107 protein-coding genes and 1 pseudogene (1 of these 108 running past the window's edge) are annotated in these 115,343 nt (G+C 51.3%); 48 read left to right on the forward strand and 60 right to left on the reverse strand.

The window, feature by feature from the left end:
• The 5 genes from HNQ92_RS25060 to HNQ92_RS25080 all read left to right on the forward strand — a co-directional run.
• A partial coding sequence (locus HNQ92_RS25060) for a TolC family protein (protein WP_184178624.1) occupies window positions 1-559 on the forward strand: 559 nt, incomplete at its 5' end.
• A 48-nt stretch (window positions 560-607) separates the two neighbouring features.
• Window positions 608-1,783 (forward strand): efflux RND transporter periplasmic adaptor subunit, encoded by a 1,176-nt coding sequence (locus HNQ92_RS25065; RefSeq protein WP_184178626.1) that lies wholly within the window; start codon window positions 608-610, stop codon window positions 1,781-1,783.
• A 9-nt stretch (window positions 1,784-1,792) separates the two neighbouring features.
• A complete protein-coding gene (locus HNQ92_RS25070) occupies window positions 1,793-2,413 on the forward strand; it encodes a hypothetical protein (RefSeq protein WP_184178628.1) in 621 nt (206 codons plus the stop codon).
• A 15-nt stretch (window positions 2,414-2,428) separates the two neighbouring features.
• Complete coding sequence (locus tag HNQ92_RS25075; RefSeq protein WP_184178630.1) at window positions 2,429-4,336, forward strand: heavy metal translocating P-type ATPase; 1,908 nt, start codon at window positions 2,429-2,431, stop codon at window positions 4,334-4,336.
• Between the two features lie 24 nt (window positions 4,337-4,360).
• Entirely contained in the window at window positions 4,361-4,531 is a 171-nt protein-coding gene (locus HNQ92_RS25080; protein WP_184178632.1) for a hypothetical protein, read from the forward strand.
• A 108-nt stretch (window positions 4,532-4,639) separates the two neighbouring features.
• Here HNQ92_RS25080 and HNQ92_RS25085 read toward each other — a convergent pair whose 3' ends face one another.
• The 14 genes from HNQ92_RS25085 to HNQ92_RS25150 form a co-directional block, all read right to left on the reverse strand.
• Window positions 4,640-5,896, reverse strand: coding sequence for a hypothetical protein (locus HNQ92_RS25085; protein WP_221307542.1), 1,257 nt, complete (start codon window positions 5,894-5,896; stop codon window positions 4,640-4,642).
• A 5-nt stretch (window positions 5,897-5,901) separates the two neighbouring features.
• Entirely contained in the window at window positions 5,902-6,363 is a 462-nt protein-coding gene (locus HNQ92_RS25090; protein ID WP_184178634.1) for a QcrA and Rieske domain-containing protein, read from the reverse strand.
• A gap of 11 nt (window positions 6,364-6,374) precedes the next feature.
• Window positions 6,375-7,574 (reverse strand): di-heme oxidoredictase family protein, encoded by a 1,200-nt coding sequence (locus HNQ92_RS25095; RefSeq protein ID WP_246440815.1) that lies wholly within the window; start codon window positions 7,572-7,574, stop codon window positions 6,375-6,377.
• A gap of 329 nt (window positions 7,575-7,903) precedes the next feature.
• Window positions 7,904-8,923, reverse strand: a complete 1,020-nt coding sequence (locus HNQ92_RS25100; protein WP_184178636.1) for a cation diffusion facilitator family transporter — start codon at window positions 8,921-8,923, stop codon at window positions 7,904-7,906.
• 54 nt (window positions 8,924-8,977) lie between these two features.
• Window positions 8,978-11,494, reverse strand: coding sequence for a heavy metal translocating P-type ATPase (locus HNQ92_RS25105; protein ID WP_184178638.1), 2,517 nt, complete (start codon window positions 11,492-11,494; stop codon window positions 8,978-8,980).
• Window positions 11,495-11,572: 78 nt separating this feature from the next.
• Window positions 11,573-12,286 carry a ZIP family metal transporter gene (locus HNQ92_RS25110; protein WP_184178640.1) on the reverse strand — a complete coding sequence of 238 codons (714 nt, stop codon included), beginning with the start codon at window positions 12,284-12,286 and terminating at the stop codon, window positions 11,573-11,575.
• A 132-nt stretch (window positions 12,287-12,418) separates the two neighbouring features.
• Window positions 12,419-12,790, reverse strand: a complete 372-nt coding sequence (locus HNQ92_RS25115; RefSeq protein ID WP_184178642.1) for a YkvA family protein — start codon at window positions 12,788-12,790, stop codon at window positions 12,419-12,421.
• Window positions 12,754-13,479, reverse strand: coding sequence for a phosphatase PAP2 family protein (locus HNQ92_RS25120; RefSeq protein WP_184178644.1), 726 nt, complete (start codon window positions 13,477-13,479; stop codon window positions 12,754-12,756). The genes HNQ92_RS25115 and HNQ92_RS25120 overlap by 37 nt, the downstream gene beginning before the upstream one ends.
• Window positions 13,479-15,911 carry a TonB-dependent receptor gene (locus HNQ92_RS25125; protein ID WP_425504315.1) on the reverse strand — a complete coding sequence of 811 codons (2,433 nt, stop codon included), beginning with the start codon at window positions 15,909-15,911 and terminating at the stop codon, window positions 13,479-13,481. The genes HNQ92_RS25120 and HNQ92_RS25125 overlap by 1 nt, the downstream gene beginning before the upstream one ends.
• A 107-nt stretch (window positions 15,912-16,018) precedes the next feature.
• Entirely contained in the window at window positions 16,019-17,320 is a 1,302-nt protein-coding gene (locus tag HNQ92_RS25130) for a sensor histidine kinase (protein ID WP_184178648.1), read from the reverse strand.
• Window positions 17,317-17,991, reverse strand: coding sequence for a response regulator transcription factor (locus HNQ92_RS25135; RefSeq protein ID WP_184178650.1), 675 nt, complete (start codon window positions 17,989-17,991; stop codon window positions 17,317-17,319). The genes HNQ92_RS25130 and HNQ92_RS25135 overlap by 4 nt, the downstream gene beginning before the upstream one ends.
• A gap of 96 nt (window positions 17,992-18,087) precedes the next feature.
• Window positions 18,088-18,780 carry a VIT1/CCC1 transporter family protein gene (locus HNQ92_RS25140; protein ID WP_184178651.1) on the reverse strand — a complete coding sequence of 231 codons (693 nt, stop codon included), beginning with the start codon at window positions 18,778-18,780 and terminating at the stop codon, window positions 18,088-18,090.
• Between the two features lie 71 nt (window positions 18,781-18,851).
• Window positions 18,852-19,277, reverse strand: coding sequence for an EamA family transporter (locus HNQ92_RS25145; RefSeq protein WP_184178652.1), 426 nt, complete (start codon window positions 19,275-19,277; stop codon window positions 18,852-18,854).
• A gap of 11 nt (window positions 19,278-19,288) precedes the next feature.
• Window positions 19,289-20,053 (reverse strand): COG4705 family protein, encoded by a 765-nt coding sequence (locus HNQ92_RS25150; RefSeq protein WP_184178653.1) that lies wholly within the window; start codon window positions 20,051-20,053, stop codon window positions 19,289-19,291.
• Between the two features lie 204 nt (window positions 20,054-20,257).
• On the opposite strand from HNQ92_RS25150, the gene HNQ92_RS25155 reads away from it, so the two are divergent.
• From HNQ92_RS25155 to HNQ92_RS25230, 16 genes are all read left to right on the forward strand, one after another.
• Window positions 20,258-20,818 carry an RNA polymerase sigma factor gene (locus tag HNQ92_RS25155; RefSeq protein ID WP_184178654.1) on the forward strand — a complete coding sequence of 187 codons (561 nt, stop codon included), beginning with the start codon at window positions 20,258-20,260 and terminating at the stop codon, window positions 20,816-20,818.
• A gap of 31 nt (window positions 20,819-20,849) precedes the next feature.
• The gene (locus HNQ92_RS25160) at window positions 20,850-22,415 is read left to right on the forward strand and encodes an outer membrane protein (RefSeq protein WP_184178655.1); all 1,566 of its coding nucleotides are present in this window, start codon (window positions 20,850-20,852) and stop codon (window positions 22,413-22,415) included.
• A 112-nt stretch (window positions 22,416-22,527) separates the two neighbouring features.
• Entirely contained in the window at window positions 22,528-24,021 is a 1,494-nt protein-coding gene (locus HNQ92_RS25165; protein ID WP_184178656.1) for an amidase, read from the forward strand.
• Window positions 24,022-24,155: 134 nt separating this feature from the next.
• On the forward strand, window positions 24,156-24,707 hold the full coding sequence (locus tag HNQ92_RS25170) for a hypothetical protein (protein ID WP_184178657.1): 552 nt from the start codon (window positions 24,156-24,158) through the stop codon (window positions 24,705-24,707).
• Window positions 24,708-25,334: a hypothetical protein gene (locus HNQ92_RS25175; RefSeq protein WP_184178660.1), complete on the forward strand. Its 627-nt coding sequence runs from the start codon at window positions 24,708-24,710 to the stop codon at window positions 25,332-25,334. It begins immediately after the preceding gene.
• Window positions 25,335-25,417: 83 nt separating this feature from the next.
• A complete protein-coding gene (locus HNQ92_RS25180; RefSeq protein ID WP_184178662.1) occupies window positions 25,418-26,914 on the forward strand; it encodes a glycosyltransferase family 39 protein in 1,497 nt (498 codons plus the stop codon).
• 265 nt (window positions 26,915-27,179) lie between these two features.
• The gene (locus HNQ92_RS25185) at window positions 27,180-27,971 is read left to right on the forward strand and encodes a hypothetical protein (protein WP_184178664.1); all 792 of its coding nucleotides are present in this window, start codon (window positions 27,180-27,182) and stop codon (window positions 27,969-27,971) included.
• Between the two features lie 124 nt (window positions 27,972-28,095).
• Complete coding sequence (locus HNQ92_RS25190; RefSeq protein WP_184178666.1) at window positions 28,096-29,085, forward strand: PepSY-like domain-containing protein; 990 nt, start codon at window positions 28,096-28,098, stop codon at window positions 29,083-29,085.
• A 1-nt stretch (window position 29,086) separates the two neighbouring features.
• Window positions 29,087-29,353 carry an acyl carrier protein gene (locus HNQ92_RS25195; protein WP_184178668.1) on the forward strand — a complete coding sequence of 89 codons (267 nt, stop codon included), beginning with the start codon at window positions 29,087-29,089 and terminating at the stop codon, window positions 29,351-29,353.
• A 127-nt stretch (window positions 29,354-29,480) separates the two neighbouring features.
• Window positions 29,481-30,827 carry a S41 family peptidase gene (locus tag HNQ92_RS25200; protein ID WP_184178670.1) on the forward strand — a complete coding sequence of 449 codons (1,347 nt, stop codon included), beginning with the start codon at window positions 29,481-29,483 and terminating at the stop codon, window positions 30,825-30,827.
• A 35-nt stretch (window positions 30,828-30,862) separates the two neighbouring features.
• Entirely contained in the window at window positions 30,863-33,118 is a 2,256-nt protein-coding gene (locus HNQ92_RS25205; RefSeq protein ID WP_184178672.1) for a TonB-dependent receptor, read from the forward strand.
• A gap of 6 nt (window positions 33,119-33,124) precedes the next feature.
• A complete protein-coding gene (locus HNQ92_RS25210) occupies window positions 33,125-34,036 on the forward strand; it encodes a DUF4249 family protein (protein ID WP_184178674.1) in 912 nt (303 codons plus the stop codon).
• 273 nt (window positions 34,037-34,309) lie between these two features.
• Window positions 34,310-35,158: a sterol desaturase family protein gene (locus HNQ92_RS25215; RefSeq protein ID WP_184178676.1), complete on the forward strand. Its 849-nt coding sequence runs from the start codon at window positions 34,310-34,312 to the stop codon at window positions 35,156-35,158.
• Between the two features lie 40 nt (window positions 35,159-35,198).
• A complete protein-coding gene (locus tag HNQ92_RS25220) occupies window positions 35,199-37,730 on the forward strand; it encodes a DUF5686 and carboxypeptidase-like regulatory domain-containing protein (RefSeq protein ID WP_184178678.1) in 2,532 nt (843 codons plus the stop codon).
• Window positions 37,731-37,800: 70 nt separating this feature from the next.
• The gene (locus tag HNQ92_RS25225) at window positions 37,801-38,271 is read left to right on the forward strand and encodes a DUF2147 domain-containing protein (protein WP_184178681.1); all 471 of its coding nucleotides are present in this window, start codon (window positions 37,801-37,803) and stop codon (window positions 38,269-38,271) included.
• A gap of 70 nt (window positions 38,272-38,341) precedes the next feature.
• Window positions 38,342-38,785 carry a DUF2147 domain-containing protein gene (locus HNQ92_RS25230; protein ID WP_184178683.1) on the forward strand — a complete coding sequence of 148 codons (444 nt, stop codon included), beginning with the start codon at window positions 38,342-38,344 and terminating at the stop codon, window positions 38,783-38,785.
• 129 nt (window positions 38,786-38,914) lie between these two features.
• Here the strand turns inward: HNQ92_RS25230 and HNQ92_RS25235 are convergent, their stop codons facing one another.
• Complete coding sequence (locus HNQ92_RS25235; RefSeq protein ID WP_184178685.1) at window positions 38,915-39,328, reverse strand: PepSY-like domain-containing protein; 414 nt, start codon at window positions 39,326-39,328, stop codon at window positions 38,915-38,917.
• Window positions 39,329-39,532: 204 nt separating this feature from the next.
• Here HNQ92_RS25235 and HNQ92_RS25240 point away from each other — a divergent pair, with 204 nt between their 5' ends.
• From HNQ92_RS25240 to HNQ92_RS29235, 6 genes are all read left to right on the forward strand, one after another.
• A complete protein-coding gene (locus HNQ92_RS25240; protein ID WP_184178687.1) occupies window positions 39,533-40,126 on the forward strand; it encodes a phosphatase PAP2 family protein in 594 nt (197 codons plus the stop codon).
• A gap of 687 nt (window positions 40,127-40,813) precedes the next feature.
• Entirely contained in the window at window positions 40,814-41,179 is a 366-nt protein-coding gene (locus HNQ92_RS25245; RefSeq protein WP_184178689.1) for an ArsR/SmtB family transcription factor, read from the forward strand.
• Between the two features lie 3 nt (window positions 41,180-41,182).
• Window positions 41,183-41,392, forward strand: a complete 210-nt coding sequence (locus tag HNQ92_RS28800; protein WP_246440827.1) for a GDCCVxC domain-containing (seleno)protein — start codon at window positions 41,183-41,185, stop codon at window positions 41,390-41,392.
• Between the two features lie 21 nt (window positions 41,393-41,413).
• Window positions 41,414-42,037: a mercuric transport protein MerTP gene (merTP, locus tag HNQ92_RS25250; protein ID WP_184178691.1), complete on the forward strand. Its 624-nt coding sequence runs from the start codon at window positions 41,414-41,416 to the stop codon at window positions 42,035-42,037.
• Window positions 42,038-42,051: 14 nt separating this feature from the next.
• On the forward strand, window positions 42,052-42,384 hold the full coding sequence (locus HNQ92_RS25255) for a heavy-metal-associated domain-containing protein (RefSeq protein WP_184178693.1): 333 nt from the start codon (window positions 42,052-42,054) through the stop codon (window positions 42,382-42,384).
• A gap of 285 nt (window positions 42,385-42,669) precedes the next feature.
• Window positions 42,670-42,762 carry a hypothetical protein gene (locus HNQ92_RS29235; RefSeq protein WP_425504316.1) on the forward strand — a complete coding sequence of 31 codons (93 nt, stop codon included), beginning with the start codon at window positions 42,670-42,672 and terminating at the stop codon, window positions 42,760-42,762.
• A gap of 39 nt (window positions 42,763-42,801) precedes the next feature.
• Here the strand turns inward: HNQ92_RS29235 and HNQ92_RS25265 are convergent, their stop codons facing one another.
• The 17 genes from HNQ92_RS25265 to HNQ92_RS25345 form a co-directional block, all read right to left on the reverse strand.
• Entirely contained in the window at window positions 42,802-43,452 is a 651-nt protein-coding gene (locus HNQ92_RS25265; protein WP_184178697.1) for a hypothetical protein, read from the reverse strand.
• Between the two features lie 114 nt (window positions 43,453-43,566).
• Window positions 43,567-44,019: a DUF305 domain-containing protein gene (locus tag HNQ92_RS25270; RefSeq protein ID WP_184178699.1), complete on the reverse strand. Its 453-nt coding sequence runs from the start codon at window positions 44,017-44,019 to the stop codon at window positions 43,567-43,569.
• Window positions 44,020-44,163: 144 nt separating this feature from the next.
• On the reverse strand, window positions 44,164-44,721 hold the full coding sequence (locus HNQ92_RS25275) for a DUF2911 domain-containing protein (protein ID WP_184178701.1): 558 nt from the start codon (window positions 44,719-44,721) through the stop codon (window positions 44,164-44,166).
• Window positions 44,722-44,726: 5 nt separating this feature from the next.
• Complete coding sequence (locus HNQ92_RS25280) at window positions 44,727-46,790, reverse strand: copper-translocating P-type ATPase (RefSeq protein WP_184178703.1); 2,064 nt, start codon at window positions 46,788-46,790, stop codon at window positions 44,727-44,729.
• 91 nt (window positions 46,791-46,881) lie between these two features.
• Entirely contained in the window at window positions 46,882-47,457 is a 576-nt protein-coding gene (locus HNQ92_RS25285) for a hypothetical protein (protein WP_184178705.1), read from the reverse strand.
• A gap of 9 nt (window positions 47,458-47,466) precedes the next feature.
• Window positions 47,467-48,099, reverse strand: a complete 633-nt coding sequence (locus tag HNQ92_RS25290) for a DUF2231 domain-containing protein (RefSeq protein ID WP_184178707.1) — start codon at window positions 48,097-48,099, stop codon at window positions 47,467-47,469.
• Window positions 48,100-48,176: 77 nt separating this feature from the next.
• Complete coding sequence (locus HNQ92_RS25295; protein WP_184178708.1) at window positions 48,177-48,449, reverse strand: hypothetical protein; 273 nt, start codon at window positions 48,447-48,449, stop codon at window positions 48,177-48,179.
• Between the two features lie 87 nt (window positions 48,450-48,536).
• Complete coding sequence (locus HNQ92_RS25300; RefSeq protein ID WP_184178710.1) at window positions 48,537-51,044, reverse strand: multicopper oxidase domain-containing protein; 2,508 nt, start codon at window positions 51,042-51,044, stop codon at window positions 48,537-48,539.
• Window positions 51,045-51,182: 138 nt separating this feature from the next.
• Window positions 51,183-51,608, reverse strand: coding sequence for an HYC_CC_PP family protein (locus HNQ92_RS25305; RefSeq protein WP_184178712.1), 426 nt, complete (start codon window positions 51,606-51,608; stop codon window positions 51,183-51,185).
• A 137-nt stretch (window positions 51,609-51,745) separates the two neighbouring features.
• The gene (locus HNQ92_RS25310) at window positions 51,746-52,693 is read right to left on the reverse strand and encodes a sialidase family protein (RefSeq protein WP_343063043.1); all 948 of its coding nucleotides are present in this window, start codon (window positions 52,691-52,693) and stop codon (window positions 51,746-51,748) included.
• 151 nt (window positions 52,694-52,844) lie between these two features.
• Window positions 52,845-54,329, reverse strand: a complete 1,485-nt coding sequence (locus HNQ92_RS25315) for a multicopper oxidase family protein (protein ID WP_184178716.1) — start codon at window positions 54,327-54,329, stop codon at window positions 52,845-52,847.
• A gap of 130 nt (window positions 54,330-54,459) precedes the next feature.
• Complete coding sequence (locus tag HNQ92_RS25320) at window positions 54,460-55,029, reverse strand: DUF3347 domain-containing protein (protein WP_184178718.1); 570 nt, start codon at window positions 55,027-55,029, stop codon at window positions 54,460-54,462.
• Between the two features lie 68 nt (window positions 55,030-55,097).
• On the reverse strand, window positions 55,098-56,297 hold the full coding sequence (locus HNQ92_RS25325) for an efflux RND transporter periplasmic adaptor subunit (RefSeq protein WP_184178720.1): 1,200 nt from the start codon (window positions 56,295-56,297) through the stop codon (window positions 55,098-55,100).
• Between the two features lie 4 nt (window positions 56,298-56,301).
• Window positions 56,302-57,612, reverse strand: coding sequence for a heavy metal-binding domain-containing protein (locus HNQ92_RS25330; RefSeq protein ID WP_184178722.1), 1,311 nt, complete (start codon window positions 57,610-57,612; stop codon window positions 56,302-56,304).
• Window positions 57,590-58,843 carry a TolC family protein gene (locus HNQ92_RS25335; RefSeq protein WP_221307543.1) on the reverse strand — a complete coding sequence of 418 codons (1,254 nt, stop codon included), beginning with the start codon at window positions 58,841-58,843 and terminating at the stop codon, window positions 57,590-57,592. Before HNQ92_RS25335 ends, HNQ92_RS25330 begins: the two co-directional genes overlap by 23 nt.
• Window positions 58,827-60,761, reverse strand: coding sequence for an efflux RND transporter permease subunit (locus HNQ92_RS25340; RefSeq protein WP_184178726.1), 1,935 nt, complete (start codon window positions 60,759-60,761; stop codon window positions 58,827-58,829). The genes HNQ92_RS25335 and HNQ92_RS25340 overlap by 17 nt, the downstream gene beginning before the upstream one ends.
• A complete protein-coding gene (locus HNQ92_RS25345; RefSeq protein WP_184178728.1) occupies window positions 60,758-62,053 on the reverse strand; it encodes an efflux RND transporter permease subunit in 1,296 nt (431 codons plus the stop codon). The genes HNQ92_RS25340 and HNQ92_RS25345 overlap by 4 nt, the downstream gene beginning before the upstream one ends.
• A gap of 976 nt (window positions 62,054-63,029) precedes the next feature.
• Here HNQ92_RS25345 and HNQ92_RS25350 point away from each other — a divergent pair.
• A complete protein-coding gene (locus tag HNQ92_RS25350) occupies window positions 63,030-63,269 on the forward strand; it encodes a copper chaperone (RefSeq protein ID WP_184178731.1) in 240 nt (79 codons plus the stop codon).
• 189 nt (window positions 63,270-63,458) lie between these two features.
• Here HNQ92_RS25350 and HNQ92_RS25355 read toward each other — a convergent pair whose 3' ends face one another.
• Together HNQ92_RS25355 and HNQ92_RS25360 are read right to left on the reverse strand one after the other, a co-directional pair.
• Window positions 63,459-64,814 (reverse strand): IS110 family RNA-guided transposase, encoded by a 1,356-nt coding sequence (locus tag HNQ92_RS25355; RefSeq protein WP_184178733.1) that lies wholly within the window; start codon window positions 64,812-64,814, stop codon window positions 63,459-63,461.
• Window positions 64,815-65,439: 625 nt separating this feature from the next.
• Window positions 65,440-65,667 carry a type II toxin-antitoxin system Phd/YefM family antitoxin gene (locus HNQ92_RS25360; RefSeq protein WP_184178736.1) on the reverse strand — a complete coding sequence of 76 codons (228 nt, stop codon included), beginning with the start codon at window positions 65,665-65,667 and terminating at the stop codon, window positions 65,440-65,442.
• A 367-nt stretch (window positions 65,668-66,034) separates the two neighbouring features.
• On the opposite strand from HNQ92_RS25360, the gene HNQ92_RS25365 reads away from it, so the two are divergent.
• Window positions 66,035-66,745: a recombinase family protein gene (locus tag HNQ92_RS25365; protein ID WP_184178738.1), complete on the forward strand. Its 711-nt coding sequence runs from the start codon at window positions 66,035-66,037 to the stop codon at window positions 66,743-66,745.
• Between the two features lie 390 nt (window positions 66,746-67,135).
• Here HNQ92_RS25365 and HNQ92_RS25370 read toward each other — a convergent pair whose 3' ends face one another.
• The 11 genes and pseudogenes from HNQ92_RS25370 to HNQ92_RS25415 all read right to left on the reverse strand — a co-directional run bounded on the left by HNQ92_RS25370 (window position 67,136) and on the right by HNQ92_RS25415 (window position 75,960).
• A complete protein-coding gene (locus HNQ92_RS25370) occupies window positions 67,136-67,795 on the reverse strand; it encodes a hypothetical protein (protein ID WP_184178740.1) in 660 nt (219 codons plus the stop codon).
• 24 nt (window positions 67,796-67,819) lie between these two features.
• Window positions 67,820-70,066 (reverse strand): DEAD/DEAH box helicase, encoded by a 2,247-nt coding sequence (locus HNQ92_RS25375; RefSeq protein WP_425504317.1) that lies wholly within the window; start codon window positions 70,064-70,066, stop codon window positions 67,820-67,822.
• Window positions 70,052-70,387: pseudogene (locus HNQ92_RS29240) on the reverse strand (DEAD/DEAH box helicase); the annotation flags it as partial. The pseudogene HNQ92_RS29240 and the gene HNQ92_RS25375, both read right to left, overlap by 15 nt.
• The gene (locus HNQ92_RS29245; RefSeq protein ID WP_184178744.1) at window positions 70,345-70,692 is read right to left on the reverse strand and encodes a DEAD/DEAH box helicase family protein; all 348 of its coding nucleotides are present in this window, start codon (window positions 70,690-70,692) and stop codon (window positions 70,345-70,347) included. The pseudogene HNQ92_RS29240 and the gene HNQ92_RS29245, both read right to left, overlap by 43 nt.
• 53 nt (window positions 70,693-70,745) lie before the next feature.
• Entirely contained in the window at window positions 70,746-70,913 is a 168-nt protein-coding gene (locus tag HNQ92_RS25385; protein WP_184178746.1) for a hypothetical protein, read from the reverse strand.
• A 321-nt stretch (window positions 70,914-71,234) separates the two neighbouring features.
• Complete coding sequence (locus HNQ92_RS25390) at window positions 71,235-72,071, reverse strand: DUF6602 domain-containing protein (protein ID WP_184178748.1); 837 nt, start codon at window positions 72,069-72,071, stop codon at window positions 71,235-71,237.
• Window positions 72,072-72,076: 5 nt separating this feature from the next.
• Window positions 72,077-73,012: an AAA family ATPase gene (locus HNQ92_RS25395; RefSeq protein WP_184178750.1), complete on the reverse strand. Its 936-nt coding sequence runs from the start codon at window positions 73,010-73,012 to the stop codon at window positions 72,077-72,079.
• On the reverse strand, window positions 73,012-73,518 hold the full coding sequence (locus HNQ92_RS25400) for an HORMA-1 domain-containing protein (protein ID WP_184178752.1): 507 nt from the start codon (window positions 73,516-73,518) through the stop codon (window positions 73,012-73,014). The genes HNQ92_RS25395 and HNQ92_RS25400 overlap by 1 nt, the downstream gene beginning before the upstream one ends.
• A 3-nt stretch (window positions 73,519-73,521) precedes the next feature.
• Window positions 73,522-74,487 (reverse strand): CBASS oligonucleotide cyclase, encoded by a 966-nt coding sequence (locus HNQ92_RS25405; protein WP_184178754.1) that lies wholly within the window; start codon window positions 74,485-74,487, stop codon window positions 73,522-73,524.
• Between the two features lie 80 nt (window positions 74,488-74,567).
• A complete protein-coding gene (locus HNQ92_RS25410; RefSeq protein WP_184178756.1) occupies window positions 74,568-75,653 on the reverse strand; it encodes a nucleotidyltransferase family protein in 1,086 nt (361 codons plus the stop codon).
• Window positions 75,654-75,714: 61 nt separating this feature from the next.
• Window positions 75,715-75,960, reverse strand: a complete 246-nt coding sequence (locus tag HNQ92_RS25415) for a hypothetical protein (RefSeq protein ID WP_184178758.1) — start codon at window positions 75,958-75,960, stop codon at window positions 75,715-75,717.
• Window positions 75,961-76,115: 155 nt separating this feature from the next.
• Between HNQ92_RS25415 and HNQ92_RS25420 the strand changes: the two genes are divergently transcribed.
• Window positions 76,116-76,475, forward strand: coding sequence for a helix-turn-helix transcriptional regulator (locus tag HNQ92_RS25420; protein WP_184178834.1), 360 nt, complete (start codon window positions 76,116-76,118; stop codon window positions 76,473-76,475).
• Window positions 76,468-77,010 (forward strand): ImmA/IrrE family metallo-endopeptidase, encoded by a 543-nt coding sequence (locus HNQ92_RS25425; protein WP_184178760.1) that lies wholly within the window; start codon window positions 76,468-76,470, stop codon window positions 77,008-77,010. The genes HNQ92_RS25420 and HNQ92_RS25425 overlap by 8 nt, the downstream gene beginning before the upstream one ends.
• Before the next feature lie 455 nt (window positions 77,011-77,465).
• On the opposite strand, the gene HNQ92_RS25430 is transcribed toward HNQ92_RS25425, so the two are convergent.
• Window positions 77,466-78,554: a replication initiation protein gene (locus HNQ92_RS25430; protein ID WP_184178762.1), complete on the reverse strand. Its 1,089-nt coding sequence runs from the start codon at window positions 78,552-78,554 to the stop codon at window positions 77,466-77,468.
• Between the two features lie 734 nt (window positions 78,555-79,288).
• On the opposite strand from HNQ92_RS25430, the gene HNQ92_RS25435 reads away from it, so the two are divergent.
• From HNQ92_RS25435 to HNQ92_RS25490, 12 genes are all read left to right on the forward strand, one after another.
• On the forward strand, window positions 79,289-80,101 hold the full coding sequence (locus HNQ92_RS25435; protein ID WP_184178764.1) for a hypothetical protein: 813 nt from the start codon (window positions 79,289-79,291) through the stop codon (window positions 80,099-80,101).
• Window positions 80,102-80,222: 121 nt separating this feature from the next.
• Window positions 80,223-81,602 carry an AlbA family DNA-binding domain-containing protein gene (locus HNQ92_RS25440; protein WP_184178766.1) on the forward strand — a complete coding sequence of 460 codons (1,380 nt, stop codon included), beginning with the start codon at window positions 80,223-80,225 and terminating at the stop codon, window positions 81,600-81,602.
• An 85-nt stretch (window positions 81,603-81,687) separates the two neighbouring features.
• Entirely contained in the window at window positions 81,688-83,301 is a 1,614-nt protein-coding gene (locus HNQ92_RS25445) for a site-specific DNA-methyltransferase (RefSeq protein ID WP_184178768.1), read from the forward strand.
• Window positions 83,302-83,305: 4 nt separating this feature from the next.
• Window positions 83,306-85,954, forward strand: a complete 2,649-nt coding sequence (locus HNQ92_RS25450) for a DEAD/DEAH box helicase (protein ID WP_184178771.1) — start codon at window positions 83,306-83,308, stop codon at window positions 85,952-85,954.
• 263 nt (window positions 85,955-86,217) lie between these two features.
• A complete protein-coding gene (locus HNQ92_RS25455) occupies window positions 86,218-87,108 on the forward strand; it encodes an ArdC family protein (protein WP_184178773.1) in 891 nt (296 codons plus the stop codon).
• 779 nt (window positions 87,109-87,887) lie between these two features.
• Window positions 87,888-88,412: a hypothetical protein gene (locus tag HNQ92_RS25460; protein WP_184178775.1), complete on the forward strand. Its 525-nt coding sequence runs from the start codon at window positions 87,888-87,890 to the stop codon at window positions 88,410-88,412.
• A gap of 67 nt (window positions 88,413-88,479) precedes the next feature.
• On the forward strand, window positions 88,480-89,634 hold the full coding sequence (locus HNQ92_RS25465) for a DUF5712 family protein (protein WP_184178777.1): 1,155 nt from the start codon (window positions 88,480-88,482) through the stop codon (window positions 89,632-89,634).
• 33 nt (window positions 89,635-89,667) lie between these two features.
• Complete coding sequence (locus HNQ92_RS25470; RefSeq protein ID WP_184178779.1) at window positions 89,668-91,578, forward strand: type IV secretory system conjugative DNA transfer family protein; 1,911 nt, start codon at window positions 89,668-89,670, stop codon at window positions 91,576-91,578.
• 102 nt (window positions 91,579-91,680) lie between these two features.
• On the forward strand, window positions 91,681-91,911 hold the full coding sequence (locus HNQ92_RS25475; protein WP_221307545.1) for a hypothetical protein: 231 nt from the start codon (window positions 91,681-91,683) through the stop codon (window positions 91,909-91,911).
• 17 nt (window positions 91,912-91,928) lie between these two features.
• Window positions 91,929-93,809, forward strand: a complete 1,881-nt coding sequence (locus HNQ92_RS25480) for a toprim domain-containing protein (protein WP_184178781.1) — start codon at window positions 91,929-91,931, stop codon at window positions 93,807-93,809.
• A 34-nt stretch (window positions 93,810-93,843) separates the two neighbouring features.
• Window positions 93,844-94,449 (forward strand): 3'-5' exonuclease, encoded by a 606-nt coding sequence (locus tag HNQ92_RS25485; RefSeq protein WP_184178783.1) that lies wholly within the window; start codon window positions 93,844-93,846, stop codon window positions 94,447-94,449.
• Between the two features lie 520 nt (window positions 94,450-94,969).
• Window positions 94,970-99,373: an NACHT domain-containing protein gene (locus HNQ92_RS25490; protein WP_184178785.1), complete on the forward strand. Its 4,404-nt coding sequence runs from the start codon at window positions 94,970-94,972 to the stop codon at window positions 99,371-99,373.
• A gap of 17 nt (window positions 99,374-99,390) precedes the next feature.
• Here the strand turns inward: HNQ92_RS25490 and HNQ92_RS25495 are convergent, their stop codons facing one another.
• From HNQ92_RS25495 to HNQ92_RS25550, 12 genes are all read right to left on the reverse strand, one after another.
• A complete protein-coding gene (locus HNQ92_RS25495) occupies window positions 99,391-100,065 on the reverse strand; it encodes a hypothetical protein (protein WP_184178787.1) in 675 nt (224 codons plus the stop codon).
• Window position 100,066: 1 nt separating this feature from the next.
• Window positions 100,067-101,281, reverse strand: coding sequence for a hypothetical protein (locus HNQ92_RS25500; protein WP_184178789.1), 1,215 nt, complete (start codon window positions 101,279-101,281; stop codon window positions 100,067-100,069).
• On the reverse strand, window positions 101,278-102,729 hold the full coding sequence (gene traM, locus HNQ92_RS25505) for a conjugative transposon protein TraM (protein WP_184178791.1): 1,452 nt from the start codon (window positions 102,727-102,729) through the stop codon (window positions 101,278-101,280). Before traM ends, HNQ92_RS25500 begins: the two co-directional genes overlap by 4 nt.
• A complete protein-coding gene (locus tag HNQ92_RS25510; protein WP_184178793.1) occupies window positions 102,704-103,741 on the reverse strand; it encodes a DUF4138 domain-containing protein in 1,038 nt (345 codons plus the stop codon). The genes traM and HNQ92_RS25510 overlap by 26 nt, the downstream gene beginning before the upstream one ends.
• 13 nt (window positions 103,742-103,754) lie before the next feature.
• Window positions 103,755-104,393: a hypothetical protein gene (locus HNQ92_RS25515; protein ID WP_184178795.1), complete on the reverse strand. Its 639-nt coding sequence runs from the start codon at window positions 104,391-104,393 to the stop codon at window positions 103,755-103,757.
• An 11-nt stretch (window positions 104,394-104,404) separates the two neighbouring features.
• Window positions 104,405-105,496 carry a TraJ family protein gene (locus HNQ92_RS25520; protein ID WP_246440860.1) on the reverse strand — a complete coding sequence of 364 codons (1,092 nt, stop codon included), beginning with the start codon at window positions 105,494-105,496 and terminating at the stop codon, window positions 104,405-104,407.
• A 12-nt stretch (window positions 105,497-105,508) separates the two neighbouring features.
• Window positions 105,509-107,950, reverse strand: coding sequence for a TraG family conjugative transposon ATPase (locus HNQ92_RS25525; RefSeq protein WP_343063044.1), 2,442 nt, complete (start codon window positions 107,948-107,950; stop codon window positions 105,509-105,511).
• On the reverse strand, window positions 107,901-108,239 hold the full coding sequence (locus tag HNQ92_RS25530) for a hypothetical protein (protein ID WP_184178797.1): 339 nt from the start codon (window positions 108,237-108,239) through the stop codon (window positions 107,901-107,903). Before HNQ92_RS25530 ends, HNQ92_RS25525 begins: the two co-directional genes overlap by 50 nt.
• Before the next feature lie 2 nt (window positions 108,240-108,241).
• The gene (locus tag HNQ92_RS25535) at window positions 108,242-108,571 is read right to left on the reverse strand and encodes a hypothetical protein (RefSeq protein ID WP_184178799.1); all 330 of its coding nucleotides are present in this window, start codon (window positions 108,569-108,571) and stop codon (window positions 108,242-108,244) included.
• Between the two features lie 278 nt (window positions 108,572-108,849).
• The gene (locus HNQ92_RS25540; RefSeq protein ID WP_184178801.1) at window positions 108,850-109,269 is read right to left on the reverse strand and encodes a hypothetical protein; all 420 of its coding nucleotides are present in this window, start codon (window positions 109,267-109,269) and stop codon (window positions 108,850-108,852) included.
• Window positions 109,270-109,318: 49 nt separating this feature from the next.
• Window positions 109,319-109,624 carry a hypothetical protein gene (locus HNQ92_RS25545; RefSeq protein ID WP_184178810.1) on the reverse strand — a complete coding sequence of 102 codons (306 nt, stop codon included), beginning with the start codon at window positions 109,622-109,624 and terminating at the stop codon, window positions 109,319-109,321.
• 2 nt (window positions 109,625-109,626) lie between these two features.
• Window positions 109,627-110,289, reverse strand: coding sequence for a ParA family protein (locus tag HNQ92_RS25550; protein ID WP_184178812.1), 663 nt, complete (start codon window positions 110,287-110,289; stop codon window positions 109,627-109,629).
• 280 nt (window positions 110,290-110,569) lie between these two features.
• Here HNQ92_RS25550 and HNQ92_RS25555 point away from each other — a divergent pair, with 280 nt between their 5' ends.
• The 4 genes from HNQ92_RS25555 (at window position 110,570) to HNQ92_RS25570 (ending at window position 112,797) form a co-directional block, all read left to right on the forward strand.
• Window positions 110,570-110,737: a hypothetical protein gene (locus HNQ92_RS25555; protein WP_184178814.1), complete on the forward strand. Its 168-nt coding sequence runs from the start codon at window positions 110,570-110,572 to the stop codon at window positions 110,735-110,737.
• Between the two features lie 316 nt (window positions 110,738-111,053).
• Entirely contained in the window at window positions 111,054-111,659 is a 606-nt protein-coding gene (locus HNQ92_RS25560; RefSeq protein WP_184178816.1) for a hypothetical protein, read from the forward strand.
• Window positions 111,660-111,719: 60 nt separating this feature from the next.
• Entirely contained in the window at window positions 111,720-112,085 is a 366-nt protein-coding gene (locus HNQ92_RS25565; protein WP_184178818.1) for a DUF3846 domain-containing protein, read from the forward strand.
• 61 nt (window positions 112,086-112,146) lie between these two features.
• Complete coding sequence (locus tag HNQ92_RS25570) at window positions 112,147-112,797, forward strand: PD-(D/E)XK nuclease-like domain-containing protein (protein WP_184178820.1); 651 nt, start codon at window positions 112,147-112,149, stop codon at window positions 112,795-112,797.
• A 570-nt stretch (window positions 112,798-113,367) separates the two neighbouring features.
• Here the strand turns inward: HNQ92_RS25570 and HNQ92_RS25575 are convergent.
• On the reverse strand, window positions 113,368-113,937 hold the full coding sequence (locus HNQ92_RS25575) for a GNAT family N-acetyltransferase (protein WP_184178822.1): 570 nt from the start codon (window positions 113,935-113,937) through the stop codon (window positions 113,368-113,370).
• 193 nt (window positions 113,938-114,130) lie between these two features.
• Here HNQ92_RS25575 and HNQ92_RS25580 point away from each other — a divergent pair, with 193 nt between their 5' ends.
• Window positions 114,131-114,703: a recombinase family protein gene (locus HNQ92_RS25580; protein WP_343063046.1), complete on the forward strand. Its 573-nt coding sequence runs from the start codon at window positions 114,131-114,133 to the stop codon at window positions 114,701-114,703.
• Window positions 114,704-114,894: 191 nt separating this feature from the next.
• On the opposite strand, the gene HNQ92_RS25585 is transcribed toward HNQ92_RS25580, so the two are convergent.
• Window positions 114,895-115,343 carry the final stretch of an IS30 family transposase gene (locus HNQ92_RS25585; RefSeq protein WP_184178824.1) on the reverse strand. The gene runs 532 nt beyond the window's last position, so 449 of the gene's 981 nt are visible here — the last part of the coding sequence; its start codon lies beyond the right edge, outside the window; it ends in the stop codon at window positions 114,895-114,897.

Genomic DNA, 115,343 nt, shown 5'->3' on the forward strand with positions numbered 1-115,343 from the left:
AATTTCGTCCAACCCCTACCTGCGGCTCGCCCGGCAGGAGCTCCTCATCGCGAGCCGGTCCACGGACCTGGAAAAAACGACCCTGCTTCCCCAGTTCAAAGTGGGGTACCTCAACCAGTCGCTGATCGGCGATTACCGCCGCAACGGTGCGGACGTGTTCTATGGGGCGGGCAAACGCTTCCACAGCGTCGAGGCGGGGCTGGCCATACCCATTTTCCGGGGCGCGTCCAAAGCGCGGATCGAGGCGGGCAGGATCAGCGAGGAACTCGCCCGCAATCAACTGGCCGTGGCGGAGATTCAACTCGGCACCCAACTGAGGCAGGCGGTGCGTGCTTACCAGGCCACCGAACAGAGCCTGACTCTGTACGAGGAGCAGAACCTGCCTCTGGCTGGGGAGATCCGGGCGAAAGCCACTCTGGCCTACGAGGCGGGTGAGATCGGCTATCTCGAGTTCGCCCAGGCCCTCAACCGGGCGCTGGACATTCAGTCGCGGTACCTGGACCTGCTCGATGAACACAACCGGGTCGTCATCGAAATAGAATTCCTGCTGGGCCAGTGACCAGCCCGCGCATACACCCCATTTTTTATACATAAAGACAAGAACCAAATGAAAAACCTACTGATTATCCTGGCCCTGCTGGCGGGCCTTTTCGCCTGTGACAATACCCCGACGACGGAAGTCGAGGGCGGGGAGGCCACCTCAGCACCCCATGAGGAGGGGGACGAAAACCGGGTCGAGCTGACCAAAGCGCAGTACGAGACGGCGGGGATCGCCACCGGCCTGGTGACGGAGCGCAGCCTGAGCGGCACGGTGGTGGCCAACGGCGTCATCGACACTCCCCCCCAGAACCTGGTCAGCATTTCGGCCCCTTACGGCGGCTTCGTCCGCAGCACCGACCTGCTGCAGGGCAAGCGGGTGCGGAAAGGGCAGGTGGTGGCCACCATCGAGAACCCCGACCTCATCAAGATGCAGCAGGACTACCTCGAGACGGCCAGCCAACTGGAATACGCCGAACTCGAACTCGCCCGCCAGACCGAACTGAGCCGCGAGAACGTCAACGCCCGCAAGGTGCTGCAGCAGGCCACGGCGGACGCCAAGACCCAGAAAGCCCGGCTGGCGGGATTGAAGGGGCGGCTGCAAATCGCCGGCATTAGCCCCAAGTCGTTCGCCGACGGCAACTTGGTGACCCGATTCCCGGTCGTTTCGCCCATCAGCGGGTCGGTGACGGTGGTCAACGTCAACCTGGGCATGTACGTCAACCCGACCGATGTCATGTTCGAGATCGTGGACACGGAGCATTTGCACGTGGAAATTTCCGTCTTCGAGGACGACGTGCCGAAAATAAAGATCGGCCAGACCATCCGCTTCACGCTCAGCAACGATCCGGCGAAACAGCACCTGGCCAAGGTGTACCTGATCAACCAGAAAATAAACGAGGACCGCACCGTCAGGATCCACGGCCACCTCGACCACGACGACCACGGCATGCTGCCCAACAACTTCGTGCGGGCCGTGATCGAGACTGGTGCCAGCCCAGTGCCCGCCCTGCCGGAGGAGGCGATCGTGGATTTCGAGGGCAGGCCCTACATCTTCGTCCGGGCCGATTCCGCCGACAACCGCACTTTCGAGATGGTGGAGGTAGCCCGGGGCGTGACGGAAAACGGCTACGCGCAGGTGACGCTGCCGAAGGATTTCGACCGAAGCCGTGAAGTCGTAATGAAGGGAGCCTATGCCCTGTTGTCGAAACTTAAAAATTCGGAGGAGGAGGGGGAAGGCCACTGACAATGACCCATGGAACAAATCATTCTGGGCGGCATCGTCCTCAGCTTCATCCACGCGGTAATCCCCAGCCACTGGCTGCCCTTCGTCACGATTGGCAACGCCCGGGGATGGGATCGGGCGACCCTATTGCGAACCACTTTCCTGGCGGGTACCGCCCACACGCTGAGCACCACGATTTTCGGCCTGCTGGTCAGCTACGCGGGGTTCCAGCTCTCCGGCAGCCAGCAACTGATCGCCGGGCGAATTGTCCCGCTGCTGCTGTTGATCCTCGGGCTGTGGTTTGTCATGCAGCATTACCTGGGCCACTCCCACACCCATCTGGAAGCGGGGAATGCAAGGGGCAGAAGCCACCGACGGCTGCTGCTGTCGCTGGTGGTCGTCATGTTCTTTTCGCCCTGTTTCGAGATCAGCGCTTATTTCCTCAGCGCGGGGACGATGAGCTGGCGCGCCGTGGCCGTGTTGGCAGCCTTATATAATGTCCTCACCCTGGCCGGCATGCTCGCAATGGTCGGGCTGGGACAGCGGGGGCTGGAGAAGCTGGACATCGGCTGGCTGCGGCACAACGAGCAACTTATCACCGGGATGACGCTCTGCGGGCTGGCGGCCTTTAATTTTTTCACTGAATTTTAAGAAACCCAATAAACCATGATACAAAAACCAGTAAAAAAACACGATTCCCACCGCCACGGGGGCGAGGCCAGCGACTGGCTCACCCACTGGCCATTGCTGCTGTCGCTGCTCATCCTGGCGGTGATGCTCACCGCCGAATACGGCTTCGGGGCCGTGCCCGGCGAACTGCCGCGCCTGGCAATTTACCTTACCGCTTACTTATTGGCAGGTTACAAGGTGCTGGACTTGGCCTTTAGGAAGGCCAGGCGGCTCGACATATTCAACGAGTTCTTCCTGATGAGCGTGGCCACCCTCGGCGCGTTCGCCATTGGGGAGTACAGCGAAGGCGTGGCGGTCATGGTGTTCTACGCCATCGGCGAGTGGTTCCAGGACGCCGCCGTGAACCGGGCCAAGCGAAGCATCAAGGCCCTGCTCGACATCCGGCCCGACACCGTGGATGTGATCCGTCAGGGAAGGGTGCAGACGGTGGAACCCTCTGAAGTCGAGATAGGCGAGGCCATCCAGGTAAAGCCCGGCGAGAAGGTGGCGCTGGACGGTGAGCTGCTGTCCGAGCGGGCCACCTTCAACACCGCTGCCCTGACGGGTGAGAGCAAACCCGATTCCAAAGAAAAGGGCGAGCAGGTGCTGGCCGGGATGATCAACCTGAACACCGTGGCCGAGGTGAATGTCCGCGCCTTGTTCCGCGACAGCAAGCTCAGCCGTATCCTGGAAATGGTGCAGGACGCCACGGCCCGCAAGTCCCGCACCCAGCTTTTCATCTCCCGGTTCGCCAAAGTTTACACGCCCATCGTGTTTGCGCTGGCTGTCCTGCTGGTGGTGCTGCCCTACTTCTTCGTTTCCGACTACGTCTTCCGGGACTGGCTCTACCGGGGCCTGGTCTTTCTGGTGATAAGCTGCCCATGCGCCCTGGTGGTCTCGATCCCGCTGGGTTACTTCGGGGGCATCGGGTTGGCTTCGAAGAACGGCATCCTGTTCAAGGGTTCCAACTTCCTCGACGTGATGACGGGAGTGGACACGGTGGTCATGGACAAGACCGGAACCCTCACCAAAGGGGTGTTCAACGTGCAGGAAGTGGTGGCCGACGGCATTGACGAAAAGGAACTGGTCAGGCTCACTGCCGCCATTGAGAGCAAGTCTACTCACCCGATTGCGCTGGCCGTCACCCGTTACGCCGGGAATAGCCCGGAAGGGGCCGAGGTAGGGGACGTGGAGGAAGTGCCGGGCCACGGCTTGAAAGGAACCGTGGACGGCAGGGAGGTGCTGGCCGGAAACACCAGGCTGCTGCGCAAGTTTGGGGTGAAGTACGACGGGGCCATTGACCGGGAGGCCGATACGGTGGTGGTCGTGGCGGTGGACGGGCGGTATGCGGGCTACATCCTCATTTCTGACGAGATCAAGGAGGATGCGAAACAAACGGTCGAACAACTCAGTGAAATGGGCATCAGGTCGGTCATGCTGAGCGGCGACAAGCAGAGCGTGGTGGAGAAGGTGGCCCGCACGGTCGGGATGGACGAGGCCTTCGGCGACTTGCTGCCCGAGGACAAGGTGAAAAAGGTCGAGGTGCTGAAAAACGAGGGGAGGCACATCGCCTTTGTCGGCGACGGGGTCAACGACGCCCCGGTGATCGCCCTGGCCGACGCCGGGATTGCCATGGGCGGCCTGGGCAGCGACGCCACCATCGAGACGGCGGACATCGTCATCCAGAATGACCAGCCCGCTAAAATCGTGACAGCCATTAAAATTGGCAAGATCACCAAGGGCATCGTGTGGCAGAACATCGGACTGGCGATGGGAGTGAAGGTGATTGTGCTGCTGCTGGGGGCAGGCGGCGTGGCCACACTCTGGGAGGCCGTCATCGCCGATGTCGGCGTGGCCCTGCTGGCCATTATGAACGCGGTCAGGATCCAGAGGAAATCGGTCTGAAACATCCGGTCTTCCGGCACCCCCATGATTGAAAAAGGGGAAATACATTTTATAGATTACAAACCGTTCGGCGTGAGCCGGGAGTACGAGCAATTCCGTCCCTGGAAGTCGGTGGAAAAGTCCATGAAGACAGTCGAATTCGAGGAACTGTACCTGGGGGCTGCCTACCGCTGCACGGGTGAAAGAAGACCCTGAATCGTCAGGCCTGGCAGGGTGACGATGGTAGCTACCCACAGCTCCAAGCAGTTTTCTCTGCTGGACACGCAGGTCATCATTGGCGGGCAGTATTCACCCACAAAAAAGTTAGAAATAAGTAGAGAAGCCAACCTGAAAGATGGCCGTGCGGGCGGGCGGGTTGCCCAGTATATCGGTGTCCCACTGGTAGCGGTAGTTGGCCCGAATCACCGTGGTGGGCGACGGACGGAAACTAATGGCGGGTACAACGGACCAGATTTCATCGTAGATGTTTTCGTTCGTTTCGTTGAATGTGCCTACGTTATAGTCCACACGCTCTAAGCGGGCCGCCACGTTCAGTGTGGCCGTGTTCCAGCCCAGCATCCGGCCCCGCAGCACCGGCTGCACCACATCAAGCCAGCCCCCCTGCTGACGACGGCCAAACTGCTGTGAATAGGTGGAAGGTACATCTACCCGCGCCCAGACAAACTCGCCATTGAGATACGTGCGCGAGCCGGGCAGCACCGTATTGAAATCCACCGCCCATACATCGACCCGCCTACGCTGATCCAGAACCAGGCCGTCGTCCCGAAATTTATTGTACACGCCCCCCATCCACGACAAACCAATTTCCCCGAATTTGCGCCGTTTTACGGCTGCTTTCAGCGTAACCAGAGGCACCCCGTTGAAACTCTCCTCGAATCGGTTGGGGTTGACCTTGGCTGCGGGCAGGAACGTCCGGTTTTGCGTATTGGCGATGATTGAATTGTCAAAGCCGTTGGTCAGGTAACATTCGTAGGCAAATACCCAGTTGCGGGTGTATTTTTTTCCGTATAGCCCAAATCCCACGTTACTGAAGGTGGAGGGAATAATACGGGTGGATGAGAGGGGCCGGTCAACGAATTCCCATTTGGGGCCGTCGTGATTCTGGTTGAACGAGCCAATCGGATTCATCAGGATGCCGGTACGCAGGTTGAGCAGGGAGTTGAACTGGAAATCGACCGAGGCAAATTCGATATTGATTTCTTTGGTACCGTCTTCAAACTCGATTTCAGTCAAAAACTTGATGCGCCGGTTGATGGTCGCAGCCATGAAAATCGTCATCCGGCGCATCTGAAACGACAGCCCCTCACTAACCCCGTCGGTATTGGCGTACTGCGTGTTGGCTTCCACGTAGCCCCCTTTCGAAATGGGCAGTTTGCCGGGCCGCAGAAAGGGCCGGTTATAAACGGCATCAAGGTTCATCTTTTCGTCTTTGGGCGTATGCAGCGTCGTATCCCGGCCAAACAGCGCGTCCATTTTGGCATTGCTGGTCGTATCGACTGGAACCTGACCAAAGATCGATGTGGCGACCAGCAGGCATACGGGTAAAAGTTTGTTTCTCATGTAAGTCAGGCGATAAGGATGTAAATTTTCTGGTTATCAGCCGTTACACGGTAAGCTGTGAGGTCCCGGTCGGCGGGGCCTTCCGTTACGTGGCCCTGCGCATCGTATTCACTACCGTGGGCTGGGCAGGTGAGAAAGCCCTCGTGGGCGTTCAGCTCGTTGCCCTGGTGCGAACACTTCATCAATACAGCCGTGAAGGCGTCGCCCGTGCGGTGCAGATAAATAGGAAAGGTCTGACCCGGCAGCTCCACCAGCACGTAGTTGCGCAGCGTGGTCACTCCCTTTTTGCTCACCTGCTCGAATTCGCTCCGGCTGAGTTCAATGGTTTTCCCTTTTAAGACGGGCTTCTGTGCGTAGTACACGCTTCTGCAACTGCTCACCAGCACCGGAAGCCCCGCTGCTGCCAGGCAAACGGCTCCGCAGGTCTTCAAAAATGTTTGCCGGTCGAGTTTATCCGGTGTCCTCATGAAGAATAGGTTTAGAGTGATTTAAGAAATGCAATGACATCAGCCTGACTGGCAGCGGGCATTTCCTCGAAACGCTTTTGAATGCTGGCAGCCTCACCACCGTGCATCCTGATGGCTTCCCTAATACTGCGTGCCCGTCCGTCGTGCATAAGATACACCTGCCCGCCCTGCGAATTTTGGGCCAGCCCCAGTCCCCACAGCGGGGGGGTACGCCACTCGGCTCCGCCAGCGGAGCCTTCCGTGTAGCCATCGTCCAGGCCCGGCCCCATGTTGTGCAGGAGCAGGTCTGTGTAGGGATGAAATTCGGTGTTGGCCAAGGCTGCCACGGGCGAGTATCCCGTTTTCAGCGTTTGTTTGTGGCAGCTTTCACAACCTGTTTGCACGAACAACTGCTGGCCTCTCAATACGGCAGGGTCATCAGGGTTGCGCTGGATGGGTGCTTTTAGCGTTTGCAAGTAGAAGACTACATCCCGCACTTTCCTGTCCGATACTTCGGGATCGATGGATTTGAGCGTGTACACGTCACTCGGATCAAAAGTCGACGTGATGCCCATGTCCTGGTTGTAGGCTACCACCGTCTGATGAAACAGGTTGTAAACACTGCCTTTTTTACCAAAGCGCGTTATATACCGATCTCCCTGCCGCCTGCTGTTCGGGCGGGGCGTAACGTAGCCGGGCAACAGGTTCCAGTTTGGGTGTCCCCGCACCCCATCGGGGTTCTTGGCGTTGGCAGCGGCCATACCCAGAATATCTTCGTCGCTTACCAGTTCAAGGTAGCCCAGCCCGGAGTTGCTGGGCGGGGTAAACTTAGCAAAGGGAGTTCCTTCGGGCAGTTGCTCAGGTTCATAGCCCGGAATGGCCCGGTTCTGTATTTGAAACCCGTGGTCGAACTCGTTTTGACCCAAGCTATCGGTGTGGCCAAAGCGAATCAACGTGGTAAAGGGATGTCCTTTACCATCACCAGGGTGGCAACTGCCGCAGCTATTGGCCACGAACACCGGCCCAAGTCCCGTCTCAGGCGTGAATATTTCATCGTTGAAGGCAATGTCACCAGCCAGGTGCCGGGCCGATTGCGCCGGGGTAAGTCCTGCTACCGGACCATCGAGTAGTTCGTCTTCCCTGGGGGCGGTGGGACCCATTTCCTTGCAGGCAATAATGGCAAAGACAAACGACGCGACACTAAGTAGAAATGAAAGAGTAGTTTTTCTCAAAATAAACTGATCGTATGTGGTTGAATGCCAATGGTTAAATAGGGTAAGATTAACAGCGGGGTTAACGAAACCATCAGCAAATGTAGCAAGAATATTTATAATCTAAATATAATTTTAGACTAGCCAAAAAAATAATCAGAACTTGATAGAAAATTATTTTCGACTTGCCGATTTATTCTACTGCCATATTGAGCCCATCGTCTGGCAAAACAAGAAGTTCAGAGGTAACAACAAAACACCCCGCAACCTGTGGGATTGCGGGGTGTTTTTGGCCTACCCTACGGGCTGGTTGCGGTGTTCAGGCGAGATCGGCAGATGACGGCTGGCGTTTACAGCTTATGCTGTTCCATTTCCGCCTGGACGATGGCCCGCTCCAGAGCCTCCTCCCTGCTGCAGTTCGTCCGGGCGTGGCGGTCCTCAGCCAAGCGCAGCACCTTGTTGCGGACACCGTCCTCCAGCGGGTCGAGCCGGTGTGCCTGGTTCTCGAAGAGTTTTTCAACGTACCGGGTGAACTCCTCGAAGTCGATGGTAACGTGTTCCGTGTCCAGATCCCCGAAAACACCCAGAATCTCCTGCCTGAGGGCTTTCTGTCGGGCCGGGGTCAGATCCCCGGTCTTAACATGGAGGGTGACCACCAGTTTCTTCTGGGTCAGCCCCCAGACGTGGAAGTGGCGGATTAGCTCCACCCCGTCCAGGCACAGCACCTTTTGCTCAAGCAGAGGCACGTTCACGCCTTCCGGCACCCTTTGAAGAAAAATCTTCACCACATCGACCAATTTGAACGAGATCATGACCAGCACCGCCAGGTTGATGACAATGGCCAGGATGGGGTCGAGGATGGGCAGTTCCTTGAACAGCAGGATAATGCTGACGGCCAGTACCGCCAGCCAGCCGAGCGAATCCTCCAGCAGGTGGATGGTCATGACCTGCTTGTTGAGGGATTTGCCTGATCTGAGTTTCCAGACCCCGATTCCGTTCAGGACGATGCCCAGCACGGCGATTCCGATCATCCACGGCACGTCGGGCATCTGCGGGTCAAGGATGCGCCGGATGCTGGCGTAGAATATGTAAACGGCCCCCAGCACCAGCACGAGTGCGTTCACCAGGGCACCCAAAAGGGAAAAACGCTGATAGCCGTAGGTGTACCGCTCGTTGCTTTTTTCCTTTTCGGCTTTATGCTCGAAGTACCAGCCCAGCCCCAGGGAGAGGCTGTCGGCGAAATCGTGCAGCGAGTCGGCGATGATGGCGATGCTCCCGGAGATCAGCCCCCCGGCCAGTTCCAGCACGGTGAAGGCCAGGTTAAGGAAAAAGGCCGTTTTGGTGCTGCTGCTTTTATTGTCTTTCGGCATCGGGTTTAGTGCGGGTTGTGAAAATAACAATCAGCGGTTTCAGGCTCCTCATTCCTATTTCTTGTAAGCCAACAACCTGAGGGCGTTGAAGACCACTAGCAGGGTTGAGCCTTCGTGAACGACCACCGCGATGCCGATATTGGCCACGCCCAGGATCGTCGCCGGGATGAGCATGGCCACGATGCCCAGGCTCACCCACAGGTTCTGCCGGATAATGGCCCGCGCCTTCCGGCTGAGGCCGATGGCGAAGGGCAGCGTTTCGAGCTTGTCGGCCATCAGGGCGATGTCGGCGGTTTCCAGGGCCACGTCCGACCCGGCGGCTCCCATCGCAATGCCCACCGTGCTATTGGCCATTGCGGGGGCGTCGTTGACCCCGTCGCCGACCATCGCCACCTTGGCTTCTTCCTCTTTGAGCTTTTTGATCGCATCCACCTTTTCTTCCGGCAGCAGGCTGCCCCAGGCGTCGGTCAGGCCGATCTCTTTGGCTACGGCGTCGGCGACCTTCTGGTTGTCGCCCGTGAGCATGATCATCCGGCGGATGCCCAGCTCTTTCAACTCGGCCAGTGTAGCCCTGGCTTCCGGGCGGGGCGTGTCCATCAGGGCCAGCGCGCCGATGTAGTCGTCGTTGCGCCGGATGAGCATGGTCGTCTGCCCCTCCGCTTCCATAGCGCGTATCTTCTCCACAACCTCTGGAGACGGCTTTTTATCATCCAGGGTTTCGAACAGTTCAAGGTTGCCGATGTAAATTTTATCCTGACCCAGCATAGCCTTGATGCCCTTTCCCTGCACGGCTTCCAGGTTTTTGGCCTCGGGGATACTGGTATCCGGCAGGCGTTCCTTCCCGTCGCGCACCACGGCTTTGGCCAGCGGGTGGTCGCTCAGATTTTCGACGGCTACCGCTGTTTTGAGCAGGTCGTCCTTCGTCATTTCGCCAAAAGGCACCACTTCGGTGAGCTTGGGTTTGCCCTCGGTCAGGGTGCCGGTTTTGTCGAAGGCCAGCGCCGTCAGCACGCCCAGGTCTTCCAGGGGGCGGCCGCCCTTGATCAGGACGCCCCCCCGGGCGGCCCGCGCCACGCCGCTCAGCACCGCGCTGGGCGTCGAGATCGCCAGGGCGCACGGGCTGGCCGCCACCAGCACGGCCATCGCCCGGTAGAAACTGGTGCTGAACGGCTCGTCCACCACCAGGAAAGCCAGATTGAGGAGGGCGACCAGCCCCAGCACCGACGGGACGAAGTACCTCTCGAACTTGTCGGTGAAGCGCTGGGTGGGCGATTTCTGGGTCTGGGCTTCGTTGACCAGCCTCACCAGCCGCGAGAGTGTGGAGTCGCTGGCGGCCTTGATGACTTTCACCTCCAGGGTGTTGTTGCCGTTGATCGTCCCGGCGAACACCCGGTTTTCGTCCCTGATGTCGTCCTGGGCCGTGTACTCTTTGGCCGGATCAGCCACGGCGGTTTTGTCCACCGGGACGCTTTCCCCCGTGATGGGGGCCTGGTTTACGCTGGAACTGCCGTCCACCACCACGCCGTCGGCGAAGATTTTGCTGTTGGGCTTTACCGCGATGACATCGCCCACGGCCAGGGTCTCGATGCCTACCTCTTCGGTTCTGCCGTCCTTCTTCAGCAGGGCCGTTTTGGGGGCCAGGTCGGCCAGGGCGGCGATGGACTTGCGGGCCCTGCCCATCGCGTAGTTTTCCAAAGCATGCCCCAGGCTGAACAGGAACAGCAGCAGGGCCCCTTCGGCCCACTCGCCCAGAATGGCCGCCCCGACGGCGGCCACCAGCATCAGGAAGTCGATTTCGAAGCCCCCCGCCCGGATCGTCTCGAAGGCTTCCTTCGCCGTGAAGTACCCGCCGAAGCCGTAAGCCCCGATGTACAGCGCCAGACTCACCCAGGCGGGTACCGAGTCCACGTACGAAAGCCCGAAGCCGGCACCCAGCAGCGCGCCGCAGATGAGCGAGAAGTAGAGTTCCGTATTCTTCCCCAGAATCCCGCCGTGTTCGTGCCCGTCGCCCTCGCTGTGTTCGTGCGCCTTGTCCTCGGCGTGGTCGTGTCCGGCGCCCTCCTTGTGAATGTGGTCGGGGGATTCCGCGGGAGTGGTTTTCCGGGTATTGGCTGTTTCTTCGTCTTTGTCAGCTACCCGCAAACCTTCATCCCGCAGCAGTTGCCGGATGGCCGCGCCGCTGGTGACCGTTTTGTCGTATTCGATCCGCACCGGGCCGGAGGCCGAAACGGAAACGTCCAGCAGGCCCTCGTGTCGGCGCAGGCTACGCTCGATTTGCCGGGCGTGGCGGGTGTGCCGTACGCCTTCTACTCCCACCAGCAGGTGGCCGAAATCGCGGGTGAGGTCTTCGCCTTCCTGCCGAGCGATCGAGCGGATACGGTCCATTGAGAGAAGGTCGGGATCGTAGTGAAAGCAAAGTTGCGGACCTTGCCCGTCTTTGCCTTCGGCTACGTGCGCTTTCTGAATGGCATCCTGCTGCTCCATCCGTTGGATGAGCCGGGTCACGCACGCGTCCTTTTCGTCGGGAACCCCGGGCAGGACGACGGGGATTTGCATCTTGATCTTTTCCATGTATAAATGATTCAGCTTTTTTCTTGAAAATGAAATTGTCTCTTCTACTCCAAAAGGGAAGAAAGATGAGGGCGGCGGTTAGCCCGGCAGTAGCATGAACAGCAGAAACCCGGCGAAAAAGGCCGCCGTGATAAGGGGTGACTGGCTACCCTCGTGCGCCTCTACGAGCAGTTCCTCGGTGACCAGAAAGAGCAACGCCGCCAAACCGAAGGACAGCACGATTTCCAGGTAGGCATCGGGGATGCCCCCCAGCAGCCACGCACTCAGCACGGCGCTGACGAAGACGAGCAGGGCGAGTCCAACCAGGCACAGCACGGCGGTTCTGGTGGTCACACTCCGGCTTCCCAGCGAGGTGGCGGTGGCCATGCCCAGCGCGGCCAGCTCGATGGAAATGGCAATCGCCAGCAATGTGCCGGTTTCTGTGCCGGATATGAACCCGATTCCCATAATGACGCCGTCCACCAGCAGATCGACGGCGATGATGGCGATGAGCGCGGTGGGAAATCCCCCGCCGTCGGGGGCTTCTTCGGCGGGTTCAAGGAAGTACCGCAGGGCCAGCATCAGCGCCACGCCTGCCCCGAAGCCGACGACGATCTCCCATATGATGTGCCGCTCCATGATGTCGGGCAGAAGCTCGACGGCCACCACCGAGAAGATGACGCCCGCCGCGAAGTGCAAGATGACGCTCCTCATGCGGATTCCCGGCTTTCTCAGGATGGCTATAATGCCGCCTACCAGTAAGGCTGCGGCGGCGATGGTGGCGTACAATGCTACGCTGGAAAGGTTTTCCATGATTGAAGGATTAGGCATTCTCTTTTGGGAAACTACAAAGAATGCCCGGGGGCTGAGAAACGGGCAGTATGCTCCTGCCCTGGCTACAAATATTATTCCATGAGCGCTTTGTCACGGGTAGCCCGGCGTTGATTATCGGGCAAAATATTGATAGAGGAAGAAGGCCGACACCACCCACACGGCCACGATGAAAGCCAACCCAACCCAGTTCCGCTCTTTGGACCATTCATAGGACTCGGCCCTTTGCGTCACATCGCGGATAACCTGGGACGGAATGAGTTTGATGACCAGGTAAATGGCAATTGGGAGCAGAATCAGGTCGTCCAACAGACCCAACACCGGAATGAAATCGGGTATCAGATCGATCGGGCTGAGGGCATAGGCAATGATCATCAGGATCAGGGCTTTGGCGTACCAGGGCGTCCGTTTATCCTGTTGAGCCAAGTGCATGATAATGAGCTTTCGCTTCAATTCGCGGGACCATAGTTTGGTTTTTGTGAGCATGATACACCTTTTCCTCCCCCTTTAAAGTAAAAATAAACCAGAACCGCCAAGCTAAGCAGCCCGAAAACAAAGCCCGCCAGCACATCGGTAAACCAGTGCGCTCCCAGGTAAACCCTGGAAAAAGGCACCGCCGCGATCAGCAGTACGCTGACCGCCCCGACCGAAAGGCGCAACCGCTTATCGATACCGCGCAACTGGTACATGAGGTACACCAGAAATCCGAAAAATGTGACGTAAAAAACCGTGTGTCCGCTGGGAAAACTCTGGTGTTGGGCCTTTACCAGCACGTTCACCAGGTCGTCCGTTGGTCGTGGACGATTGACCAACACCTTCATGCCGAAATTTGCCAGCGACGCCAGCAGGGTCAGGGCAATGAACAGGGCCTCCCTCTTATATTTGAACAGAAGGAAAATCAGCGAGGTACCTAAGGTCAGACTAATCGCCACGATTTGGTTACCGAACCAGCTAACTCCTTTCATCAGAGCGTCCAGCCAGGGGCTGGGGTGTTCCTGCACCTCTTCCGAAAATTCCAGGTCAATGAATGACTTTGGCAGAATGAGTACGAAGGCCGTCAATAGCACAAAGAGTGCCGTGAGAAAGATAAATACATGAATGGCCTTTTTCCGGTCGTCCTGGAAATCCAGAAAGCGGAATGCCTTTTTCAGGCGGATCGATAGTGCTTCTCCCATCAGAATTTGCGGGTGTAGCCCACCCGAATTACTTGCGTTTCGTAGTAGTCGTTGCTGACGTAGCTGAATCCCTGGCCGTTCACCGTCTTGCGGATCACCATCGTGTTCAGCAGGTCGGTGGCATTGATGAACAGCTCGTCGCGGCCCTTGTTGAGCGTCTTTTTCACCCCGGCATCGAGCGAGAAGCGGCTGCCGATGCGGCCCTGCGGGACCAGGTCGGGGGCCAGGTAGATGGCCGTCAACTGCGCGTCCAGTCCCTTAGGCAAACGCAAAGTGCTGTTTAATTTCACGTTGCCCGAAAACATTTCCTGCCTTGCCGCCGTGAACGTGTTCGGAACGGGATACAGGTTCCGTACTGTGAAAGCGTCGATCTGATTGCGGTAGCCGTTGAGGTTCAGGTTGAAGGACAGGGCTTTGCTTATTTCCTGCGAAAAGACGACCTCCAGACCCGTATTGTAGCTGCGGCCCGCGTTCTGGAAAATGTTGTAGATGATCGTGCTGCCCGGCACCGTGCTGCCGATCCGGGTGATGGTGCCATCCGCCTGGCGGTGGTAGAGCGCCGTGTAGAAATAGCCCCGGTTCAGGCCCGCCCTGAAGCCCAGCTCGAAGGTGTTGGTGAACTGCGCGCCCAAGGCCGGATTGCCGACTTTGATGATCTCGGCATCGTCGTACTTGGGGAAAATACGAATATCGACCTCGTTGGGGCGATCCACGCGGCGGTTGTAGAAGAGCGACAGCTTGTTGCGCTCGTTGAGTTTATAGGCCAGCCGCACGTTCGGAAAGGGTTGCGTGTAGCTGTATCCATCGCTTTGGTAAGTCGGGTGGTTGGGATCGACCACGTAGCGCAGCCTGAAGTACTCCACCCGCAGCCCGACCTCGGCCTCGAATTTCTGATTCTCGAACACGTAGTTTCCGTACAGCGCCGGAATCGTCTCACCGTAGGTGGCCTTGCCCCCCGCCAGCGAATCGAGCGGCGAGTTTAGGCCCGGAAAGAACTGCATGTTGGTGGGAATCACCCGGCGGCGGAACTTGAAGCCGCCCTCGACGCGACCGTAGCGCAGCGGGCGCACGTAATCGAGCGTCAGGTCGGCCACATTTTCGTCGGACAGCAGTTTGAAGGAGTCCTTTCCGGTAAAGGAAGGCAGCGTGTTGGTGAAGAAGTACTTCTCGTCCTCGCGATGGAAGGTATAGTTGAAACCCAGGTTCAGCAGGTGGCCGGGCTGGGCGTACTTGTGCTGGTAGGCCGCCGAGGCTACCACGGTGGTTTTCAGTTCGTCTTCCAGGAACTGCCAAAGGCGGTAGCGGTTGGTCAGGTTTTCGGTGAAAAACGGCTCGTCGCCCCGGTCGATGATTTTTTCACTCCCGAACAGGCCCGAAATGGTCAACAGGTTGGAGTCGTTGATATTCCAGTCGATACCCGCCTTGGTGGTGATGAAGGTGGTATTGCGGTTGCGCTTGGTCTGCTGGTCGATGACGGTGCCGTCGTCGTAGGTGCGCGTGACGAACTCGTTCTTGTTCAGCGTTTGGGTGTAGAGGTAGTCGCCCTGAAAGAAGGCATTCACCTTATTCTTGCGGTAATTGAGCGAGAGGGAAGGGTTGATCTTCGGCGTGGCCTGGTACTGCGGACGGATGCCGGGCAGGTTCCCGCGCTTGACCCACAGCGCCCCCAGACCCGTCGAGAAGCCTGCTTTGCCGTTGAAGCCTTCCTGCTTATTCTTTTTGTAAATGATATTGATGATCCCGGCGTTGCCGTTGGCGTCGTACTTGGCTGAGGGGTTGTTGATGATCTCGATGCGCTCGATGGCCGAGGCCGGGATGTTGTCCAGCCCCTGTTGATTCCCGAAGCCCGTGATGGCGGTTTGCTTGCCGTCCATCAGCACGGCCACGCGGTCGCTTCCGCGCAGCAGCACCTTGCCGTCCTGCACGGCCACGCCCGGCAGGTTCTGCATGGCCTGCAGCACCGAGCCGCCCGCCTGGCTGATGTTGTCGGCGACGGAAAAGGTCTTCTTGTCCATCTTGTCGCCCAGCCCCTGCTGCTGGCCCGTGACCACGACTTCGTTCAGCAGCCGGGCGTCCTCGGCCAGTTCGACGGTGCCGACATCCAGGAAACTGGTCAGGCTGCCGACGTAGAGCGGCTGGCGTTGGGTGGCGTAGCCGATGAGGGAGTATTCCAGGCGGTAGCTGCCCGGCTTGACCGAGGCCAGCGTAAACCGCCCCGCCTCGTCGGTAACCGTTCCCGACACGAAGGCCGAGTCCTTTTCCGTTTTCAAGATCACATTGACGTAAGGCATCGCGGCCTTTGCCTTCTGTTCGATGATTGCCCCGGAAATAGTCACAGTGGGTGTTTGCGCTCTGGCCTGGAATCCAGGTGATATTGAGAGTAGCAGCGAGCCAAGTAATACTGTCGCTGTCGATAGTATGCTATTTTTCAACTTGTTTCCTTTTGATTGATACTTTGGACAAGAATACGGGGAAAGTCTGGAGGAATTCTGGAATTGCCGGGTAGTGGGCTTCGAGGGTTCCAAAAAACCAGGGTTCGTCATCGCTGGCCCGTTGAATCTGCCATTGCCAAAACCACCTCGTGCCACCCCTGCGCGTATTCATAACTGACCTGAAAGCCGCTGCTCTGACATATTTTAGCGACCAGCGCCAGTCCCAGGCCCAGCGAGCTTTGGTCGGTACTGTCTTTCTGAAAACGCTCCCACAATTGGCCGACCGGCACGGTGGGGGGATTGCCCGTATTGCGGATGATTAGTTTTTGCGGGCAGAGCGCCACGCTGATCCTACCGTTCGGCAGGTTGTGTTTGATGGCATTGGTGAGCAGGTTGTTGAGCATTACGTCGGCCAGGTGCGGGTTGACCAATATGTCAACGCCGGGTTCGATTTGTTGGTCAACCTTGATGCCCTTATGCTCAATGAGCGCTTCCCAAAGCGTCAGTTTTTCGCCCAAAGATTTGCTGAAATCTACCCGCTCTACCGTCCCAAACTGACGGTTATCAATTTTTGTAAGCAACAGTAACGTTTGGTTCATCCTGGCGAGCCGTCCGGTTGTGTCCAGCAAGCCGCCGATCTGTTCCAGTTGCGACTGGGTGAGGTTGGGAGCCTGCAGCAGTTGCTCCAGATTGGAACTGATGACGGCCAGCGGCGTTTGCAGCTCGTGCGAGGCGTTTTCGGTGAAAGTTTTCAAACTGGCGTACTCCTGCCGCACCAGCCGCGTAAGCTGATCCAGGTGGGTCTGCAACGTTTGGAATTCGTTGGTAGAAGTCGGGGCGAAGGTCAGCGGCTGCGCCTCGTTGATTTTGAATTTCGAAAGCGTGTCCAGGGTCTTGTAAAAGGGGAGCCAAAGGCGGTTGGACAGCCAGTAATTGACCAAAAGTAAAGCCAGTACCAACGCGGCGATCAGCCCGGCAAAAATCGTGAAAACGGCCATACTCAGGTCTTCCGTTTCGTAGATCGGGTTTTGAATCGTGATTTTGTAGTGGCGGGTTCCGCTTTCAGGATTGTCTAACGGTAGCACGGAAACGCCGAAGGTTAGAATTCGGTAGTCGAGCAACTCGCCGGGTTCGAGGGGGTTGGCCAGCAGGGTGTCGGTCAGCGTTTCGGCTACGGGTTCGCTCACCCGTACTACGGCCAGGCTGTCGGTCAGCGCGTACCAGTTTTCGGGCATTTGCCGGGTCTGGTGGAGGTGAGCGGTGAGTTTCTTCTTCTGGGCGTAGAGCTGTTCGGTGGCTTCTTCGCTGAATATTTTTTTCAACAAAAAGAAACAGAACACCCCACCCAGCCCCGCCACGAGCAGACAGGCAATTAAAAATGAACGGGTGGCCTTGTGGATCAGTTTCATGCGGTCAGTTTGTAGCCCACGCCGTAAATGGTCTGGATGTAGTCGGGACAACCCTGTTCGGCAAGTTTCTTGCGCAGGTTTTTCATCTGGGAATACAGAAAGTCGAAGCAATCCACCTGGTCGATGTCATCGCCGTAGAGGTGTTCCGAAATGGCTCCTTTGGTCAAGACGCGTCCGGGATTAGACATCAGGTACACCAGCAGATCGTATTCCTTGCGCGTGAGCGTCACGGGTTGGCCGCTCACGCGGACTTCCTTAGCGTCGGGCAATACCTTGATTGGGCCGAAAACGATTTCGGGGCTGCCATCGAACTGCCGCCGCCGCCGCAGCGCGTTGAGTCGGGCGTTGAGTTCGGAGAGGTGGAACGGCTTGGTCAGATAGTCGTCGGCCCCCAGGTCCAGGCCCCGCACCTTGTCGTCGAGCGAGTTCTTGGCCGAAATGATGATGATGCCCGTCCGCGACTGCGTTTCCTTCAATTTTCTGACCAAGTCCAGGCCTGAGCCATTAGGCAGCATGATGTCCACCAGGGCGCAGTCATATTCGTACACGTCGATTTTTTCGTCGGCGGCCTGTGCGTCCGCCGCCCATTCGCATACGTGACCCTCCGCCCGCATGAAGTCCAGAATGGCGGCGGCCAGGAATTTTTCATCTTCTACCAAGAGAATTTTCATGGCTCGAAGATAAGGGGAGAATCTGGAAGAAAACTGTATTGGGATGTGAGAGACAGAGCCGGGGCATTAATAATTGCGGCTCACTCAACCCATTAATTATAGGTTGTTGTTGAGAAACTGCGCGACTAAAAAGGCTGCCCCCGCCGCAATAATGCCGACGATCATAACTTTAAATGCCCCTTTAATCGGCGGCTGTCCGGTGGCTTTACCTTTAAAATATCCGAAAATAAATAGGCAAGCAATGGTCAGCGCCGAGGAAACCATCAGCCCCTGCAACGGTAGATCAGTAAAAAAGTAGCCCAGCAGCGGCACGAATCCGCCCAGCACGTAAGCACCGCCGATGGTGAGGGCGCTGTTGCGGGCGCGGTTGAGCGTCGGGCGTTCCAGGCCCAGCTCGAACTTCATCATGAAGTCCACCCATTTGTCTTTGTCCTTGGCCAGCTCCTCCACAATCCTTGTTTGTGAATCCTCACTCAAGCCGTAGTCGGCAAAAATGTCCCGAATTTCTGCTTTCTCTTTTTCTGGGACCGCCTCAACTTCGTTGTGTTCGCGTCTCAGTTCAGAGTCGTAGTGTTCGATTTCTGTTTTGCCCGCCAGATAGCCGCCCAAACCCATCGCTATGGATCCAGCCACGATTTCGGCAATTCCCGCTGTGACAATGATACCATTGGAAGCCACCGCCCCGCTCAGCCCAGCCGCCAGGGCAAAGGGAACGGTCAGGCCGTCGGAAAGGCCGATGACGGCGTCGGTAATGAAGTCGGAATTGCGGAGGTGTTGTTCCTGATGCATGCTCAATGGTTGTCGATAAGGGGGGGTAGTCAATAATGCTCATGCCGAGTAAGGCCCTGTCGTGGCTCTAACTATTTCCATACTAAAACCAGCATTCCGGCAAAGATGAGAGCGGCTCCGAGCAGGACTTTACTAGTGACTGGCTCGCGCAGTATAAGAAACGAAAGGACGAGCGTAACGAGGATACTGGCTTTGTCGATCGAGGCCACATAGGATACCGGGCCTTCCTTCATGGCGCGGTAGTAGAAAACCCACGACACCGTAGTGCAAAGCCCCGAAAAAGCCAGTATCCATAAGTCGCGCGGGGCGGCTTTTCGGATTTCACTGAAGGCGTTTTTGAATAAAAAAGCATTTACCGTTACGAAGGCGAAAACAACCGCCGTGCGCACGACCAGCGCCGAGTCGCTGCTCATGTCCTTCATGCCAAACTTGGCGACCACCGACGTCAGGCCTGCGAAGACCATCGAAATCAGGGCATAGAGAATCCACTTTTCCATCCTAGGAATATTTAAAAGGAATTGGTTTCCGCCACTTTGTCCTGCTTGCTTGAATAAAGCAGTACGCCGACCAGCAGGGCAGAGGAAATAAGAGCGGCAATGCCCCGGCTGAAATTCAAGCCACCGCTGGCGAGGGGCTTGGTCAGCAAATCGCCGAAAGTCGCGCCGAAAGGCCTCGTAAAGATAAAGGCAATCCAGAATAGTACGATACGGTCGATGCTGGTGGCGTAGTGCAGCAGCAGCACGATCAGGATGATGCCCGCCGTGATGGCCGCGCCCGTCAGGTAGCTCAGCCCGATGGTGTCGCTCAGGTAATCGCCGAAGGCCGTACCCAGGCTGTTGGAGAACAGGATGGCGATCCAGTAAAAAATCTCGACGCGGCGCTCGGTGACGGGATACACCTCGATTCCCTTCTCTTTCCGGTGCCAAATGAACAGCACCAGCAGCAGCCCTGCGAACAGCAGCAGGGATCCCGCCACGTAGCCAAGACCCAGCGTTCGGTCCATGAGGTCCGAGATTTCGGTGCCGACGGTGGTGGTGCCCACGATGGCCAGCCAGTAGTAGAGGGCGTGGAAGCGGTCGGCGCGCAGTTGGATTGCCAGTACGATGACCAGAAAAGCCACCGTGATGCCCAGGCTCGCGACGTAGCCCAGATTCAGCGTCATCGAGAAGAAATCACCCAGAATTTCACCCAGCGTGGTGGCCAGCACTTTCATGACCCAGAAATAGACCGTGATTCGGGCGACTTTGTTCAAATTTTCATTCGCAGTTTCCATGGTTCAGAAATATGGTTTTTCCGCAATAGTACGCGTGAACTCTGGAGGAAATCTGTAAGGCGGTGTACATCGGGGGAGCCTTCCGCAATTTTCCCGATTACAGAAAGCTTACAGAATTGGGGCCTAGTTTAGCGGCGCATAAATCTTTCATCCCCCACCCAACCTTTTGCCGCCTGCCTGCAACTAACCAGTAGAAGGACCCCTATGAATTCAGCCGAAGAAGAAAAACTCATCAAGGCTTGCCGGAGCGGAGACGGGTCGGCTTTCGAAGCCCTTTACCGCCGTTTTTCCGCTAAAATGATGGCGGTGTGCTACCGCTATTGCCACGACCGCGACGAAGCGCAGGACTTGCTACAGGAAGGCTTCATTAAGGTGTTCGAACAGATCGGCAAGTTTCGGGGCGAAGGCTCGTTTGAGGGCTGGATACGGCGAATCATGGTGCTGACGGCTCTGGAAAAGTACCGCAAGGATAGGCGCGTGCGAGAGAGCCGATACGGCAGCGTGGCCGACTTACAGGGTGATATGCAGCCGATTTCGTCCGACGACATTTACAGCCAGATGAGTTTTGACGAACTGGTAGGCATGATTCAGGAACTGACGCCCGCCTACCGCATGGTGTTCAACCTCTACGTGTTCGAGGGCATGAAGCACGAGGAAATTGCCGAAAAGCTGGGCGTGTCGGTCGGGACGTCCAAGTCCAACCTTTCGGACGCGCGGCGTATCTTGCAACGGCGAATTGAAAAAGTAATGTACGACCTCAACTGACAGGATTTAAATTAGAAAGAAATTTACGTAAATGGCAGATTTCGACGAAAACGAATTTGACGAGGGCTTCCGCCGCGTCATCGAGGGGCAGGGAGCCGAGCCGCCTCCCTCGGCCTGGGCCAATATCCGCGTGGCGGCCTTGGAACGGCAGTTGATCCGTTACCAGTCTGCTGCGCTATGGCTCAAAGGCATCGCCGGGGTACTGGCCGTGCTGCTGGGCGTCACGGGCTATCTCCTGTACCAGGCCAAGAGCGAACCCACCGAACCGCTGGCGATGGCCACGCCTGAATCGAAAAGGAACACAGTCTTTATTACCCGCACCGAGCGGGTGTTCGTGGATCGGCCCGTTATTCGCTACGTCGAGCGGCAACGGCCGGAATCCAAATCCCAGAGGCTTAATTCAGACCCCAACCCGCTTAACTCAAACCCTAACCAGAGTACTCAAAACAACTATGATAGGAATGTTACTTTGAACAATCCGCCTGATGGAGCCAATAAAATAATTGGCCTTTCAAATAATAAAAAGGTACTTGATCCAAAACAAAAAACTGCCGACGGCGGGCAGGAATCGACTCGTTCGGAAAACCTGGTAGATCGAAAGCCGGACAGTAACCTTGACGGGAAGACTCCCGCCGAAACTCCCGCCATCGACGGGCCACGGGGCGGAAAGGGTACGGAATTGGCCACTACCAGTGCAGAAGCGGAGCAGAAGGCCGCCCCAATTAACCTGAATCTGCTGACGGCCCAACCACTACTGACGAGCCGGACATTATCAATGCCGCGTCTACGGTATCGGCTTCCCGCCAGCCTACTACCCAAAGCACCGAAAATCAGGATACCGCTGTCGGAAAAACTCTCTCTGTCGGCTTATGTCTCACCCGATTGGAGCAAGGTGGACGTCCGCCGCGACGAAGCCGATGCGTTTAAATACGGTGACGAGGAATTGCAGGCGGGCATCGTGGCCGGGATACGGGCGGGCCTGTCACTTTCGAAAAAATGGTCTTTACTGGCGGGTGTCGAATTTGGCCAGAATACATTTGACGATGGCAACAAAAGGCTGATCCTGAATGCCGAAACTATCGACGGGCAAACTGCCTATTTTTACCGTACTGCATTGGGAACGGTGGGTATCCCTTCGGATTTGCTTTCCACCCCAGTCCAACCGGGTGATGTGGTTGGCCTTGAAGTTCACGAACCGATCCAGCGCTGGGTGCTGAATCTGCCGCTCTCGTTGCGTTACGATATCTGGCAAAAACAGTTTTTACTGCTGGAAAAATTACCTTTAAAATTCACTGTGTATGGTTTGCTGGGCGGCTACGCGCAACTTCCCCTGCGTCAAGAAGGAGTGGTTGAAATCTACGAAGACAATGGCCGGGAATTTACCGGAGAGGTAAAGAATTTCCGTAACCTGCGTCCTTCTTACGGCATTAACCTTGGTGCGGGGGCCGAGCTGGGTTTTGCCAGGCACATTAGCGTATTCGTCGAACCTAATTACAGTCAGGGGTTATCAAGCGTGGTGAAAGATATGCCGCTGCGAACTTCGATCAATGGCTTTGGCGTCAAGTTCGGGGCGCGGTGGGAATTTGGGAAGAAGTAGGCGGCGAATTTGCATCAAAAACGGCGGTTTGATTTGAAGAATTCGCCGCCAATCATTTTTTCAGGGAGATCAGGGGCCGGACGAAACTGCCTTGTGTGCCCCGCCTTCCCCTATGACCCCCGAAGAATACCAAAGCTACGATGCCACGGCCTTGACCCGATTAGTTGCTAATGGCGATATCAGCCCCGGCGAACCACTCGAAATTGCCATCTCCCTTACTGAAAAATACAATCCCAAGCTGAATGCCGTGGTGCAGTCACACTATTATACAGGCAGGGAGGCGGCCCTTCATCTTCCCGAAGGAGGCGCATTGCGCGGTGTTCCCTTCCTGGTTAAAGATCTGAGCCTGGAATGGGCCGGTACCCGGCTGACGGAGGGCTCCAGGGGGTTGGCTGCGCATATCTCCGAGCGTGACAGCCATTACATCGAACGCTGTAAAAAAGCCGGGCTGGTTCTTTTTGGCAAAACCAACACCTCGGAGTTCGGGCTGACGCCCTATACCGAATCGGAGTTGTACGGCCCCGCACGCAATCCCTGGAACCTGGCCCATTCCCCCGGCGGATCGAGCGGCGGGGGCGCTGCCGCCGTGGCGGCCGGAATCGTCCCCGCCGCGTCGGCATCCGACGGCGGCGGCTCCATCCGTATTCCGGCCTCCTGCTGTGGACTGTTCGGGATGAAGCCTTCGCGCGGCCGGATTTCGTTGGGACCCGCCTTCGGGCAGTCGTGGGGCGATGCCGTGGTGGAGGGTGCGCTCACGCGCTCGGTTCGTGACAGCGCCGCGCTGCTCGACATCCTGCAAGGCTACGAACCCGGCGATCCCTACCGCATCCAAAGCCACGAGCTGCCTTACACCGAGGAGGTCACGCGCCCTCCCGGCAGGTTGCGGATTGCCTTTTGTACCAGACACACTTACCCGGCCCAAACCGTGGACGCGGAATGCGTCAGAGCGGTGGAAGACACGGCACGGCTGTTGGAGTCGCTGGGCCATGACGTAGCGGAGGTGCCGCTCCCCTACGGCCCGGAAGTTTTCAAGGAATCGTATTTCCCCATGATCGTGAGCGAAACCGCCGCCACGCTCCGCCTGATGGAGGAAGCGCTGGGCCGTGCGGTGAAGCCCGACGACGTGGAACCCAACACCTGGCTGCTGGCCCGCCTGGGTGAGACGGTCACCGGGGCCGAGTACGCCCACGCGCTGTTGCTGTGGAATCGGCTATCGAGGGATATGGCCGCCTTCCACCAGCGGCACGATGTGTTTCTTACCCCGGTGATGGCCTGGCCGCCCGTCAAAATTGGCGAATTGCAAAACTCCCGCCTGGAAGACTTTGCGCTGAAACTACTCCAAATCACCGGAGGCTACGGCTTTCTCAAGAACAGCAGTCTGGCCGACGAACTGATCGAAAGGTCGGCAAGCTACATCCCTTACACGCCCATCGCCAACCTGACCGGACAGCCCGCCATGTCGGTGCCGCTGCACTGGACCGAAACGGGCCTTCCCGTGGGGGTGATGTTTACGGGCAGGCTGAACGAGGAGGGCCTGCTGTTTCGGCTGGCTGCCCAGCTAGAAACCGCCCGCCCGTGGTTTTCGAAGCGCCCGTCAGTACGCTAATCGGCTTCTGCCTAGCCCGCTTTACGGGCATCTGACCTTTTTTGTTCCTTTGGCCCAACCTTTCTTTTTTTATTCCCAACTAACCTGGAGCACTCGCTGCTTTTGTATGATCGCCAACCACTCCCCTCCGTTCCATGAAAACGCTCCTCCTGTTTGGGGTCGCTACGCTCATTTTGATGCTCGTGGTGTCCCAATATTTTTTCTGTCCCCGCTTTGAATTTGAAGCCCGATCTCCCTTCGCTGGCCCGGTGCTGTACAATCCCTACCAATCCATCGACAGCACCAACTGGGTCAAGTGCAATTTTCACGCCCACGCCAAAGCCTGGCGGGGCGTGCCCAACGGAAAGGGGAACGCCTCCGACATCCACCGCGCTTACGGTTCGTTGAATTACGGCATTCATTGTGTTTCGAATTACCAGCAGATCGACACCACCAATTCAGCCGATGCGGGGTTCATTCCCGCCTACGAGCATGGGTACAATCCTGCCAAAACCCATCAACTCGTTTTGGGGGGAAATCGGGTACTTTGGCTGGATTACCTGTTCCCGCAAACGACCGAGAACAAGCAGAATGTCCTCAACCGATTACAGGATTCCCAGCCTGTCATCATTCTCAATCATCCCAAAATCAGAGACGGATACACGGAGGGGGATTTGCAGAGACTGACGGGTTATGATTGCATGTAAGTGCTGAACCCCGCCGCCATTTCGACCTATGAGTGGGATGTTGCCCTGTCGTCCGGAAAGAAGGTGTCCGTTGTGGGCAACGACGATACCCACAACGTGCTGAATAAGAATACACTCGGCCGAATGTGTACATTCGTGAATGTGGCGCAAAATGACAGAAAGGAAGTCCTCGAATCCCTAAAATCGGGACAGGGGTACGGGGTGGTGGTCGGAGAAAGCCAGGACATGGATTCCATCCCCTTTCTGAACAGACTGACCGTCGATGGACGGACGATGACCGTGTTCATGAGCCAACCCGCCGACGAAGTTGAAATAAAAGGGCAGAACGGCAAATTGCTGGCTATATTCATGAATACCGAAAAAGTAAGCTATCGACTGAATAAGTCCGATCATTACGCCCGGGCCACCTTCAAATACAAAAAGGGCACGATCATTTACCTCAATCCGGTGTTTTTCACGCCAGCAACGGGATACCGGGAGCCTGTGGTTTTTGAGAATAAAAGCGAAACAATCCTTTTTAGCTTTTTGGGTGTCGGCATATACATCATTTGGTTCTCATGGGTTCTTCGATTTTTAACGATGCGCCTGACACCTTTCGTTGAGCGGACGTTGGCGGGTGTCCATTAAACTTCACTTCCTCTCCAAACTCTATGCGACCCACCGACTCTTTCAGAGACTACCTGACCCATATTATCGTCTTCTGCACGATCGTGCGTATCCTGGTCGCGAGCATGGTGGAGCTGGGTGTCGATGAGGCGTACTACTTCACCTACGCCGTGCAGCCTGACTGGAATCACTTCGATCATCCGCCGCTGGTCGGGATTTTCATGCGCCTTTTCACGCTGAACCTGCATTGGGTCAACGATGTTTCGGTGCGCCTTCCGGCCATAGTCGGTGCGGCCGCGAACACCTGGCTGATCGCCCTTTGCGGGAAAATGATTCGGGGCGACAGGGCCGGGTTAATCGCGGCCATCCTGTACAACACATCGCTCTACACTGGTATCATCGCGGGGCTTTTCATCTTGCCGGATTCGGTGCAGGTCGTATTTTGGCTGGTGGCCTTGTACACGATGCTCAAACTTCTGAAAAACCCCGAACCGGCCTTTCAGGGCAGACAGTTTTTGTGGCTCGGTTTGTTTATCGGGCTGGCCGTCATGAGCAAAGTGCATGGTGTTTTTCTCTGGTTGGGCTTTGGGGGGTACATCATTTTTCACCAAAGAAATTTACTCAAAAACCCCTTTCTGTACCTTTCCGGGATTCTGACGCTCCTCATCGTTTCGCCCATCGTGCTGTGGAACTTCGACAACCAGTTCATTAGCTGGCAGTTTCATAGCGCCAGGGTGGAAGCCAATAATGGAATCGACCTGCGCTCTTTCCTGCTGACTAAGCTTGGACAAATTGCGTATAACAACCCGGTGAACGTACTGATTGTGGCGTTGGGGTTAATTACACTTTTTAAATGGAGCAATTTTAGTATTTCTTCGACGGCCAAAGTGCTGCTGTGGTGCAGCCTGCCGATTATCTTAGCGACTTCGCTCGTTTCCCTCCTGCGGCCCACGCTGCCCCATTGGAGCGGGCCGGGTTTTGTGGGGCTGACGTTGATTTCGACCGCCTACCTCGACTTCAAGATGCCTTCCGAAGTTGATTTTAAGTTCCCTTCCGGTCTGCTGCGTGCGGCGGGGGTACTCATGGCGATCGTCGTGTTGACGGGGCCGCTGCTCATCAATTATTATCCGGGGACTCTGGGCAAGCAGTCCGGGCTGGAAACGGGATCGGGTGATTTCACCCTGGATATGTACGGCTGGAAGGCGCTGCTGCCCGTATTCGAGAAAATACGAGCGGACGATATCCGATTGGGGCGAATGTCGCCGGATGCGCCCCTGCTGACGCACAAATGGTTTCCTGGTGGACACTTGTACTACTACCTGGCCTATCCATTGCATATGCGGTTGGTGGGCGTCGGGGATGTGTACGACTTGCATAAATTCTCCTGGCTGAACGCGCTGAACGGCACTGGGGCCCAGGGAACGGACGCCTATTTTATCGTGCCCTCCAATTATTTCACCGATCCCAGGGGATTGTACGCCCCGGATTTTCAAAAAATCGAAGGTTCCCGCCGGATCGTCCAAAAAAGGAGCGGACGGGTAGCCCGGTACTGGTATGTCTATCGCCTAAAAAATGCCCGGAACCAACTTGGTGGTATTTGAATAAATATTCACAAAATATTTTCTGGTAGTCAAAGTGTTTATATTCAATTATTTACAAAAATATAGAAAACTTTTTCTGTTCTTTTAGCCAACTTACCCAACCTTTTACCCGTCACTTCCAACTTATCAATAGAACCCACTTACAGTTCCGGCATTTGCAAAAACGACTACGTATTTCAGCTTGAGATATCCTTCGCCAAACGAAGTGTAAAAACCCGAACAGTCGTAACCAAAACACCATGCACTTTTTAATTTTTTGACCAAAATGAAAAACAACACCCTACTGGCGGCTCTGGCCGCCGGGCTACTCCTTACGTCCGTTTCGTTCGGGCAGACGCCCGCCCCTTCCAAGCCTAAAAAAGCCGCCGCCGGCACCGGGCTCGGCATGATGACCATTCTTCCGGCCTTCGAAGGCAATCTTGGCAAACTGCATCAAATCGGCCTGTCCGTCGGCGGGGAAATCCAGTACGGGATGCTGGCCGGGCAGTTCACACCCATGGCGGGCGTGTCGGGCATGGTGCATTTCAACCAGAAGTTCGCCATCGGGGCGGCGGGGTATTCCACGCTGGCCGAAAATTTCGCCCCAACCAGCCTGAACGCCGGTAAAGCGCTGGCTTTGAGCAATGTGTACGGCGGTTTGAAAATGGAGTTCACGCCCAGGCCCGATGCGAAGGTGCACGTGTCGTTCCCGCTGCTGATCGGAATGGGCTTCGCACAGGTGGACTCTGTCAACAGCCTCGGCGAACGCGGCCAAGACCACTATACGGATCCAATAACCGGACTGGAAAACGACCGGGAGGGCCGCGATCACCACGAAGGCGGCAACTCGGACTACTTCGTGATGCAGCAGGGCGTGAACCTCGAAATGAACCTGATCCGCTACGTCAAGCTCACGCTTGGAGTCAGCTATCGTATAGTTCCTACCGTTAGTCAGGAAAAGAACGCCGCCGCTACGACCACCTACCCTGCCCTCACCGCCGGCCAGCTTGGTGGCGTCAATCTCAGCGCCGGGTTGCGCATCGGGCTATTTGACTACCAACTGGGCCGCCGCCGGTAAGCTAAAACTACTGAATGAGAAAACTATCGAGATAGGAATTCTACCCGTACTTTTCTTCACAGTACTTGAACGAAACTAACTTCCCCGATGAGGATAGGGGGCAAACCCGTCAATTCAAAAAACTATGAAAAAGTCACTTTTGGCGCTCCTGTGCGGAGCATTCCTGCTTACCTCCTGCGCGAAGCAGGACAAACCGGTCACGCCCGCCACAGCGGCGGTTCTCTCCATCAGTAACGTACCTTCGCTGGTCCTGGCCTCAATGGCCCGCAACTACCCGGCCGTGACCGACGTCACCTGGCGGCAAACGGCCCCGACGGCCTACATGGCAACCTTCCGGCAGAATGGGGCCGCCCGCACGGCCACTTTTCAGAAAACCGGTACCCTGACCAAGGCTGGCGAAGTCATCGACCCCGCCGTGCTGCCCCAGGCCGTCACCGATTATCTGACGACCAACTACCCCGGCTACGTGATCGTGCAGGCCGACGTCAGGAAAGACGCCACCGGAGCCGTGAAGGGCTACGAAACGCTCATTACGTTGAACGATGTGCAATATGAGCTGGAATTCAATGCGGTGGGTACCTTCACCAAGCTCGAAACGCCCAACGGCCACGAACAGGGCAACGGCATCGCGGCCTCGGCCCTGCCCAAGGTCATTACCGACTACCTGACAGCCAACTATCCTGGCTATACTTTCCGCGAGGCTGAAACCCGCCTCATCAACGGTACGCTGACCAACTACCAGGTGGAAATCCTGCAAAATGGGACGCTGTTCGAGCTTAACTTCGACGCGGCGGGCGTCTATCTGGGCCAGAATACCGACGGGGAAGGACACGGCGGCAAGGAGGGCAACCACGATGGCGAACAGGGCAATCATGACGGTGAGCACGACAACGGCCAGCAGAGCGCCGACTCGCTCATCACTCAGACTGCCCTGCCCGCAGCGGTGAGCACGTACCTGAGGGCGACGTATCCCGGCTACACGTTTGTGAGTGCCGCCATTGAGAAAGACAAGGCGGGATCACTCAAGTACTACGAGGTGAAGTTCACCCTGGCCGGTAAGGCCTACGAGGCCGAGTTCGACGCGGCGGGCAAGTTCATCAAGCTGGAGAACTGATATGAAAGCCAGCCTAACGCTCGTGCGGGATCACCTCAGCCGCCGCTTCGGCATTCCGCCGCCGCTGGTGCGGCTTTCCAGCCACCTGGATAACGACTTGGGGCTGGAAATCTGGGAGAAGATCGACCTGATCGTTTTTCTGGAAGCTGCCTACGGCGTGACGTTCCCGAGCGACGCCACGAGCCGTTACGAGACGGTGTTCGAGCTACTGGCCTTTGCGCTGCTCAGCCCCTTCGTAGCCCGTTCAAAAAAGTTTTTCGTGAAATAAATCCGATTGGTTGAGTTGCGCTTAATTTTTAAAAAAGGCGGCGGGTACTGTCTGCCGCGTTTTTTAAAAATTAAAAAGCATGAGTAGACTCTCCCCAACATGTTTTTAAAGCTAATTTCTTATCCCGATGAAAAAGAATGCAACACTCGCCTGGGGAGGGGTTGTTCTGACCGTGCTTTCGCTGGTCAACTGTAAGAAAACCGCGCTGGACACCGTCGCTCCGGTAGCCGCAACACCCGCCGTCGCCACCACTACCGCCGACATCCGCGATTCGCTTTACCTCTACATGGAAGAGGTGTACCTGTGGTATGACAAGCTGCCCACGGCTTTCAACACCCGCGCCTACACTGACCCCCAGACCGAAATGGATACCCTCGTGTGGGTGCAGCCGCTCGACCGCTGGTCGTTCGTACAAAAAGCCGCCACCTTCAACAGTTACTTCGCCGACGGGCAGACGGGCGACTTCGGTTTCTGGATCAAGTACGACGCCAACAACGACCTTCGCGTCCGCTACGTGTACACCCAGTCCCCTGCGGGACTGGCCGGGGTGCAGCGCGGCTGGATCCTGACGGCGCTCAACGGCCAGAATGTCCAGAGCATGACCGATGCCACTATCGTGGATGCCTTTTACTCGGCCAGCAGCACTACGTTTGGTTTCCGAAAACCCGACGGCACCACGGTGACCAAAGCCCTGGCCATAGCGGATTACAGCCTCAACACGGTGCTGTACACCAACACCTACGACCTTCCGGGCCACAAAGTGGGTTATCTGGTCTTCAACAGTTTCACCGGAACGCCCTCCCAAAATGAACTCGCGGCGGCATTCACCAATTTCGAGACGGCCGGAATCGACGAGCTCGTGGTGGATCTGCGCTACAACGGCGGCGGCGACGTGGGCACTCAGGAGTTCCTGGCCAACCGCATCGCGCCCAGCAAGGTGGGCAGCGCGGCCCCGATGTACAGCGTCTTTCACAACGCCAAACTGGCTTCCTGGAACAAGACTGTCAACTTCACCAAGGCGGGGAATCTGAACCTGTCGCGGGTGTTTTTCATCACCACTTCCGGCTCGGCTTCGGCCAGTGAGTTGCTCATCAACAACCTCAAGCCCTACATGGACGTCAAGCTGATCGGGCAAGTCACGCACGGCAAGCCCGTGGGTATGTACGGTTTCAACGTCATGGACTACGTGCTGGCGCCCATCGCCTTCCGAACCGTCAACGCCCAAAACGTCGGCGACTACTACAATGGCATGCCCGTGGATGCCGCCGTGGCCGACGGCCTCGACCGCAACTGGGGCGACCCCCAGGAGTCGTGCCTGGCCGCTGCCTTGAAGTACATTCAGGCGGGCTGCTTCGCGGGCGTCGCCAGTCGCGATCTCAACGCCCGGCTATCGGCGGTGCAGGAAGCCCACAACCGCATCCTCGACCAGCAAATTGTAAAAGAACTCATTCTGAAAGCACCCAAACCCCTCTGATCGTGCGCCGATATTCGATAACACTTCTGACTTTCATGTGCTTCGCCCTGTCCGTTTCCGCCCAAAACGTCACGGTGAGTGGCTACATCCGAGATGCCGCCTCGGGCGAGTCGCTGATCGGGGCCACGGTGTACAATACCAACCACAAGTCCGGGACGGTATCCAACAATTACGGCTTTTACTCCCTGACCCTGCCCGCCGCCGATACGCTGGGACTGGTCTTCTCGATGCTGGGCTACGAACCCAAGGTCAAGAAAGTGGCCACCGCCGGCAACCTAAGCCTTACCGTGAACCTCAGCGAGTCGGCCCGCCAGCTCGCTGAGGTAACGGTAAGCACCACCCGCAACGACGACAACGTTTCGGCCCCGCAAATGGGGGTAATCGACGTGCCGATCAAGCAGATCAAAACCCTCCCGGCCGTGCTGGGTGAACGCGATGTGCTGAAAATCATCCAGTTATTGCCGGGGGTGCAGTCGGGGCAGGAAGGAACCACAGGCTTCTTCGTGCGGGGGGGCAACACCGACCAGAACCTGGTGCAGTTGGACGAGGCCACGGTCTATAACCCCAACCATCTTTTCGGACTGTTCAGCACCTTCAATACCAACGCCCTCAAAAACGTCACGCTCATCAAGGGCGGCTTTCCCGCCCAGTACGGCGGGCGGCTCAGTTCCATCCTCGACATCACGATGAAGGACGGCAACAACCGCAAGACCGCCGTGACGGGCGGCATCGGGCTGCTGACGTCTAACATCACGGTGGAAGGGGCGATTAAAAAGGAAAAATCGTCGTACATCGTCTCGGCACGGCGAAGCTACGCCGACCTGATCGCCAAACCCTTTCTGGGAAGTACCAGCTACTATTTTTACGACTTGAACGCCAAGTTCAACTTCTGGCTGGGCCAGCGCGACCGCCTTTTCCTGAGCGGTTTCACGGGTAAGGACAAGGCCGCCTACACCGGGGCCAACAGCCTGAACTACGGCATCGACTTCGGCAACAGCACCGCCACCGTCCGCTGGAACCACCAGTTTTCGAGCAAGCTGTTTGCCAATACTTCGCTGATTTACAACAGCTACCACCTGAGCTTGTCCACAATTCAGAACAAGTACTTCGCCCAGATTTATTCCGGCATCCAGGACCTGAACGCCAAGGTGGACGTGGAGTACTACGCGGGCAGCCGACACAAGCTGAGCGGCGGAGCCAACTACACGGACAACACCTTTTTCCCCGCCACCTCGTCGGCCAAAATCCCCAAGTCGGGCGTGGTGAAGTCCGTCAAACCCGACAGCATCGTGCGGCAGTACTCCAACATCCTGGCGTTTTACGCCAGCGACGAAATCAAGGTTTCCGACCGCCTGAGCCTGAACGCCGGGCTACGCATTCCCATTTTCACCCGCTTGGGCAAGCGCTACACGTTCCTGGAACCTCGGCTGAACGTCAAGTACGGCCTCGACGCCACGACCTCGCTCAAAGCCGCCTACACCGAAATGAACCAGTTCATCCACCTGGTTCCCAGCAGCACGGCTTCGTTGCCTACCGACATTTGGATCAGCAGCAGCCCCAAAGTCAGGCCCCAGAATAGCCGGCAGGTGGCCCTGGGTGTTTTTAAGAATTTCAAGGAAAACGCTTACGAAACCAGCGTGGAAGTATATTACAAGACGATGCACAACCAGGTACTTTTCCGGGAAGGCACCCAGCCGCTGCTGACCAATGACATCGAGACGACGCTGGTTTTCGGCAAGGGAAACAGCTACGGCGTCGAGTTTTTTGTCAGGAAAAACGAGGGAAAGCTCACGGGCTGGGTTTCCTACACCTTGTCCAAAACCACCCAGCAATTCGACTCGCTGAACTTCGGCAATCCGTTCCCCTTCCGCTACGACAAACGGCATAACCTCAGCGTGGCGGGCAGTTATGAACTCAACCCAAAGTGGACGTTCTCGGCGACCTTCGTCTTCACCAGCGGCGGGGCGTTCACGCTGCCCGTGGGCCGGATTCCGGTCTTCCAGGACGGCTCGCTTTACGACGGCATATACTCGGACTACACCGCCCGCAACAACTACCGCCTGCGGCCCTACAATCGGCTGGACGTGAGCGCGATCCTGCACCAGCCGCAACGCCATTTATTCCAAAAACGCTACGACGCCGAGTGGATTTTCGGGATTTACAACGTGTACAGCCGCCGCAATCCTTACTTCGTCTATCTGGCCACCGACCCGATTACCAAGCAGCCCGCCGCCAAACAGGTTTCGCTGCTGCCCATCATCCCCAGCGTGAGCTACAACTTCAAATTCTGATTCGTCATGGTTCGTTTTCCCAAACAATTTCTCCGCACCAACTGGCCGACTTTCGTGATCTGGCTGGCCGTGACCGGGCTGCTGGCCTGTGAAAAGAACATCAGCGTACCGCCCCAGCCTTACGTCAGCACGGTTTCCATCCAGAGTCTGCTGAGTCCGGGCGAGCGGCCCGTGCTGTACTTCGACCGCACGGTGCCCTACTTCGACGCCAAACAGAGCAATGTCCACCTTTTCATCCGGGATGCACAGGTGACTATTACGGCGGGCGATGTAGTGGATAGGTTAATACCCGACTCGTCCTACAACGGCTTCCGGTGCAGCTACGAGTATTTTTATCGGGGAAAACTGCCCGTGAAAAGCAACGCCGATTACCGCCTCAACATCCAATGGCAGGGACAGAATTACACCGCCACAGCCAGCACCGACTTGCCCGTCACGCCCATCGACAGCGTCAGCTACGTGTCCAGTTTTAAGGATTTGTACGGCGATCACGAGGGCATCGTCATCAACTTCAAAGACCAAAACCGCCCCGCCACCTACTACCGCTACACGATGGCGCGAAGCATCGACAGCACCGTTCACGATGCCACCGGGCTAAAAAGCCCCTGCCTGACCGACCAGAAAGTGCGGGTGCTGGAAATCGGACGGACGGTTTACCCCAGCCGGGGCAACGCCGAACTGACCATCGTGGCCGAACCCACCTATCTGCACAAAAAGGGCGACGTGGGCTACATCCGGCTGCAAACGATGGATCGCCACACCTACGATTTCTACGACCAGCTCGACCGCCAGAAACTCGCCCAGTTCAACCCGTTTGTGGAGCCGGTTTTTCTGAAACCCACCCAGTTCAGCAATGCCATCGGCGTGTTCGGGGCCATCGCGGTTTCGGATTCGGTGCGGTTCATGTATCCCGAGTGAGGAAAACCATTCCAAATCCGTGGGCGAAAGTATTAATTTTCGATTAAAAAACCCTACTGACCCAACCTTTCCGGCACTACTTCCAACTTGTCAGTAGTGGCCACTTATTTTTTTCCCAGTTGCAAAAGTTTTTGTCGATGGACAGGCTTAGCAGGCTTCGCCAAACGGCGAAGCAACATCTGAATTCATCCGGTTAATACCTGTCTTTTCCTCATTTCTCAAAAAACCGACTTCGGTTTTTACACAATTCTTTTGCCCAACCAAATCAAAATAATGCACAACCTCCAAGACTACTTCGCCCATCAGCCCGACTCGCACCGCATCGCCGTGCTGACTATTTCCATCTTTGTTTTCTGGAATATCGAGAACGCTCTGGCGCTCGATATGAACTACAAGAAATGGCGACACGCGCTCACCAACAGTTATTTTATGCTTGTGGATGCGCCGGTGCAGTTCGTGCTGGGCGTTGCGCTGGCTTTCGCCACGGGTTGGGTCGCCATGCACCAATTTGGCCTGATTTACTGGCTGCCACTGCCAAATGTATTTACTCAATTCGTCGTCAGCTTCGTGTTGCTAGACTTGCTGGAATACGTCTATCACCGCTTCATGCACATTTTCACGCCGCTCTGGATGGTGCACCTTGTCCACCACAGCGACCGCAACCTGGACAGCTCTACGGTATTGCGGGAACATCCGCTCGAAACGGGCGTTCGCCTTACGCTGCTGGTGCTGTGGGTGTTCGTCACCGGAGCGGGTTTATGGATGGTACTGGCCCGGCAGTTCTTTCAGGTTATTTCCAACGTCTTTACCCACAGTAATTTTCGGCTGAATGACAAACTCGACCGTGTCCTGAGCCTGCTCATCGTGACGCCCAATATGCACCACGTCCATCACCACTACCAGCAGCCCTACACCGATACCAACTACGGCGACGTGCTGAGCGTGTGGGACCGGATATTCGGCACGTTCAGCCGCCTTTCCGCCGACGAGGTAGTTTTCGGCGTGGACACCCACATGGCTTTGGAGGAGAACGCCGACTTCAAGAATCTGCTCGCGATGCCCTTCGGGCCGCACCGGGAATCGGAAGATTTTAGCGAAGAGTGGGTTTGGCAAAATGCCTAATTGCTTTTTAGCAAGACCTCACCTCCCAACAACTCAAATCATGAAAATCTTAGTAAATATTACCCTCCTCGTATTGCTTTACGTCTTCAATGGTCTGACGACGGCTTCGGCCCAGACGACGCCCCCGCCCTTCGTGCTGAAAGGCAAGGTGCTGGACAAAGTCTCGGGCGAGGGCGTACCGTTCGCCAGCGTCTATCTGAAAATGGGCCAAAACGGCATGACCACCGACGAAAACGGTGCTTTCACGCTCACAGTGAAGGCTTTTCCCGATACGCTGCTGGTGTCGGAAGTGGGCTACGAGCAGCAGAAGCTGGTCATTGACGCCAAAACGTTGCCGACGCTGACCGTGAATCTACTAGCCGTCGCGAATCAGTTGCAGGAAGTGGTGGTGATGTCGTACCGCGACCCCGGCAAGACGCTGATGAAAATGGTGATCGCCCACAAGAAGGACAACGACCCCGCCCGGCTGCTTAACTTCGTCCGCAACGACTACATGCGCACCGAACTGGACATCGAGAATTTTACGACCGAGGAACGGCGCTCGCTGCTGGGCAATATCATGAGTGTTTATCAGAAGTTCAACGCCGACACGGCCAACACGGCTTCGCTGCCCGTGTATTTCAAGGAAGAATATTACAAGGAGTACCACGCCAAGGCTAACCAAACCGACGCCAAGTACCTGATCGCCCAGAAAAATCTGGGGTTGCAGACCGACGCCCTCGGGGCCAAGTTCGACAAGTTCAACATCCGTCCCAACGCCTATGATGGCGTAATTCCGATCTTGAAGACCTCGTTTCTCGGCCCGGTCTCGGATTTGGGCCTGGCGTTTTACGACTATGCCAAGCCTGATACGCTGGTGGAGAACGGCGTGTTCACTTACCTGCTGCATTTCAGCCCCAAACACAAAAATGAGAACACCTTCGAGGGGACGCTGTGGATTGAATCGGATTCCTACGCCGTGAAGAAGGTGGAAATGGTGACCAGCCCGACGGTCAATCTGAATTTTATCCGGCAGCTTTCGGTGAAGCAGGAATTCGCGCCCATCCGCGATTCCGACAAGGGTACCGTATGGGTGCCCGTCCGGAGCCGGGTGAGTCTCAATTTCGAGAACGGACTGGGACTGCTGGGCCTGCCGGGCCGCATCGATTCCACGGGCCGCACCGTGAAGTTGATGTCCAGCAGCGACTACTCCGACTACAAGAGCAACGTGGACGGCATCGACGCCGACAATTTCATGGGGCCGGAGCGAACCGACAATACGACCGCTTACTTCGAGGATTCGTACCGTTTGTCGGCGCTGACATCCCGCGAGCGGGCCATTTACCAAACCGCCGACTCGCTCAAGCACAACAGCCGCTTCGTCAACACCACGCAATTTGCCACGTTTCTGTTCAGTGGCTACTGGGATTTCGGCAACCGCTGGCGGATGGGACCGTACAGCTCGCTGGTGAGCGCCAACCAAACCGAAGGTGTCCGCTTTCGGACAGGGTTGTGGTCGATGGAGGGCGTGAGCCAGAAGTGGAATTTCTGGGGCTACCTGGCCTATGGCACCCGCGACCGCCGTTTCAAAGAGGGCGTGGGTATCAAATACGTGCCCGACCGTGTCAACTACCGGAAGTACGAGATTTCGTTCAAAAACGACTACGACGCCCTGACCGATTTCAGCGATGCTCTCGATAACGACAACGTGTTTACCCTCGCCTTGCGCAAGCCCATTCCAGTATATCAGAATTTTCTGCGCCAGGTCAGGATTTCCCACGAGCGCGACCTCAGCCACGACTGGTCGTCGCGAATCTTTTATTCCTACGGCTCGATCACGCCCACGTTCCAGTTCAGCTACGTGCCTTCCGACGATTTCATCAGCCCCACCGACCCGGCCTACGCGCTGCTGCACACGCTGCATAACTCGGAAGCCGGCCTGACGCTCCGCTACGCCCACAACGAGCGGTCGGTGATTTTCAACTACGACAAGCTGCGCATCCAAACGCGCTATCCCATCGTGAGGCTGGACGTCAGCACGAGCGTTCCGATCTACCGCAACACCTACTTTGACTACGTGAAAGCGAATCTGAGCGTGTCGCAGGACGTGCCGATGCCGCTGAAAGGCAGCCTGTACTACAACCTCAGCGCGGGCAAGGTTTTCGGCAAAGTGCCACTGTTGTTGCTGCACATTCCACGCGGCAACCCCTACTACATCGCCGACCGCTACGCTTTCTACGGCATGAGTCCCTACGAATTCGCCGCCGACCGCTACGCCAGCCTGCAGACGCGCTACTCGCTGGGCGGGCTGATTCTGGATCGCGTCCCGCTGCTCAACAAGCTGCACTTGCGCGAGCGACTGACGGCCAACCTCTATTGGGGCGACCTGACGAAGGCCAACACCGATTTCAACCAGATCAACGCCGTGCGCACCACGGGCCGCACGCCCTACGCCGAGGCGGGCGTGGGCGTCGAGAACATCTTCAACTTTTTTTCCATCGACTGCATCTGGCGGCTCAACCACTTGCAGGGCGCGGATCAGGCCCGCATCACCCGCTTCGGGATTTACACGGGTGTCAAGATTCAGTTTTAACCACTCCGACCTTAACTCTTTTCAGTAAAAAATCATGAAATCTATCCTCATTCTCTCAATCCTTCTCACAATGAACACGCCCAGAACGTACCCGCTGCCAGGCTTTTTGCCCACGTCGGCTTTTGCCACCCCGATTACCCCTCAGGAAACCGCCAACGCCGACAGGATGCTCGGCAAGTGGATGTCCGAAGGCAGAGACCTCGAAGTGGAGGTATTCAAAGCGAAAGACCGCTATGCGGCCCGAATCGTCTGGTTCGATTGCACGGCTCCCGGCACGCCCAAGATGAGCGAACATTTCGACACCGAAAATCCCGACCCCGCCCTGCGCAGCCGCCCCTGGCTGGGCATGGTCGTGGTGGACGACTTGAAGTATGATGCCCAGAAAAACGAATGGAGCGGCGGCAATATTTACGACCCCAACTCGGGCCACACCTTCCGGTCGGTGGTGCGGTTGACCTCGCCGCAGAAACTGGTCGTACGGGGGTACTGGGGTATTGAGTTTTTCGGGAAGAGTTTGAATTTCAGTCGAGTGGCGCGGTAGAAAAGCCTTCTTTGCCAGGAATCTGTATTATTCATTCCTGATTTTTTTGTATCCTTAAAAATCTGAAACCATGAAAGCATTACTCATACTATCGATCCTGTTTTTCGTAAACCCACAAAGCAAAGTGAACTCCGACCAGGTGCTGGGCCGCTGGATGTCGGAAGGCAAAGACCTGGAAGTGGAGGTGTTTAAAGTCGATGACCGCTACGCCGCCCGCATCGTGTGGTTCGAATGCAACGAGGCTACGCCCCGCAAGCTGGCGGCCCACCGCGACACCGAAAATCCCAATCCCAAACTGCGCGGCCGCTCGTGGTTGGGCAGGGTGGTGGTCGATGACTTGCAGTTCGATAAAGCAGATAATGAATGGAGCGGCGGCAACATCTACGATCCCAACTCGGGCCACACATTCAAGTCGGTGGCCCGGCTTAGTTCGCCCCATGAAATGGTCGTGCGGGGGTATTGGGGATTCGAGGTGTTTGGCAAAAGCGTACATTTCAGTCGAGTGGAAAAGTGAGTCGTGGCGTCTTTGTTCACTGATTAGGGTTACTACCCGACAAAAATTTTTCTGTGATCCTGACATACAAAGAGGGAGTCAAGTGCTGCAGGTGCTTGACTCCCTCTTTGTAAAAAGACCAGGCCTGGCTTAGTCCATCTTGACGGCCTTGCCGCTGGCGTCGAAGATCAGGTCCTTGCCGCCGACTTCAGCCTCGTAATAGGTTTTACCGCCTTTCTTGATGATGGCGGCTTCTTTTACCTTTTTGCCTTTAAGGGCGGCTTGTACGGCAGTGGGCAGTTTCGAGGTGGAGATTTCGGTTTCGACTTCCTGCTCTACACCCTGCGGGTTATACACCACCGACATTTCTTCTGTACCCTGCTCGAAGTTTACTTCAAAATCGCCGTTTTTTTCTTTCTCCCACTCCACATCACTGGCGTTGGGGTAAGCTTTCGTGAAGGCCGTCTTGACAGTGGCGGGTACTTTGTCGGCTTTCACTTTCTGGGCGTTGGCGCTGAACATAGAGGTTGCGGCTAAGAGGGCCACTAGAATCATGCGTTTCATAGTTTGGATTGTTTTAAAGTGAATTAATGATACAAGAATACGGCTCAATTCTGGTGCAAATCTGGAAAGGGGCGTAGACTTAGACATTTCAAAAAAATGGTTCTCCCATTGGCAAATACAGAAATTCTACAGGTTTGGTGATTTGGTTTGCCCAGACTTGACTGTCTCCCATTTCAAAATCGCCCATCGCCAATTCATCATAAAATGAAAGCACTTCGCTTCTATTGTCTGCTTACTCTGACGATTTTCTCCACCGCCTCGGCCCAAAACGCCGATATCCGGCTGCTGCGTGATATTAACCTGAATCGCAACACCCAACTCGACGGCTTTTTCAAGGGCGTGACCAATACGACCGTACTCGTTGCTTTCAGCGTCCCGGTGATCGTAATGGGTGTTGGATTAATCAAAAACGATGTTCCCACGCAACGAAAAGCGGTCGTGATCGGTGCCGGGTTGGTGGCATCGTCGGGGATTACCTACGTGATGAAAAGGGCGATCAATCGACCCCGGCCTTTCGTCACCTACCCCGGCATCCAGAAACTGACCGATGGCGGCAGTCCCTCTTTCCCTTCGGGCCACACGTCCCTAGCCTTTGCTACAGCTACGTCACTGAGCCTGGAAAATCCCAAATGGTACGTCATAGTTCCTTCCTACGCTTGGGCCGGGGCGGTCGGCTACTCGCGGCTGCACCTGGGCGTCCACTACCCGAGCGACGTACTGGCGGGGGCGGTCACCGGAGCCGGTTCTTCTTTTGTGACTTATAAAGTGAATCGCTGGTTGCAGGGACGGAAAAAGTGAGGGTTATTTTCGGTTCGGCTCCATATTTCTGGAAACGAGGTCAAACCCGGAAAAAACCTGTTTCGCTCAGGCAACCCTGCAGAAATTTATCTGCCTCATGGATATATCGTATTTTGCGATTTAATAAGTATAACATTAGACGAAGCGGTTGTTGAACATTGGCGCACCGTCGCTCGACGCAATGTCATTGTGTATCGTACCCATTTTTTATTCGACTCGGATTGCCCCATAGGGCAAAAGTCGGTCGTCCCAAGGGACTAGCTATGTAATATCATTAGATGTCCCCTTGAATAAGGACCTTTATGAACTAGGGCAGAAATCAACAGCTCAGACTATGAATCGCAAGACATTGTAGAAAAAAACTTCGTCACGCCGGAGTCAGCATCATACCGATTGGGCGCTCAAAACATTAAGTTGATTAAAATCCCCTAGCGAACATCCCGAGTTATCGGCTGTTTGAACCCCAATTTCTCACAATCTTCGCCAGCCAAGATCGGTTTTATTCCCTATCTTAACAATTATCACCAAACATACGAGAACCCATTAAGAAAATGGTTGTAAAGTGTTATCAAACCGGATTTGTCAAATCTAAAGAGTTCGAATCATCTGTCTTTTTCTTTTTAACAGGAACTAATTAAAAGAATTTCGGGTGTTAATTAAGTAATTGCTTAAATAATATCAAAATCCATGAAAATCAGTGAGTGTACACGGGTAGTGGCGGACGAAAGCCAGTTGAACCAATGCAAAATTGAACTGGCTTTGGTTAATGATGAAATCCGGGAATTGTCCAATATATTGAGTCTGGCAGGGAATGAGGTTCGCTTTAAAATTCTCTTCCTGCTCAGCCGAGAAGGGCAGATGTGCCCCTGTGACCTCAGTGATGTACTGGATATGTCTATGCCGGCGATTTCGCAGCACCTGCGCAAAATGAAGGATAAGGATTTAATCCGTTATAAAAAAGTAGGACAGACCATCTTTTATTCTTTGAACGAAGACTATGCCGATTTGCTGAATCTTCTTTTTATCCGACTCAAAAAAACACAACTAGTTTAGCCCATGGCCGTACAACTCGAATCAACGATTACCTGCCCGGAGTGCCAATACCAGAAAACCGAACAAATGCCGGAGGATGCCTGTCAGTTTTTTTATGAATGCGAGCAGTGCAAAACCGTTTTGCGCCCTCAGTCAGGCGACTGTTGCGTCTATTGCTCCTATGGTACAGTACCTTGCCCGCCCATTCAGCAGGATAAATCCTGCTGTCAATAACCCCCTGTTTTATAAACTGATATGGAAACCAAAAACAATTCAGGTAAGCTTTTTGTAGCCGGCACCCTGACGGCGCTCGGCGCTTCCCTCTGCTGCATCACGCCGGTGCTGGGGGTAATGGCTGGTATAGGAGGGGCGGCGGCGACCTTTTCCTGGCTGGAACCCTTCCGGCCTTATTTGATTATTCTTACGTTGGGTATGCTGGGCTGGGCCTGGTACCGAACACTGAATCCCCAAAAGCAGGCCATGGACTGTGCCTGTGAAGAGGATGTGAAGAAACCTTTCATGCAGAGCAAAACCTTTTTGGGAATCATGACGGTGGTGGTTCTGCTGCTAATGGCTTTTCCCTACTATTCCGGAGCTGTGTTACCTTCCCCATCAACCTCAGTGGCTGTGGCTTCGGATGTTCCGCTCCGGCAGGCCCGGCTGGATATCCGGGGTATGACCTGCTCAGGGTGTGAAAGTAGTGTCACGCATGCCTTGTCTTCCAAAAAAGGGGTGACGAAAGCTACCGCAAGCTACGAAGCGGGCCTGGCCCGGGTAACCTATGATCCCAGTATGGTAAGCCCTGAAGTCCTGAAAAAAGCCATCGAGGAAGAAGTTGGTTATACGGTAACCAATTTTGAACTTTCAGATAATCACTAATCCAACAAACTAATATGAAAACTCTAATTGTAGGACTCGTAGTTGCCTTCGTCAGCCTAACGTCTTCGCTGGCCCAAAGCACAGCAAACCAAAAAATCGAAACACAAAAGCCGGAAACCTCCCAATGGGTAACCTTGAAGGTGACGGGTATGACCTGTGCGGGCTGCGCCAGTCATATTCACAAAGCCCTTTCAGAAAAAGCGGGGGTATTGGATCAGGAAGTAAAATATCCGGGTGATTTGGTCCGGGTGAAATTCGATCCTGACAAAATTAAAGGGCCGGAAGTTCAGCGGACCATCGAGAGGCTGGGATACAAAGTCAGTGCGGTGGAAACTCAGTCTAAATAAGCTTGCCTTACAGACAGACCAGGACGAAGCGACCATTGAAAACCAACGGGTCTTCAATGCCACGGGTAGGGTACCTGAAATTGACCTACTGGATATGGAAAAGGGACAGGCAGCCTCTTGTAAAAAAGGGGTACAGGTAAACGAGGATCTTCAAAGCGTTACCCCCCAAATATACATGCAGCCGGATGCCTATGCCTATAAAGTTATAATCAGCAGGGAGTAAGGTACTATCCTGGGGCTCACCTGGTGGGACCCGCGGCGGGCGAAACCATCAACCTGTTTGCGATGGCTATAAAAGGAAAACTTACGGTGAAGGATCTGAAAAGCATGATGTACAGCCACCCTTTCTGGGCGTCTGATCTGAGTAATATGGTTTAAGGGTTGACTGTGCCGGCCTATCCCCGCATAATTTTACTTTTAATAACCGTCAGGTAGGGGAGTGGGTTGCATGGCTCGGGGCATACCCTGCTGTACAAATTCCGAAACGGCTTTATGGGCATGCTGTTGAATCAGCTTAACTACCCGCGGATCGTCGGAGGTTTCCACAACCACGATGCCGTTCTCAATGTCTTGATACTCAATCTTTATTTTATCAGCCTGATCGAATAGTTCGCGAAAGAGGGGGTCCATTTGCCGGATAGGCTTCTTCTCTTCCATTCTCTCTTTCATCTGCCGCACATGCTGTTGGATAACGGAGGCCAGTTGAGGGTCATCAGAAGTCGTCCAGGTTTTTACCCCATTGGGCAGATTTTCCACCCGGCGGGATATATTACCGTGCTCCATCAACAGTTGCCGGATACTCCTCATATCCTCCATCATGCCGGGTTCCATTTTGCCAGACATCATAGCCTCATGCATTTCTTCAGTCATCATGCCTTCTCCCTGCATCATGTGTTCTCCGTCCATCCTACCGCCCCCCATCCCCTCATGGGATGGCCCTTCACTCCTGGTAGCAGGAGGTTGGCTTTCCGACTGGTCATTATCAGAACCACACCCAATCAGGATCAGGGTTGAGAGCGCCAGCAGCACGAAATAGGTTTTTACTATAACCAATTGGAATCGTTTCATAGGGACTTAAAATTTAATGATTTGATACAGGCGTTTCCTAATCGCTAAAATTCTTTTCCATCTATTAATCTCAATCCAAAGAAATAGTAGAGAACGACAAATTTACCCCCAAACTCACTTTTCGAGACGATCCAACATCGCTTTCATCTGAGCGATCTCCTTTTCCTGGGCCTTGATAATGTCGTCGGCAAGCTTCCTCACCTCCGGGTCTTCAATCAAAGCATTCTGGCTTGTTAAAATAGCTGAGGAGTGGTGTGGTATCATAGCCTTCATGTACTGCACGTCCCCCACCAACGTTTGGTTTCTTAGCATGGCAAACACCCCCACAAACACACTGATGCTGACGACATAGATGGCAGTGTTGATTTTTTTATCTTTATACATACCTCCCATGAATAATAGCATAAACACAGCCATGGGTGCTACCATCAGCAGCGTCATATAAAGCCGGTTCAGGCTAAGATAGATGTGATCAACGCTATCTACATTCAGGAACATTACGGAATACATCACGACGAACGAAACCGCCAGCATTAAGGCGAATTTAGAATAGGAATTGCTTTTCATTGTATGGAAGTGTTAGGTGAATAAACAGTAAAAAAATACCAATATAGAGTACCCATAATCAGATAAGACCTTCGGGAATTCACTTTGTAGCTACCCGTTTTTCTGCATGCCTGACTCCTTTTAAAAAGAGTCAGGCACTTGTGTTTATTTATTCTGAAAGGGCAGTGAAACGCTTAGTTTGTCCCAGCGCATCTTTATCTCGCCTTTCTTTTTACCCTCAGGTACTACCTCGTAGGTAAGGGCTTCAGTTACGTTCTGGTGCATTTCGGGTTTTACCTGTACCCGTACGATGTCCTGCTCGGGCTTGTAATCATCGGCCAGATGCATGTCCCAGTCCTTACTAAGGATCAGCGTCCACTCCTTGGGTCCGGGAATGGTAAAAAAACCATACTTGCCTTTCGGAACCAGCTTGCCGTTGATGGTAACGTCCTGAGAGAAATCGATCCAGGTCGCTTTGTGGGCACCCGAAGCCCATACCTGGTCGTAGGCCACCAGCCCATTCCAAATTTGTCGCCCCCGCACACTGGGCGAGCCGTAATCGACATGAACGTGGTTGTCACCCACCATGGCCATGGCGGATTGCCGGGGACTTTTGGGCTTGGGTTTGGCCGTTTCAGATTCGGCCGGTTGATGATGCTCGTGCTGGGCATAGGTAGCGCTGCTAATCAGGACGGCTACAAAGACATGGAGGGTGGTTTTCATATAAACTATTGGATTTGGTTGGTTTTGATTTGGTTCTTTAAAAGTTGGGCATTGATGGCCACAACGATCGTACTAAGGCTCATGAAGACGGCCCCGATGGCCGGTCCTAACACGAAACCCGATGAGTAAAACACCCCGGCAGCCAGGGGGATAGCGAACACGTTATAGCCCGTTGCCCACACCAGATTCTGGATCATCTTCCGATACGTGGCCTTGCCGAACAGGATCAGATTGGCTATATCCTGCGGATTGCTATTGACGAGAATGATATCGGCCGTTTCGGCTGCCACGTCGGTTCCTGAACCAACCGCAATACCCACATCGGCCTGGGCCAGCGCGGGGGCGTCGTTGACTCCGTCGCCCGTCATGGCCACAAACTCGTTTTTCGATTGTAGTTCTTTTACAATCTCCACTTTCTGGTGGGGAAGTACCTCGGCGTAGTAGCCATCCAGCCCGAGATGATCACTGACCGCTTTAGCGGTTTTCTCGTTATCACCGGTGGCCATCAGTACTTTGATATTATTCCGTTTAAAGACCGCAATGGCCTCTTTGGATTCGGGGCGGATCTCGTCGGCCAGGGCGATGTAGCCGGCTAATTTTCCTTCGACCAGTACAAATACAATGGTTTCGGCGGCATCGCCGGAAGCCGCCTCCGGGAGCGTAATATTCGCATCCCGAAGGTAGCCCGGACTCACTACTTTCACTTCTTTCCCTTCCACTATTGCCTCAACCCCCTTGCCCGTAATGGCGTGGAAGTTTTCCGGCTTTGGTACGTCTATCTCATCTTCTTTTACTTTCCGCATAATGCCTACGGCAATGGGGTGTTCGGAACTTTGCTCCAAAGCACTCGCCAGCCTGAGCAGTTCTTTGGAGGTATAGGCGGGATCAACGGATTCGAGTCGGGTTACGCCAAAATTGCCCCTGGTAAGGGTACCCGTTTTGTCAAAAAGCAGGGCGGTAATCTTGCGGGATTCCTCAAAGGCGGTCCGGTTGCGGATGAGCAGCCCGTTCTGTGCCGATACTGACGTGGATATGGCTACAACCAGAGGAATAGCCAGACCCAGGGCGTGCGGACAGGTAATGACCATGACGGTAACCATGCGTTCCAGGGCGTAGACGAAAGGAAAACCGAGTAATAGCCACACGGCCAGGGTGCCAAAGCCAACCGCCAAAGCGATGTAGGTGAGCCATTTGGCGGCCTTGTCCGACAGGTTCTGCATTTTAGACTTGGATTTCTGAGCCTCCTGGACCAGGGTAATTACCTTCGTCAGGTAGCTGTCTTTTCCGGTATGCAGTACCCGAACCCTCAGGGAGCTGTTGCCATTGATCGAACCCCCGATTACCCGGTCGTTGACCACTTTTTTAGCGGGCTTTGACTCTCCCGTCAGCATGGACTCATTCAGGTAGCCGGAGCCTTCGACCAGAAGTCCATCGGCGGGTACCTTTTCACCGGGCTTCACCAGAATGATGTCTTCTTTTTGCAATTCTTCCAGTTTAATATCTTCTATACTATCACCCCTTACCCGGTGGGCTTCGGCCGGCATCATGCTCACCAGCAGTTCCAGCGATTTGGAGGCTCCGAGTACGCTTTTCATTTCGATCCAGTGCCCCAATAGCATAATGGCGATCAGGGTAGCCAGCTCCCAGAAGAAGTCCATGCCCGGCAGACCAAACACCGTGGCGGTACTGTAAAAGTACGCCACGCTGATGGCCATCGCTATCAGCGTCATCATACCGAGCGCCCCCTCTCGTACCTCATCCCAGAAACCCTTGATAAACGGCCAGCCTCCGTAAAAGTACACCACGGTGGAAAGGGCAAAAAGAACGTAGTTGCTACCGGCAAATGTATACTCATAACCAAAGAACCCCTGGATCATGGGCGAGAGAAACAGGATGGGAACCGTAAGTACCAGCGTTATCCAGAATCTCTTCTTGAAATCTTCAATCATCATCCGGTGGTGGTCGTGGCCCATGTGGCCATGACCCGGATTGGACGAATGCGACATCTGACCATGATCCATTTTTGAATGATCCACTGGTCCATTCGTGGCATGCTTATGGTTTTCCATTGTCTTTTTATTTTTATGATTCTCTATTATAGAAGCATAGCAGGTACTAATTAATTAAAGTCTTACTGCATTGCTACTTTTGAAAATCGATTTACACACTATTTTTATCGCCCATGCTACGGTTCAGACCTTGTTTTGGAGTCTTTTTTATCCATTGAAAGCTTAACCAGTATACCAGGACTGGCAAAAGGGTAAACTGTAACACCGGGGATAATCCTACCTCCACAAAAGGCAAAAGAGGCATGGATTCTGCATAGGCCCAGTTGCCTTCCCAGGTGTGCCGTATTTCCGCCAGAATGGCTCCCAAAGCCCCTACGCTCATCAGGGCAAGTACCCGCCCCACGGTAGGGCTTCCCATCCAAAGGGGCTCCTTCAAAATGGAAGCAAAACCCTGATAAAGCAGGAGTACCATTAGTACATCGGCTAAGGAAGCCAGGGTACAAAAGCTGATATGCTGAAAATCGTAGACATACCCTTCGTACAGGGGCCCTTGGGCCAGCTCCCAGGTTAGGTTGAGGACAAAGGCCAGAATGGCGATCCGGGCTATCAATCGTTTAAAAAAAGCTTGATCCTCCGTTTTTTTCAGCAGGAACACATACGTTCCTATCACCAGTGAGAGTACAATCACCGGAACGATAAACAAGCTTACATGGAGGTCTTTTAGCATACGTACTGCTTAATGGCTATGCTCTTTTTCTGATTCCAGATAATGACCCTGAGGGCCAACCCCTTCAATGAATACCAGCTGAGCCCCGTGGTGACCGGCCAGGCTTACGGTGTAGGCAGCGGCCAGCAATGTTAAGGCCACTACTGCCTCCGCCCAGGTTTTTCGGTGAAATAAAAAATGACTCAGTCCTTTAAACACGGTGGCAATGCCACTAAGCCAGAGGGTCCATTGGGCGTAGGTATCGTGGGTTTCGTATACCTTTCGGGCCTGTTCCGTCAGGTCGCTTACGTGGGGGTGGGTCCACACGGCGGCGGCATAGGCGCCGACAAAGCCCACCAGAACAGCTCCCATGACGATCCAGCTCAGCGCTTCCCTGAAAACAAAGAATGAAATCAGTTGAAGTACCGCGGCAAAAACCAGCAGCATAATGGGTATATGTACTACCAGCGGGTGAAGGTTAGGAAAGTCACTCAGCTCAGCGGTGCCGGTAACGTGATGTTCTGAATGCATGGATTCTTCCTCTCGCTGGTTTTGTGTAGCGGCCTGTATCGATTCGGTAGTGTCCTGATGTTCGTCCGAATCGTTGTCGTGGGCTAAGGCTGCCGTGGAAAGAAACAGTAGCATCAGGATTTTTCTGTTCAATACACTGATTGCTTGTAACATACCTGCGATTTTTTGTGAATAAAAAGTACCACCTATCGGCAAAGTAAACGTGCTTATTAAGATTCAGGCCTGAGCCTGTCTACGAGTTTCTCTTTCAATTCGGTAAGTGAGGCGTGCAGGAACTGGTTGCTATCTCCTGAAAGCTCCATCATTTTTTCAGATAGCTCTTTTTCAAAGACCTGCCGTTGCTTTCGATAGGCCTCTTCTTTCATATCATCAGAAGAGAGTTCCCTATCCTGGTAGCGCGTTTGTAGTTCGCGTTGGTGCTTTTCCAGTTCAGCTTCGGCGTACGTCCGGAATGTTTCCAGGGGTTGTGTGTTCTTTTCCATTGTTTTTAGTTTAAAGGTTTAGTATTCTAATTAGCATGGGTCCGGGCTTTACCGTAAAGCCCGGGACTGTTCAGTCCGGAGGGTGGGTCAAAACCGAACCGTCAGCCCACCCCCTGCCCCGAAACGGTTGTCGTAACTTCCCATGAGTGAGACATTCCGGGACAGAAAGTACTCCATACCCACCGTCCAGGTTACCTCCTTACTGAAACTACCTGCCCCCGGTACTCTTTCGCGCTCCGGGCGTTTTATCCACCCGAAATCGGCCCGGTATTCAAATTCTCCGAACAGATTGGTGCGGGGGAAAATCATGAGCTCGCGGCTCAGGCGCAGTTCGGGCCGCAGGCGACTATCCAGCCGTAGGTCCAGATTGATCAGGTAGGGGGTCAAGAAGCGAATTCCGCCGATGGCCGTAACCACCCTGTCCTCGGGGGCACCGCCACGCTCGTTCTCGACATTGACCCCGCCAAAAATCCGGAAGTAGTCGTACAGGTAGCGCTCATAGGTGACCTCCGCCTCCATGGCTTTGTTCCAGCCATATTCGGCCCGCAGGTTAAACTGGTTGCGGATATTGGAGGACACCAGATTGATGTGGGCCATGTGGGAGGCGACATCCGCCACTCCCCAGGTATAGAAGTGATTGCCTTCGTTGAGCAGTTTTTTCAAGGGATACCGCGCCATGCGGGGATCGCGCAGGGTGTCATAGCTGTACACCCGCGCCATGCCGGCCATCATATGGTACAGGACATGACAATGAAAAAACCAGTCACCGTATTCCCGGGCATCAAACTCGATGGTGATTTTTTGCATAGGTGCCACATTGACCGTATGCTTTAAAGGCGAATAGTCCCCGTTTTCATTGAGAACCCGGAAGAAATGCCCGTGAAGGTGCATGGGGTGGTGCATCATGGTCAGGTTATTGAGCGTGATGCGTACCACCTCTCCCTTTTTAATTTTTATCTTATCCGCCTCCGAGAGGGGGACGCCGTTCATGCTCCAGATGTACCGCCACATGTTTCCGGTAAGGTTGAGCAAAATCCGCCGTACTGGCCTTGGCTCGTCTGGGTCCATGGGGATAGTCGTTTTCTCCGGAGATTTCAGGTAGTCATAGTTGTATTCCGAAAACATGCCCATGTCCATCCCTGAATGATCCATGCCGGGCATTTCCATACCGGGCATTTTGCCCTTTTTCATGGGTGCTTTACTATCTTCCTTATCGGCGTGTTTCATCTTGGCCATGGAACTATCCGGCTTTGGGGACATTGCCGAGTGATCCATTTTCGAATGATCTATGCCGGGCATTGCCATGCCGGGCATCTCTTTGTTTTGGTCAGCCTTCTTTTTGTGGTTCATCCCTTTCATCCCGGAATGATCCATTCCCGGCATATCCTTTCCTGGCATTGATCCGCCTTCCGAAGCCATGTCACCCTCCATTTTCATCCCCCAGTTGTTCATCATTTCTTTCGGTTCTTCGCGGGCTGGGTTGAATTTCATGGCCGGTGCCCCCATGCGCATATCCATGGCCGCCATTTGCTTCATCATCGCATACTGGTCGGGCCGGGGAAGTACCGGAGCGGCTACTACTTCGCCCTTACCCAGGTAGGTGGAGGTGTGACCGGACCCGTCCTGGGCCATGGCCCTGATTTCCAATTTCCCACTCGCAGGTAGGGTGGTAATAAAGTCGTAGGTTTCGGCAATGGCGATGAACGTCTTGTTGCGCCGGACGGGCACCACATCCAGGCCGTCGGCGGATACCAGCAGCGGATCTTCACCTCCGAACGTGAGCCAGAACTGGGAGGAAGCGGCCGCGTTGATGATCCGGACCCGGACCTTATCACCGGGGTTGAATTCGGGATAGTCGTGTACCTGCTGACCATTGCTCAGGAAGGCAGAATAGTAGACGTCGGCAATGTCCATGCTTTCCATTCGCTGTTTCCAGAAGTTGAGCTGCGCTTTGAAAGCCCCCCTGGCAATCACCCGGTTGAGTGGAGTGGTGGTGTTCTTTCTAATGTTGTACCACTCGTTTTTGCGCTTCAAATTACGTAGTACATTCCTGGGTTGCTGGTTGGTCCAGTCCGACAGCACCAGCACCAGGTCTTTATCATAGTCCAGGGTTTTTTCTTTCGGTTCGATTACGATGGAGCCATATACGCCACTCTGCTCCTGAAGCATGGTATGGGAGTGGTACCAGTAGGTGCCCGATTGTATAAGCTCGAATTCGTACTTGAAGGTAGTGCCCGGCGCAATGGGCGGCGTGGTGAGGTAGGGTACTCCGTCGAAGAAGTTGGGAAGCAGGATGCCGTGCCAGTGGACCGAAGTCTCTACGTCCATCGTATTCTTAACGTAAATCACCGCGTACTCTCCTTCGGTAAAGCGAAGGTTGGGCCCCGGTATGCCTCCGTTCACGGTCATACCCGTTACGGGCTTTCCTGCCAGCTGTACGGTTTCCCTGGAAATGACAAGCGTATATTCACGGACGGGTAAATTGTTCTTATTCTGGGCAGAAACGGGGACTTGACATATAGCGGAGAGGATCAGCAGGCTAAAAAGGGACCTCCGTAACCACCCGAACAGCAGGGTATGTAGTAATGCATTCATGTTTTTTCTATTTGATGTGATGACGCGAGGCTTAAGCATAGTGGGGTTGTCCGGTTAAGGCCTCGCATCGTAATTGTAGGTTGGGGCAAAACCCCCTTATCCCACCATCAGGTGGGTGGCAGAATGCCAATTACGGCATCAAATAAGAAAAGTCTGGAAAAGTACCTGCACATCCCGGGCAGGTAGGGGCGGCGGTGGATAAAAAGAAGTTTTCTGAAATTTCCCCCCGATAAGCAGCTTTTCAGAGAGGAAGATGTAAAGGGGCGGGGTCAATCCGCCATGGCTACCCTGAACCAGGGAAGTGGCTTCGGTGGGGTGGTTATCATCGGTTTGAAGTACCCGCTGCTGATTGTCGCAGCAGCGCCCTGCCTTCAGATTATGCCCTGGCCGGTCGCATTCAGGGGACGCAGTGCTTTGCTCACCCATGCCACAGTCCAGCGTAGTCCCGCCCAGCGAAAGCGCACTCTTCACCGCATGCCCCCCACAGAAATGGGTGGTCAGGGAGAAGCCCACATTGCTTAGCAACAGGACCAGCGATAGCGATATGGCAATGATTTTTTTCACCGAATCAAATGTACATTTCGTCCCCTGGAATTGTATTACATAATTTTTAATCTTTATTGCATAATTTTTGTGCCACTGCAAGGACTTTCCGCAAAATTCTTTCGAATTATACATAGGTGCTAAACACAAGATTTAGCTTACTCAACCCCTGCCAGTACCTTCCCCCGGATGGTTCCCCCGTCCTCCCAGACACAAAAAGCCCGGTTGCCAGAAAGCGGGACTACCCGTGGGTACCTGCCACTTCCCACTAACTCCGGGCTGTCTTTTCCGGGAATCAGGCCCCATACCTGCCCGGTCTGATGCCACACCAGGAAGGTGGACTTTCCACTGATAGCGATTGCGGCATTCCGCCCCTCCGCCACAGATTGCTCCTTATCCCCGGCTCTTGCGAGGTACAGCTGGTTATTCCGCCTCCACACAGTGGTAAGCGTATTCCGACGGTCTACGGTGAGGTCACCCCCATCCATGGGGCAGGCGTTGAGCTGCCAGGTACCTTCCCCGATTTTGATGGGAGAACCAAATGACAGACCGCCATCGCTGGATTGAGCCACGTACATGTCCCGTGCGCCGGAGATCCAATTCCTGAACATAACATACACCTGCTTGCCTTCCATGAGCGCCGTGGGCTGGCAGCATTCGCACACGGTAGAGTCAGGTGAGCGGTAGACAAGCCGGTTTTTACTCCAGGACCGGCCATGGTCATTAGAATTGGCACCGTAAATCTTGTTTTTTTTATCCTCTCGCAAGTCCAGCCAGGTCACGAAGAAATTACCCTCTCCATCCCCGGTCAGGGCATTGAACCCTTCCTTAGCTACTTCGGGCAGGTCGTTGACTCTGATGCGTGAGCTCCAGGTACCTTTTGTCCGGTTGTAGGTATAGGCATAAATATCTCCCAATCGATCAATGGCCGTAATGACGACTGTCTTCCGCGAAGACGCAATCCTGGGCCCCCGCGATGCTCCCAAATGTAGGCCAGGCAGACTGTCTACCAGCACGGGCGTTGAAAAAGTTTTGCCCTGATCATCGGAATGGGAGTAGTAAATCTCGTTTCGATTTCCAAAGACTAACTCAAAAGATCCATCCACTCCCAGATACAATGCAGGCTGTAAGCCTTGCGTAGAAAATAGAGGATGCTGAGCTTGGGACGAGGAAGCCCCTGACAGGAGTAGAAGAAAGTATAGGGCGAAGGTCCTGCTGCGCTGATGCATGCGGCTGTTTGTTTAGGGTTTGAAAATTTTACTTCACTTCATAGTTGAGCATCATGCCGTCGTCCTCATGTTCGAGGTTGTGGCAATGGAAAACAAACTTACCACTACGCTGAAAACGCACAATGACCCGGACGGTTTCTTTGGGCATTACCAGCACGGTATCCTTCCAGCCCTTCTCGTGCGCCATCAGGCTGTCCCGCCCCCCCGAGCGGCCTACGACCTGAAACAGGGTGCCATGCAGGTGCATGGGGTGCGGCTCGTCGCCCATGCTGTTGTCAAACTCCCAAATTTCGGTACTATTCAGCGCAACACTCTCGTCAATCCGGGCAGCGTCGTAGGTTTTGCCGTTGATCGTATGCATACCGGCCATGGACTTTTTGTTTGAATGCCCACCAGCCCCGTGCATGGCGTCCCCAATGGCAAACTTACGTGTTTTGGCTGTGGATGCGGGAGACAGAGTAGTTAGAGCAGGAAAAGAAGCGGGCATTTTGAACGGGTCGGCCTCACTGCGGTTTACCATGAACTTCACCAGCTTAAAGGTCTGGCTTCCCTGGGAGCCAACGCCACTGAACGCACTGCTTTGCAGAAACACCTCGCTATTCAGCGCGGCTTTGCTGAAATCGACCAGCAAATCCACCCGCTCGCCCGGTGCGAGCAGCAGGCTGCTTACCCGTTCGGGGGCCGGTAACAAACCTCCATCGGATCCTATGACGTGAAAAGCATCGCCATTGCTCAGCGCCAAATTGTAGATACGGCCATTGGAGCCGTTAAGCAGCCGGAGTCGGTAAGTCCGGGTGGCCACCGGATGGAATGGGGCATTCACGCCGTTTACGACAATGGTGTCTCCCATGTAGCCCACCATAATCTCCGGCATGGTAGGGTTATAAACCGGAGCCCCGGCTGCACTCAGGCGTTTGTCCTGAATCACCAGGGGAAGCTCGAATTCGCCGGAAGGTAGTTTGAGGGCTCTTTCTTCCGGCGAATCGACAATGAATAACCCGGCCAGGCCCATATACACCTGTTTGCCCGTTTGCATGTGGGGGTGTGGATGATACCACGCCATTGCCGCCGGTTGATCAAGTGTAAAAGAATAAGCGAAGGATTGGCCTGCCTTGACCAATTGATCGGGATGCCCATCCATATTGGCGGGCACCACCAATCCGTGCCAGTGGATGTTGGTTTCTTCGGTGAGGGAATTGGTAAAAGGAATCGTGACCGGTACCCCGCGCTCTACGCGGAACGTAGGTCCCATCATACTGTCATTGTAGCCCAGCGCACTGGCCGGCTTGCCCGGTACGATGGCATGGGTCTGGGTGCCGGCTTTGAGGCTCGCACCCTCTGCCACTGTTTTCATCAGGGGCAGAGGGGTCGTGAAAGCCCCCTCCTGAATGGTGGGTGCCACGGCACTCATCTCCGCCATATCATGATTCATGCAGCCGGTCAGCAGGCTTTGGCCGGCTCCCACGGCTACCGCTCCGAATCCCAGCGTTTTCAAAAACTCTATTCTGTTCATACTCTGTTTGCCCGAATGAAGTTGGACCTGTTTTTTATGTATACTACCTTCTTTCTTTCAAATGAATACGGTGGGTCCACAAAGCAGGCACTTGTCACAGCACCCGCTTCATGAACCCGCGTCCGGTTTATTATTGGATGCTCTCCTTGTTTTCGCCACAGGACATCATCTTCTCTCCCATATACGGATTTCTGATTTCTTCGGTTGAGCTCAGCCAGGAGGCACCCTTGTTGTCAAAAGCCATAGGGCAATACTGCACGTAAACTTTGCCTTCGGAGAGCCCAGACTGCTTCACCATTTTCATCATATCGTTGCTCATGGTTTCGTAGGCTTCGCGTTGGGCTTCTACCGAAGAGGCCGCCGAAATCTTCGAAGCCGCCGACGCAAGGCTATTTCCGCCCGACACCTCTTTGGCACCCGCCTCAATGGCATTGGCAGCTACTTTGGCCTCGGCCATATCGGCCCGGGTCAGGGCGGTGGTCAGGTGCATGTAGTGCTGGTAAACGGCATTCAGCTTATCGTCCTTGAGCACCACCGGACCAGCCGCTGCGCCCATCGATTCCTGGTTTTTCATCATCGATTCGTTATGCTCCATAGCCGCATGGTCGTGGTTGTCGGCATGGTCATCCTCTTTGTTGCCACAGGCAGACACCATCAATGCCAGCGCAAGCGGCATGGCTACTCTCAGTACATTTTTCATAGTTTGAATGAATTTGTTGGTTGATATTTATTGTTGATAAACAGGGCAATACGTACAAGAACTGTTCCTCAGTGATTATGCTCTCCGGCAGGCACCTTCCCTTTCTTCAGCACATATTCGCTATACAGAAGATAAGCGCCCGACAGCACGGCAACCTCTCCTTCCTTCAAACCTTCTTTGATTTCGACCCGGTTGAAGTTCTCGGCTCCCAGCCGTACCGTTCGTGCCTGGAAAATACCCGGTTCGGTTTCCAGCCAGACATGCGCCCCATTGCCGTCCCGAATGACGGCATCCACGGGCAGGGTGATGGCGGCGGAACTGCTAGTGACCGGCACCTGCACCATCACCTGCATACCGGGCCGGTATTGCCGCCCCGCATTGGACAGGCTGCCCCGCAGCGTAAGCAGCTGGCTACCGGCCTGAAGGGCCGGCTCGATGAATTCGATCCGCATGGACCGGGTTTCGTTTTCACTTCCTGCCATTTGCACTTTCACCTCTTGCCCCTTTGTAATCAGACTGGCTTCGGAGGGGTACACATCCGCTTCAATCCACACGTTCTGGTATCCTTCGAGACGCATGATGGAGCCTCCCTCGGGCACGTACTGGCCTTCGGTAACAAACAGCTCGGCTACCACCCCGCTGGCAGGTGCCGGATACGCTACGTAGGGGTTGGTTTTTCGGCCTGTCCGTAGCTCCTCAATCTGCCGGGGAGACTGATCGTAGAGTTGCAACCGTTGCCGGGCGGCCTCCAGAATACTCTGGAACCGGTCATTGTCAGGAAATTGCCCGGCCTGCGCCGATGCCACCAGGTACTCCTGCTGCAAAGAGGCGAGCTGTTCAGAATAAATTCTGTACAGGATCTGACCTTTCTTTACCGATACACCCGTTTCCCGGATATACAGGTTTTCAATCCGTCCGGGCACCCTGCTGGTCACGTACTCAATTTGTGAGGGATCGAGCGCCACGCGGCCATTCAGCTGCCGGGACGACGAAAAAGTACCCGTCCGGACCGTATCCGTAGTAACATTGGCCAGCAGCCGCTGGCTTTCGCTGAGCATCAGACTGGCCTGATCGGCGTTCCGCTCCACGGGCACCAGGTCCATGCCACAGATTGGGCAGGTACCGGGAGCGGGTTGTACGATCTGCGGGTGCATGGGGCAGGTGTAGCTGGGCCCATCGGCAGCCGCAGCCTCCTCCTGCTTTTCTGTACAGAAGAGCAGGGAAGTACCTATCAACAGAAGTATAAGGATGTTCGGTAGCTTTTTCATACGATCAAAAATCGGCCGGAGCCCGGATAAAACTTTCACTGTCCACCAGATAGCTGGCGCTTTTGGCTACCTGCCACCCGGTTATATCGTCCAGTACATGTACCAACCCTTCGGCCCGCAGGCCGGTCTGCACGTGTTTGGGTTTAAATACTGCCCCCTCTTTCTTGAAAATCACCGAGCTGGCACCCAGGCCCACCACGGCGCTTTGGGGTAGCCAGGCCCCTGTCTCCTTCACCCCCGGTATCTCCGCCCTGAGCAATTGACCGGGGTACAACGTGGTTTGCCGCAGGTACATGCGGGCGATGGCAAAATTGTCGCTCCCGCGCTGGACGGGCTCCACGAGGCCGATAAACCCTGGCTGCAGGTCGGTTGCGCCGGTCAGGGGGGTGTACAGGACCTTTTGTCCGCGTTTTACCTCCTGCGCCAGGGCCGGATCCAGGTAAAAGTCAGCCACCAGGCTACTGGCTTTGTAGATGGTAAATACGGCCTCACCGGCGTTGACGTACTGTCCCTCCCGAATCAGTACGGCGGTGTTTTTGGAAACCTGGGGGGCCGGCGTGGATGGGGCGGAAGGCGCACTTCCCATTCCGTTCATTCCCATGCCCCCCAAAGCCGCTCCCCCCGAAGCGGGTGCGAAAGGCTCGGTAGCGGGGGACGCCAGTACCGACTGGTCTACGATGTACCCACCGGCGGGGCTGTAAACGGGCACCCGGTACAAGGGCTTCCCGGATTGGATTACTTTGTCTATCTGCGCATCTGTCATACCCAGTAGCCGGAGCTTTTGCCGCACCCCTTGCCGGAGCGCCGGATTGTTGTCCTGCTGATGGATGTAAATCAGTTCACGCTGGGCGGCCGCCAGCTCGGGAGAGTATATTTCCATGAGCAACTGTCCCTTCCGGACGGGCTGGAAATTGTACCGGATGCCCACCCGTTCGATCCGGCCCGCCACCCGGCTGGACACACTGACCTGCTGGCGGGTATCGTAGGCTACTTTGCCCTGCACCGAAAGGGTCACAATGCGGGTACCGGTTTGGGGCCGTACGGTAGGTATGTCAGAAATCACCTGTTTATTGGTTGCTTTCAACAGGGGGCGCAGTATACTATCTATGGGCACGTCATCCCCGGTTGCCATGGGCACCAGATCCATGCCGCAAATCGGGCAGCTGCCGGGCTCGTCGCGCACGATCTGCGGATGCATCGGGCAGGTATAGCGGGTTGGATGCTCGTGGGCTGTTTCAGACCCCGAATCGCAACCCAGCGCAGCCACCACAAACACCAATACCAGCCACATATTACCTATACAGTTCCTGTTCATACTTGACAATCATTTGGTACAATTTGCCTTTCTCTTCCAGAAGTTCCAGTTGCATCATGTTGAGCGCCTCCCAACTATTCAGCAATTCGGTCAGCGACAGTTTGTTTTCCTGATACACCAGAAACCCCGCATCAAACGCTTTCTGCAGAGCGGGTATCACGCGGGTATCCAGCGCCAGTATCCGGGCTTCCATGGCTATGAGTTCGGCCTGCATGGCGTAGAGCATCCCCTGGGTTTCCTGCAGCATGGCCGCCCGTTCTTTTTGCATGGCCTGAATACTCAGCTCCATGGCCCGGATGTCTGATTTGTACATTTTGGCCGACCAGGAGGCAAATGGAATTTTCACCATGCCCATCAGGCTGAAGACCTGGGGCATCATGCCGCCCAGGGGTGTCATGTGGTCGAACTGAATCCGGAGATCGGGCTTGCGTTGCAGGGCCATGGCGTCTATGTTCAGCCGCATGGACTCGATTTCAGCATTCATACGGGCGATATCGCTGCGGTCAGCTGCCAGGCTCAGGGTATCGTAGCGCACCACCGGAACAAACTGCGGCCGGAAGGTGGTATCGATCCGGAATTCGATAGCTCCATCCCGGTTCATCAGGGCGTTCAGGGCCGCTTCGGCCCTTTCTATCTCACCGGCCTGCATCAGCATCATGTTCCGGTTTTTTTCAATTTCGGCCTCGGCCCGGTAGATGCTACTCAGGGGTGCCTGGTTGAACGGGTACCTGACTTCTTCCACTTTCTTCATCATAGCCAGTATTTCCTCGTTCCTTTCCAGGACTCTGATTTGCCGGAGGGCCACCAGCCAGGCAAAGTAGTTGCTCTTGGCTTCGGCCCGCAGCCGGTTCAGGACCACTCCCCTACCTACCGTTTCGACCCTGGCTCTGGATTCGATGTAGCTCCTCTCGGCCCGCAGGCGCGACAGATTGGGCAGTTCCTGCTCGGCGCGCAGCATGAGCATGCCCCGGTCGCGGCCGTCCATGACCTTCTGCCCCGGATAGGGCATCATGAAGGTGCCCAGGCCCACCATGGGGGCCATCCAGGCGGTGGCCGCTTCGGCTTTGTAACGGTAGCTTTCGGCCCGGGGACCGTAGGGCTGCAGTTGAAGGTTTTCGGCCTCTATCCTGCTGAGGATTTCGGGCAGGGACAGGACTTCCTCCTGCTGTGCCAGAACGCCCAGCGGAAGGAATAAAAGCACTCCCAACCACCATTTAATGCTGTACGTCATACACTTCCAGTTTACCGAATTTCCGTAATTCATATTCTTTGGTCATTAAAAAAATGAGGGGGGTCACCAGCAGGATGTGGGTTGAGGAAGTGAGCACCCCGCCGATCATCGGCAGCACAATGGGCTTCATTACGTCGGTCCCCACACCGGTAGCCCACAGGACAGGAATCAGACCAAAGAGCGACACGCATACCGTCATCAGCTTGGGGCGGAGGCGCTTGGCCGCCCCCCGAATTACGTATTCGCGCAGGTCGTCCCTGCTGATGGTTTCGCTGGAATTCCCTTTTTCTTTGATCAGCTGCTGCATGGCATCATTGAGGTAGATCACCATGACAATCCCCGTTTCTACCGCAATGCCGAACAGGGCAATGAAGCCCACCGCAACGGCTACGGACAGGTTGACCCCCCAGAAATAAATGATGTAGGCACCGCCGATCAGCGCAAAGGGGATCGTGAGCAGGCTCAGAATGGCTTCTCGAAACGAGCGGAAGGCGAAGTAAAGCGAAAAGAAAATGATGACCAGCACAATGGGGGCAATGATCAGAAGTGTGCGCTGACCCCGGATGAGGTTCTCGTACTGACCGCTCCATTCCAGAAAGTACCCTTCGGGCAGGATGCCCTTCTGTCCGTTGATTTTGGCCATGGCCTCTTCTACCGTACTTCCCAGGTCCCGGTCGCGAACGTTGAACATGACCGCACCGCGCAAAATGGCGTTCTCGGAAGTAATCATGGGCGGGCCGTCCTCGAACACCACATCGGCTACGGCCTGCAGGGGCACTTCCCCAAAGCCGGGAGCCTGCAAAGGAATCCGCCTGATCTCCTCCACGCTGTTGCGATAGTCCTGGGCCAGCCGTACGCTGATGGCGAAGCGCTGCCGACCCTCGATGGATTGCCCCACGGTAGCGCCGCCCAGGGCACTCTCCACGGTCTGGTTCACGTCGTCCACCGTAAGCCCATACCGGCCTAGGTCGGCTCTCCGAACCTGAATGGACAGGTACTTCCCTCCCGTGATGGGCTCTACGTACAGGTCCGTTACCCCGGGGGTACCTTCCAGGGCCGCCTTTACTTTTTCGGATACGGCCGCTATCTGGTACAAATCCTGTCCGTACACTTTGATACCCACATCGGTCCGAATTCCCGTCGCCAGCATGTTGATGCGGTTGATGATGGGTTGGGTCCAGCCATTCACCACACCGGGGATCTGCAGTTTCTTATCCAGCTCGCTAATAATGTCCGCCTTGGTCAGGCCCTCGCGCCACTGCGCCTTGGGTTTGAGCATGATGATGGTCTCGATCATACTGATGGGCGAGTTGTCGGTGGCCGTACTCGCTCGCCCCGCTTTGCCGAGCACCTGCACCACCTCGGGCACCGACATGATGATCTTGTCCTGCACCTGCAGAATCCGTTTGGCCTCGGCGTTGGAGATGTCGGGCAGTGTCACGGGCATGAACAGGATACTTTGCTCATCAAGCGGGGGCATAAACTCACTACCCAGACTCATAAGCAGGGGAATGGAAATTAGTAAGGCTATAATATTAACCCCCAAAGTCGTTTTACGCCATTTCAGAATAGTACGGATGGCGGGTTCGTAAAACCGTTCCAGAACCCGGTTGATGGGGTTGGCGTTGTCCGGTCGGAACTTGCCCTTCATAAAGAAAGAAATGAGCACCGGGGCCAGCGTGAGCACCAGCAGGGCATCCATCAGCATGATGAAGGTCTTGGTATAGGCCAGTGGGTGAAAAAGCTTGCCTTCCTGCCCTGTAAGCATGAACACCGGCAAGAACGAGGTAATGATGATGATGGTGGCAAAGAATACCCCTCGCGATACCTGCTTGCTCGATTTTTCGATTATCGCCAGACGCTCTTCCTCCGATATCCAGTTTTCCTTCGGTTTTTTATTTCTTCGTAGCCACTTCATTGCGGTTCGTTTTTTTGTTGCTGTTCCCACTGAGCATAGCGCTCGGCCAGGTGTTTGTACGCGTTTTCACTCATGATGATCCCATTGTCCACAATGACCCCGATCGCGAGGGCTATGCCGGTGAGGGACATGATGTTGGAAGAGATATCGAAGGCATTGAGCAGAAGGAAGCTGGCGGCAATGGTAATGGGAATCTGGATAATGATGCTCAGGGCGCTGCGCCAGTGAAACAGAAACACGATCACGATCAGCGATACCACGATCATTTCTTCAATGAGGGTATGCTTGATGCTGTCGATGCTTTCCTGAATCAGCTCGCCCCGGTCGTAGACGATGTTGAACGAAACGCCGGGCGGCAGGCCCTTGGCAGCTTCCACCATTTTAGCTTTCACCCGCTCGATGACGGCCGCCGCATTTTCTCCGTAGCGCATCACCACAATGCCCCCCACCTTTTCGCCTTCACCGTTCCGGTCAAAGATACCCAGGCGGGTTTCCCCGGCCATTTGCACGGTACCTACGTCGGCAATCCGAACCGAGATGCCTTTCTGGTTTTTAACGGGAATGTTTTCTATTTCCTCCATGCTTTTGAGATAGCCGGAGGTGCTGATGACATAGCCGATATCACTCATTTCGAACTTCCGGCCCCCGCTCTCATTGTTGTTGGCCCGGACCGCCGCTATGACATTATTGACGGCCAGGTCATAGTAGAGCAATTTGTTAGGGTTAAGGGTAACCTGGTATTGCTTCTGGAAGCCCCCGAAAGAGGCGATCTCGCTCACCCCCTTCACATTCTGGAGGGCAAATTTGACGTACCAGTCCTGAATGGCGCGCTGCTCGCCCAGGTCGAGCTCGGGGGCATCGAGGGTATACCACAGGATGTGTCCGACGCCGGTACCGTCGGGCCCAAGTTGGGGGCTCACGCCCTCCGGCAGGCTTTGCGAAACGGTACTCATGCGTTCCAGTACCCGCTCCCGGGCCCAGTAGATATCCACCTCATCCTCAAAAATGATGTAAATGAAGCTCATACCGAACATGGAATTGGCCCGAACGTACTTGACGTCGGGAAGCCCCTGCAGGTTGGTGACCAGGGGGTAGGTAATCTGATCTTCGATCAGCTGGGGACCCCGGCCCATCCACTCGGTGAATACAATGACCTGGTTTTCGGACAGATCGGGTATGGCGTCGATGGGATTGTTACGGACGGCAAAAAAGCCCCATACGAATAAGCCCGTCGCCAGAATAAGGACGATGTAACGGTTTTGCAAGGACCATTCTATAATGCGATGTACCATGATAAGGTAATGAGTAGCTGGTGGGTTAGTAGGGTACCGGTAAGGGTTGCGGGTAGTAAGGGAATTCCGCATAGCCGTAAGGCCGGCATCATTAGAATACCCGGAATCGAAAAATCGGCAGCCTGACCAACCAGTCAGAATTCAATGAAGAAACGAACCGATTAACAGTCATAAGTACACACTTGGGCATGTGCCCGGGCTAAACAAAGAGTGGGGGGATCAAATGACCCAGGTGCAAAGAATGGCTAGAATATAGGCAACAGTATAGACGGGAGGGCCGCTATCAGAGAAAATAGGCCATGCAACGGATCCAAGGGAAGTGGGATGCCTGAGCATGCGAAGGAATTCAGGAAAAGGAAATAGCCCCATGAGAACTTGAATCGGCCCCCAACCGGATTGGGATTGTATCTCAAGTTTAACCAGTTGCGCTTTTTCCTGACAGCAGGGTACTTTGTCAAAGGAAGTGGCATGGTCGTGTTTTGAAACATCAACGGCCTGGGGGGATTGGCAGCTTTTGGAACAGGTTTCCAGGCCTATCCACACCGACTGTGACTTACCCCTCATCAGGCACTCATGATCCACGATGACCAACCCCATGCTGCTTATCAGAAGCAGAAGGGCCATCATCAGCGAAACAAGTCTCAGGAATCGGGGCTTTCTCATCGATTTTATAAACCTTGAATGCAAACGTATTCATTTTAGGCCAATTCCGTATTACATAATTTTGTGCCAGGTATACATCTTTTTTTCTAATTCTTTCCGGAAAGAGTCATGCTTGGGAAGATATTATGCCCCTCCGTTCCCTTTTCGGAAAGGGCCTGTATTGGGCAAAGCTGTGCACATGCTGTTGAATCAAGTCCCGGAAAGTCGTGCATCAGGTAGCTATTTAAGGGAAGATTTGTTTTGGCACACCCTTCTTTACTTTCCTGGCTGGAATGACGCTTTTGATTTCACCACTTCAAACCGAACAAATGCTATGAAAATAATAAAATTCAAAACCAACATGAACAGTGAAGGCCGTGTGGCGGGTGTAGCCCCCTTTCTGGATGGGAGTGAGAACATCTCCAGCTGGCAGGTCAACACCGAACACCCGGATAAGGTGTTGAGCGTAGCGGGTGAGCAAATCGAACCGGGTCAAATAAAAGAGCTAGTCAAAAAGGCTGGATTTGAAGCGGAGGTGATTCGTGTGCAGGGGATCGGTGGCGTTGACCTCTAATTGGGCTCCTTTATGTAAGCGAGTGAAAAATTTCTGTAAAGCAGCGAGATGTTCAAGCCGTGTGAAGGTCTTCCCTGCTTCTGATGGATAGGTCCATTTCTTGGATAGGTCGTTGATAGTCAGGTAGACCAGTTTTAAAAGGGTCATCCCTGAGGTAATTCTGACTAACGTTCCGCATCACTCTATAAATCACGTATTTACAAAGCCGAGTTCTTCCTTAGCCAAGCCTAATTTACCTATTTGTTTTTTCATTTTTGCAATCACTGCCAGCTTTCTTTTCTCATCAAGAAACAGGTATTGTGTAGGCGGTTGGTAAGGCACCTGCTTCACTACCATATTCCAGATAATGACTGCGAGCTTCCTTGCCGTGGCACTCACGGCTACAGTTCTGCCTTTGCGATAAGCTACTCTTTTGAAGAAATTGGACAGATGCGTGTCTTTAAGATTGCCAATTGCATTGGCTGCATTGCGCAGCGCAATTTTGAGCCGGTTGCTTCCTTTGGGCGTTTTGCTGCTTAGCAGCTTGCCTCCACTGATTCTGTTGTTGGGAGACAGCCGCAGCCAGGAGGCAAACTCTTTGGCTGTGCTGAACTTTTTAAATCCCTCCGGTCCCACTTCGCTCATGATGGTGAGGATGGTACTGTGGCTTACACCTTCGATGCTCATCAAGTCTGTGCCCCCAAAGTACTGATAGGACGCCTGATTAAGATCTATGCCTTTGATGGCGTTTTTATTGACACGCTTATGCCCCTTATCACTTGTTTTGAGTTTCTTCTTTTCCGGGTCAGTATTGATTTGTCTTTTGAGCAGTGTATTGATTTGTATCTCACACTCGGCTATCTTCTTCTGATAAAACTGATAGCTTTCATATTCCTGTTTCAGTCCGAAAAGATAGTCTTTACGATTGTTTCCTTTCAGGGCTTTGGCTATCTCGTCCTTGCTTTTTCTGCAGTTGCCATGACGATGTTCTGATAGCTTTTCCGGGTCGAGATTGCCCTTGCAGATGTCGGCAATGATGGCAAGTCCGGTGAGCCCGCACACATCGCGCACCACCACATCCAGCCGGAAGTTCAGCAACTTCAGATACTTCTGCATCTTATGCGTGGCTTCTGCTGCAAGGTCTATCATATTCTGCCGCTGACGGCAGTAAGTGCGTAGCGTTTCGGTGGTATCATCTGGCAGAAAACTGCCGGAAAGAAGTCCCATAGTGTGCAGCTTCTGTATCCACCTGGCATCTTTTACATCGGTTTTCTTGCCCTTGATGTTTTTGGTGAACTTGCCGTTGCACAGCGTCACTTCCATGCCGTGCTTTACGAGCTCCACATACAGGTTTTGCCAATAGTTGCCTGTGCTCTCCATAGCCACTGATGTGATGCCATGTGCCTGCAAGTGCTGCGCCAGTGCGATGAGCTCATCGGCATAGACGCCAAATTCTTTTACATCTCCATCTCCTTGTCCGATGGCTACAAAATGGGAGCGGCTGCCTACATCAATGCCTGCGCAGTGTGGATGGATAATGTCCATCTCAATTTTGTTCTTTGTCATGATAAAAAGTTTTTAAAATGACTCAGAGGGAACGTATTTTTGGGTTGAGAATTATTCTGAACGGGGTTCCCGATAGCTATCGGGACCTCCATTGAAATTATCAACATCCCGGTGCTACGAACACCGGGATTTTACATTCCAACCAGAATGACACACGGGCTCCTTAAGCTCCAATGCTTAAAAGGGTCTTGCAATGAGTCGAAATGAAGATAAGACGCCTTGTTGACACGTATCTTCGTTAGCTGGAGAAATTATTTTCTCGTGAGAAAAATAGGGAATGGCACCCAACGTCTTGTTACTTACCTAATCTGCCTGTGCATTAAAGGTTACCCGTTATTTAATATTCGGTCACTTGTAGAAATAGCACCTGTTGCTACGTTCTACCCAATCCTGGATAAATTTCCAGACAATGTGGGGATGTTAATTATACCTGCCAATAAAGTTAGCCTAAGTATCTACACAAATTATATTTAGTTAGCAACTTGTCAGGTTGTTTGAATTGCACTTCCCAAAATTGTACGGCTTGTGCTTCTGAGGGTTTGATTATAGCCAATTACGAACATCATCAGGAAGTCCACACCGTACCAGTACCACCCTTTCATTCTGTAACGATTTTCGAGCTAAATTACCTGGCTTCTCCTGCCTGGCCTTTATCTCCGGTCTCCTTCTCTCTTACAGCGGCAGTCAGTTCGAGGTACTGCTCCCAGTCCCGGACCGACACCAGGACGGCGACGGTCTTACCCTGCCGAGTGACCCGGGTGGGCTCGTGGAGGTAGGCCGCCCGGTTGAGCAGGTCCGAAAGCTGCTCGCGCATCTGCTGGGCGGTCACGCTGTTGATTTCATTAGTTTCCATAGTTCTGAAATTTTATAGTTAAATAAAAGAAACAGTGAAATTATTAAAATTAAAGTAATTATAAAAGTTACTAATAGAAGGAAGTTATAGAAAACTAGAATCTTAAATAACAATGAAATATATAGAAACCTGTATACAATGATTCATAATAACCTTACAAATCTTATGTAAGTAAAGCTGTTCCTCAAATTTTACATCATACAAACGGTCGTCTGTAAGTGGAAAACCTTGATTTAACAAACCTACAACGACCGTCGTAGGTTTGTTAAATCGCTTGGTATTCACTACCTTTGGCCTGCCATTCTGACAAGATCCGCCCGGCGCACTGGCCCCGCGGCGGGCGGCAAAGCCAAAACAACACCCCCACATGAGCGCGGACGCAAAGGAGTACGTGGCCTACTACCGGGTCTCAACCAAGAGGCAGGGCGACAGCGGACTTGGCCTCGAGGCCCAGCGCACCTACATCAACCATTTCTACGGCGGACGAAACATCATCGCCGAGTTCACCGACGTCCGCAGTGGTAGGGACATCAAGAACCGCGAGCAGCTTCTGGCGGCCCTGGCACTCTGCCGCCAGCGGAAGGCCACGCTGGTGGTGGCCAAGGTGGACCGCCTCAGCCGCGACACCGGGCAGGCGCTGTGGATCTACCGCGAGCTGGAGGAGCGGCTGGAAAGCTGTGACATCCCCAACCTCGACAAGTTCACACTGACGCTTTTCATGGCCATCGCCGACCGGGAGCGGGAACTGACGAGTATCCGGACAAAAGTGGCCCTGGTGCAGAAGGTGAAGCAGAGCGGAGAGTGGAGGGAGGGAAGTGACTCCTTCCGGAGCGGAGAAGCGAGCCGGATGGGAACCGCAGTCGTCCGCCAGGTTGCCCGGCGGAATACCAATAGCCGCCAGGCGATGGCGCAGGTGAGGCACCTCTTGGCCGAGGGGCACAACTACAGCCGGATCGCCCTCCAACTCAACGAGCACGGGTTCCGCGCCCCCAGGGGTGGCAAGTACTCGGCCATGCAGGTGAAGCGATTGTGTGAACGCCTGGCAGAGACGGAAGCGGCGGAAAACCAGGGAAGTTAGCGCACAAGTTGCCACCACTGGGCTTCGGATCTTTACTGAACGCAACCATCTGGTCCTTCAGGAGGGCCTTGCGTAAGTATCGACGTCGGGTACGAGTCAACGTTGAAAGGGATTTGCTTGTAAGGATTGATTCAAGGCAATATTCGCTTGCGGGGAAAATCGAACCATTGAGTAGTTACCCCATAGCAAAACGAAGGCCCTCTCGACAGAGGGAAGACAAAGTATGATTCTGACCAAACTTGAAGGACTGCTCAATGATCAGCTCGAAAATCTGAGGAAAATTCAGGTCAATTTGGACAAGGGTGATGGCTCAAGAGCTCCTGCTTACCATTCGCCAGCATCATTAGAATGAGGGAGTTTTGCTTTTTATTAAGCATCGACACGAAATCGCTAAGTCAGGGAGAACCGTGGGATCATACACTTTATTAAATCAATACACTCCTCCTGACAAGAAAGTAAATAGCCCTTAGGCTTTCGAACATCCAGCTCGTGCGCAGATTCGTTACGAATGCCTTTCAACTCCTTCAAAAATGCAGTTTGCTGTGGCGTAAAGAGTCCTTTGTCTACGGCATGGGAAATGAGATTTCCAAAGTTTATAGTGGATTTTTTCTGGTGTCTTTTCTGAAACTCTTCATCCTTTTCAAACCAGGTTTTTAAGATATTTTCCAGAATTTTGGCCATCGTGGCTACGGCTTGAACAGGTTGATCTGCACGAAGTAGCCTACCAGCCGAATCAATTTCCATTGCCACTTTGAGTGATATTGGTGTGAATAGCGCTGCAAGTTCGTCAAGCTTTTCAACGATGAGTACAATCGAAGGATCGGTTTGAGGTGCTTTTCGCATTAACTCTTGAACGAGCTCAGTTTGTCGATTGATTGCTCGGCTAGTTTGAGACACCATAAACTGTAAATCCGAGTAGGCTTGGTTCTGTTGAATAGTTGTCTGCCGCAGTCTTTTGATCTCCTGTTGCTGTGACCAAAAATAAAACACTAACACTAAAATGATTATCAGTGTAAGTGTTTGGGGGCGTAGTAATGGTTTCGATTTCATGGTTTTAAGAAGGTGATATAGAATTTAAGCTGAACACAAGACTCGCAGTCGTTCACAGCCGTGGGCCAGTAGTCCGCGACTGATTGTGGCCATCAAATTAGATGATTTTGTTGACAGTTTTTGTACTGATACACCGGGTTGAACGATGTACACCTCCAAAGCGAATTGATGCTGAGGGCTCGAAGCCACCAATTCAGCGAACATTTTGAGATTACCCTTTCTGAAAACTGATCCGGTTTGAGTTCGCTTATTGACCTGCTTGACCAGCACCTTCCTATTTCGCCAACGCGTCGATTTGGTAACCTGACCACACACGTCAAACAGATCATTATCGCGCTCACCCGAGGGTTTTCCGCCTGCCCCTTTGCAGTGGTACAGCCGTATCAATGGACTTCCGTCATCGTTCAAATCTACCGTGAGGTAATCGGCGCATTCGCCTGGTCGATGATCGTAGAAAACAATTTCGGAAGAACCATTTACGAGACGTTCACTCAGCCAATCATGAATGGACCTGAGCGGAGCTGTACACTCGCCAAACTCACGGTAGGGATCGACGTTATTTCCCTGCCAGTCGATCGCTTCCATCAAGGTTTCGGCATCGAACGGCGTATCATCAGCGGGTACGGGGAATATTTGATTTCCCTCCAAGATGGAACCATCTGCCAAATGAAACCGTAATGGGTTCTCGTTCAAGTATTCAATAATGTCATAACGACGTTTTGCCGCCCTTTCAATCTCCCACTTAGTTTGACTTTCATCTCTGTACTCGAAATGAGGATACGGTGACAACAAGTAGATGAGATTGACTTCTCCTTCTTCCAATCGAATTGTTACTTCGTAGCGATCAGGCTTCTCTGGAAGCCAGTTAACCGAAATGTCGGTATCGATCAATGACATGGGGCGAGTAACACCCGGAACAAACAGTAGCGGCGGCTTGTCGTAACATCCATTCTGCCAATCGGCTGCCAGCACTGTGAGTGCGGGCAGGACCTCGACATCGACCCCCGCGTCCAGGTAATCAAGCGCTATTCCAGTTGTGAACGGGGCAGGATTGACAATGTCGCCCGCCATCGAGGTAAACCAGCCAATTAATTGGGGAAGTTTGCTCTGCTCGAGTCGCCACACCTTGGACAGGCTGCTCAGGCCAATCGTCGTGACCCCATCGGGGGTAGTTCCTCTTCCGAACACATGGCCCCGGTGGTACAAAGTGCCGTCGCTTTTCTCGATGGCGACGTGAGCGGCCGACCCGGCTATTTGTCGGTAGGATTCGGCAACTGTTCCAGTGGCACGGTTGCGCATCCCCACATTAAATAACTCCAAGCTGGTAAAGCTACGGAGCACGCGATTGATTTTATTCAGTGACAAGCCCAGCACATGACCCTTCACGAATAAGGCTGCAATCTGTTTGAAAATGACATCCTCCCGACAAGTTGCACAAATGAAAAGTAGCCCGGCCTTCTCGTCATAATGGCAAACAAAAAGATGATATTCCGTGGTGCTGAGTACGCCCGCCGATGTCCACTTCGGAAGAGATTCCTCGCGGGCGATGAATGCCGCAGTTGCATGCTTCCGGTTCACCCAGGACTTTTTAACTGTGAAGCCTTGCAGGGCAGGCTTAGCCCATAGGTCGACCTCCCCGTGTACCTGGTACACCTTGGCATGGTTGAAAAGGCTGAAACTGTACAGGGAGAGGTCATCCAGCGTAGCTTCATCTCCAATGGCCTCATTGTTCTCGAACTCCTCCAAGAATTCGCGCGTCTGGATTTCCTTGCTGATTTGCCGCTGCCCAATGGCGCGGATTCGCCGTCCCCAGGCGCTGCTCTCCTGAAACAGGCTCTCCATATCATGGTTGATTTCTTCCTGAATGGCCAGAAACTTGGCATCGCCGAGCCCCTCGCCGTTTACCCGCGCGAATCGCCCCAAAAATTGCAGTGTAACGGATAAAGAGCGGTGAGGTGAATGCAGGGCCGCAATTTTCAACCGGGGCAAATCGAAGCCCTCACCCAGCATATTGACACAAATGACCCCATCCAATTCGCCCTTTCGCAACTGCGCCACCGTCCTTTCCGTTGCTCTATTGCTGAGTCCGCTATGCACGACTTCAAGTCGTAAAGTTGTCTCCTTACCGTAGATTTCTTGAAGCTTGATAGCCTGGGTACGGGTGTTGGCGCGTACCATGACTATATGCTGATAGCCGGATGCCTTGTCTTTGGCAAACTCATACGCCGTCTGGCGAGCGAGTTCTTTGTCTGGATCGAGTCCGCTTGCCACCGTGACCGGTATATACTGCATCTCTCCGTAGATTCCGTCTTCAAATGCCTTTTGAATGGGGTAGGTATAGACATACTTACCTTTAATTTCCTTACCGTCTCGCCGAAATGGAGTAGCTGTAAACAATACCACTCGGGCTTTGGGGAAAGCTTCGCAGAGTGCGTTCCAGGTCGGGGCCGGACTATGGTGCGCTTCGTCGACCAGTACGAGGTCGAATAAATCTTCGGGCGGATTTGAAACCGCTTTTTGAGCCGGGCTGGCACTGTTGGGCGTAGAAATCACCACATCGTATTGACGCAAACCCTCCCAGGCAGTATCTGAAGAGAGTACCTTATCATTTTCAAAAACATTGGGCGGTGGACATAGTCTTCTTTTATCTGGTTTCGTACGAAGCGGCTGGGTGTGATGACTAATACCCGCTTTGCCGACAGTAAGTAGGGAACCAGCATAAGAACGGCGGTCTTACCCGCACCCGTGGGCAAGACCGCTACGGCTGCACGGTCGTGCAAAGTAAAATGGGCATTGATGGCATTCAAAGCCCCTATTTGACTTTTCCGAAGGCCGGGCCTTCCCTTGATGGCGATTGGCTGCCGTACATCCAAATAGTGATCCGCAAAATAACGCATACAAGCTGCAGAAAAAAGGGCCGATTGTTGGTAAGTGCAATCGGCCCCGGTGACTACTTCTCTTTTCGAACGCCCTTATAAGGCGTACCGTCCTCCTTGCCAGACATGATCCGGCCAGTGTTGGCATCTCGTTTAAAAAACACGCCGTTGTGTTCGAATTGAGAACGCTGACGTACGGCTCCTTTGCGGTGGCCATCTCCTGTTGGATTGTTAACTGCCATGGGTTGTATAATTCTTTTTGGTTTGTTGTATACTTATCTATCAGGGCAATTGCATGAAAGTGATAGTTAGCTACCGAGACATTTTTTTTCTTAAAATGAATGCTCCTTTTGAATGAAATCTAACCAGTTTCGGGATATTTAGAGAATAGTCTAAAAACAAAAGTACAACGCTTTCTTAGAAATATTCTTCATGCAATTGCCCTACTTATCTATGCTGTTAACTTTTTATTTTTTGCCATGCGCAGCAAAATTTCCCGATTGAATAGCTTTCACAGATATATGCATTCTTTGCCGTCATGATTAAAAATGCCCGTCTACTGACTAAAGCTCCTCATCAATAGGGAAGTCGATTGCATTAGAGTATTCGCTCAGATCAATGGCGGCGACCGTGCCAATACTTTGTTGAAGATACCTCATCAGTTGAAGGAAAAATGAAACCAGCGACACATCCGGCTTGCTAAAAGTGACCCCATTCGGAACTCGGTTGGCGTAGTAGTCGACAATTCTCTCCTGGAAGTTGGTATTTTTACTGTCCTCTTCCCCTGCGTAGTCGATAAAGAAAGCACCGTAATCAACGGCACAACCCATGTCCAGCCCTTGCAGCCCCGTCAGTTTTTCTAGTTTACCTTTGATAGTTTCCGTCTTTTTGATGGTGTTGGTGCTGGCCAATATTCCCCCTAGAATCTTGGTAAGTGGTCTTGGATTGTATTTTTGGCCCCGGTCAATGATCGACGTCGATGTCCGTTTAAGTTTTCTTACACTTTCGATTTTCCTCCCAGCGTATTCCAGATAGCTGATACTTTCACCTTTCACCTCGACGGATCCCTTTAGGTCTGGTTTTACTTCGAAAACTGCGTAAACTCCCTCGGCTGGAATGTAGTGAATCCCGTTTTGGGTGAGTACGAAAGGCGTGTACTGCTGGTCGTAAATAACGAGGTCTATTTGGTCGCTGAGGTGCCCATTGCTGTCAACGATGATCGCCTTGTCGACAGAGTATCGATTAGGAAGGTACTTTCTCAGCCATTCAATCCAGGTTTCCTCCAAAGAGTCCCCCTTGGAGCCAGGATGCATGATGAACTCCCGATTCGTGTTTAATTGAGCCGTCATCTGGTTTTGAAGTCCAGAGAACAAGTCTTTTAAAATTATCCTATTTGCCATACTTTTCAAACTTCGGTAAAAGGTGGAGTCGGAAGCATGGCTTCCGTAATTTCTACCGCCCTGTGGGTATCTACCGCACGGTCGGGATAGGCATCCAGAACCAATGAAGGAAGCAAACGCTGCACCAAATCGGAAAATGTGAACCCGTATTCACGCCCTTTCTTGACTCCAGTAAGTGACACCAATTTGCCAATGTCTTGTTGTGAAAACCCAAGTTCTGAGAGGGGGCCGTCTAAAACTTTGTGTCGGCTAGCTTCATCCGGCCTTTTAAAGTAAACAATCTCTGCGGCCCGTCTCCTTATGGCCGGATCGAGTGCATTCGGCCTGTTTGTGCACATGATTACGGCAGCCGGAAATTTACCATTGCCCAGACTGTCAATACCCCGAATAAAGGCGTTGACACCCGCCTTATCCTCATGGTGCATTTGCTCGTTCTCTCGCGACTGGGCCAGCGCATCAGCTTCGTCCACTAGTAATATCACGGCCCCCCTCGACTTCCCGGACCCTGTTTTCATTTTTTTGGCTCGCTCCAGGGTGTAATCGAATGCCGACGATATTAGCTGAGTCATCTGGCCCACCCGCCCTTGGCCACGGGTGGAGAGGCTCAATGGGAACAGCTCTATGTCTAGATCATTTTGCCTGGCGACCGCATCACCGACAGTGTAAGCCAATTCTGATTTTCCCGAGCCCACGTCACCAGCCAGGACTATGAGGGGCGGTCTTCTTGTGACAAAGCCCAGGACTTTTGTTGCCCCTGGATGGTATTTGCTAGCCCACTCTTCCACTCCACGAGGGTTAATCAGAAGGCCGAGTATTTTCTTCAAGACTTCCTTTGTGTCGTCAAGTCCCACGAGCAATTCGTAACGCTCCCGCATGTCAGGGTCGGGAAAAATCACGGTTTTTTCAAATAATTCTGAAAACGAGGGTTTCAAGTTATCCATCAGTAGCCTTTTAGGGATGAGCGATCGAGTGATCTCCCACCCGACGCATATGTTTTATCTGCACTCAAATAGCCGTTGATCCCAGGTTCTGTACCGGGGGTTCTACTAAATGGGAGGGCTTTTTCAAAACTATCTTTTTCCGAAGTTGGTGCGTTGAAATAAGCCTGGCTGTAGGTGAGGAACGAAGCAAAACTCGCCCCGGCAACATTCGTCCCCGGTCTGATGCGGCCAGGATCATCGTCAGTCCCCCCATACGATAACTCTCCTGCCGTGTAGCGAAGGGTGGGCTCAATCCATTTACCGTCCCTCTTAAAGCCGAAGGTGACAGTGTTCAGATAGCCCTTTTTCAGAAATTCGACAAGTTCAGCTTCATACATCTCGATACTTACGTCGGAAGGGGAGCCGTAGTACCGTTGTATTCGCTTAAGATCGGTCGCCACTTTGGATGCCAGATACTTGGCGTGGGTGACCGTGAAGGTTTGGGTGCTTGTAATGCTATAACTCATGGTTCAGATTTGAAATGAAGGGCCGAATACTTTTTGCCAGTAATACACGGTCTTCTCCTTGGTGGTGGCCGCCAAAGCGGCATCTATCGCATCGCCCGCGTCAATAGCCGCATCGACGATTTGATCGGCCTGGGCTGAGGTATACAGCCTGGAGGCGTTATTTTTTGAATTAACGGGATCAATGATCCTGACGCGGTCGGAGTAGGTGGGGATCGAGGAAGCCGGGAAGTAATCAGTGAATGCGATGCGTTCGCGTAGGTTGGAAGTAGCTAGGTAGGTGAAGAAGTTCTGCAGGGCCTCAGGATAATCTGAAAAGTTTTTCCCGTCATCCAGCAGTCTGGCCATCACCAGTTCGACCATAAACGATTTGAATTTGAAATCGGTACGCTCAGATTTCATGTTTCGCACCCAGAATTTGGCAAGGCGAATCACCTGCGCAAAGTGGGTCTCCTGTTGGGCCTTGCGCTTGCGGATGAACTCAAGGTGCCTGGGGATGCACGTTTCCAGGAATGAACCGTCCTGCTGGCTCACCAGGCTACCGTACCAATCCGGATCGCCGGAATAAATGACTGGCACAACGTCCACGTTTAGTCCTGTTCGTGCGAAGGAAATTGTGACGCAGTAGGTCTGGGGTTTTACCTGCGCCTCATTCATATTTGGAAAAGCTTTTCTAAGCCTTGCCGCCAAATACTCCAAGAGGCTGTCGATATCGGAAGGCATGTCAGAGCCACTCACGTAACATGCCATGTCTATGTCGTTGAGCGTTCTGAGGGCTGTGCCTTTTGCCAGACTACCGGACAGCAAGATTTTCTTTAATGCGTAATCAGGATGTTCAGAAAGATATGCTGTTACCCTTTCCCGGACCCGTCTTGCCTGTTCTCGATAGGTGTCGGCTCTATCTTTTGGAAGATTTACTCTTTCCTTGGCGAATTGCACAATATCTTGGTGTGAAACGTGTTCTCTTGCCATAAATTTATGTTTTAGTGGTGTTTGTATTGCATTGGTTGAATTGTTTTTAAGCTTTGTGCCGGTAAATAATGTATCTCCAATCAGTCCATATCGGCGAACATGGTCATCAAAAAGGGAGGGTTTTCATTCCATCTTTCCAAGTCGTCGAGAAGCCTTGCCCGCAAGCGGTACTTACTTCTCTCGGATAGCGAAGCCATTAAATTATTATTTCCGTTAGCCACATCCTGCACCGTTTGATTACTGAGCTTATCGGCCAAGTATTCCATGCAAAATCGAAGGTTTGCCGCCCTTGATGATTGGCCGCCTCTTTTTTTCAATGCCATTGGCACAATTTGATTTATAAGGGCCGTAGGAAGATTTAAATTATTGGCTAGCTTGTAGGTCTTGAGCAACCGGATTGCGTCGCGCACTTGTGGCTGGCCAACGGGTAATTGGTTGTGCTTGCCTACATTCGTCTTCTGGTGTTTTCGGTTTCTCTGACTCCAAATGGTTAAATCTCCGGTTTCCGCGTAGTTGTCACGGCCGCGTGTCGGCATGACATCCACCCGGAGGAGGGTGCCGTCCGGCCGGTCAACGAGTACCCCAACTGTGTAATTCTGCTGCCGAACAGTGCACCCAGGCCCCTCAAATTTTTCCCTCAATGTATCAAAGAAAAGCTCGTGCAGTTGCTCCATGGTCCCGCTGCCAGGTTTGACGACAAAAGCAACATCGTAATCAGAAACGGAATTCACTGCCGTCCGCTTGGCCACTGATCCTGTTCGTATGGGTTTACCGATTAGTTTGCTGGCAAGGGCAATGGATAAAAAATCACACACTTTCTGGACCGCTGCCAAGTCGAACCTCGTCAGTTTGTTCTTTAGATCGAGTTTCGATTTCACCAGGATTTCGTCCAGGAAGTCATTTTGATTGAATCGCTGACTTCCTGCATTGTTTTCATACGCAAGCACTGACCCTAAAAAGCCCGCACTTCCCCCCAGGCAAACCCCTAAAATGGCGTGATTCAGCGCCTGATTTGTTTGATAATGAGCCTTCAAGTTATCCCAGGTCACTTCGTAACCAGCCTGTCTCATGGATAATACCTGGCCAATCAAATCAGCGACAAGGAATGTACCTCCCCCAATGGCTGCTCCTTTGAGCGTAGTTTTGACAATTCTTTCATTCATCATTCGGTGTAAAATTATTTATCTCGAATTCTTTCCACTTTTGGTAATATCATTTCACCGTAGCCTAACGCTCTGAAGAAGACTGAGAGAGTACCGTTCCCGCCATTGTCTTTGTTTTCTCGCTGTATTTAGAGCTTGTCAGTACTTTCGCGGCGACATCCTCCATGTCTTTGCCAGTCTGATACCCCTTGTTCGCCTGAGAAAGTGCCGAACCTGCCAATTTTTTTGCTATTGCTGAAGAACCTGGATCTGCCAGAATCTTAGCTGCTTCTGACGCGACTGATGAGGATGTTATTTTCTTGTTTGCCATCTTGATGTTGCTTTGAGGTGTTTACTGAGGCAAAGCAACCTCTTATAATTTTAAAATGCAAACATTTTTTTAAAAATATGTGTCAAGTTTAACAAACACTTGTTTGTTAAACTTGACACTATTATAAATATTATATATCTTTGTACATGAACAAGATGGATCAAACCACCCTCTACGCAAAGGTGGGCCAGAACATAAGGTCATTTCGAACCAGGATGGACATGAGTCAGGGAGATTTAGCTTTGAAGATCAACTTAAGTCGCACTTCGGTTGTCAATATCGAACAGGGACGTCAGCATCCATCTTTATATTTGCTATGGCAGATATCAGAAGCTTTAAAGGTTAGCATCTTTGACCTTATTCCTGTAAATCATGCAAATACTTCTGCCTCAGAGCTACTATCTCAGACTAGCAAAAATATATTACAGATAATAGATAGATCTGCCGTCTCTGAGAGTTCTCTTGAGAAACTAAAAAACCTAACCCAAAAGATAATCGCTCCTGATCATGAATAAGAAAAAGTTAAAGCAGATCGAAGAGTGTACCAACCAACTCCTGACACGGCACAACCTGTATTCTATTCCTGTGGACGTTGAATCGTTGGCAGCAGCACTTCATTTAGACATTATTGAGCATGATCTAAACCAAGAGATTTCAGGCCTACTGATTACGGCAGAAAATATATCAACAATAGGGGTAAACTCAAACAATAGTCCCACTAGGAGAAGGTTTACAATCGCGCATGAAATTGGGCATTACGTTCTAGGCCATCAACGAGAAGGCGTATTTATTGATAAGCCTAATAATTTGTATACAATCATTTATAGAGATCAAAATTCATCTACTGGTGAGTATCTTCAAGAAAGGGAAGCCAATGCTTTCGCAGCTGCTCTCTTAATGCCTAAAGAATTGATTCACTCCTGCTTAAAGAATACAAAATTCGATTTTGAAGACCCGAACTTGGATGTAATCTCTGAATTGGCAGATAAATTTGAAGTAAGTAATCAAGCTATGGGATTTCGGCTGTCTAATTTGAATCTACTTTGGTAGATTCCACTAACTGTTTCTTCAAGAGCTACTTGAGTATCAAAAATTATGGATAAATCTGGATTAAGAGGTTAGCTTGGGTATGTCCTAATAAAGTATGGAGTGCATCAGAAAGTGTAGAGTATTCATACCACCTCATGTACACTTTCTGGATCCCTTACTAGTGTGATCGGCCTAAAATCGGTATAGAGCTTTCGGAAAACATAGGGTTCTTGAATGAAGTAAATGGCCAAAGATTTCCTCCAAGGGCTTCTGATCCTCTGGGCGTTCCCCTACGGGTCGGGCTATCCGTTGCAAGTCCTCACCGGTTCGCCGGTGCGATCGTGCCTCGCTCCGGGCTTTCCACTACTATCCCTAACGCGATGCATTACACAGCTTTTTCTTCCCTTCTATTCTTTCGAATGAATAGATGGACAACTGCTATCTGCACGTGAAAAGTCATCAACAATCCCCCATCCTCAATTCTTCCCTTTATAATTAAACACACTCTGGGCCACGTAAGCCTCTGGATTAATATCTGCATATCCGTAGTCAACGTATAGATCGGCGCGCAGAAAATCCTTTAATTTCTGGGTTTCAGTAAGAATGGCCTTTTTCTGTTGCTGGGAGAAGGAGGGATAGAACTGGCTCAATTGATTGGAAGCGTAAGATACCAGGTCTGCAATATCCGATTGAAACATGGCTTCGAGCCGCTGGTTCATCTCTGCTTTCTTTTCCTCTTTTTCCAGTTCTTCTGGTGGAGTTTTTGGCCTGATCGAGAACTCTATGCCTACCGTGGCCCGGCCTTTCATCATGGGTTCATAGGAGACATCCAGGCTGGTGTGTTCGTTAATTTGCTCCAACGAGAGGTCAATTACCCGCTGCCGGAGGGCCGAGTAATTGTCGTAAGATTTTTCCAAGGCCCCAACGGCCTGGCGGAGGTTTTTCAAACTTACCCGCCATGTACCTGTTCCCCGATACTTGGCCAGATTGGCAAATAGTAATTGCGCGTATTTGCTGCTGAGGATAAGGGCCTCTTCGTATCCATACTGTGCGTAGCCGCTACCCAGAAACAGAAATACCGGAATGGCCGCATGGTACATCGTCAGTTCGATGATGCCTTTTTGGGGCCAGTACTCGGCCATTGGAAAGACTACTACATTGGAATGTTTGCCGCTCTCGTCCTCCCAACTGATCGTCCGCTTTTGAATGAGGTCGATGGCGGACTGAATGCTGGAGTTTGGGTGCCCCTTGATAATCTCCGAATAATGGAACCTGAATTTGAGTTCTTCGTAAGGCTTGATCTTAACCTTATCTATCGCCTGGATATTGCGAATCTCGCGTAGTACCAGCCAATACAATCGTCGCTCGAAGAAACCGAAGTCGGTTGTACTGGTAAGCAATTTGAGCGGCTCACGGATGAGGATTTTCTTATTGTTCGGTGCTCGAAGGACGATCGTTTCGGGATTTGTTGCGACCGGAGCTGTAATGGTGGTACTCTCGAAAATAAGCGATAGCTGGCTATTCGAGAGTTGAAGTGACTGGTTTGATTGCGATAGTATACCCATTCCCTAACATATAATAGTAATTGCAAGGTAATAGGTTAGTTTTCCCTAACAAACAAAATTTTTAATGTTATTGATAAATGATTGAAATACAACAATATATATGACAGTCTATTATATTTCTTGTCCATTTTGCCCTAGTAAACTGCTATAATTCGACTATTATCTGTTAGGGTTAGCCTAGTATTCCGCATAAGATTGACCTAGAATTTACAAATCACAAACCCTTTGTAAGGCTGTATAGAGTCTCAGGAGAGAATGTGGATAACTATTGATATGTAGGCTTTTAGGGGCATATGTTGTGCTCCGATTACTATCATCTGTTAGGGATAGGACTATCATCTGTTAGACTTCCGACTATCATCTGTTAGGGATAGGACTATCATCTGTTAGGGTTCGACTATCATCTGTTAGGGTATTACTATCATTTGTTAGGCTTCGACTATTATCTGTTAGGGATAGGTAAGTTATCCACATGCAACTCACTTACAAACAGCCACATATGAGCGAACTGAAATTCTATAATATCTTAATAGTCTTATCAGTCAATAAAAATGATTTTTATAATTTAAAAAATAATAAGATTAATAGGTCATTGAAGGTTGTTTTGAGTTTGTGTGGATAACTTAGGCTTGGGAAGACGAAGAGAAAGAAAAATCAAAAAAGGGTTGAGTATAATTTTTATAAATTTCCCTTTAAGGGAAACATACCAAATACTAAACATAATAGGAAAGTATATGGAAGACCAACCTTCTCATGCCAAACGCAAACAGTATGAACCGCACGTTTACGCCCGGCTCCTTGGCGAACTCACTCAGCTGATGGATGATGTCCCTAAACTCTACCCCGACCGTAACGTGTGGGATATTGAGGGCGACTGGAACGCCACGGGCGTCATCTACTTCGTTGATGCAGCTCATAAACCTCTTTTTAGCAGCATTAAAGATTTTGATTGTCGCACCATTAAGCTCGTCAACTTAGGGCGTCCTGCCGCCCGGATCACTTTCTACCGAAAACACCGTTATTGGCTGCTTAAAGATAAGGACATACCTTTAGACCAGAAGATCGAGCAGATCAGGGCTTACCTTGAAAATTTAGCTGTAAAAAGTCAGGATCTGGAAGATAAGATTGATGGCATGACTCAACCGAAGCGCAGGGAGGCCATGGAAACGATTCACCGAAACCAAAAAGAAATAAGTACTTGGCATTCCATACTGGACAACATCACCGATTATGAGCTCGCCCTTTCCAATTATAGCCGGCTGCATTTTTACGTTACTGTCAACTATAAGTACCGCTTGGAATCCGGGGAGTATGCTAACGAACAGGAACATTTGCTAAACCCCCAGCGCGACCGGGCAGGCAATGTTACTCAGCTTCGCTACAACATTATCTTTGTAGATCCGGTGGAAATCCTTCGTGATCACCCCTATCAGAACCGCGAGGTCGAGGGTTTCTTGAATAATTTCCCCATCAAATCAGAAATGGGTCGTAATACTATTTATGCCCGGCCCCGACCTGAAAATGTATCAATCGAGAAATTCAAATGAAAAGTATAATATCCTAAAATTTTAAAATTATAAAATAATAATGTTTTGATATTATATGATTTTGAAATATCAAACTATTGATTTCACGAAAAAGAAATACTAGCTTTACAGACCAAAATTCATGCTTACTCCTGAATCAATCCGATTATTGGCCGCGGGCGGCGAAGACTACAATGCTGAGTTCAAGGTTTCGGTACCTTCCAAGGTGCGGGAGCTAACAGAAGAGGTATGTGCATTTGCCAATGCTGCCGGCGGCATTCTGCTGATCGGTGTAGATGACCATAATCAGATTCGGGGTGTACCGCTTGACAATGCCAAGCGGTCGGCTATTCAGAATAGCCTGGGCGACATCTCACCGCCCTTACGCTGTGAACTTTCGGTGGTTGAGGTGGATGGTAAGACCGTTGGCGTAATTGAGGTACCTTCCGGGCCCAACAAACCTTATGTGTTGTCCGGTGCGATTTACGTGCGGCAGGGACCCAATACCCAAAAGCTGACGACTGCCGAGCAGATGCGTGATTTTTTCCAGCAAGCCGAAAGGATTTATTTCGATGAAACGCCCTGCCCGGATTTTGATCCGGCTACCGAACTTAATGAGGCTTTTCTGGCGGAGTTTTTAGCCGAAGCCCGTCTAAGCCGGACCGTGCCTCAGGAGCAACTATTCCAAAACCTGAGACTGTATACCCCGGAGAAAAAAATAAAGAACGGAGCGGTCTTGTTTTTTGGCAAAGACCCACAGGCGTACGTAGAGAAAGCCATCGTCCGCTGTGTGGCCTTTCAGGGTACGGATAAGCGGTACATCATCGACGACCAACCTTTCGGTGGCTGCCTGCATGAGCAGTACCTTCGGGCCATGCAGTGGTTACGGGGCAAAGTAAACGTCGGCTATGATATCGAGGGACAGGGCTCCAAACCCCGGAAAGAAATCTGGGAAATTCCAGAGATAGTTTTCAAGGAAGCGATCATCAACAGTCTGTCCCATCGTGACTATTACGAAAAAGGGGCCGTGACGACCATAGAAGTCTTTACAGATCGGGTCGAGATAACAAACCCTGGCGGACTGGTTAGCGGAATACGGGCCCAAGACTTTGGGTACAAGAGCCTTTCCCGCAATCCGTTGATTTTCGGGCTTTTTTCCCGGATGCACCTAGTAGAACAAATCGGTTCGGGCATCATGCGCATGAACGACCTCATGAGTGAGGCTAACCTGCCCGCTCCTGAATTCCGCACCGAAGGCATGTTCACGGTAACGCTGTGGCGATCTGCTCGCACTGTGGTGAAGACTGTGGAAGAAACTGTGGAAGAAACTGTGGAAGAAACCGCAAGAGAGCGTATCATTAACTTAATTCGAGTGAATCCCAAAGCAAGAATTCAGGAAATGAGAAAGGCAACCGGCCTGACCCGGCGTGGCGTGGAATATCAGCTTAGCCAAATGAAAGAAGAAGGTATCTTGCAGCGAATCGGCTCCACGAAGGCAGGATATTGGCAAATAAATGAGTAAATATATTGATATACTAAATTATCATTATCTCAATAGTTTGATATTTTGAAACATTGAGACAATAAAATACTATTAAAATTTCTCTATGCCCACCCTCCACTGGATTGGAAAAGACAAAGTAGTCAATCACCATCTTGATGTACCCTACCGGGTACTGAATCACGAATATGGCTTTACCGCCGCCGAAGGAGGTACCCCCTCCCCTACCCGTAGCGGCAACAAAATAATCCACGGCGACAACCTCGAAGCACTCAAAGCCCTATTGCCCGAATACGAAGGCCGGGTAAAATGCATCTATATAGACCCGCCCTATAACACCGGTAATGAAGGCTGGGTATACAACGATAACGTCAACGATCCCAAAATAAAGAAATGGCTGGCCACCGTGGTGGGCAAAGAAGGCGAAGACCTCAGCCGCCATGATAAGTGGCTCTGCATGATGTACCCTCGATTGAAGCTACTACACAAGCTGATGGCAGATGATGGGGCTATATTTATTTCGATTGACGATAATGAGCAATCAAATTTGAAGCTAGTTTGTGATGAGATCTTTGGATACAATAATTTTATAATCAATATTTTATGGCAAAAAAAGTATACGGTTGCTAATGATCATAAGACCGTTGCACCAATGCATGAGTATGTAATGCTTTATCAGAAGTCGTCAAATTGGAATCGGAACCTTTTGCCAAGAAATGAAGAGAATGACAAGCAATACAAGTTTGAGGATGAAAAAGGTATTTTTCGTTCAAGCGATTATACCTGTAACAAGAGCGCAGACGAAAGACCCAATCTATACTACCCAGTAACAAACCCAAATACAGGTTTAGAAATATGGCCTAAGAAAACCAGAGTCTGGGCATATTCAAGAGAGGAGAACCAGAGGCATTTAGACGAAAATCTGATATACTGGGGTAAAGATGGAAAAGGAAAGGTACCCGCTTTCAAAAGATATAAAAATCAATTAAAGAATGCTGATGGTGTAGTACCTCAAAGCTGGTGGCCCTATGAATTTGCTGGACACACTGATGCTGCCAAAAAAGAATTTAAGGCGATTTTTCAAGGAGAAGACAAAGCAAACCATTTTGATACACCAAAACCATCTACTCTAATTGAGAGAATTTTACAGCTAGGTTCAAATGCAAACGATATCATCCTGGACTCCTTCGCCGGATCAGGTACCACCGCCCACGCCGTCTTTAACCTAAACAAACAGGACGACGGCAACCGCAAAGTAATCCTGATCGAAATGGAAGACTATGCCGAAACCATCACCGCCGAGCGGGTGAAGCGTGTGATTAAGGGCTACGGGGAAGGCAGCAAAGCCGTGGAAGGCACAGGCGGAAGTTTCGACTATTATACGTTAGGGTTGCCCCTCTTCGACGAATACGACCACCTGAACGAGACCGTAGGCGTGGAACGTATCCGGGAGTACGTCTGGTTTTCCGAAACTCGCAGTACCTATGACCCTACCCAGCAGGAAGGAAGCTATTATTTGGGCAAAAAGGACGAGTGCGCGTACTACTTTTTCTACGAGCCGGACAACCTGACCGAACTGAATTACGATTTCCTGGCCACCGTGCAGGTCAAAGCCGATCAATACGTCTTCTACGCCGACAACTGTCTGTTGCCCGAGGAATTCATGCTCGCCCGAAATATCATTTTTAAGAAAATACCAAGGGACATAACCCGCTTCTGAGCCGATGGAGTTAAAAAGCTACCAACAGGATGTTCTCAACGATCTCCGCACCTACTTCGACTACCTGGCCAAACAGGGTGATCCGGCCACGTCCTTCAACACCTACTGGGAAGATCGGCTGGGGCCCTACAATGCCATCACCCGCAAGGGTATGCGGCCCTACCTCAAAACCATTCCGGGTGCAGTACACCTATGCGTGAAAGTACCCACCGCCGGAGGCAAGACCTTCATCGCCTGCAACGCGCTGAAAGTGCTCTTCGATCGGTTGCCCCAGGACGAACCCAAAGCCGTAGTGTGGCTGGTACCCTGGAGCAATCTGCTGGAACAAACGGTAAAGAACCTCAGCGATCCCAATCACCCCTATCGACAGAAGCTCAACACGCTCTTCAATCACCGCGTGGATGTATACGATAAGGATCGCCTCTTGCAGGGAGCCAACTTCAATCCCGGGGTGGTGCAGGAGCAGCTCAGTATTTTTGTGATGAGCTTCGCCAGTCTACGGGCGCGGAACAAAGACGACCGCAAGGTCTACCAGGAAAATGGTCAGTTGGCTCCCTTTGTGGACTTACTCACCGATCGTAGCCACGTGCTGGGCGATACCGACGAGTCGGCCCTCATCAACGTCATCAGGAGTTTGAGTCCGGTGGTGGTGGTGGACGAAAGCCATAATGCCGAGAGCGACATGAGCGTAGATATGCTCAAAGCCCTCAACCCCCGCTGTGTACTGGATCTGACGGCCACGCCCAAAGAGAACGCCAACATCGTGAGCATGGTGTCGGCCATCAAGCTCAAAAGAGAGCACATGGTCAAACTGCCCATCATCGCCTACAATCACCGTGAGAAAACCGAAGTCATCGACAGCGCCCTGCACCTACAGCGCAACCTGGAACAAATGGCTCTGGCCGAGCAAAAGGCGGGCGGCAAGTACATCCGGCCCATTGTGCTGTTTCAGGCGCAGCCCCGCACGGGCGAAGAAAACACCACTTTCGAGAAGCTGAAAGTACTACTGGTCAAGGCCGGAATTAAAGAGGAACAAATCAAAATCAAAACCGCCACCATCAACGAGCTGAAAGGGGTAGATCTGCTGTCGCCCAAGTGCCCGGTGCGGTACATCATCACGGTCAATGCCCTGAAAGAAGGCTGGGACTGTCCCTTTGCCTACGTGCTGGCCTCGCTGGCCGACCGCTCCTCGGCGGTGGATGTGGAGCAAATCGTGGGGCGGGTGCTACGGCAGCCTTACGTCACGTCGCATCAGCACAAGATGCTGAACATGTCGTACGTACTAACGGCTTCGCTAAAATTCGAAAACACCCTGCAAAACATCATTCATGGCTTGCAGGCGGCAGGTTTCAGCGAGAAAGATTACCGCGCCGAAAACAAAGCCGACGAGCTTCCTGTGTCGGCCTGGGCGGACGAGCAACCGCAGTATTCGCTCTTTGACCGGAAAGGCGAGAATACCGGAGATGAAATAGACCTGGGCAAGATATCATTTGATCCTTCCGGCAACAGCACTCCACCGCAAGGTACCCTGGCCGGAACCGTTCTGGATGATATTACGAATCTGGCAGAGGAAGAATCACGCAAGACCGAAGCGCAAATGGCGCAATTGGCAAACAGTCCTGATGACCCTATTTTTAAAGACATGGCCGACAAAGTAACGAGTTACCCCATGCGCAGCGGTTTTGTAGCGGTAGCTTCCGAATGGATTTTACCCCGATTTTTCCAGAAAATACCCGAAGGTGGCCTATTGGCTTCGCTGGGCGGTAGCGTGGAAGTGACGCGCAACGGCCTTTTGAAGGATTTCAAGCTGACGGGCAATGATACCAAGGTAAACTTTCAGGCCCTGTTGGCCGAAGTGTTCCAAATTGACATTGAGGTGGGGCAGAGCGGCGAAAGTTATAGTCCCTCGGTTTCTAAAATCCGAAAAGGCAGCGACCGCGATGTGCTTTTGCAACACATTCTATCCAAACCCCGCAGCAGTCAGATCAAAGACATTTCCCACCTGTTGCGCCAACACCTTGGCGACCTCTCCCCTATCTCCGAACCCGACGTAACCAAGTATCTGGGCCGGGTTTTGGAAGATTTGAGCGTCACTGAGTTTGACGAAATTCTCAGAAATGAGCGGCGCTTTGGGCTGGTACTGAAAGAAAAAATTCAAGGCTTCCTGGATCTGTACGCCGAGAAAAACTTTGTCCGTTGGCTCCAAACGGGCGATGTTTTCATGCAGCCCGCCTGGAAATTCCCGGCTACCATCGTTCCCGGCCACGAAGGCCCGCTGATCACCAAGTCGCTGTACGAGCGCGAAGGTACCCTCAATTCCTTTGAGCATCGGGTGATTCTGGGCATTGCCGGCCTGGAAAACATCGTGTTCTGGCACCGCAATCTGGAACGTGGAAAAGGATTTTCGATTAACGGCTTCAAATCCAACCATTACCCCGACTTCATTCTCCTGACCCGATCAGGCAATTTGATTCTACTGGAAACCAAGGGCGACCACCTCGACAACTCCAATAGTGCTGCCAAGATCAGGCTAGGTAATTCCTGGTCTACCAATGCTGGTCAGCGGTTTAAGTACTTTATGGTTTTTGAAAAGAATTCCTTAAATGGCTCCCATACCCTGGAAGAGTTTATGAGCCTGGTGGAGGCGCTGTGAGCTGATGGTCTGAATCAGCTTCTTTTCGTGAGTTGTTCAGTATTTTGATTTATTGATATTTTGAAATATCAATGTTTGGGTAGTTCATAATATCAAAATAATTTGCTCATAGATCTCTTCCAAGTCTAATCCACTACTTCTTCGCAATCAGGAATTGAAGGGAACAAAAGTTCCAGTTGTATATTATTTCAATATATCAATATTTTAAAATATTGATATATTGAGTATCTTAGTATTGTCATAAAACACTAAACGACAGTACGATGAAAGCGCAGCAGAAAGAAGTATTTGACATTTATGGATTTATTAACGGTCAAATCGTGAAGAAGTTGGAAAACGGCGTGATTCCATGGCGCAAGCCCTGGAAAGTGGCAGTAGTGGACGGGCAGCAATACAGCATCCCCCATAACTACGCCACCAAGCGACCTTACAGCGGGGTGAACGCTTTTTTGTTGGCCCTCACTCCTTACAGTACGCCTATGTTTCTAACCTTCAATCAGGTAGTAGAGCTAGGGGGAAAGGTGAAAAAAGGTGCCGTCAGTTTGCCTGTTGTTTTCTGGAAGCCGCTTAAACCCGAGAAAGAAGGGGACAAGAGCGAAAAGAATCGGCTCATTTTGCGCTATTACCGTGTGTTCAACATTGAGGATACGACCTTGTCCGTCGAAATTCAGGAGCCCAAGGAGCAAACCCGCCCCAAGGTAGTTGAAGCCTGTGAGCGTATTCTCGACCAAATGCCCAATTGTCCCCGCTTAGTGAGTAATGACGTTAGCCGCTGCTACTACTCGCCCGCGCTTGACTTGGTAAACATGGCACCTGCCCAAAACTTCAAATCACCCGAGGATTATTACAGTGTCCTGTTTCATGAATTGGTCCACTCGACCGGACACAGCAGCCGGTTAAACCGTCCAGAGATTACGGGAATTGCGCCCTTTGGTAGTCAGACGTACACCAAGGAAGAACTAACCGCCGAATTGGGAGCTGCTTACCTGTGTGGGATCAGTGGCATTAGCGCGAAAACCATTGAGAACAGCGCGGCCTATATTGCGGGTTGGCTGGAGCGGCTACGGGATGACAAACGCTTTTTCTTCGAGGCGGCCCAAAAGGCACAGCGAGCCGCCAACTTCATTCAAAATATCAGCTATCAAACCGAATAGTAGTTGAAATGCCTTGCCGTCTAATTATCATTCTTAGACGGCAAGGCAACATCTTTAATTATATGGAACAGTATACCCTTGAATTCATTGCCCCAAATCGGTACCCAAGCGCCTGCCTGATTACTATTTATCGACGATCCGGCATAGTGGTAGCGACTGATATAGATGTAGGAATGAGTCGGTGCGCCGATGCGATAACAAATGCCGCTGTGTTGATCGCAAATGAGGTAGTGAGGCGGTACAACCTGGATCCTCAAAAGATGATATTTATTGAACAATATCGACCCGGTTGAACTGATCAGACTACGGATTTAGTGAAATTCGATTTTGCCGATGAGAAAGCTTTCAGACATCCCCAATGGACTCATATACCTGTTGAGGAGTTTAGAAAGATGATTTCCATCGCTGAGGAGGTGGAAGCTATATAATGAATTACTATGATTTTGAAATATTGTGATTTTGAGATTATAATATTTTAAAATAAAAACTCTTTTTTGGTCTGGTTACTAGTATGTGTTTTCAAAACTAGTAACCAGACTATTTTTTGTTTTGTGGAATTACGGCCGTTAATTATTTTAGCGGCTCGAAAGTAAGAACCAGGGGGAGGGGGTGGCTAATTTTTGCGGATAGCAAGATAGTAGTTCATAATTTATTGATAGATAGATAGTTAAATGAATTAAAGAGAAGTAAAAGTGTACGGCTGAATTTCAACTGCCTTTATGTGAGGAACTTGAATATTTTCACTTGTACACGCTAATATTCAATTGCTTGATTTTGAGATGGAGAGAGAAACCGTGAAGATTGATGCCGAGGTAGCCGAGCGCGCCCGCAAGCAAGTCGAAAAAATTAACCAAAAACGGGCCCGTAAAAAGGGACCTAATAAACCTTCCAAAGTAACGCTCAATGAATATCTGAGCAAAGCCGTAGCTCACTACATTGAACTGGATTACGACCCAAGTCGGGAGGACGATAAGAATCCATTGAAGGAAACCGTCATCCGCACTACCGAGCGAATTATCACCTACCTACAAAGCCACGAAAAGTGGTACATGGAGCCCCTCCGGCAGCACCTGGAAAAGGTAGATCAACGACTAGACCAGACGCCAATTTCCCAAACACCAACCCATAGTACTGACCTGGGATTCATCCGGGACATGAGTTTATACTCCTACCTGACGAGTGACCTGGTGCTGAACCTGCTTTTCCACCAACACCGCGACACGCCCGATAAATTGGCTGAACTACAGGAGTGGGCCAGTAAGCGGTACCAGGAACGCTATGATGAATTGATAATGAAATACTGATGTGATAGAATACTGTGATTTTATTATTCCAGTATTTCAAAATATCAATATCTAAATATCATAGCCAATGGTCATTCGCGTTTTGCCCGCCAGCAAAGGCGGCATCTACACAAATACCGGTACTTCCCAGGCACTCGTCAACTACCTTGAACATGAGGCGAGGGAAGACCGAGACCCCCAACGTTCAATCTTCTTCGATCAGAAACGCGAGGGTATTGACAGCCAGGAAGTACAGGAACATATTGATGCCAATGTAAAAGGCTTGCGAAAGAATAAGCCGCACTTTCATTCGCTGGTGATTTCCCCGAGCCGTGAGGAACTTCGACACTTGGAAGGGGATGAGGAAAAGCTGAAATCCTACACCCGTCAAGTCATGGACAACTACGCCCAAAACTTCAAAAGTAGGCATCTCGTCCAAGTGGAAGGAAATGATGTGGTTTGGTATGCTACCGTTCATAAAAATCGGCAGTATTCTGGGCTTGATGAGGAAGTACAAACAGGACAGGTACAACCTAAACAGAAAAAGGAGGGTGAGCAGACACACATCCACGTGATTGTATCGGCCCGAGATAAGACGATGAGCCGTTCACTGCATCCCGACAGTGGTAGCCGTCAGTTCAACTACAATGCCTGGCTAATCAAGAGCAAAAAGGATTTTGAACAATCTTTTGGATACAAACCCGAGATCACAGAAGAGCAGCAACGGCAGAGGCTAGATAAGCAGGTGAACCGGTTGGAGAGGGTTGGGCTACTCCTCGACCGCGAGCAGATGCATGATATTGGTCGGAGTCAGAATTATTCACCCGATTTCTGGAAGAAAATAAAGGAGGTCGAAAGTGAAGCAAAAAAGGGAGACATTTTTACGCCCCGACAGGCTTACGAGCGGCTGATTGAAAAACCAGAATTGAAAGAGCAGAAGGCCAAAGGACTGAATAAGGGAGACATTTCGCCTCCAGGGCTAGTTAAAAGTAAAGGCAAATTTGATCACTCGATTACTAAGAACAAAAATGGCGAGAATAGTAAAACAGAGATTGACCAAACGGTAGAGAAGAGCGGGGAGAAAACAGGCAAGTATAACGATACCAGCCAGAAATTCCGACCCCTCCGCATTGACATCACGCCACTGATCGGGGCGCTGAGGTTTGATAGTGTGCCCAACACAGGTGGCCATGCAACCAGTAAAGAAGATGATTTCCGACGTCGAGTGAGAAGGCGGAGATAAGTGAGAAGGGAATTGACCAGGAAATGAAAATCAATGAATCAGAACCGTAATGCCGTGTGGGTGTTGGTGGCTTTGGTAGCTGCCATGGTGGGGGGTGAATACTTTCTGTTGTTGCATGTTTCACCTCGAGATGTGGGCTGGTATAATAAGCTACTGTATGCGTACGCGAAAGGTGGCTGGTTGATTAGGGTAGTGTTCGCCCTCATTATACCCATGGCTTTTGCCATACCTGACGATGCCTATTCGTCAGGAAATCAGGTTAAGAGGCTACGAAAACAAAAGCGTCCCTCCATGGGGGTTCAACTGGTAACGGTAGTGGGGTACTTCATCGGGGTGCTATTGTTGGGTATGGCGCACCGATTCCCGTATCAGTTCAACTATTTGGTACCGATCGGAGCGGGGATAAGTACCTTATTTGGAATAGGAGTGGGCTACTGGTTGTTACGGCCCAAGCCCAAGCGGCCCATTGCTGAGGATCGCAAAGCGGGCGTTCCGTCAAAGGGCTTTCAGTTTGGAACCACTACGGGCGGTTGGATTAAGGTACCCAACCCATTCAGAGGCGTATTCATCGCGGGTGGGCCCGGTTCGGGAAAGTCTGACTCATTGGCCAAGCCCTTCATTCGTCAAGCCCTTGCGCAAGACTATTGTGGTATTGTGTATGATGTCAAGTTTCCCGAACTGACGGACTATGCCTATCACCGTCGTCAGCAGAGCCCTGAGGCAACGTCGCGGTTTTGCGTCATCAATTTCCAGGATATGGATCGAACCCACCGTCTGAATCCCATCGCCCCAGAAAATATTCCCAGCATTGCCTACGCGGAAGAATACGCCTTGGCGCTCTTGAGAAACCTGCAACAGGAAACGATTGAGAAGCAGGATTTCTGGTCGCGCTCCTGCACGGCGGTTTTGACTGGTCTGATTTGGTACCTCCGCAAGCACCACCCACTACACTGTACCTTACCCCACGCGGTGACGCTGATTACCAAAATGCCCTACGACAAGCTAATGACCATGATCGGCAATGACTCCGAATGTCTTAGTTATGTCATGAGCGTGGTCACGGCCATTGGGAACAAATCCGCCGACCAGCTATCGGGCGTCATGGGTACCTTGCAGGTCATGCTGGCCAAGCTGGCGAGCCCAGAAGTGTTCTGGGTAATGTCCGCGACGGATGAGGGATACAGCATGGATTTGAACAATCCCAAACAGCCGATCCTGCTCTGCCTGGGCGGTGATCGGGAAGTGATGGACTCACTACGTCCGCTCTTAGGTCTTTACAGTACAGTGGCCTTGAAAAGGATGAACCGAAGGGGAAAGCATCACTCGATCTTATTATTGGATGAGGCTCCGACAATATACATTCCCAACTTCGAGCAGATACCCGCTACGGGGCGTAGTTCACAGATAGCGACGGTGTATATGTGCCAGGACTTGTCACAGGTGAGGAAGTACTACGGAGAAAAGGAAAGCCAGATGATTCTGGGAACGCTGAGCAATCAGTTTTATGGCGCGGTGTCGAGCGTGGAAACGGCCAGGTATGTCAGCCAGTTGATCGGCCAGCACGAAGTCATCACACCGGAAGAATCGAGGGACAATAGTCCGGCCTTCGATTTGAGTAGCGTATTGGAGGGGCGACACCAGCCCAATCGGAGCCGCAGTACGCTCAACTTCCGGAAGCAACAAAGGCCCATCGTCAGTCCCGAAGATCTTCATGAGTTTGACCAGGGCGAATTCATCGGCTTTACGGTCGAATCGAAACAAGGGCGGTTCTGGGGAAGAATTGCCTTGGATGCTGAGGATAGAGAAATACAGGGACTTCCCAAATTCTCCACACAGCACGATCTGCAAACCAATATGGACAGCATTGTGCTGGATTGCGCTACAATATTGGGACTGGAAGATAAGGAGATAGAGAAGTTACTTTATAAAGAATCCGCACAGTAGAACAGTGCCAAATTTGAATAGAAATGACGATGAATGATAATAGTTTGAGTCAGGAATTACGGATGAATATGAGTATTTTTGAGTAACAAAAACAAACAAAAAATGAAAACCATAGACAGTTTGCAGGGCAAAGAATTGGGGGTCGATGTCACGGTTTTGCCGGACACCTTAGTGGTAGATTTCACAGCCATTCGCCAGAAAACCATCGAGCAATACGGGTTTGCCGAAAAGCCCGCTGATGAGCCATGGATTATTGGCAAGCTCAGGCGGGAGGATTTTTTCCGTATGAAGGAAGAGGAGTCCGAAGAATCAGAAAACGAAGAAAAACAGTAGACAGCAAGGATTGAAAAATGACCCGCGATCAGGAGGAGTTTATAGGGGTGCTCAATCGGCACCAAGTGGAATATGCGATCATTGGGGGAAAGGCGGTTCAATCGTACGGCAGCACGCGCAAGGCCGACGATCTGGACGTGTGGATTAACCCGACGGCGGAGAATGCGAATAAAATGGTAGCGTCAGTAAAGGATTTTATCGGGGCCAAGCTGCACCCGAGTGATTTTACCGACGACAATGTAGTGTACTTTGGGCGAAACCCTTACCGAATTGATATCCATAAGGACGTGACAGGTTTGGGTAGGTTTTCCGATCATTATCCCGACCGGGTACCGGTCCGGACAAACGAAGGAACCGAATACAGCGTGTTGTCCCCGAAAGATTTGGTGACCAGCAAAAAAGCAGCCGGGCGGCCCAAGGACTTGCAAGACGTGAAATATCTGGAAGAGCACGTACTCGGAATCACCCGACAGGAGAATCAGAAGATAAAAGAAACCCAGCAAAGACCGCTTCGTAAGGTCGATTTTGAACAGTTCAAGCAGCAAATCGACCTCGTTGAATACGCCAAAGACCAAGGCTACATCAAAGATTTGCAGCGTAGCGGCGGCAATTCAGTTTCTCTCTACAAAGCCGATAGCGGTGGTAAGGATAGGATAGTCGTTTATCCTCGGCAGGGTACAGGAGCCGATATTTACTTTAACCCCAACGATGGCGCTGACAAAGGTACGGTCGTGCAGTTTCAGCACCGACGAGGAACGGGGGAGTGGAAGGATACGATAGAAAAATTGCAACAATACCTTGGTCAGGTAGATACCCGCGTGGAGCGGACTGTCGGTCAGACAGTAACAACAGCAACAAATCAACCGGCCCCTACGCGCGAGCAGGCTGTTGTTCGGAGCTTTGATTTGAAGCCGTTGAGCGATACCAATTACCTCAAAAGCCGGGGGCTATCGGATGAAACGGTTAGGGCCCCAGAATTTGAGAATGCCGTTTTTAATCGAAACTACTTTGACCGCAACCGGGGTAAGCAGTTTGTCAACACGGTGTTTCCTATCAAGAATGAACAGGGTACTGTGGCCATAATAGTCCGGAACGAAAATGTAAAAATAGTGGATGGCTCTCGGGGCGATGGAGTGTGGATCTCTAACCCAAAGGTAATCGAGCCGGGCGGAAGGGTGGACCGGATGGTGATCGCCGAAAGCCCGATCGATGCCATGAGTTTTCACCAAATGAAACCTCCGGCAGAAGGGGAGAAAAGGCTCTACCTCGGCACGGCAGGAAATTTGTCATCCGGAGCCCCGGACACGGTGCAGAAACTGATCGACAAGTACCAGCCCCGGCAGATCGTCATGGCCAACGATAACGACAATGCTGGCATCCGAAACAATATCAATTTGGTGGGCCGTATGCGGTATCCTGGCATCCAGGAAAGTAACAACATACAGGCGCACTTGAACCTGCCGTCCCCAAGCCAGGCGCGACTCACTGTTTCGGTGAGCCATTCAGACCAGGCGATAGGGAAGCAGATGGTTCAGGAACTGACTGAGCGTTTCTCTATGGTGCTCAACAAAAATTCGCCCAAAGACGAGCCGGATGCCCGGATCAGCGTCAAGAGCTGGCAGGACAACCGCACCGAGTTTGAAGTGTCGATGCCCAATACCCGCCAAAATTTAATTCGGACGCAGAACGAACTGACAGCGGCCAAAGGGTTGCAGGAGGTCGTGAGTTTAAAGCTGCCGCACAATAAGGATTTTACGGAGGACTTGCAAAAGGGTGAAAAGCTACATCTGACCCCATTGCCGGCCCCGATGAAGCAGCAGGCCGCTCCCGTCCTAAGCCCAGAAGCGCCGAAGATGGTACCAAAGTTCGATTTGCCTCCAGCCGGAATGAAACGGTAGTTGAAACATTGCCAAAAAAATTGACTGTATACCTATGAAGTACCTCATTGTCGATACCGAAACGAACGGATTGCCGCAGTGCAATCACCTGCCCGTTACGGACCTGCCCAACTGGCCGAGGCTCATCTCCGTAGCCTGGGGCTTGTACGACAATGAAGGTCACGAACTCAGTCGACACTACGAATTTGTGAAACCGGAGGGCTTTCGCTGGAACAAAGTAGCGCAGCGAATCCATGGCATCACCCCGGAGCAGGCAGAACGTAAGGGAAAGCCGCTGGCCGAAGTACTTGAACTATTGCTACGGGACATTGGAAAGGCTGATGCCTGGGTAGGTCATAATATTGGCCTTGACTACGGAGTAATCGGTGCCGAGTTTATTCGAATCCAGCAAGCGCAGCCGGGTAGGGTAGGGGAGCTGCCCGCCCGGCCGCTGCTTTGCACGATGGAGGCGAGCACCCACGTAACAGGCAACCGAGAACCGATCCGCCTGGATGAACTGTACTGTCTGCTGACGGGCCGACGAATGAAGGGAATGCACGACGCTAACGCCGATATGCTGGCCACGGCCAAATGTTTTTTTGAACTTAAACGAAGAGGATATTTTGAAAATGAAGAAATTGAGCGTCATCGCAGCGGCTAGCTTTTTGATTCTAAACTTTACTAGCTGCCAGGAGAAAAACATTGACCCCGATTTTCCACCGACGAAGGCATACTATGCTTTCCGAGTATTTAACCCAACCAATCCCAGCCAACCCCGCAATGAAGTAGGTTTCGATACGCTGACCTACCGCGCGGAGGATGGTAACACTCACATCTTGACGAATCGCAGTATATTCTTCACAAACGATTACGACACGACGATATACGTAAATGTCCCTGCTGACCGGATATTGGAAGGGTACCTGTCATCGAGCAAGGCGCAGAGTGTGTCTATTGAAATTGGATTGATTGATAAATCTGGGGGTAAACGAAAGTTGGATTATAAGTTGGAGGGGATTGGGAATCAGGTTTTGGGTTCAAAGGCTGTGGTGAGGGTAAGGCTTAGGAAGGAGGTGTCTTTGGAGAACTTGTAATAACAAAAACTTTTAAAAAATTAAAGCTTCTGTGGTATATATACTAACTTGAATCTTTAATGAATTCAGAGATAAACTTTTTCTTAAATGGATTTGGAGTGGCTGAAACTTCGCCCGTACAATGGTGATCAAAAAAGTGCTTTTGAAGAACTTGTATGTCAAATTGCTGATTCAGAATGTGTTAATAATAGAGAAGATTTTCGACGTGTAGGTACGCCTGATGGTGGTGTGGAAGCCTATTGTAAACTTCCAGATGGTAAAGAATACGGGTGGCAGGCAAAATTCTTCCAAGGTATTAAGTCGACTCAGTGGACTCAAATCACTAAATCAGTTAAGAAAGCGATTGAAACGCATCCTGAGTTAGTCCGTTATTATATATGTGTCCCTTTGGATCGTCCTAATGCACGCATCAAGGGCCAGAAGTCGCTAATGGAAAGATGGGATGACAAAGTTGTAGAATGGGAAACAAAGGCTCGAAAGAGTGGGCGTGAAATAGAATTTATTTACTGGGGGAGTTCTGAATTGTTCAGTCGTCTATCCAGACCGGAACATATTGGACGCCGAAGCTTTTGGTTCAATGAAATAGAATTGGATGAAGATTGGTTTACCCAACGATTAGCAGAGGCTACTAATAATTTAAACAAACGATACTCCCCAGAGGTCAATTTTGAACTTCCGATAGCTACTGTTTTTCACGGTTTGGGTAGAGACAAGACTTTTACTGAACGCTGGAGGTCTCAATTTGATGAGTTGAAAGTTATTGCTAATACGGCAATTCGCGAATTAAACGACCAAAGGATCTCTGATGAATCGAGAAAAGTCTCAGATGTTTTACAGAATTTGTACCATCTAGCAAATAAAAACACGCCGTTTCGGATATTGATAATCGACCAATATCAAATCATTTGTACTATTAAGAAGGCACATGAAACTATTGATTGCCTGCTTGATAAGCTTGACGAACTGAAAAGGCAAGATAAGCAGGCAAGTACTTCATCTGTTTCAGATCAGCATATAAAAGATTACAGTTGGGATATTCGTAACTTTCGAAATATAAAGATCAGTTTATATGACTGTGAAAATTATGTGAACAGCGTGGAGGTTCAAGTTGCCAACACCCCAGCTTTGGCACTTACGGGTAAAGCTGGTATGGGAAAATCTCATTTATTGGCAGCAGTTTCGAACGCACGTAGAGAAAGAGGATTGCTGTCAATTTTAATTTTAGGGCAGCACCTAACGACACTAGAAGATCCTTGGACTCAAATTCTACGAGAACTACATATAGACTGTGATCGAGACACTTTTCTGGGTGTAATCAATACGTTAGGTGAGACAAGGGGTTCCAGAGTTTTAATGTGTGTTGACGCGCTCAATGAAGGTCAAGGTCGTCATATATGGGAAGATCATATCGGTGGCTTTTTTGAAGTCCTGTCACATTACCCATGGATTGGCCTAGTGATCAGTGTCAGAAGTTCATACCAAGAACTACTTTTGCCAGAGAATGTCCAGAAACGTCACCATATTTCGGTTGTTGACCACCACGGATTTGAATTATTTGAATACGAAGCTACAAAACGCTTTTTTTCCTACTATCAAATCCAGCTACCGAGTATTCCGCTTCTTCATCCAGAGTTCAGTAACCCACTCTTTCTACGGTTATTCTGTGAGGGACTTTATAAAAAGGGATTAAGTCAAATACCACCTGGATACGAAGGTATATCGGCTATTCTAGACTTTTTTTTGGATGCTGTAGATGAATCGTTATCAAAAAAGTATAATTTCAATAAGTCCCATCGATTGACTCGATATACTGTTGATTCATTGGCAGCTGAGCTCCTTAATATTGGATCAACCAGTCTACCTTTTGACGATGCTTACTTTTGGATCCTTGATTTACCCAAACTCAGGAGCCTAGCTGAACCTGACCGTATTAGGTTTTTTGAAGACTTGATTGTTGAGGGTGTACTAAATAAAGACTTAGATTATCAATGGCAAGAAGACAAAGGTGAGGTTTCCCAGCGTGAGGTAATATACTTTACATATGAGAGGTTTGGAGACCACTTGATTGCAGCTCATCTAATCGATCAATACGTAGACAAGAAAAATCCGGAAAACTCATTTGCCTACAATCCGAAACTTGTTAAGCTCTTCGATAATCAGCGAGGGCTACAACCCAACCAAGGGCTAATTGAGGCTTTATCTATCCAACTACCTGAACAGACAAGGGTAGAACTACATCAAGCGCTTCCTGTACTATCTCTGGAAGAATCGCTCGTGTCGGGTTTTATTGAAAGTATTTTGTGGCGCAAACATGATTCTTACAGTAACACCGCTTTTGAGTACATAAACAGAATAATTCTCGACAAATATTGGAAAGAAGCATTTCTGGATACAATAGTATCAGTCAGCGCCTCAGTCGGACACCCCTTAAATAGTGATTTTCTACACCGTGAACTATCGAGCCGTTCCATGGCAGACCGTGATGCTTGTTGGACAGGGTATTTACATTTTAAGTATTCACGCAACTTCGAAGAAGGGGCCTCTTCCGTACAGCGTATAATAGATTGGGCTTGGTCGTATGCCGACAAAGCACCTCTCAATGCCGAGTCTGCATTTCTACTGGCCCAAGCTATCACATGGTTCTTCACTAGCACTAATCGACCATTACGCGATTCAGCAACAAAAGCATTGATAGCACTCCTAGAAAACCGAATTGACACTTTGTTAAGGTTACTTCAAGCTTTTGAAAAGGTCAACGATCCTTATATATATGAGCGGTTGTGGACTGCCGCTTATGGTTGTACGATGAGGACACAAGATTTAGAAAGCTTAAATGCTTTGGCTAATTACACCTATGAAACAATTTTTGACAAAGAGGAAGTATACACTCATATTCTGCTTCGTGATTCTGCCAGAGGTGTAATTGAGAGAGCGGCTTGCTTAGGTAAAATAGACACCATTGATTTGGCTAAAGTCAGGCCGCCATATAAAAGCACATTTCCCACAGAATATCTTACTAATGAAGAAATTGATGAGCGTTATGAAGTAGAATTGAAAACTGCCGATTTCAAGCCATATCATCGTTTACAGAATTGGATATTACATTCGATGACGACTGAATATGGTAGGGGTACAGGGGGATATGGTGATTTTGGACGGTATACATTTCAGAGCGCGTTACGAAATTGGAGAGATGCGGATCTAATTGGATTAAGTAACCTTGCTGTACAATGGATATTCGAACGTTACGGTTGGAATGTTGAAAAGCATGGCCCTATTGACTGGATAATTGATAAATCAAGAGATAGAGCTGACCGCCATAGTATTATGAGCGAACGAATAGGAAAAAAATACCAATGGTTAGCAATGCATGAAATCCTAGCATTGGTTGCTGATAATGTAAATTTTCAAGAACGCTGGTCCAATAACGATACTGCCAAAGTATATGACGGTACTTGGGATCCATATATTCGGGATATTGATCCTTCTACCCTAATAAAATCAACTAATCGAAGAAAACAAGTTGTACAGTGGTGGAATCCAGAACAAGATATGAACTGGAGAACGCCACATGAAGAATGGCTTATGGTTGAGTCCGATTTACCTAGCCCTATTGATTATATAGAGGTAATTGATCCTCAGACCAAGGTTGAATGGTTGGTACTGGAAACATATCCATCTTGGAAAGAACCAAAACATATCAATGAAGAACAAGAGGACATTCCCTATAAGGAATTATGGTATCAGATCAGAGCATATTTAGTGAAGTCGTCCGAATACAAAAAATTCATAGAATGGGGAAAATTACAAAATTTTACCGGTCGATGGATGCCAGAAGCTATTGACCGATATGAATTATATAGCCGGGAATATTATTGGTCACCAGGCTGGCAAAGTATAAAATCCCGGTGGCAGAGTGATGAGGAAAGCAGGCTTCCATGGCAAGATATTGAAGGACGGAAAAGATATCGAGGTACAACTGAAGAATTTAGCGGGCAAGTAATTGTTCCAACGCTGAGATTTTCTAATGAAAAATCCAATGATGGGTCAATAGAAGAGTCCATAGGTTATCTAAAGCCCAGTGAGTTCATATTCGATGCAATGAAATTGAATTATGGACCACAAGAGGGTTCACTTTTTAATGGAAAGGGAGAAGTTGTATGTATTGACCCCTCCGTTGAAAACGCAAGCAATTCTTGCTTAATGGTTCGAAAGATCGACTTTATAAATATGCTTAAAGAAAATGATTTAAGTGTGTTTTGGACTGTTTTGGGAGAAAAGCAAATCCATGAAGGCATGGTTAATACTAGATTATATGGACGCCTGGATATTTCAGGGGTAGTTTATTTCGAAAACGATAACCTGATTCATCATCAGAGTATTCATGAGGATAAATATGAAGCTCATGAAAATGATGAGGAAGGTTTGGAAGACTGGTTTTCCATATTTTCACTTAGAAATTCGGATCTGCAGATCGGTGAAGAGGAATGATGGACAACCATGGGTCTTCACCGACTGTAACTCAGCCCCAGCCGCCAATGCTCCTTCTCATACACCAAAGGCTGAAAGCATTTCTCTTCTAACCCAGACTTACCGCCCTCCCCGCTGAACACCAATTTTACCTCGATAACAACGGAATCAGGTGTGATCTCTCGTAAACCTACTGCTTCGGCGGCGGTGATAGTACCGCCCCGCGTGGCGGTCTGCATGGAAAGGGGAAGTAGCCCCGGTAGCTGGCGTACTTCGCGGCGGAAGGCGTTGGAGAGGTAGGGGTAAAGGTTCGTGCTGTTGTTCCGTGCGTACTCGTTAGCTACGTAAAAAGCCTCCTCAACCGTCCGCTTAGCCTGCCAATGCTTACCCTGATAGAATGTTTTGAAAAGGACAATTACCAGCAACAAGGCCAATAATCCACCGATGGCATGAAACGGGTACCTGGCCACCAATGTCGATATTTTGGCAGACAGTACCTGGCCGGGTTTCAACTCTTCTTCTTTATCCGGCTCATCCTGGGAATTGTATTGGCGCAGTTTTTCTAAAACCTGCCAGATCTTATTTTTCTCCGCAGCCTTTGATTGATTCCTTTCCAATGCTGTGTCGTTGACTGTGTGTGCTTCGGAGAATCCGTTAGGACCTGCACTGCCATTCAGATGGATGGAAGACTTCTTGCCTGAGCTATCTTTCATGTCATAAAGAGAGGTCAAGGTATCGGTATGATTCCTGCATATAGGTGCGGGCACGTTTCATTTCGAGTACTTGTTGGAGGGGCGTCTTTTCCAGCGCTTCCTCCATAAGCGTATCGCCTTTCCGGCGATATTCGACGGCTTGGGTGGACATGTCCATTGCCGATTTCTGTAAGGAGGCTCGTTCTCCGGTCGTCAGGCGCAACCCTTGTGGTGAACCCTGTTCGGAGAAGTAGCCCATATCCGGTGCCATCGGATCCATGATTTGCGGATTCTGGAAGGCCCCGTCCAGGCTCGAAAAAAAGCTCTGGGCATCGTTGTTTACCTGGTCAAGCATGGTCTGAAAAAGGCTACCTATCTCTTCTGAAAAACTGCCAAGGTCACCCAGCGACATGAGGTCCAAACCAGAGCCGATATTGGGCGGATCGCTAATTAATTGTTGAAGACTGGCCTGGGACATTCTTTGCATGATGGTTTGCCGGAGGCGACGGGTTATATCAAGAGCGGTTCCGTTTTGCTCATCATTCAAGGCATTGTTCAGTGTTACCGATTGCGCGTATAGTTCATCGGCTAACTTATAGTATAGCAAAGACTGCACGATCTTCTTTTTTTGGGCCGCGGTTTGGAATTGCAGCAGGTGCAAAGCTTCTTCACCACGGGCCGCGCCCAGGTCGGTTAGATTGGTCGGTTGCCGGGCGTCCAGGCCTGATTTTCCAAAGAACATGTCATAGATGTTATTGCCGCTGTTTTGGGCTAAGGCATGGTTCCGGGCACTACCATTGACAATTTGTTTTTCCAGTTGCTGCAAAAATGCCGCCGACACATAACCGCTGAGGTATTGGTTCACCTCTTGCTGAATTTGATTGAATACCACCAGGTCATTAAAGCGTATCTGACCGTCGCGTGAACGAATGGCTTTCAGTTCAGAAACCGAGCGCATCAGCTCTTCGACACTTCGGCTAATCTCCAATTGGGCTTGGGTGTATATTTCGGTACCTTGAGCACTTTCTTCTATTCGGGCCAGCTTGGCCAGTTCCTTTTTGTTTTTATCCAGAATCTTTTTCAATTCCAGGAGCCGCGCCTTGGCGTACTTGTCTTTTCCTCCGCCAATACCCAGTACCGAAAGCCCCATTTTTACAATAGCCTCTACCTGACTATTAGCGGGAACGGGTAGGATCAATAGCGACGCCAGAAAACAGAGAATGATTGACTTTTTCATTTTACGGGGACGAAAAATACTTTAAAACCATCTTGCAATTGCAGTTTTTGCCGCACCTCACGACGTCGGCCCGTTGTAGCAGCGGACGCCAGACCCGCGCCAAGCGAGGCCAGGGCATTGCCGGCACCCGGAATCTGGGTTGCACGATTGACCGAATGGCCTGCCGACCAGGCAGCCTGTCCGGCCGCTTGACTCAAAGCACTGTTGGCGGCTTGATCAACCTGTTGGCGGGAAGGTTTTTCGGATTGTACGGCCAGTCCTTCGTTCATGTCGAGGTCAAGGGCCCGCATCCGGACTGGAACCGCCTCCCCGGTAGCCAGAAGCCGAAGCGTGGTGATGTTGAACAAAGCCCGCGTAGCGTTTACCTGAGCGAATCCAACCAAAATTGACCCCTTCGGAGCAAAACGACCACGGATCATGGCATCGGCCAGCGTTCGGAACATTACACGTGATCCATTGGAAACCGTCTGATTGCCACTTACCACGCCAGGAATTGGATCGTCGGTTTCAACTTGACTACGTCCGGAGGTAGGTATATCAGTTGCCTCGTAGTGATTTCCAGCTACGGTACTGCTATTCCCGCCCTCCGCCTTGACGGTATTGAAGCCCGCGCGCATGAGGTATTCATCCCGTACCTTATTGCGAAAAGGATCTTCGGTCGTTGGGTATTCCTCTTTCGAACGAAGAGGGGGTGGTGTTTTCCCTGTCGAGTTGTTTCGGCTTCGTGGTTGTCTTGCCAATTGCTGGGAGCGACTCAATTCTTGCTGAACGGAGGCATCCTGGTGAATTGAATCAGCATCCCTAGACTTTTTGCGATTTTCTTCCTGCTGTTTGAGTGCTAGCCCGTAGATGCTGTTTACGTCGTCGTAGTTCATGGTTCGCATTTGCTCCTCATCAGCATAGTCGGTTGGCTGAGTAATTTGGTTTCGCTCACGTTCGGCCACATCGATCGGTTCTGCTGGAACCGGTGCCATCTGTGCAGCCCGGAATCCGTTGGAGGAAACCGTCATTTTCCAAAGCATGACCACGATGGCAACAACGGCAATTGACCCAATCCCCACTGCCAGAATAGCCCTTCTTCGTTTCGTTGTTTTCGCTTTGCTTGGGGCATTAGGACGGACATCGGGGACATTTTCTTCCGGATCTTCCTCATCCAGATATTCATCCTCCTCCGCGGGCAAAAATTCCTTCTCTATTATTTCCTCATTGACAATCTCCTCATCAATCACTCCTTCTTCGTGCCATTGATGGTCTGAGGGGAGTTGTTCCTCATTCTCATCAGAGAAGATCTTTTCGTCAAATTGTTCTTCAAACCCGTCGGAATTCAACGAATGCACCTCATCATCGAATATTGGGGCGGGGATTTCTACTTCTTCCCGTTTAGTTGCAGTATCCTCAATTGCGTCGTCCTGCAACTGAGCTTTACGCTTTTTTCTTTTTCCAGTCATTCCAAATCCAGGTTGAGTTTGAAAAACGTTCTTTGTTGGTTTCCTTTTTAAACTTGTCGTGGCGTATGCCGGGCTGGGTTGGCCGGGCGTACAATACGGTTTTCATCGGCAGGCTCAGTGTAACATTACGCGTACCACTCTTCTCGCGTATGTTTACGACAAACTCACTTCGATTTTGTGGCGCGAACTGTGGTAAAGCAAACCGCAACTGTATCTTTTGATCCGCCTCAACCCGGTCAGGGACCGTTTCAACGATCGGCTCCATGGGGTAGGTCTCCCCGTCCAGATATATTCCCTTCCGTTTCCTGGCCTGGTTCTGATACCAGAAACTAACCTGATCAAGGAGGTAGGGCATAGCAGTTTGGTTCTGAATGGTAAGCTGGACATAGGTATTTGTAGAATCGTGCAGTAGATGAGTGAGCTTGACCACAATGCCACTGTTTCGCTCCTGATCAAAATTCTGGGGTGATCCGCTTAGAAGGGAATCCATCCTTATTTTCAGAGACCTTTCGGCGGTAAGTATTGATTCTTCTTCATAAATCGGTTGTTTCTCGATTAGAGTACCCTCTGCCGTAGGATTGAGTGAAGCAAGCAATTGATCACCATTAGGTACGCTGGCGGGAATGGTAGCCTGACCAGTTGAAGATACTATTGGTAGTTCAGGCGTGTAAACCTCAGTTTGAACGGGCCGCTGCAATTTGCTTATATCCACAAAGGCCGGTGGCGTACCGTCCGATACTTTCAAATATCCCAGAAAAGTTTCGTCGGAAGTCCTGACAAGCAGAGGCGTAAGCCGAGCCGAGGTCGTACGGGGCCTGACAAAAACAATGTTTCCCGATTCTATTTTTATCAGGTACTCCGGGCTAATATCCACCAGGGCCACCTTGGAGGGGAAAATCAAATAGGTGGTGGAGGTGCGGTTGACCTTAACTGTATCGGGCAGGTAGGTTTGCGCCGGACATCCTTGGTATAATCCCATGGCCAGCGTTAAAAAAAGGATTTTCTTGTTCATTAAAATGTTTCGATTATTGGTTTGCGGCTACTGCCCGCCCTTCATCTGATTGGATAGGACGCGGGTAGTCGATAAATGTGAAGGTGTCGATCAGAAGACCGTAAGGATTGATATCCGAGCGAAGTTGGCGTGAGAGCGTGAAACGTGCAGCCACGGGCTGTACCGCAATCTGATTGTCATAGACCACCTGTTGCGCTCCCCAGACAAACCCTTGATAAGGTTCCACGCTCATATCTACCTTGACCGAGTCGCAGGTCCAGTTGGTATGCGAGTTGTAGCGATGGTAGTTTTCGAGTACCCGACCCCGTTTGAAGGTTTCGTATATCGCCCGCCCGTCGTTATGGTCCACTAGCTTCATACCATGGTTCACCCGTTCTCGGAAAGTGTTGGCGTCATGTTGGAACATCAGATCCATGAAGGATCGAACCAGATTTCGCGCTTCGTACTGTGTAGGCTGAACTTGCCCGGCTGAAATCGCCGCATTGGTTCCGTTATCAGCGACCATATAGACTCGCTCAGCATTTTGGCTGCTTTCCCGTACATAGGCGTACAACCAGGCGACATTGCTCACCGCCAAAGCAACTATCAGGCCCAGGCAAATGATTTTCAGGGTTTTGATTAAGGTCGTTACGTTATTCGCTTGCTGCATCATAGGTATTCTTTTTATGATTCACGGTCGTTTTTGCGCTTGGGGCTGTCATTATATTCAGCCATGGCGTTGCCTCGCTCTGTGTTATGGTTTTTTGTCTTTTCAGTTGAATTGCCTGATGTGCTTCGTCTAGTGGAGGAACTACCCGAACGGGAACCTGAACTACGACCCGCCCCCGCTCCCATTCGAATCGCGGTTTGAGCGGTACGAGCGGCGGCACCGGGCAGGTTGGCCCCTTTGCTGGCAGCCCAACTTCCCAGTCCTCCGGCAGAAGTCATACCGCCAATGAAAGCGTTCGTCAAAAAGGGCGTGGCCAGGTAGGCTCCAATTACGCAGTAGTGGACAACCACCAGATTGAATACCGCTCCGAATCGCTCTTCCAGCGTGGCGTTGTTCATCATGTTATCGATGTGCGTATCCACGAGATTATCCACGTAGAAATTGACGATGCCGTCAAGGACACCAATGGTCATTGCCCAAAACTTGGCGTGAAGCAAGTTCCGGAACCAATAACCCATGGCTCCCTGCAGGCCTGGAATCATGGAAATCAGAATGGCTATCGGTCCCGTAATCATGAGAAAAACAGTGACCAGCACCTGCATCTTAGCTACGAAGGCCCGGATCAGCAGCGTCAAACCCTCTGCCACCAGGCGAACCAATTTCAGAATGACCATTTCCATAGAATTGCTCATCACACCAAGTACGATGTCGATATCCTTCTTCATCTGATCCGAGTCCCAGGACAGATCAAAATCTTTCCAGAGGTTATCGTTGGCGGTAGAGAAAGCCCCATCCACCTTGGCGGTCATGGCTTTCAGCGATGCCAGCACCTCTTGCGGGTCTTTGGGCGAAAAAAGCCCGGCGACAAAGTCAATCATGCCCGTGACAATATTCAGTAAATCTCCGTACAGTGTCAGTACGATCGTCAGGATAATGGCCCTGACTAAGGGCGTGTAGTCGGTGGTCAGGTCAGAAGACATGAGAAATGTACGGCCCAGCGCCCAAAGAAAATTAACCATCATGAGCAACGCTGCCAAGCCCAACACCTTCGTACGGATAAGGTCGCCGTTGCTAGCCATCAGAAAGCCAAAGGATTCTTCTTTCATGCAATAATTAGTTTAGATTATCCCTTCGGCTTTATCTTCGTTGTACTGGCGCACAGCGTACACGATATTCCCCTGGTAGGTCTTGGTCAAGTCACGCAGATGCTCCCGCTCGGCGGGCTTCGAAGTGAGCAACGGGTAGATACTTGGGGCGGCCTCCAAACGGTACACCTTTCCATGTTCCCCCTGCCGTATGAAGATTTCCCGCCAGGTTTTTGTTACCCTAATGGAGCGCATCTTCTCCACTTCGTGTCGGGTAAAGCCCAACACCGCCGAGACCCGATCAAGCTGCTTCGCATCTTGGTGGTTGAGGATAATTTTAGTATCAGCGTTGGCCACGATCACCGGGCCAACCGTTGAATCCTCGATTTCCTTCACCCCTTGTGTGATGATGCACATCGAACCGTTGTTCTTACGAATGGTACGGTACATCATTTCTACAAAGTCTCCCATACCTTCTGATAGCATGGACCAGGCTTCATCCATATAGAGGTACTTCACATCTTTCGGAAAGCGGCGGATCACGTCCAGTGAAAGCTCCGTGATCAGCATGGTAACTACCGATTTGAGCAACTCATTGTCTTTAATCCGGGCCATGTCGAAGCATACCAATGGGTAAGCGCTGATGTCCTCGTTTTCACTTGCGTCCAGCACATCTCGGTAATGGCCCACCACAAAGGGTTCCAGACAGGTGAAGAATTCAGCAAAATCGAACGCTTTGTTCCAGCGGATCAATTCTTCGCTGTTTCCATTGTCCTTCAAGTATTGATACAGGAAATCATAAAATCCGATCAGGCTGGGGACTGTCGTTGGCGGCTCGGGCTGAGCGTTGTACCATTCATAGTAGATCGGAATAAGCCGTACTAGCACCGAGCGTTCGGCCTGCCTTACTGGCCGCTTGTATCCCTTCCAAATAATGGCAAGCAGGGTAGAAAGGAAATTAATTTTGTCCCCATCCGGAATGTAGTTCCCATCCGCGTCCAACTGAATCCCAAAAGGATTGAACTTTATAGGCTTTTGCGGATCGTATTGGTAATAGCGCCCGCCCAGAGCGGTCATTAATGACAGATAGGTACCACCGACGTCGATGATGATCTGCCTGTGCCCGGCCTCATAACGCTGCAGCATAAAATACCCCATCGTAAAGGATTTACCCGACCCAGTTGGGCCTACTACCACGCTATTCTGGTTATTCAGGTCGGTATTGAATAGATTGACCAAAACCGGATTGCCGTAGCGGTCAGCGAGTAATTCCCCTTGATTGGCCGTTCGGTAGTTTGTCGCGCAATTAAGATAGCAGGCAGCATTGTCTCCGGACATGAGTAGCCATCGGTAATTCTGGTATCCATTGCCAGGAGCCAGGGCAAAGAAAAGATTGGTTGTGTCCATCGTTTCGACAAAGACGTCGGCTCCTCCCATCGCCCTGAATGCCGCAATACCCTGCTGCACCATTCTCTCCCGTTGCTTGTTATCCGTACTCCAAACCACCAGCGACAGATTAAGACTCATCAAGCTCTTGTTGTCCGTGCGGAGCCCGTCGATGTAATCCTCGAGTTCCAGCATTTTGATCTTGTTCTCATGGGTCATTAAGAAATCGAGATTGCGGTTGATCTTCTGCTCGAATTCCAGGGAGCTGATCATTTTTTCGGTATCCTCGATCAGGAAGCTCGTCACCAGTAAGTGCGGAATTTGCAAGTCAAGCGCCAATGTCGATATGAAGGGAGCCTCCACGCCAGTCCGGCCGGGCTGGGTGTTGTGAATTATGGAAGGTTGACCAATCATTGTCAGCACATTGACCTTCTTTTCGCCCACCCCAACGAAGGTAGCATCAGGTTGAATCGACCGATTGAGTATCGTAGGTTGACGGTCAAAATCCAAGTTAAAATATTGGAGAAAAAGGTTTTCAAATTCTTCTTCATTCAACCTCGTCAACCGTATCTGTCCGAGTGAAATACTTTGGGCAAATTCTTCTGCTGCTCGTTCTGCTCGTTCGGCCAGCGCGTCTATACCATCAAAAGGATTTCTGAGCATTGATAATCCTAAACGCGCCCAAGTCGTATTGGCAGCATTCGTACGGGGTTGTCGTTCGTTTCCAAAAGAGAGGCACAGGTAGGCAGTGTGGTGCAATACTGGCTTATCCTGCATGTGAACATGCTGTTGCTGGGTAAACGGTACGTTTGTTTTATCTCCTTGAACTTTGGGAATCCGGTGCCGTTTGGTATGGTAAGCGTCCAGTCTCTGTATGACTGTCCCGACAGGTAATGTTCGGGAGGCGCGATAAAAAGCGGAGCTTAATGCGTCGTACTCACCATCGGTGATGCTTTCCGTTTCCACACCTTCAAATCGGTAACAAATAGCAACTCGTCCGTCTTTTAGTACGGCTATTGCTCCGCCGTCGCCACTATTTTCAATACTGAACACGGGAAACACCGCGTCGTAATTGACTGTTTTTGCCACGAAGTTTGATGATTACGTGATTAACTTTTTTGGGTTGAAACCAAACCCAGGAAATCATTGATATCAGGAATGAGGGATGTTTGTGGCGCTCGCCCCACCGCAGCACAAGCCACGACAGCACCAGCAATACCAGAATAACACCATATACAGCGCGGGGAACAGGAATAATGGTTCGGGCTAAGGAGGCCAAAGTAATAAGGCCGACCAGTAAGCAGACATACAAACCCAGTTCCTGCATCCGCATCCCGAGAATCCGGGTTGGTTTCTCCAAAGACTTTTGAACTTTCATACTTACCTGGTCAGTGTATATCCACCCGTCGAGCCTCCAGATGTAGTCTGAACATCGGTAACGATCAGGTTGAAGCCAAACCAGATGACAGCCCCAACCACCAAGTAAAGTAGATTCCGCACCGAATTAGGAGAATTACTGATGAAGGATGACACAACCTTCACAACGCCCACAACCATCAGGATGCCGAAAATCACGTTTCCGATGGTAACAATCGTCTGGTAATAGCCCATTAAGGCTTGTGATACTGATCCGGCAGCCCCTTGAGCGAAAATGTTGAATGAGAGGCACGATAAAACTAGAATGGCGAAACAGAGTACTGTCTTTTTCATTTTAAACAGAATTATTGATTGATTTGTAACTAATTGGAAATGTTATTTTTAGCCTTCCAAAGGCATATATATTCAAAAATTTGGCACAACCGTTGTGAAACGCCCCGGTGCAAAAACGAGGTTTAGGCGGTGTTTAACAGGAGACAATGCTTCGCCGGAAGCACAAAAAGTGCCAAGGGGTTTGAAGCATTCACTACTGTGAAAACTATCAGGATGTATATGGAATTTGTATTAATGCGCCCGGCAGAAAGCATCGGGCGAAAACGAAGATTATCTTTTCATTCTATTTTGCTGTTACGATTGTAAATTTCTTTCAACTCCTCAGCCGCACTTTTCATGTCGGCAAATCTCGACCTCCGCTTTACAAGCGTACTGGCACTTTTTTCCTGGGACTCCGCAATCGCTAATCCCAAATCTTCCCCAAAACCCGAATCCATAGGATCAGGCTCGGGATTTCCCTTTTCCTCTGGTACCGCCTGACTTGGCTTCTCAGCGGTAGATCCTCCCCTTATTTCATTCCGCCGCTCGTTGACTACTTTTCTCTGTTTTGCCAATAAAGCAGAACGATTCGGCTGTAACGGAACGGTTACTAACTTAGGCGTGACACTATAAAATTTATTGTATATCCGATAAATTAGATAGACAAATAAACTGAAAGAAAATGTGCCCAAGAATATGACTATAATTCGAGTCGTCATCTTGGGCGCAAATTTAAAATACAGAAAAATAAAGATGCAAATGCTGGATTTATTTTTTTTCTGTCAAGGCTATAATTTCTTGAATTCTTGGGTCATTGGCGATAGCTTCGGAAGCCAATTCTCTGATTTCCAACTCATAATGGGTGGCGGCCATCTTCAGTAAACGGTGTACCGATTTACGAATGGTGATGTTTTGATAGGTTTCTGGTTTAGCTTTCTCCTTGGTTGAAGCAGAGGCCGTTTCTGTCTTTACGTCCTTTGGTAATTGCGCAGGAGCCTGTAAGGCATCCTGAATACTTTTCTTGGCTTCGGGGTCGTCCAGTAGCGAAGAAAACGGTTTCTTATTTTTAGCCATAGTTACGAAATTTGGTAGCGTTTCTTGAATTCCTGATAAAATGCGCCGTAGGATTCGGCAATGCTAGTATAGTCTAGTGGGCAGTCCATGGTACCCACACGCATGAAATCGGCTCGGTTCGGCAGTGCGTTGTCAAAAATGGTAATATCAAGCATATCGGCATAGCGGTCGATGTCACTGTTTTCCCGAAGGTTGTGCTGCCGGAAATTCTGGACACCGAAAATATTGAAATCATAACCGCGTTCTTTGCGAATGTTCCCCATTTTTTTGGCTGCTTTGATGAACTCGAAAGCCGACAATACATCGGAATCTCCCAGCCGGATAGGGACTAGGAGGCTATCACAAAATGTTAATGCCATTACCGCCTCATCGGGCCCAGTCATACGAGGTAGATCCAGGAAGATGACGTCGTAGTCCTCATAGTGTTCATCCAATACCGAAGCTACGTCGTCCGTGGCCAATACTTCACAAGCGTTTTCCGACAGACCGATTCTTTCTATCTCCCTAGCCCGCAGCTTGGCAATGGTTCGCTGACCATCGGCGTCCAATACAAGCACCCGTTTATTTTCCCGGCTCAGGCAATTCGCCAGCCATACGGTGATGGCTGATTTTCCACTGCCCCCCTTCTGAGAGCAAACTGAAATAATTCTTGTTTCTTCTTTCATTTATTTAGAGGTGATTTCAAGCAAAATACATCAATATTTTGATATTATGGAAGTGTGTTATTCTAATATTTTAAAACATTATCAGAATTGCTGTATATAGCATCACGTAATACGCGCAAATGACAATAGTTAATATACTGAATAGAAGGGAAATAAAAGTACAACGTCGCTAAAAAGAAGATGATTTTGTTATCATAATATTTTAATATTTTGATATAATGATTTATCTTTATATAGTGAAACAGCGGTAAGAACAAGACAAAAACGAACACTTACTCTAATGCAAAGCAACTTGAAACAAAGTACTCGGAAAGAAGAACGGCAGACAAAAGACAACTTCCAAATAATTGTATCTGTGTCAGAGGAAACCAGCCCAACAGAAGACGAAGAGTTTGCCGCCCAGATTCAATCCTACGAAGCGTGGCAAGCCGCAATTTGGCTGGACTGAAAAGTAGCCTTCGATTTTCAACCCAACACTTTTACACTTATTTGGGATGAACCTTACAAACTTAACCCAAAGCCGCTCTCGCAGGATTGGTTATTAAGCGCGGCCTGATTGGCGGACTAAATGCACTAAATTTTTTTCTTCCCTTCTATTAGCGGGTAACTGGTTTGCCGAAGTCGGAATCAACGTAGACCAATCGGTCACGGTTGAAGTACAAGGCGGAATGATCGCCATCAGGCCAGCGACAAGCTGAATGAATGCCCGAATGCCGGGAAAGTAGTTATTCCCGGCTACTTTTTCAATCTAAACAATAACTCAAATGTCAAAAATGCACAACAACCCAGAAACAGAAGTGCTGTCGAAAACAATCAAATATATGCCCGGCAGTCCACGACAGTACAGGTTTAATGCCCAAACTGGGCGTTTCAATATCAACGGTATCCAGGACGTGGGGGACCGCTTTTCTTTTCAACCCATTGCCTGGCGAATATTTGAGGATGACCTCTTTGCCCGTGGACGAATAGAGGCGTGGGCAGAGCTATTTTTTGTGGATAGGCAGGGTGCCATGTCTTCTTTAATGTTCAATAACAGTAGCGTATACGAACTACGTAGATTAATGGAAAGACTTTTCTATGACGACCTGAAACTTTCTGACGTAGTTCTGAAAGTTACCAGCGAGAAGAAGGTTAATGAGAAAGTCACGCCCAAAGGAACGTGGTACCTAGCTGTTTTTGAATATGAAGCCGCTGACCCCGCGCAAGTGGTTGAACTGACCGCATTTGCCCAATCACACCCAATTTATCGGGCTGAAACCCTTACAAGAGCAGCGGAACACAGCTTGATCTCAGAATCGTATGCTTATGGTTTGACCTTACCGGGTTTGCCTGTGGCCCCGCTCTCCATCACACCTAAACTGGTTGCCTGAACAATCGTCCAAACCCGGCTCTCGCTATCCCAGCGGGAGCCATTTCAAAACTTTACTGATATGTTTATCTCAGCCATTAAAATCGACGTGGTTAAAAAGGAAGTTTACCAAATTCAAATTGAAGACACCTTAGAGGCTATGTATGAAGCCATTGACTGCCAGATAGTAGAACGTGTGGTCATTAATCGAAACAACGACCTTTGGCTCGACGAGGAAGGACTTTTGCATCATCCCCAGCCACCAAAATTTTGGTTCAAAGGAGCAAATACTCCTATTACTGGAAACGGCCTTATTTGTGGGTTTAACGGGGAAGGTCAGATGATAAGCACCACGTTGTCCGTTGAGGAAATTGAGTCTCAAATTTTGTTCTTAGGTAATTCGCACTTGGAACCAAGGTGTGGGTTTATCCCGTGGGACGAATTGTAAAAGTAATTTTATCAACCCGGCCCGATGCCCGGTGCATCGGGCCATTATACCAAATACGTATATGGAGTATCGTTCAATTCCCCGTATCAGTAACAGCGACCTCACGGAATTCAGAAACTTCCTGTTTGGCCGCCCTGAAAGAAAACCAGTCAAGGCTTTTGCTTTCGGTACTGCCTTACACGAAATGATTTTAGAACCGGGCAAAAGCGGAACAAACCCTCAAAAGGTGGATTTGGAATTGGTCAATAAACTGGCCACAGTTGCCCGTGAGGACAAATTTCTCGAATGGATTCTCCAATATTCCTCAAAGGAGGAGGTGCGTCTTTGGCAAGACTTAGAAACTGGATTGGCCTTAAAATCGCGGTTGGATATCGTATACAAAAACCGTTTGGTTGTCGATATTAAATCCACCTCATGCCGCACCCGAGAAGACTTTGTAGCCAGCTGCTTAAAATACGATTACGACCGACAGGCGGCCTTCTATCTAGATTCACTTGGGGCTGAGGAAATAGTAAAGCGTCGGTTTATGTTCGTTGCTATTCAAAAAGTTAAACCGTTTAATATCTGGAAGGTCGAATACCCAGGGAATAGCGATTTTATCAACTTCGGGCGGAGGAAATACCAATCTTTGCTTAGCGAGTGGAAACAAAGGGAGGCGCGAGGGCTGTGTTTTGTGCCTTCGACTTGGGGTACAGAACTATTTCTGGAATAAGGAAGACGATGGTTTACAGCGTGGCAGAATTTGGATTAAGGTAATCCATACGCAGGTAGAGATGATCTAATACTGAAAGTGCTATAAGTCTGATGGATCAATAAAGGGCACTAATACAATTGGTTGCGGTGTTAATCTGCTCCAATAAGCCATACCTTTCTGAAACCCGCCTGACCTGTGGGGTTCTCTTTTCAGGATAGCGAAAAATGAGGTCCAGGAAGTAGGTCCAGGTTAAAAAAAGGGAGTGTCTTTATGGACCTAACTTTTTGATCATATACAATATCAAGATATGAATTAGACTTTCGTTTACGCCGGCAACATGGACTAATAGTATATTTTAATTTTCACAATCAGGAAAGTAGCATTTGTCCTTGGTGCTCCTAGCAAATAGTATGAAACGATATGGGAAAGGGAGGGAGAAGGTCTGTATACACCACCCACTTACTACTTCCCGGCAAACCGATGCGGATGTTGATAATTTCAGGCATTTCACATATACAGGTATCTTAGAATCCTGTTCCAAAGATAGGATATTAGATTACCACCATTTTTAGATTTATGCACAGGTGTTCAGGCAATGTCAAGAGTGTAAAGCCAATATTTCTTTCCGTTTCTTGGCTCAATCTCTCTCAGTACCGTAAATCCCAAACTCTCATAGATGTGCCGGGCTTGGTGCATTATCTCAGAAGTATGAAGGGCGATGGTTTGCTCCCTGGTTTCTTTCGCTAACTCAATACATTTTTCTACTAACCGTCTCCCTATGCCTCTGCCAGCAAACTCAGGGGCAACGGACACATACCTTATGTAACACCACTCAGACAGGAAAATATCTGTGGGGTTGCCGCTGGAAACGAGGAAGGCCATGCCAATTAGTTCCTTGTCAGTGTTTTCGCATACGAAAGAGCACGATTTCTCCAGAAGCTCTACGTATGTTTCTCTATTGCTGAGGCTTTTGAATAGCCTTTGCCAATTCTCAGGCGATAAATCATTTTGAAGTTGGCTCCATGAGCTCAAAGCCAGAATCTGTATTTGCTCTAAATCATAACTCACCCCTTTTCTATATACCATATGAAGAACACCATTATGAGGAAACTGTAAATTTGGCACATTTCCTTCACATGTACTCCACAGGCTAATCATAAATAACAATTTATAGGACGACACAGGACTCTGGGTAGTCAAATCAAATGTGGATTTAAATGTACACATCTCCAACAGGGCCGGTTAACATAAAAAGGAGCAATAAACAGCCCTTTTTGTATATAAAACTTGTATAGAAATCAAAGTTTAATTTTATATTCCTAATAATTGAAAGGAACTATTCAAGATACTGATCGGCTACGCAAGGGGATCAATTAGGGACCAGAACCTGGAACTACAGATGGACGCCCTAGCTAAGGCCGGGTGCAACATCATTTTTCAGGAAAAGGCCTCCGGTGTCAAGACGTATCGCCCGGATCTGGAAAAAATGCTTTCTCAGCTCTGGAAGGGGGATATGTTGTGCATCTACAAGCTCGACGGTTCCGGCCGAACGGCGACAAGGCAGGCTCTGAAAAACCTGCTTGAACTGGTGGCCGGTTTTGAAAGCAGGGGCGTGGGGTTGAAAAGCCTGACGGACTCCATTGACACCACCACGCCCCAGGGCCGGCTGGTGCTGAATATCTTCGGGTCTCCTGCGAGTTCTATCGCACAGCAGCGTGACCTGATTCGGGAGAGAATCAAGGCTGGTCTGGAAGTGGTCCGGGGCAGGAAGGACGGCAGGAAGCGTGGACTATCGTCCGAAGCCCAGAAAAAGGCCATGCTGGCCGAAGTCTATTATAAGGATGGTAAACTGGGAGTGGATAAGATCGTTAAATCGGTTGGGGTTTCTAAAATGACATTCGACAAGCACCTCCATCTGCGTTAAGTAAGAATAGAAAAGACGATGGGCAATTGATTGTGAATTAATTCAGGATAATATTAGTTCACTGGGAAAATTATACTATTGAGTAATTAACCCTCAACTAAAAATTTTTATACAAATGTTTTTCATCTCTAGGGTAATTGAATGAAAGTGATAGTCAGTTTTCGGTTCGGTATTCTTTTTACATGGCGGATTCAAGTTATAAACGCAACACCCTCGTTATTTAGGGTAGCATTTTGAAAAACTTCTTGGGGTGATCTGAACCCGAATCTTTTTCTGGGCCTTTGGTTTAACATGTCAACTACTTCGTTAACTCTCTGCTCTGTGATTCGGCCGAAATTCATTCCTTTCGGGAAATACTGCCTGACCAGTCCATTCAAATTTTCATTAGCGCCGCGCTCCCAACTGTGGTAGGGCTTGGCAAAATAACAGTCCACCCCGAGTTCTTCGGAGATCTTGTTATGATAGGCAAACTCCTTTCCATTGTCTGTGGTGACCGTGTGCAGCAGTGCTTTCCAGTCCGAGAGCAACTCCACCGCCTTGGCCTGCACGACGGCGGCCTCCTTACTCTGAACATAGCCCATTTTCAGCATCCCCGTAGCCCGGTCGTTGATCGTCAGCAGGGCTCCCTTATGGTATTTGC

The organism is Rhabdobacter roseus, from assembly GCF_014202275.1.
Classification (GTDB): Bacteria; Bacteroidota; Bacteroidia; order Cytophagales; family Spirosomataceae; genus Rhabdobacter; species Rhabdobacter roseus.

Bases quoted from the DNA above. Each gene is read 5' to 3' on its own strand.
- HNQ92_RS25065 (WP_184178626.1), top strand. From the start codon at position 608: ATGAAAAACCTACTGATTATCCTGGCCCTGCTGGCGGGCCTTTTCGCC.
- HNQ92_RS25070 (WP_184178628.1), top strand. From the start codon at position 1,793: ATGGAACAAATCATTCTGGGCGGCATCGTCCTCAGCTTCATCCACGCG.
- HNQ92_RS25075 (WP_184178630.1), top strand. From the start codon at position 2,429: ATGATACAAAAACCAGTAAAAAAACACGATTCCCACCGCCACGGGGGC.
- HNQ92_RS25080 (WP_184178632.1), top strand. From the start codon at position 4,361: ATGATTGAAAAAGGGGAAATACATTTTATAGATTACAAACCGTTCGGC.
- HNQ92_RS25085 (WP_221307542.1), bottom strand. From the start codon at position 5,896: ATGAGAAACAAACTTTTACCCGTATGCCTGCTGGTCGCCACATCGATC.
- HNQ92_RS25090 (WP_184178634.1), bottom strand. From the start codon at position 6,363: ATGAGGACACCGGATAAACTCGACCGGCAAACATTTTTGAAGACCTGC.
- HNQ92_RS25100 (WP_184178636.1), bottom strand. From the start codon at position 8,923: ATGCCGAAAGACAATAAAAGCAGCAGCACCAAAACGGCCTTTTTCCTT.
- HNQ92_RS25105 (WP_184178638.1), bottom strand. From the start codon at position 11,494: ATGGAAAAGATCAAGATGCAAATCCCCGTCGTCCTGCCCGGGGTTCCC.
- HNQ92_RS25110 (WP_184178640.1), bottom strand. From the start codon at position 12,286: ATGGAAAACCTTTCCAGCGTAGCATTGTACGCCACCATCGCCGCCGCA.
- HNQ92_RS25115 (WP_184178642.1), bottom strand. From the start codon at position 12,790: ATGCTCACAAAAACCAAACTATGGTCCCGCGAATTGAAGCGAAAGCTC.
- HNQ92_RS25120 (WP_184178644.1), bottom strand. From the start codon at position 13,479: ATGGGAGAAGCACTATCGATCCGCCTGAAAAAGGCATTCCGCTTTCTG.
- HNQ92_RS25130 (WP_184178648.1), bottom strand. From the start codon at position 17,320: ATGAAACTGATCCACAAGGCCACCCGTTCATTTTTAATTGCCTGTCTG.
- HNQ92_RS25135 (WP_184178650.1), bottom strand. From the start codon at position 17,991: ATGAAAATTCTCTTGGTAGAAGATGAAAAATTCCTGGCCGCCGCCATT.
- HNQ92_RS25140 (WP_184178651.1), bottom strand. From the start codon at position 18,780: ATGCATCAGGAACAACACCTCCGCAATTCCGACTTCATTACCGACGCC.
- HNQ92_RS25145 (WP_184178652.1), bottom strand. From the start codon at position 19,277: ATGGAAAAGTGGATTCTCTATGCCCTGATTTCGATGGTCTTCGCAGGC.
- HNQ92_RS25150 (WP_184178653.1), bottom strand. From the start codon at position 20,053: ATGGAAACTGCGAATGAAAATTTGAACAAAGTCGCCCGAATCACGGTC.
- HNQ92_RS25155 (WP_184178654.1), top strand. From the start codon at position 20,258: ATGAATTCAGCCGAAGAAGAAAAACTCATCAAGGCTTGCCGGAGCGGA.
- HNQ92_RS25160 (WP_184178655.1), top strand. From the start codon at position 20,850: ATGGCAGATTTCGACGAAAACGAATTTGACGAGGGCTTCCGCCGCGTC.
- HNQ92_RS25165 (WP_184178656.1), top strand. From the start codon at position 22,528: ATGACCCCCGAAGAATACCAAAGCTACGATGCCACGGCCTTGACCCGA.
- HNQ92_RS25170 (WP_184178657.1), top strand. From the start codon at position 24,156: ATGAAAACGCTCCTCCTGTTTGGGGTCGCTACGCTCATTTTGATGCTC.
- HNQ92_RS25185 (WP_184178664.1), top strand. From the start codon at position 27,180: ATGAAAAACAACACCCTACTGGCGGCTCTGGCCGCCGGGCTACTCCTT.
- HNQ92_RS25190 (WP_184178666.1), top strand. From the start codon at position 28,096: ATGAAAAAGTCACTTTTGGCGCTCCTGTGCGGAGCATTCCTGCTTACC.
- HNQ92_RS25195 (WP_184178668.1), top strand. From the start codon at position 29,087: ATGAAAGCCAGCCTAACGCTCGTGCGGGATCACCTCAGCCGCCGCTTC.
- HNQ92_RS25200 (WP_184178670.1), top strand. From the start codon at position 29,481: ATGAAAAAGAATGCAACACTCGCCTGGGGAGGGGTTGTTCTGACCGTG.
- HNQ92_RS25205 (WP_184178672.1), top strand. From the start codon at position 30,863: ATGTGCTTCGCCCTGTCCGTTTCCGCCCAAAACGTCACGGTGAGTGGC.
- HNQ92_RS25210 (WP_184178674.1), top strand. From the start codon at position 33,125: ATGGTTCGTTTTCCCAAACAATTTCTCCGCACCAACTGGCCGACTTTC.
- HNQ92_RS25215 (WP_184178676.1), top strand. From the start codon at position 34,310: ATGCACAACCTCCAAGACTACTTCGCCCATCAGCCCGACTCGCACCGC.
- HNQ92_RS25220 (WP_184178678.1), top strand. From the start codon at position 35,199: ATGAAAATCTTAGTAAATATTACCCTCCTCGTATTGCTTTACGTCTTC.
- HNQ92_RS25225 (WP_184178681.1), top strand. From the start codon at position 37,801: ATGAACACGCCCAGAACGTACCCGCTGCCAGGCTTTTTGCCCACGTCG.
- HNQ92_RS25230 (WP_184178683.1), top strand. From the start codon at position 38,342: ATGAAAGCATTACTCATACTATCGATCCTGTTTTTCGTAAACCCACAA.
- HNQ92_RS25235 (WP_184178685.1), bottom strand. From the start codon at position 39,328: ATGAAACGCATGATTCTAGTGGCCCTCTTAGCCGCAACCTCTATGTTC.
- HNQ92_RS25240 (WP_184178687.1), top strand. From the start codon at position 39,533: ATGAAAGCACTTCGCTTCTATTGTCTGCTTACTCTGACGATTTTCTCC.
- HNQ92_RS25245 (WP_184178689.1), top strand. From the start codon at position 40,814: ATGAAAATCAGTGAGTGTACACGGGTAGTGGCGGACGAAAGCCAGTTG.
- HNQ92_RS28800 (WP_246440827.1), top strand. From the start codon at position 41,183: ATGGCCGTACAACTCGAATCAACGATTACCTGCCCGGAGTGCCAATAC.
- merTP (WP_184178691.1), top strand. From the start codon at position 41,414: ATGGAAACCAAAAACAATTCAGGTAAGCTTTTTGTAGCCGGCACCCTG.
- HNQ92_RS25255 (WP_184178693.1), top strand. From the start codon at position 42,052: ATGAAAACTCTAATTGTAGGACTCGTAGTTGCCTTCGTCAGCCTAACG.
- HNQ92_RS29235 (WP_425504316.1), top strand. From the start codon at position 42,670: ATGGCTATAAAAGGAAAACTTACGGTGAAGGATCTGAAAAGCATGATG.
- HNQ92_RS25265 (WP_184178697.1), bottom strand. From the start codon at position 43,452: ATGAAACGATTCCAATTGGTTATAGTAAAAACCTATTTCGTGCTGCTG.
- HNQ92_RS25270 (WP_184178699.1), bottom strand. From the start codon at position 44,019: ATGAAAAGCAATTCCTATTCTAAATTCGCCTTAATGCTGGCGGTTTCG.
- HNQ92_RS25275 (WP_184178701.1), bottom strand. From the start codon at position 44,721: ATGAAAACCACCCTCCATGTCTTTGTAGCCGTCCTGATTAGCAGCGCT.
- HNQ92_RS25280 (WP_184178703.1), bottom strand. From the start codon at position 46,790: ATGGAAAACCATAAGCATGCCACGAATGGACCAGTGGATCATTCAAAA.
- HNQ92_RS25285 (WP_184178705.1), bottom strand. From the start codon at position 47,457: ATGCTAAAAGACCTCCATGTAAGCTTGTTTATCGTTCCGGTGATTGTA.
- HNQ92_RS25295 (WP_184178708.1), bottom strand. From the start codon at position 48,449: ATGGAAAAGAACACACAACCCCTGGAAACATTCCGGACGTACGCCGAA.
- HNQ92_RS25300 (WP_184178710.1), bottom strand. From the start codon at position 51,044: ATGAATGCATTACTACATACCCTGCTGTTCGGGTGGTTACGGAGGTCC.
- HNQ92_RS25315 (WP_184178716.1), bottom strand. From the start codon at position 54,329: ATGAACAGAATAGAGTTTTTGAAAACGCTGGGATTCGGAGCGGTAGCC.
- HNQ92_RS25320 (WP_184178718.1), bottom strand. From the start codon at position 55,029: ATGAAAAATGTACTGAGAGTAGCCATGCCGCTTGCGCTGGCATTGATG.
- HNQ92_RS25325 (WP_184178720.1), bottom strand. From the start codon at position 56,297: ATGAAAAAGCTACCGAACATCCTTATACTTCTGTTGATAGGTACTTCC.
- HNQ92_RS25330 (WP_184178722.1), bottom strand. From the start codon at position 57,612: ATGAACAGGAACTGTATAGGTAATATGTGGCTGGTATTGGTGTTTGTG.
- HNQ92_RS25335 (WP_221307543.1), bottom strand. From the start codon at position 58,843: ATGACGTACAGCATTAAATGGTGGTTGGGAGTGCTTTTATTCCTTCCG.
- HNQ92_RS25340 (WP_184178726.1), bottom strand. From the start codon at position 60,761: ATGAAGTGGCTACGAAGAAATAAAAAACCGAAGGAAAACTGGATATCG.
- HNQ92_RS25345 (WP_184178728.1), bottom strand. From the start codon at position 62,053: ATGGTACATCGCATTATAGAATGGTCCTTGCAAAACCGTTACATCGTC.
- HNQ92_RS25350 (WP_184178731.1), top strand. From the start codon at position 63,030: ATGAAAATAATAAAATTCAAAACCAACATGAACAGTGAAGGCCGTGTG.
- HNQ92_RS25355 (WP_184178733.1), bottom strand. From the start codon at position 64,814: ATGACAAAGAACAAAATTGAGATGGACATTATCCATCCACACTGCGCA.
- HNQ92_RS25360 (WP_184178736.1), bottom strand. From the start codon at position 65,667: ATGGAAACTAATGAAATCAACAGCGTGACCGCCCAGCAGATGCGCGAG.
- HNQ92_RS25365 (WP_184178738.1), top strand. From the start codon at position 66,035: ATGAGCGCGGACGCAAAGGAGTACGTGGCCTACTACCGGGTCTCAACC.
- HNQ92_RS25370 (WP_184178740.1), bottom strand. From the start codon at position 67,795: ATGAAATCGAAACCATTACTACGCCCCCAAACACTTACACTGATAATC.
- HNQ92_RS29245 (WP_184178744.1), bottom strand. From the start codon at position 70,692: ATGCGTTATTTTGCGGATCACTATTTGGATGTACGGCAGCCAATCGCC.
- HNQ92_RS25385 (WP_184178746.1), bottom strand. From the start codon at position 70,913: ATGGCAGTTAACAATCCAACAGGAGATGGCCACCGCAAAGGAGCCGTA.
- HNQ92_RS25390 (WP_184178748.1), bottom strand. From the start codon at position 72,071: ATGGCAAATAGGATAATTTTAAAAGACTTGTTCTCTGGACTTCAAAAC.
- HNQ92_RS25395 (WP_184178750.1), bottom strand. From the start codon at position 73,012: ATGGATAACTTGAAACCCTCGTTTTCAGAATTATTTGAAAAAACCGTG.
- HNQ92_RS25400 (WP_184178752.1), bottom strand. From the start codon at position 73,518: ATGAGTTATAGCATTACAAGCACCCAAACCTTCACGGTCACCCACGCC.
- HNQ92_RS25405 (WP_184178754.1), bottom strand. From the start codon at position 74,487: ATGGCAAGAGAACACGTTTCACACCAAGATATTGTGCAATTCGCCAAG.
- HNQ92_RS25410 (WP_184178756.1), bottom strand. From the start codon at position 75,653: ATGATGAATGAAAGAATTGTCAAAACTACGCTCAAAGGAGCAGCCATT.
- HNQ92_RS25415 (WP_184178758.1), bottom strand. From the start codon at position 75,960: ATGGCAAACAAGAAAATAACATCCTCATCAGTCGCGTCAGAAGCAGCT.
- HNQ92_RS25420 (WP_184178834.1), top strand. From the start codon at position 76,116: ATGGATCAAACCACCCTCTACGCAAAGGTGGGCCAGAACATAAGGTCA.
- HNQ92_RS25425 (WP_184178760.1), top strand. From the start codon at position 76,468: ATGAATAAGAAAAAGTTAAAGCAGATCGAAGAGTGTACCAACCAACTC.
- HNQ92_RS25430 (WP_184178762.1), bottom strand. From the start codon at position 78,554: ATGGGTATACTATCGCAATCAAACCAGTCACTTCAACTCTCGAATAGC.
- HNQ92_RS25435 (WP_184178764.1), top strand. From the start codon at position 79,289: ATGGAAGACCAACCTTCTCATGCCAAACGCAAACAGTATGAACCGCAC.
- HNQ92_RS25440 (WP_184178766.1), top strand. From the start codon at position 80,223: ATGCTTACTCCTGAATCAATCCGATTATTGGCCGCGGGCGGCGAAGAC.
- HNQ92_RS25445 (WP_184178768.1), top strand. From the start codon at position 81,688: ATGCCCACCCTCCACTGGATTGGAAAAGACAAAGTAGTCAATCACCAT.
- HNQ92_RS25450 (WP_184178771.1), top strand. From the start codon at position 83,306: ATGGAGTTAAAAAGCTACCAACAGGATGTTCTCAACGATCTCCGCACC.
- HNQ92_RS25455 (WP_184178773.1), top strand. From the start codon at position 86,218: ATGAAAGCGCAGCAGAAAGAAGTATTTGACATTTATGGATTTATTAAC.
- HNQ92_RS25460 (WP_184178775.1), top strand. From the start codon at position 87,888: ATGGAGAGAGAAACCGTGAAGATTGATGCCGAGGTAGCCGAGCGCGCC.
- HNQ92_RS25465 (WP_184178777.1), top strand. From the start codon at position 88,480: ATGGTCATTCGCGTTTTGCCCGCCAGCAAAGGCGGCATCTACACAAAT.
- HNQ92_RS25470 (WP_184178779.1), top strand. From the start codon at position 89,668: ATGAATCAGAACCGTAATGCCGTGTGGGTGTTGGTGGCTTTGGTAGCT.
- HNQ92_RS25475 (WP_221307545.1), top strand. From the start codon at position 91,681: ATGAAAACCATAGACAGTTTGCAGGGCAAAGAATTGGGGGTCGATGTC.
- HNQ92_RS25480 (WP_184178781.1), top strand. From the start codon at position 91,929: ATGACCCGCGATCAGGAGGAGTTTATAGGGGTGCTCAATCGGCACCAA.
- HNQ92_RS25485 (WP_184178783.1), top strand. From the start codon at position 93,844: ATGAAGTACCTCATTGTCGATACCGAAACGAACGGATTGCCGCAGTGC.
- HNQ92_RS25490 (WP_184178785.1), top strand. From the start codon at position 94,970: ATGGATTTGGAGTGGCTGAAACTTCGCCCGTACAATGGTGATCAAAAA.
- HNQ92_RS25495 (WP_184178787.1), bottom strand. From the start codon at position 100,065: ATGAAAGATAGCTCAGGCAAGAAGTCTTCCATCCATCTGAATGGCAGT.
- HNQ92_RS25500 (WP_184178789.1), bottom strand. From the start codon at position 101,281: ATGAAAAAGTCAATCATTCTCTGTTTTCTGGCGTCGCTATTGATCCTA.
- traM (WP_184178791.1), bottom strand. From the start codon at position 102,729: ATGACTGGAAAAAGAAAAAAGCGTAAAGCTCAGTTGCAGGACGACGCA.
- HNQ92_RS25510 (WP_184178793.1), bottom strand. From the start codon at position 103,741: ATGAACAAGAAAATCCTTTTTTTAACGCTGGCCATGGGATTATACCAA.
- HNQ92_RS25515 (WP_184178795.1), bottom strand. From the start codon at position 104,393: ATGATGCAGCAAGCGAATAACGTAACGACCTTAATCAAAACCCTGAAA.
- HNQ92_RS25520 (WP_246440860.1), bottom strand. From the start codon at position 105,496: ATGAAAGAAGAATCCTTTGGCTTTCTGATGGCTAGCAACGGCGACCTT.
- HNQ92_RS25530 (WP_184178797.1), bottom strand. From the start codon at position 108,239: ATGAAAGTTCAAAAGTCTTTGGAGAAACCAACCCGGATTCTCGGGATG.
- HNQ92_RS25535 (WP_184178799.1), bottom strand. From the start codon at position 108,571: ATGAAAAAGACAGTACTCTGTTTCGCCATTCTAGTTTTATCGTGCCTC.
- HNQ92_RS25540 (WP_184178801.1), bottom strand. From the start codon at position 109,269: ATGACGACTCGAATTATAGTCATATTCTTGGGCACATTTTCTTTCAGT.
- HNQ92_RS25545 (WP_184178810.1), bottom strand. From the start codon at position 109,624: ATGGCTAAAAATAAGAAACCGTTTTCTTCGCTACTGGACGACCCCGAA.
- HNQ92_RS25550 (WP_184178812.1), bottom strand. From the start codon at position 110,289: ATGAAAGAAGAAACAAGAATTATTTCAGTTTGCTCTCAGAAGGGGGGC.
- HNQ92_RS25555 (WP_184178814.1), top strand. From the start codon at position 110,570: ATGCAAAGCAACTTGAAACAAAGTACTCGGAAAGAAGAACGGCAGACA.
- HNQ92_RS25560 (WP_184178816.1), top strand. From the start codon at position 111,054: ATGTCAAAAATGCACAACAACCCAGAAACAGAAGTGCTGTCGAAAACA.
- HNQ92_RS25565 (WP_184178818.1), top strand. From the start codon at position 111,720: ATGTTTATCTCAGCCATTAAAATCGACGTGGTTAAAAAGGAAGTTTAC.
- HNQ92_RS25570 (WP_184178820.1), top strand. From the start codon at position 112,147: ATGGAGTATCGTTCAATTCCCCGTATCAGTAACAGCGACCTCACGGAA.
- HNQ92_RS25575 (WP_184178822.1), bottom strand. From the start codon at position 113,937: ATGATTAGCCTGTGGAGTACATGTGAAGGAAATGTGCCAAATTTACAG.